This is a genomic window from Streptomyces sp. NRRL WC-3618 (genome assembly GCF_001280005.1).
Taxonomy (GTDB): domain Bacteria; phylum Actinomycetota; class Actinomycetes; order Streptomycetales; family Streptomycetaceae; genus Streptomyces.
The window spans coordinates 1-109,334 of sequence record NZ_LGDW01000347.1 but is presented as its reverse complement, the minus strand read 5'-3'; the positions used below and the strand labels follow the sequence as shown (position 1 = coordinate 109,334).

69 protein-coding genes and 12 pseudogenes are annotated in these 109,334 nt (G+C 69.6%); 37 read left to right on the top strand and 44 right to left on the bottom strand.

Annotation, left to right across the window (positions count from 1 at the left end; translation table 11 throughout):
* The 3 genes from ADL01_RS25335 to ADL01_RS25325 form a co-directional block, all read left to right on the top strand.
* Nucleotides 1-3,307, top strand: a 3,307-nt coding sequence (locus ADL01_RS25335) for a HAMP domain-containing protein (protein ID WP_053744313.1), incomplete at its 5' end; no start/stop codon positions are given.
* A gap of 76 nt (nucleotides 3,308-3,383) precedes the next feature.
* Nucleotides 3,384-5,849 (top strand): SpoIIE family protein phosphatase, encoded by a 2,466-nt coding sequence (locus ADL01_RS25330; RefSeq protein WP_078960748.1) that lies wholly within the window; start codon nucleotides 3,384-3,386, stop codon nucleotides 5,847-5,849.
* 286 nt (nucleotides 5,850-6,135) lie between these two features.
* Entirely contained in the window at nucleotides 6,136-6,552 is a 417-nt protein-coding gene (locus tag ADL01_RS25325; RefSeq protein ID WP_199834923.1) for an ATP-binding protein, read from the top strand.
* A gap of 18 nt (nucleotides 6,553-6,570) precedes the next feature.
* Here the strand turns inward: ADL01_RS25325 and ADL01_RS25320 are convergent.
* From ADL01_RS25320 to ADL01_RS25265, 12 genes and pseudogenes are all read right to left on the bottom strand, one after another.
* Nucleotides 6,571-6,795, bottom strand: a pseudogene (locus ADL01_RS25320) (response regulator transcription factor); the annotation flags it as partial.
* Between the two features lie 85 nt (nucleotides 6,796-6,880).
* Nucleotides 6,881-7,309: pseudogene (locus ADL01_RS25315) on the bottom strand (DUF418 domain-containing protein); the annotation flags it as partial.
* 155 nt (nucleotides 7,310-7,464) lie between these two features.
* Nucleotides 7,465-10,167, bottom strand: a complete 2,703-nt coding sequence (locus ADL01_RS42540) for an RICIN domain-containing protein (protein ID WP_078960747.1) — start codon at nucleotides 10,165-10,167, stop codon at nucleotides 7,465-7,467.
* A gap of 444 nt (nucleotides 10,168-10,611) precedes the next feature.
* A complete protein-coding gene (locus ADL01_RS25305) occupies nucleotides 10,612-11,748 on the bottom strand; it encodes a GH12 family glycosyl hydrolase domain-containing protein (RefSeq protein WP_053744312.1) in 1,137 nt (378 codons plus the stop codon).
* A gap of 241 nt (nucleotides 11,749-11,989) precedes the next feature.
* On the bottom strand, nucleotides 11,990-13,693 hold the full coding sequence (locus ADL01_RS25300) for a bifunctional 3-(3-hydroxy-phenyl)propionate/3-hydroxycinnamic acid hydroxylase (protein ID WP_053744311.1): 1,704 nt from the start codon (nucleotides 13,691-13,693) through the stop codon (nucleotides 11,990-11,992).
* Nucleotides 13,690-14,562, bottom strand: a complete 873-nt coding sequence (locus tag ADL01_RS25295) for an alpha/beta fold hydrolase (protein ID WP_053744310.1) — start codon at nucleotides 14,560-14,562, stop codon at nucleotides 13,690-13,692. Before ADL01_RS25295 ends, ADL01_RS25300 begins: the two co-directional genes overlap by 4 nt.
* A 1-nt stretch (nucleotide 14,563) precedes the next feature.
* Complete coding sequence (locus ADL01_RS25290) at nucleotides 14,564-15,166, bottom strand: amino acid synthesis family protein (RefSeq protein WP_053744309.1); 603 nt, start codon at nucleotides 15,164-15,166, stop codon at nucleotides 14,564-14,566.
* A gap of 56 nt (nucleotides 15,167-15,222) precedes the next feature.
* The gene (locus ADL01_RS25285; protein ID WP_199834921.1) at nucleotides 15,223-15,744 is read right to left on the bottom strand and encodes a VOC family protein; all 522 of its coding nucleotides are present in this window, start codon (nucleotides 15,742-15,744) and stop codon (nucleotides 15,223-15,225) included.
* Nucleotides 15,745-15,746: 2 nt separating this feature from the next.
* The gene (locus ADL01_RS25280) at nucleotides 15,747-16,769 is read right to left on the bottom strand and encodes a WD40/YVTN/BNR-like repeat-containing protein (RefSeq protein ID WP_053744308.1); all 1,023 of its coding nucleotides are present in this window, start codon (nucleotides 16,767-16,769) and stop codon (nucleotides 15,747-15,749) included.
* A 146-nt stretch (nucleotides 16,770-16,915) separates the two neighbouring features.
* Nucleotides 16,916-17,710, bottom strand: a complete 795-nt coding sequence (locus ADL01_RS25275) for an SDR family NAD(P)-dependent oxidoreductase (RefSeq protein WP_053744307.1) — start codon at nucleotides 17,708-17,710, stop codon at nucleotides 16,916-16,918.
* A gap of 51 nt (nucleotides 17,711-17,761) precedes the next feature.
* Complete coding sequence (locus ADL01_RS25270) at nucleotides 17,762-19,282, bottom strand: aldehyde dehydrogenase family protein (protein ID WP_053744306.1); 1,521 nt, start codon at nucleotides 19,280-19,282, stop codon at nucleotides 17,762-17,764.
* Nucleotides 19,283-19,293: 11 nt separating this feature from the next.
* Nucleotides 19,294-20,883 carry an acetolactate synthase large subunit gene (locus ADL01_RS25265; protein WP_053744305.1) on the bottom strand — a complete coding sequence of 530 codons (1,590 nt, stop codon included), beginning with the start codon at nucleotides 20,881-20,883 and terminating at the stop codon, nucleotides 19,294-19,296.
* 144 nt (nucleotides 20,884-21,027) lie between these two features.
* On the opposite strand from ADL01_RS25265, the gene ADL01_RS25260 reads away from it, so the two are divergent.
* The 3 genes from ADL01_RS25260 (at nucleotide 21,028) to ADL01_RS25250 (ending at nucleotide 25,484) form a co-directional block, all read left to right on the top strand.
* Nucleotides 21,028-21,783 (top strand): IclR family transcriptional regulator, encoded by a 756-nt coding sequence (locus ADL01_RS25260; RefSeq protein ID WP_053744304.1) that lies wholly within the window; start codon nucleotides 21,028-21,030, stop codon nucleotides 21,781-21,783.
* Between the two features lie 300 nt (nucleotides 21,784-22,083).
* Nucleotides 22,084-23,475 (top strand): APC family permease, encoded by a 1,392-nt coding sequence (locus ADL01_RS25255; RefSeq protein WP_159049628.1) that lies wholly within the window; start codon nucleotides 22,084-22,086, stop codon nucleotides 23,473-23,475.
* A 71-nt stretch (nucleotides 23,476-23,546) separates the two neighbouring features.
* On the top strand, nucleotides 23,547-25,484 hold the full coding sequence (locus ADL01_RS25250) for a primary-amine oxidase (protein WP_053744302.1): 1,938 nt from the start codon (nucleotides 23,547-23,549) through the stop codon (nucleotides 25,482-25,484).
* Nucleotides 25,485-25,491: 7 nt separating this feature from the next.
* Here the strand turns inward: ADL01_RS25250 and ADL01_RS25245 are convergent, their stop codons facing one another.
* On the bottom strand, nucleotides 25,492-26,193 hold the full coding sequence (locus tag ADL01_RS25245; protein WP_159049627.1) for an IclR family transcriptional regulator: 702 nt from the start codon (nucleotides 26,191-26,193) through the stop codon (nucleotides 25,492-25,494).
* 149 nt (nucleotides 26,194-26,342) lie between these two features.
* Here ADL01_RS25245 and ADL01_RS25240 point away from each other — a divergent pair, with 149 nt between their 5' ends.
* The 4 genes from ADL01_RS25240 to ADL01_RS25225 all read left to right on the top strand — a co-directional run bounded on the left by ADL01_RS25240 (nucleotide 26,343) and on the right by ADL01_RS25225 (nucleotide 31,634).
* A complete protein-coding gene (locus tag ADL01_RS25240; RefSeq protein ID WP_053744300.1) occupies nucleotides 26,343-27,842 on the top strand; it encodes an aldehyde dehydrogenase family protein in 1,500 nt (499 codons plus the stop codon).
* A gap of 60 nt (nucleotides 27,843-27,902) precedes the next feature.
* On the top strand, nucleotides 27,903-28,538 hold the full coding sequence (wrbA, locus tag ADL01_RS25235) for an NAD(P)H:quinone oxidoreductase (RefSeq protein WP_053744299.1): 636 nt from the start codon (nucleotides 27,903-27,905) through the stop codon (nucleotides 28,536-28,538).
* Nucleotides 28,539-28,820: 282 nt separating this feature from the next.
* Nucleotides 28,821-31,295: a SpoIIE family protein phosphatase gene (locus ADL01_RS25230; protein ID WP_053744298.1), complete on the top strand. Its 2,475-nt coding sequence runs from the start codon at nucleotides 28,821-28,823 to the stop codon at nucleotides 31,293-31,295.
* 78 nt (nucleotides 31,296-31,373) lie between these two features.
* Nucleotides 31,374-31,634: a DUF418 domain-containing protein gene (locus ADL01_RS25225; RefSeq protein ID WP_053744297.1), complete on the top strand. Its 261-nt coding sequence runs from the start codon at nucleotides 31,374-31,376 to the stop codon at nucleotides 31,632-31,634.
* Nucleotides 31,635-31,710: 76 nt separating this feature from the next.
* On the opposite strand, the gene ADL01_RS25220 is transcribed toward ADL01_RS25225, so the two are convergent.
* The 3 genes from ADL01_RS25220 to ADL01_RS25210 all read right to left on the bottom strand — a co-directional run bounded on the left by ADL01_RS25220 (nucleotide 31,711) and on the right by ADL01_RS25210 (nucleotide 34,994).
* Entirely contained in the window at nucleotides 31,711-32,679 is a 969-nt protein-coding gene (locus tag ADL01_RS25220) for an HpcH/HpaI aldolase/citrate lyase family protein (RefSeq protein ID WP_078960745.1), read from the bottom strand.
* The gene (locus ADL01_RS25215) at nucleotides 32,669-33,886 is read right to left on the bottom strand and encodes a CaiB/BaiF CoA transferase family protein (RefSeq protein WP_063783582.1); all 1,218 of its coding nucleotides are present in this window, start codon (nucleotides 33,884-33,886) and stop codon (nucleotides 32,669-32,671) included. Before ADL01_RS25215 ends, ADL01_RS25220 begins: the two co-directional genes overlap by 11 nt.
* 181 nt (nucleotides 33,887-34,067) lie before the next feature.
* Complete coding sequence (locus ADL01_RS25210; protein ID WP_053744295.1) at nucleotides 34,068-34,994, bottom strand: LysR family transcriptional regulator; 927 nt, start codon at nucleotides 34,992-34,994, stop codon at nucleotides 34,068-34,070.
* Between the two features lie 180 nt (nucleotides 34,995-35,174).
* Here ADL01_RS25210 and ADL01_RS25205 point away from each other — a divergent pair, with 180 nt between their 5' ends.
* From ADL01_RS25205 to ADL01_RS25190, 4 genes are all read left to right on the top strand, one after another.
* Nucleotides 35,175-36,554: a CitMHS family transporter gene (locus ADL01_RS25205; RefSeq protein ID WP_053744294.1), complete on the top strand. Its 1,380-nt coding sequence runs from the start codon at nucleotides 35,175-35,177 to the stop codon at nucleotides 36,552-36,554.
* A 109-nt stretch (nucleotides 36,555-36,663) separates the two neighbouring features.
* On the top strand, nucleotides 36,664-38,061 hold the full coding sequence (locus tag ADL01_RS25200; RefSeq protein WP_053744293.1) for a prolyl oligopeptidase family serine peptidase: 1,398 nt from the start codon (nucleotides 36,664-36,666) through the stop codon (nucleotides 38,059-38,061).
* Nucleotides 38,062-38,298: 237 nt separating this feature from the next.
* Nucleotides 38,299-39,534, top strand: a complete 1,236-nt coding sequence (locus ADL01_RS47565) for a discoidin domain-containing protein (RefSeq protein ID WP_324614636.1) — start codon at nucleotides 38,299-38,301, stop codon at nucleotides 39,532-39,534.
* 173 nt (nucleotides 39,535-39,707) lie between these two features.
* The gene (locus ADL01_RS25190; protein WP_053744291.1) at nucleotides 39,708-40,922 is read left to right on the top strand and encodes a DUF418 domain-containing protein; all 1,215 of its coding nucleotides are present in this window, start codon (nucleotides 39,708-39,710) and stop codon (nucleotides 40,920-40,922) included.
* Here the strand turns inward: ADL01_RS25190 and ADL01_RS25185 are convergent.
* The 8 genes and pseudogenes from ADL01_RS25185 to ADL01_RS25150 all read right to left on the bottom strand — a co-directional run bounded on the left by ADL01_RS25185 (nucleotide 40,916) and on the right by ADL01_RS25150 (nucleotide 51,497).
* Nucleotides 40,916-41,676: pseudogene (locus ADL01_RS25185) on the bottom strand (SDR family NAD(P)-dependent oxidoreductase). The gene ADL01_RS25190 and the pseudogene ADL01_RS25185 sit on opposite strands and share 7 nt — an antisense overlap.
* Nucleotides 41,673-41,863: pseudogene (locus ADL01_RS46580) on the bottom strand (hydroxylase); the annotation flags it as partial. The pseudogenes ADL01_RS25185 and ADL01_RS46580, both read right to left, overlap by 4 nt.
* 2 nt (nucleotides 41,864-41,865) lie before the next feature.
* A pseudogene (locus tag ADL01_RS25180) lies at nucleotides 41,866-42,527 on the bottom strand (MFS transporter); the annotation flags it as partial.
* A gap of 335 nt (nucleotides 42,528-42,862) precedes the next feature.
* The gene (locus ADL01_RS25175; RefSeq protein ID WP_053744290.1) at nucleotides 42,863-44,026 is read right to left on the bottom strand and encodes a fructose-specific PTS transporter subunit EIIC; all 1,164 of its coding nucleotides are present in this window, start codon (nucleotides 44,024-44,026) and stop codon (nucleotides 42,863-42,865) included.
* Between the two features lie 150 nt (nucleotides 44,027-44,176).
* Nucleotides 44,177-45,466, bottom strand: a complete 1,290-nt coding sequence (locus tag ADL01_RS25170) for a hypothetical protein (RefSeq protein ID WP_053744289.1) — start codon at nucleotides 45,464-45,466, stop codon at nucleotides 44,177-44,179.
* A 454-nt stretch (nucleotides 45,467-45,920) separates the two neighbouring features.
* Entirely contained in the window at nucleotides 45,921-48,236 is a 2,316-nt protein-coding gene (locus ADL01_RS25160; protein WP_053744287.1) for an ATP-binding protein, read from the bottom strand.
* A gap of 144 nt (nucleotides 48,237-48,380) precedes the next feature.
* The gene (locus ADL01_RS25155; protein ID WP_053744286.1) at nucleotides 48,381-50,663 is read right to left on the bottom strand and encodes an ATP-binding protein; all 2,283 of its coding nucleotides are present in this window, start codon (nucleotides 50,661-50,663) and stop codon (nucleotides 48,381-48,383) included.
* 174 nt (nucleotides 50,664-50,837) lie between these two features.
* Complete coding sequence (locus tag ADL01_RS25150) at nucleotides 50,838-51,497, bottom strand: N-acetylmuramoyl-L-alanine amidase (RefSeq protein ID WP_234354783.1); 660 nt, start codon at nucleotides 51,495-51,497, stop codon at nucleotides 50,838-50,840.
* A 591-nt stretch (nucleotides 51,498-52,088) separates the two neighbouring features.
* Between ADL01_RS25150 and ADL01_RS46575 the strand changes: the two are divergent.
* Both ADL01_RS46575 and ADL01_RS46570 read left to right on the top strand, forming a co-directional pair.
* Nucleotides 52,089-52,247: pseudogene (locus ADL01_RS46575) on the top strand (N-acetylmuramoyl-L-alanine amidase); the annotation flags it as partial.
* Between the two features lie 90 nt (nucleotides 52,248-52,337).
* On the top strand, nucleotides 52,338-52,607 hold the full coding sequence (locus ADL01_RS46570; protein WP_234354782.1) for a peptidoglycan-binding protein: 270 nt from the start codon (nucleotides 52,338-52,340) through the stop codon (nucleotides 52,605-52,607).
* Between the two features lie 107 nt (nucleotides 52,608-52,714).
* Here ADL01_RS46570 and ADL01_RS25140 read toward each other — a convergent pair whose 3' ends face one another.
* Complete coding sequence (locus ADL01_RS25140; RefSeq protein WP_053744284.1) at nucleotides 52,715-53,290, bottom strand: AMIN-like domain-containing (lipo)protein; 576 nt, start codon at nucleotides 53,288-53,290, stop codon at nucleotides 52,715-52,717.
* A gap of 208 nt (nucleotides 53,291-53,498) precedes the next feature.
* On the opposite strand from ADL01_RS25140, the gene ADL01_RS25135 reads away from it, so the two are divergent.
* Entirely contained in the window at nucleotides 53,499-53,939 is a 441-nt protein-coding gene (locus ADL01_RS25135; protein ID WP_053744283.1) for a VOC family protein, read from the top strand.
* A gap of 41 nt (nucleotides 53,940-53,980) precedes the next feature.
* Here ADL01_RS25135 and ADL01_RS25130 read toward each other — a convergent pair whose 3' ends face one another.
* Nucleotides 53,981-54,886 carry a LysR family transcriptional regulator gene (locus tag ADL01_RS25130; RefSeq protein WP_053744282.1) on the bottom strand — a complete coding sequence of 302 codons (906 nt, stop codon included), beginning with the start codon at nucleotides 54,884-54,886 and terminating at the stop codon, nucleotides 53,981-53,983.
* 145 nt (nucleotides 54,887-55,031) lie between these two features.
* Here ADL01_RS25130 and ADL01_RS25125 point away from each other — a divergent pair, with 145 nt between their 5' ends.
* Both ADL01_RS25125 and dctA read left to right on the top strand, forming a co-directional pair.
* A complete protein-coding gene (locus ADL01_RS25125; protein WP_053744281.1) occupies nucleotides 55,032-56,150 on the top strand; it encodes a PrpF domain-containing protein in 1,119 nt (372 codons plus the stop codon).
* Nucleotides 56,147-57,544: a C4-dicarboxylate transporter DctA gene (gene dctA, locus ADL01_RS25120; RefSeq protein WP_053744280.1), complete on the top strand. Its 1,398-nt coding sequence runs from the start codon at nucleotides 56,147-56,149 to the stop codon at nucleotides 57,542-57,544. The genes ADL01_RS25125 and dctA overlap by 4 nt, the downstream gene beginning before the upstream one ends.
* 55 nt (nucleotides 57,545-57,599) lie before the next feature.
* On the opposite strand, the gene ADL01_RS25115 is transcribed toward dctA, so the two are convergent.
* The 5 genes from ADL01_RS25115 to ADL01_RS25095 form a co-directional block, all read right to left on the bottom strand.
* Nucleotides 57,600-58,505, bottom strand: a complete 906-nt coding sequence (locus tag ADL01_RS25115; protein ID WP_053744279.1) for a geranyl diphosphate 2-C-methyltransferase — start codon at nucleotides 58,503-58,505, stop codon at nucleotides 57,600-57,602.
* A gap of 5 nt (nucleotides 58,506-58,510) precedes the next feature.
* A complete protein-coding gene (locus ADL01_RS25110) occupies nucleotides 58,511-59,902 on the bottom strand; it encodes a family 2 encapsulin nanocompartment cargo protein terpene cyclase (protein WP_053744278.1) in 1,392 nt (463 codons plus the stop codon).
* Nucleotides 59,903-60,006: 104 nt separating this feature from the next.
* A complete protein-coding gene (locus tag ADL01_RS25105) occupies nucleotides 60,007-61,416 on the bottom strand; it encodes a family 2B encapsulin nanocompartment shell protein (RefSeq protein WP_053744277.1) in 1,410 nt (469 codons plus the stop codon).
* A gap of 496 nt (nucleotides 61,417-61,912) precedes the next feature.
* Nucleotides 61,913-62,632: a hypothetical protein gene (locus tag ADL01_RS25100; RefSeq protein ID WP_107090991.1), complete on the bottom strand. Its 720-nt coding sequence runs from the start codon at nucleotides 62,630-62,632 to the stop codon at nucleotides 61,913-61,915.
* Between the two features lie 5 nt (nucleotides 62,633-62,637).
* Nucleotides 62,638-63,213 carry an RNA polymerase sigma factor gene (locus ADL01_RS25095; protein ID WP_053744276.1) on the bottom strand — a complete coding sequence of 192 codons (576 nt, stop codon included), beginning with the start codon at nucleotides 63,211-63,213 and terminating at the stop codon, nucleotides 62,638-62,640.
* A gap of 150 nt (nucleotides 63,214-63,363) precedes the next feature.
* On the opposite strand from ADL01_RS25095, the gene ADL01_RS25090 reads away from it, so the two are divergent.
* A complete protein-coding gene (locus ADL01_RS25090) occupies nucleotides 63,364-63,840 on the top strand; it encodes a plastocyanin/azurin family copper-binding protein (RefSeq protein WP_053744275.1) in 477 nt (158 codons plus the stop codon).
* 266 nt (nucleotides 63,841-64,106) lie between these two features.
* The gene (locus tag ADL01_RS25085; RefSeq protein ID WP_053744274.1) at nucleotides 64,107-65,108 is read left to right on the top strand and encodes a chitinase C-terminal domain-containing protein; all 1,002 of its coding nucleotides are present in this window, start codon (nucleotides 64,107-64,109) and stop codon (nucleotides 65,106-65,108) included.
* A gap of 83 nt (nucleotides 65,109-65,191) precedes the next feature.
* Here ADL01_RS25085 and ADL01_RS25080 read toward each other — a convergent pair whose 3' ends face one another.
* On the bottom strand, nucleotides 65,192-66,439 hold the full coding sequence (locus ADL01_RS25080; protein ID WP_107090990.1) for a L,D-transpeptidase family protein: 1,248 nt from the start codon (nucleotides 66,437-66,439) through the stop codon (nucleotides 65,192-65,194).
* A 949-nt stretch (nucleotides 66,440-67,388) separates the two neighbouring features.
* Here ADL01_RS25080 and ADL01_RS25075 point away from each other — a divergent pair.
* Nucleotides 67,389-68,822 (top strand): endo-1,4-beta-xylanase, encoded by a 1,434-nt coding sequence (locus ADL01_RS25075; protein WP_053744273.1) that lies wholly within the window; start codon nucleotides 67,389-67,391, stop codon nucleotides 68,820-68,822.
* A 250-nt stretch (nucleotides 68,823-69,072) separates the two neighbouring features.
* On the opposite strand, the gene ADL01_RS25070 is transcribed toward ADL01_RS25075, so the two are convergent.
* Nucleotides 69,073-69,444 carry a hypothetical protein gene (locus tag ADL01_RS25070; RefSeq protein WP_053744317.1) on the bottom strand — a complete coding sequence of 124 codons (372 nt, stop codon included), beginning with the start codon at nucleotides 69,442-69,444 and terminating at the stop codon, nucleotides 69,073-69,075.
* 349 nt (nucleotides 69,445-69,793) lie between these two features.
* Between ADL01_RS25070 and ADL01_RS25065 the strand changes: the two genes are divergently transcribed.
* The 8 genes and pseudogenes from ADL01_RS25065 to ADL01_RS25035 all read left to right on the top strand — a co-directional run.
* The gene (locus ADL01_RS25065; RefSeq protein ID WP_234354781.1) at nucleotides 69,794-72,043 is read left to right on the top strand and encodes a hypothetical protein; all 2,250 of its coding nucleotides are present in this window, start codon (nucleotides 69,794-69,796) and stop codon (nucleotides 72,041-72,043) included.
* Nucleotides 72,044-72,153: 110 nt separating this feature from the next.
* Complete coding sequence (locus ADL01_RS25060; RefSeq protein ID WP_053744271.1) at nucleotides 72,154-78,231, top strand: hypothetical protein; 6,078 nt, start codon at nucleotides 72,154-72,156, stop codon at nucleotides 78,229-78,231.
* The gene (locus tag ADL01_RS47560; protein ID WP_324614635.1) at nucleotides 78,228-79,076 is read left to right on the top strand and encodes an alcohol dehydrogenase catalytic domain-containing protein; all 849 of its coding nucleotides are present in this window, start codon (nucleotides 78,228-78,230) and stop codon (nucleotides 79,074-79,076) included. The genes ADL01_RS25060 and ADL01_RS47560 overlap by 4 nt, the downstream gene beginning before the upstream one ends.
* Nucleotides 79,031-80,080: pseudogene (locus ADL01_RS25055) on the top strand (sensor histidine kinase). Before ADL01_RS47560 ends, ADL01_RS25055 begins: the two are co-directional and overlap by 46 nt.
* 797 nt (nucleotides 80,081-80,877) lie before the next feature.
* Nucleotides 80,878-82,494 (top strand): amino acid adenylation domain-containing protein, encoded by a 1,617-nt coding sequence (locus ADL01_RS25050; protein WP_053744269.1) that lies wholly within the window; start codon nucleotides 80,878-80,880, stop codon nucleotides 82,492-82,494.
* Nucleotides 82,494-83,822, top strand: a complete 1,329-nt coding sequence (locus ADL01_RS25045) for a hypothetical protein (protein WP_053744268.1) — start codon at nucleotides 82,494-82,496, stop codon at nucleotides 83,820-83,822. Before ADL01_RS25050 ends, ADL01_RS25045 begins: the two co-directional genes overlap by 1 nt.
* A gap of 35 nt (nucleotides 83,823-83,857) precedes the next feature.
* Entirely contained in the window at nucleotides 83,858-84,625 is a 768-nt protein-coding gene (locus ADL01_RS25040; protein WP_053744267.1) for an enoyl-CoA hydratase-related protein, read from the top strand.
* Between the two features lie 204 nt (nucleotides 84,626-84,829).
* Nucleotides 84,830-85,201, top strand: a pseudogene (locus ADL01_RS25035) (helix-turn-helix domain-containing protein); the annotation flags it as partial.
* 5 nt (nucleotides 85,202-85,206) lie between these two features.
* Here the strand turns inward: ADL01_RS25035 and ADL01_RS25030 are convergent.
* Nucleotides 85,207-86,304 carry a helix-turn-helix domain-containing protein gene (locus ADL01_RS25030; protein ID WP_053744266.1) on the bottom strand — a complete coding sequence of 366 codons (1,098 nt, stop codon included), beginning with the start codon at nucleotides 86,302-86,304 and terminating at the stop codon, nucleotides 85,207-85,209.
* A gap of 833 nt (nucleotides 86,305-87,137) precedes the next feature.
* Nucleotides 87,138-87,737 (bottom strand): L,D-transpeptidase family protein, encoded by a 600-nt coding sequence (locus ADL01_RS25025; RefSeq protein WP_053744265.1) that lies wholly within the window; start codon nucleotides 87,735-87,737, stop codon nucleotides 87,138-87,140.
* Between the two features lie 227 nt (nucleotides 87,738-87,964).
* Between ADL01_RS25025 and ADL01_RS25020 the strand changes: the two genes are divergently transcribed.
* The 4 genes and pseudogenes from ADL01_RS25020 to ADL01_RS46560 all read left to right on the top strand — a co-directional run.
* Nucleotides 87,965-88,171 (top strand): hypothetical protein, encoded by a 207-nt coding sequence (locus ADL01_RS25020; RefSeq protein ID WP_053744264.1) that lies wholly within the window; start codon nucleotides 87,965-87,967, stop codon nucleotides 88,169-88,171.
* 435 nt (nucleotides 88,172-88,606) lie between these two features.
* Entirely contained in the window at nucleotides 88,607-88,975 is a 369-nt protein-coding gene (locus tag ADL01_RS25015) for a hypothetical protein (RefSeq protein ID WP_053744263.1), read from the top strand.
* A gap of 460 nt (nucleotides 88,976-89,435) precedes the next feature.
* Nucleotides 89,436-91,394, top strand: a complete 1,959-nt coding sequence (locus tag ADL01_RS25010) for a hypothetical protein (protein ID WP_053744262.1) — start codon at nucleotides 89,436-89,438, stop codon at nucleotides 91,392-91,394.
* 381 nt (nucleotides 91,395-91,775) lie between these two features.
* A pseudogene (locus ADL01_RS46560) lies at nucleotides 91,776-91,931 on the top strand (TetR/AcrR family transcriptional regulator); the annotation flags it as partial.
* Between the two features lie 409 nt (nucleotides 91,932-92,340).
* Here the strand turns inward: ADL01_RS46560 and ADL01_RS25005 are convergent.
* From ADL01_RS25005 to ADL01_RS24975, 8 genes and pseudogenes are all read right to left on the bottom strand, one after another.
* Complete coding sequence (locus tag ADL01_RS25005; RefSeq protein ID WP_053744261.1) at nucleotides 92,341-94,377, bottom strand: PQQ-dependent sugar dehydrogenase; 2,037 nt, start codon at nucleotides 94,375-94,377, stop codon at nucleotides 92,341-92,343.
* Nucleotides 94,378-94,391: 14 nt separating this feature from the next.
* Nucleotides 94,392-95,402 carry a chitinase gene (locus ADL01_RS25000; RefSeq protein WP_234354780.1) on the bottom strand — a complete coding sequence of 337 codons (1,011 nt, stop codon included), beginning with the start codon at nucleotides 95,400-95,402 and terminating at the stop codon, nucleotides 94,392-94,394.
* Nucleotides 95,403-95,511: 109 nt separating this feature from the next.
* A complete protein-coding gene (locus ADL01_RS24995; protein WP_053744259.1) occupies nucleotides 95,512-96,861 on the bottom strand; it encodes a glycoside hydrolase family 27 protein in 1,350 nt (449 codons plus the stop codon).
* Complete coding sequence (locus tag ADL01_RS42515) at nucleotides 96,858-100,106, bottom strand: glycosyl hydrolase family 28 protein (protein WP_078960741.1); 3,249 nt, start codon at nucleotides 100,104-100,106, stop codon at nucleotides 96,858-96,860. Before ADL01_RS42515 ends, ADL01_RS24995 begins: the two co-directional genes overlap by 4 nt.
* 246 nt (nucleotides 100,107-100,352) lie before the next feature.
* Nucleotides 100,353-101,573: a glycoside hydrolase family 88/105 protein gene (locus tag ADL01_RS24985; protein WP_053744258.1), complete on the bottom strand. Its 1,221-nt coding sequence runs from the start codon at nucleotides 101,571-101,573 to the stop codon at nucleotides 100,353-100,355.
* A 340-nt stretch (nucleotides 101,574-101,913) separates the two neighbouring features.
* Nucleotides 101,914-102,330 (bottom strand): annotated as a pseudogene (locus ADL01_RS42510) (pyrroloquinoline quinone biosynthesis protein C); the annotation flags it as partial.
* 128 nt (nucleotides 102,331-102,458) lie between these two features.
* A complete protein-coding gene (gene pqqA, locus ADL01_RS44880; protein ID WP_159049626.1) occupies nucleotides 102,459-102,599 on the bottom strand; it encodes a pyrroloquinoline quinone precursor peptide PqqA in 141 nt (46 codons plus the stop codon).
* A gap of 346 nt (nucleotides 102,600-102,945) precedes the next feature.
* Nucleotides 102,946-104,400, bottom strand: coding sequence for an APC family permease (locus ADL01_RS24975; protein ID WP_078960740.1), 1,455 nt, complete (start codon nucleotides 104,398-104,400; stop codon nucleotides 102,946-102,948).
* Nucleotides 104,401-104,598: 198 nt separating this feature from the next.
* On the opposite strand from ADL01_RS24975, the gene ADL01_RS24970 reads away from it, so the two are divergent.
* From ADL01_RS24970 to ADL01_RS24960, 3 genes and pseudogenes are all read left to right on the top strand, one after another.
* Nucleotides 104,599-105,783, top strand: a complete 1,185-nt coding sequence (locus tag ADL01_RS24970) for an ROK family transcriptional regulator (protein ID WP_053744314.1) — start codon at nucleotides 104,599-104,601, stop codon at nucleotides 105,781-105,783.
* Nucleotides 105,784-105,924: 141 nt separating this feature from the next.
* Complete coding sequence (locus ADL01_RS24965; RefSeq protein ID WP_053744256.1) at nucleotides 105,925-108,660, top strand: glycoside hydrolase family 2 protein; 2,736 nt, start codon at nucleotides 105,925-105,927, stop codon at nucleotides 108,658-108,660.
* Between the two features lie 49 nt (nucleotides 108,661-108,709).
* Nucleotides 108,710-109,071: pseudogene (locus tag ADL01_RS24960) on the top strand (transposase); the annotation flags it as partial.
* Between the two features lie 91 nt (nucleotides 109,072-109,162).
* On the opposite strand, the pseudogene ADL01_RS43975 reads toward ADL01_RS24960, so the two are convergent.
* Nucleotides 109,163-109,334, bottom strand: a pseudogene (locus ADL01_RS43975) (IS701 family transposase); the annotation flags it as partial.

Here is a 109,334-nt window from a genome sequence, read left to right as displayed (position 1 = left end):
GATTCTGGAGCTGAAGAACACCATCAACACGATGGTGGATCAGTTGTCCGGCTTCGCCGACGAGGTCACCCGGGTCGCCCGCGAGGTCGGCACCGAGGGCAATCTGGGCGGACAGGCCATCGTCCGGGGCGCGTCGGGCACCTGGAAGGACCTGACGGACAACGTCAACGTGATGGCGTCGAACCTGACCGGCCAGGTCCGTTCGATCGCCCAGGTCGCCACGGCCGTCGCGCGCGGCGACCTGTCCCAGAAGATCACCGTCGAGGCCAAGGGCGAGGTCGCCGCCCTGGCGGACGTCATCAACACGATGGTCGACACGCTCTCCGCCTTCGCCGACGAGGTCACCCGCGTCGCCCGCGAGGTCGGCACCGAGGGGCGCCTCGGGGGCCAGGCCCATGTGCCGAACGTCGCGGGGACCTGGAAGGACCTGACCGACAACGTCAACTCGATGGCCAACAACCTCACCGGCCAGGTCCGCAACATCGCCCTGGTGACGACGGCGGTGGCGGGCGGCGACCTGTCGAAGAAGATCGACGTCGACGCCCGCGGCGAGATCCTCGAGCTGAAGACCACCATCAACACGATGGTCGACCAGCTGTCGTCGTTCGCCGCCGAAGTCACCCGCGTCGCCCGCGAGGTCGGCAGCGAGGGACGCCTCGGCGGACAGGCCGAGGTGGAGGGCGTCGAGGGCACCTGGAAGCGGCTCACGGAGAACGTCAACGAACTCGCCGGGAACCTCACCCGCCAGGTCCGCGCGATCGCCGAGGTGACCAGCGCCGTTGCCGAGGGCGACCTGACCCGCTCGATCACCGTCGAGGCCTCCGGCGAGGTCGCCGACCTCAAGGACAACATCAACTCCATGGTGGAGTCCCTGCGGGAGACCACCCGGGCCAACCAGGAGCAGGACTGGCTGAAGACCAATCTCGCCCGGATCTCCGGCCTGATGCAGGGCCACCGCGAGCTGCCCGTCGTCGCCGAGCTCATCATGGACGAGCTCGCGCCGCTGGCCTCCGCGCAGTACGGCGCCTTCTACCTCGCCGAGGACACCGAGCGCGGTCCCGAGCTGCGGCTCGTGGGCTCGTACGGCTATCCCCACGACACCGACCGGCCCGAGCGCATCCCCGTCGGACGCTCACTGGTCGGGCAGGCGGCGCGCAACCGCCGCGCCATCATCGTGGAGGAGCTGCCGCCGGGCTATGTGACCATCTCCTCCGGGCTCGGACAGGCCGTGCCCAGCGCCCTGGTGGTGCTGCCCATCGTGGTCGAGGACCAGGTCCTCGGTGTCATCGAGCTGGGCTCGGTCACCGCCTTCACCCAGATCCACCAGGACTTCCTCACCCAGCTGATGCCGACCATCGGCGTCAACCTCAACACCATCGTGGCCAACGCCCGCACCGACGAACTGCTCGGGGAGTCCCAGCGGCTGACCGCCGAACTCCAGGCACGCTCCGAGGAGTTGCAGGTCCAGCAGGACGAACTCCAGCGCTCCAACGCCGAACTGGAGGAGAAGGCCTCCCTGCTGGCCTCGCAGAACAGGGACATCGAGGCCAAGAACCTGGAGATCGAGCAGGCACGGCAGGAGCTGGAGACACGCGCCCAGCAGCTGGCCCTGGCGTCGAAGTACAAGTCGGAGTTCCTGGCGAACATGAGCCACGAACTGCGCACCCCGCTCAACAGCCTGCTGATCCTCGCCCAGTTGCTCGCCCAGAATCCCTCCCGCAACCTCACGCCCAAGCAGGTCGAGTACGCGGGCATCATCCACTCGGCGGGCTCGGACCTGCTGCAGCTGATCAACGACATCCTCGACCTGTCGAAGGTCGAGGCGGGCAAGATGGACGTCACTCCCGAGCGGGTCCCCCTGCGCAAACTGCTGGAGTACGTCGAGGCGACGTTCCGGCCGATGACGACGCAGAAGAGCCTGGACTTCACGGTGGCCACCGCCCCGGGCACCCCCGCCGACCTGCTCACCGACGACTCCCGGCTGCGCCAGATCCTGCGCAACCTCCTGTCGAACGCGGTGAAGTTCACCGAACACGGCGGCGTCGCGCTGCGCATCGAGCCCGCCGGGGACCGGGAGGTGCCGATGGGCGTCATCCGTGGCGGTCCCGTCGTGGCGTTCCGAGTGAAGGACACCGGCATCGGCATCCCCCAGCAGCAGCTGGAGACGATCTTCGGAGCCTTCCAGCAGGCGGACGGCACCACCAGCCGCAAGTACGGCGGCACCGGCCTCGGCCTGTCGATCACCCGGGAGATCGCCCATCTGCTGGGCGGCGCCGTCACGGTGGACAGCACACCCGGTCAGGGCAGCACCTTCACCCTCTACCTCCCGGTGGCCCGCGCCGACTTCGAGGAACTGCTCGACGGCGGTGGCCCGCCGACGGAGCATCCGCACCCCGCCGGCCGGGAGCTGACGCCGGCCTCGCGGCCGGACGCCGCTTCCACCCCGGCACCCGAGCCGCGCCGACGCCGCCTGCTGGTCGTCGAGGACCGCCCGCGCGGACTGCTGACCCTGGTCGCCGAACGCGCGGTCGCCGACCTCGATCCCGGCGGCGACCAGCTCGGGGCGATCGACATCATCACGGCGATCGGCGCGCAGGAGGCGGCGAGCACCCTGGCCGCGGCGCCCTGCCACTGCGTCGTCCTGGAACTAGGGATGCCCGACGACGAGGGCACACGTCTGCTGGAGGCCATGGAGGGTGACTCGGCGCTGGCCGGAGTACCCGTACTGGTGCACACCGGTCACCGCGTGGACCTGGCGCAGGAGCAGACGTTGCGCACCCGTGCGGACGGCCGCCCGCTCGCCTTTCTCTCCAGCCTGGACGAACTGCGCGAACGCATCACCCTGCACCTGTCCGCCGAGGAGCCGGGCGACGTGCTGTCACTGGTCCGCGCCGAGGAGTCCCAGCGTCCGGCCGCCGTCGTCGACGGCGCGTTCCTCGGCTGTACGGTGCTCGTGGTCGACGACGACGCGCGCAACCTCTTCGCGCTGAGCGGGATGCTGGAACTCCACGGCTTCCATGTCCTGCACGCCGACAACGGCCGCAAGGGCATCGAGATGCTGCTCGCCCATCCCGACATCTCGGTGGTCCTTATGGACGTGATGATGCCGGAGATGGACGGCTACACCGCCACCGCGGAGATCCGTGCGATGCCCCGGTACGCCCATCTGCCCATCATCGCCGTCACCGCGAAGGCCATGCCCGGCGACCAGGAGAAAAGCCTCGCGTCGGGCGCGAACGACTACGTCACCAAGCCGGTCGACACCGACGACCTCATCGGCCGCGTCCGGCACTGGCTGTCCGTATGACGGTCACTCCCGCCGCCGTACGCACCCGCCGACCGCGTGGCGTCCCCGGACGCCCGAGCCGAGGAACAGATCAACCGTGAGCAATCCCCACGCGCCGGACCGGCCGCCCGCGCCGGACCCGGCGCCCGTCGCCGGAGAGGACGCTCAGGCCGTCACCCGTACGAAAGAGCCGGACGAGCCGGACAGCGAGGGGCAGGAGCCGCCGTCCCCCGTCGGCAGACTCGCGGCGACCGTGGAGCGACTGCGCCGCGAGGTGCAGAAGGCCCAGGCGGAGGCGGACGGACGTGCCCTGATCGAGCTGGCCAAGGGCATCCTCGTCGAGCGGCTCGGATGCGGGCCCTCACAGGCGGCCCGGCAGCTCGCCGAGCTGACCGGACAAGCGGGTGTGACAGCCCTCGAGTTCGCCGTCGAGGTCATCAACCAGGCCGCGCGCGACCGGCTCTCCGACGTGACGACCGCCCTCCTCGAGACCACGGACCACAGCGACGCCACCGACCCGCCAGGAAAGGGCTCCTTCGCCGTACGGCTGCGGACCGCCGAGAGCGGCGCGCTGGCCGCACACGACACCCAGGCCGTGGCCGACTCCCTGCTGGAACACGCGCTGACGCCGCTCGGCGCGGAAGCCGTGGCCATCTGGGCGCTGGGCGCCGACGGCTCGCTCGCCCTGGCGGGCAGTGCCGGATTCCCTGCCGCGGAGGCAGCGCGCTGGCGCTATGTGCCGCCGGGCGTGGTGACGGTGGCGCGGCGTGGGCTCGGCGAGCGAACCGGCCAGTGGATCGGCTGCCTGTCGGAGACCGGCCTGCCCTCCATCGGCCGGAGCCACCACCCCGACGGCGGCCGGGTCGCCGTACCCGCGGGCGCCGGCGGCCGGATCCACGGCGTGCTGGAAATCGTCTGGCCCACGCCGCTGGGACCCCAGCCCCCGCAGATCGTCCGTCAGATCGAGGCCCTGGCCGAGCTGTGCGCCCACACCCTGGAGACGTACGCCCCACCTCGTCCCGACGGTGACAGCCAGCCGGGGACACTGCCGGACCTCACCGAACTGATGGACCTGGCCGACGGCCTCCACGACCCCGCGCTGGTGCTCGTTCCGCACCTGGACGCCGTCGGGGAACTCGTCGACTTCCGCATCCACCACGTCAACACCCCCTTCCTCGACCCGGCCGGCCGGCCACGGGGCGCCGTCAACGGAGCGCTGTTCCTGGAGACGTATCCGATGGCCGCCGGCGAGAGTGAGCTGTTCGAGCAGATCGAACGTGTCTATGCCACGGGCGAGCCGTTCCGCGCCCGCCGTATGCGGCTCACGGCCCTGGTGGACGACGTCCCGCTGGCCGCGGTCGCCGACATCAGCGTCAGCCGGCACCGTGGCAGCGTCCTTCTCGTCTGGCGTATGGAGGACGAGACCGCGCGGCTGGCGAACCTGCTCCAGCACGCCCAACGCCTCGGCCGTATCGGCGGTTTCGAGGAGAACCTCCTCACCGGCGAGATCACCTGGAACGGCCAGCTCTACAGCCTCTACGGCAAGCCATCCTCCAGCGGCCCGGTACCGCTGGAGGAGCTGCCCGCCCACGCCCACCGCGATGACGCCGTCGCCATCGGCAGGTTCCTGCGCACCCTGCTGCACCACCGCCGGCCCGCGTCCGCGGCCTTCCGGCTCCAGCGGCCCGACGGTGTGACCCGGCACCTCCGCGTGGTGGCCGAGCCGGTCCTCGACTCCGACGGCCGGCTGTTCGTCGTCCGGGGCGCCTACCAGGACATCTCCGCCCACCACTGGACGGAGGTCGCCCTCGCCGCCACCCGCGACCAGCTCGCCCACTCCGAGCAGCGGGCGAGTGAACGCAACCGGCTCACCCTCCAGCTCCAGCACGCGATCATGCCCCCGGCGCAGGCCCCGCTGGAGGCTCCGGGACTGCGCGTGGCCGTTCGATACCGGCCCGCCGAGACCCAGCACCTGGTCGGCGGCGACTGGTACGACGCGGTCGTACTGCCGTCCGGCCTGGTGCTGCTGTGCGTGGGCGACGTCGCCGGACACGGCATCGAGGCCGCCACCAGCATGGTCGTCCTGCGCAACGCCCTGCGCGGACTCGCCGTGACCGGCGCCGGGCCCGGCCAGTTGCTGTCCTGGCTCAACATGGTGGCCCACCATCTGACCGGGGCCGTCACCGCCACGGCCGTCTGCGGCCTGTACGACCCCGACCGCCACACCCTGCGCTGGGCCAGGGCAGGCCATCTGCCGCCCGTCCTGGTGCGCGGCGCCGAAGCGACGCCGCTGCCCCTGATCAAGGGCCTGCTGCTCGGTGCCCTGCCCGAGGCGACGTACGAGGAACAGGAGGTCCAACTGGCCGTCGACGACACCCTGTTGATGTACACGGACGGCCTGATCGAACGCCGTGACCGGTCCGTGGAGGAGTCGCTGGCCCAACTGCTGCTGGCCGCGCGCACGGTATCGCCCACGCTCGACCAGCAGCTGGACCGCCTGCTCACCTACAGCAAGTCCGACACGGACGACGACACCTGCATCGTGGGCGTCCGGGTGACGTAGGCCGTGGCCGCAAAGTCCCGCCTGCCTCGCGACGCCTGGCACGCCCTCTCGCCGCACCGGGCGAAAACCCACGGACATCCCGTACGAGGGCTTCCGCGCGGTACCCCGAGAGCACGCACCAGACGCCGCGGGGCCCGCCCTCCGGGCGGACGACGCGACCTTGCGGACACGACCTAGCGGCCGGCTCGTACGGCAGGGACCGGTCTCCGCTGTGTCTGCGATCGACGACGGCGGGCACACGATATGTACGAGTCGGTTCGTTTCGGACGGGAAGAAGGATAAGCCGGTGGCGATCAAGGCGATGGGCTGGGCGCATTCGTTTCCCGTTTCAGGAGGCGTGCGCGCCGGACGGTCATGGACACGAAGGCAGTTGGAGTCCCTGCCCTGGACCGCCGCCGAGCCCGAGACGGTGGACGCCGTCGTCCTGACAGTGTCCGAACTGCTCACCAACGCACATGTCCACGCGCACAGCGACGCGCGTCTGATCCTCACCTGGGACGGCGACTGCCTCCATGTGAGCGTCCACGACGAGGACCCGACCCTGCCCCGCCAGCGTGACCCGCACATGGGCGAGACGTCCGGTCGTGGAGTGGGGATCGTGCGGATGCTCGCGGACGAGATGCAGATGAAGTGCCAGCGACACGGCAAGACAGTGGTGGCGTGCTTCCGCCCCGCCCGCGCCGCCCCGCCGGGTGGAACGTGAGCGCTGGGCCTCCACCCGTCAGGCCGAGAGCCCCGCGTCACGGGCAAGCAGGGCCGCCTGGACGCGGTTGGTGACCTCCAGAGCGGTCAGAATGCGGCTGACGTGGGTCTTGACGGTGCTCTCGTGCATGACGAGCCGGGCTGCGATATCGGCGTTGGTGTCGCCCTGCGCGAGAAGGGCGAGCACATCGCGTTCGCGAGGGGTGAGCCGCTCCAACCGGGCCTTTGCAGCGGTCGCTTCGGGCTGGTTGGCCGCTCCCCGCCGCCTCACTGCGCGCAGCGGCGGGGCGCGGCCTCGGGCCAGTCCCCCCGGCGTGCCCGCCCCGCTCTCAGCGGACGGAACTCGCCAGTCTGGTGGTGGCGTTGAGCAGGTACTCCAGTGGTCCGCGGCGGAAGAAGCGGGACCAGATCGCCGCGAACAGCGTGGCCCCGGCGATGGAGCAGGCCGGCAGCCAGGCGGAGTTGGAGTCCGGCGGGGTGGCCGCCTCGCCGGGCAGGGCCAGGATGACCAGGATGTGGCCCACGTACAGGGTCAGGGACATGGTGCCCACGGCGATGACCGGCGCCGCCAGTCGGCGTAGCCACGGCAGACGGGCCGGCGCCACCGTCGCGCACAGGATCACGGTGATCGCGATCCCCAGGCTGCCGATCAGGTCGAACGTGGAACCGGTGTGCGGCTCGGCCCCCAGCAGCCCCCATGCGTCGGACTCGCCCAGCGCGTCGCCGACGGGCGAGTCGAAGGATCCCCCTGCCGCCCCCGGTGAAGGACCCCGGGCGCCTGCCGTCATCTGTGCCGGAGCGCGGTGACGGACGACGCAGTGGCGTCCCATGTGTGTGCCCCCCCCGGGATGTCCGCCCGCCCGGATGTGCCGCCACGGGAGGTGGCGGCACATCCGACAGGCGGGCCGCCGGCTCAGGACGGTGTCAGCTGCCATTGCTGGTTGGTGCCGCTGTTGGCCGTCCACTGCACGATTTTGGCGCCGTCGCTGGTCGACTGGCCGTACACATCGGCGGCCAGGCTGCTGGCGCGGCTGACGATGGTGTAGTACCCGTCACCGGTGGGCCGGAGGTACCACTGCTGGTTCGTGCCGCCGTTGGCGGACCACTGCTGCAACTGCAGTCCGGCCGTGGTGGAGGAGCCGTTGACGTCGAGCATTTTGCCGCTCGCGGTGTAGCGCAGGGTGTAGGCGCCGTCCTGGGCGGAGCCGAGGGTCCAGGTCGCGTTCCCGGTCTGCTGGACGGCCAGGGCGCCGTCGGCCGTGGAGTTGCCGGTGATGGCGAGCGGTTTGCCGCTGTTGCGGTTGACGATGCGGTAGGTGCCTGGTGCGGGACCGGTGCTCCCGCCGCCGCTCAACGTGAAGTACTCGACCGCGTCGCTGAACACGGTCGTCCCGGCTTTGCTGGTGGACAGGACGAGGTAGACCCGTGAGCCGCTGGGCGGCGCGGTGAACGACACGGTCTGCGTCGCCTTCGAGCCGAGCGGGACGGTGAGGGTGGTGTTCCCGGAGGCGATCACCGGGCCGGTGGCGCTGTCGAGGCGGGCGCTCCAGGCGAAGCCCACGGCGGTGCCGGTGAAGTCGTCGTTGAACACCGAGATCGTACGGTTCACGGTGCTGTTGGCGGCGTAGCCGGGGACCGCCTGCGGCAGGGGGAAGGTGCCGTTGGAGTCCGACACACCGGAGGCCGACCAGTAGGGCAGGTCGATCGCGGCGACCGGGTTGAAGGCGGCCTGCACCCGCTGGAACTGCGGATTGCTCCACGGGTCGGAGAGGTTGTCGGCGCCGTAGACGGGATGGCCGCCCTCTTCGGGGGTGAAGTCGGTGGTGCGGACGCCGGGTATGACGCCCGCCCAGGCGGACAGCAGGGTGTAGGGGCGCAAGTCGCTGGCGTCCTTGCCGCGCTTGGCCACCATCGTGGTGGCGAACCACTCGAAGCCCTGCTTGGTGTTGCACTTCGGCCAGATGTACTCGCCCTCGCCGTCGGGCCGGCCGGGCACCGACACGACCTTCTCGCCGTAGGCGCCGAAACCGTCCAAGTAGTGCCCGAAGACATCGAAGTTGGCGTACGTCATGGTGGGGTAGGGGTTGGCCGGGGCGCCGACCCACGCGTCGACGCTGACCGGTCGGGTGCCGTCGTTGCCGTTCATCGCCGCGTACAGGTCCTTCTCGAACTGCTCCGAGTCCATACCGCTGCTGCCGGGCTCGTTGCTCTGGCTCCAGCGGATGATCGCCGGGTGGTTGCGGTCGCGCAGGGTCAGCGCGCGGGCGTGGTCGACCATGTTGTCGTGCCCGGCGACGAAGTCCTGAAGGCTGTTGGAGCCGCGGATGCCGGTCTCGTCGATGATCATCAGGCCCATCTCGTCGGCCACGTCGAGCATGTAGGGGCTGGCCGGCTCCTGATGAATGCGGACCACGTTGTAGTTGAGCCGCTGGTAGTTGTCGACCGCCTGCGGCCAGCCGCCGTTGCCCGAGGAGGGCGCGAGGAAGCCGGGCAGGGTGTCGTAGGCGTCGCCCTTGCCGCCGTTGTTGATGCGGTCGAAGTCCGCGCCCTGGAGGTTGTCGCCGCGGAAGTTCACCCGCACGCCGTTGAGGTAGTAGTACTCGCCGTTCTGGCTGCTCTCCCGGAATCCGAAGCGGTAGGTCGCGTCGCTGGTGCGGCCGTCGTCGGTCGCCGCGTGGACCGTCAGGCGGTGCAGTTGGGCGCGATACCCCTGCCGGTAGGGGACGTTGGGCCACCAGTACGAGGAGGAGCCCAGGTTCCACGCCACCGGCCCGACCGTCACCTTGACGGTCGAGTGGGCGGCCACGGTCACCGTGCTGCTCGGCAGCGCCGGGTAGTTGAACGACGTGGCGTTGTCGGAGGCGAGCGAACCGGTCAGCGTCACTGTCCGCGCGGCGCCGGAGGTGTTGGTCACCGACGCGTCGTAGGTGAGGGTCTGATTGGCCACGGACGTACGGACGAACGTGTCGCTGGCGTACACCGCCGGATACACGCGCAGGAACGCCGAACGGAAGATGCCCTGCGGTACGGCCTCGGCCCAGTCGGCCGCGTCGGGCACCAGATACCTGCCGTTCGCGGGGTTCTTCAGGGCGCCCCTGCCCTTCACATCGACCGTGATGGTGTGCGTGGTACCCGGTGCCGCGTACGCGCTGATGTCGAAGTTCGACGGTGTGAAGGCGGTGGTCCTGGTCGCCACCGTCTGCCCGTCGACCGACAGGGTCGCCTGGTGGTTCACCGCGCCGAACTCGATCCACGTCGACTGCGGTTGCCCGGAGTTGGGCACGGTGATGGTGCGGGAGTACACCGCCTCGTTCACATCGGTGAAGCCCTGCTTGTACCAGCCGCCGCCCGGCACGGTGATCGACGTCGCCGACCGGCCCGCCGGGGTGAACCCCCATGTGCCGGCCAGGTCGACCGACGAGATCGCGGCGTTGCCCGCGGTGAAGCCGTTGACGTCCGCCGCCGACGCGGCGGGGACGGCCGCCGTGGACGCCGTGGGTCGCGGACCTGCCGCCGTGGCCGGGTGCATGCCCACTACAGCGGTGAGCAGCACCGCGGCGGCCGCTGTCACCGGCGTGAAGCGTCGACGGCGCCACAGCCGAATGTGTTGTCGCATGACGCGAACTCCTTCGTTGACGGGGTGGGGGGAGACCGCACTGCCTGCTTCGTGCTGTGCGCGGTGCGACCCGGCCGAGGTGCGCGCCCGAGGTGGATGAGGTGTTGTCGCAGTGCGGGACGTCGCACGGCTACCGGTCGGTGAACGAGTTCCGGCTCGCCACCACGATCCGGTTCTGCCGGGGCAGCCTCCGGCGCGGGAGGCTTCGTTGTTCTCCGAGCACAGACGGTGGTGCCTGCGGCTGCATGTCGAAGGGTGTGCGGTACAGCGGTGGGTGGGTGCCCAGGTCGAGATGCGGGGTGCGGACGGGTGGGGCATCCTCCACCCGGGGGCCAGGAACAGGCGATACGAGTACAGCCCGCGCCTCCCTCAGCGGAAACCCCGCACCGCCATGGCCGAGCGCCCGCAGTACGGATCACACGGCCGGGCGGCGCGGGGTTCGCTTCACGCCATGGCGCAGGCGGTGCCGTTCAGAGTGAACCCGCCGGGTGCGCTGAAGGCACCGTTGTAGGTGCCCTGGAAGCCGAACGTCTGGCTGCCGCCGGGGGCGATGCTCGCGTTGTGCGGCAGGCCGGTCGCCGTGACGGATCCGGAGGACGGGGAGACGGAAGCGCTCCAGGCGCTGGTGAGTTGTTGCCCGGAGGGCAGCGTGAAGGCGAGGCGCCAGCCGTCGACGGGTGTCGAACCGGTGTTGGTGACGGTGACGTTCGCCGTGAAGCCGCCGGGCCACACGTTGGTGGCGTACGACACCGCGCAGGCCGTGCCGCCGCCCGGGCCACCGGGACCGGGACCGCCACCGCCACTTTTGTTGACGGTCGACGAGAACGAGTTCACGGACAGTCCCGTGCCGTTCTGCCAGGGCTCGAAACCGGCCTGAACGCTGGTCAGATACCAGTTGTTCTGCGCCATGCCACGGGCCACGGCCTGCCGGGCGAAGTCCATGACGTCGAAGCTCCAGCCGCTCATCGCCGACGGGGCGACGAAGGACAGCACGTCGTTGGTGCCGTTGCCGCCCGCCCACACCTGCCAGTTGCGTCCGCCCACGTTCGCCGTGCCGACCTGGGAACCGATGGGCTGGATCGGGCCCACCTTGTTGAGCCAGATCATGATCTCGGTCCGGTTCACGCCGTCGGTACGCGGCGTCGGGTCCAGCCAGATGTCGTACGAGGCGTTGTACACGGCGTCGCCGACGAAGCCGTAGGAGATGCTGCTCGGCGCGCTGGAGATGCCCGAGAGCTGCGCGGGAAGGCTGGTCCCGGGCGAGCAGTTGGTGTAGTGACAGCCGTTGAAGACGGAGGGGTACGACTTCGGCCCGCCGTTGGTCGGGACGGAGCCGTCGGCCCGGGTGACCCGGAAGCCGGTGTCGGTGGCCGTGACGCACTGGGGCGCGGTGGTGCCCCAGCGGTTGTTCTGGACGACGTAGCGCCCCTGGATGACGGCCGAGCCGAACTGTTCGCAGACATTCGTGTCGGCCTGACTGGGCGGTGTGGCGGCGAAGAGTGCCGCGATGGTGGCGAGCGTGGTGACGAGAACGCCCAACACGCCACGTACGGTGCGCCGAAGGTGCGGTGACGGTCGCAAGGGGGACCTCTTTCGGAGGTACGGCCGGGAGTCGGAGGTGTTGCAGGCGCTCCCGCTTCCCCGCTTGGGAGCGCTCCCATTTCCGTTCTGTTTCGGACTGTAGAGCGCAGGCATGCCCCTGACAACCCGTCGGGACGGCTGCAAGAAACGAACCCCGGCGGGATCCCCGCACCGGCGGGAGGAGCTCCGGCCCCTCCTCCCGCACGCACGCCTCCTCCCGCACGCATGCCTCCTCCCGCGCTCACGAGGTCTCTCCCTCCACGAGGGGGACAGAGCACCAGGCGTCTTTTGAATTTTCGGAGTCCGTGGACCGCGACGGCGCCAGCAGTCGCTCGAAGGCGTCGGTCACCGTCGCCAGATCGCGCGGCTCCGCCAGGGCCGCGAGATACCGGTCGGGGCGGACGACGGCGATGCCGCCCCCGTGCCGGCCGTGCTTGGCGAACCAGTCCCGCAGGGTGCCGTCGACGTCCTCCACCGTCACCGAGCCGGTCGTCGACGTGCGCCGCTCGGTACGGGAGCGACCGGAGCGGGATTCGACGACGGTGAGGTAGCGCGTGCCGACGCGGTCCCAGAAGGCGCGGCTGGCGGGATCCAGATGGACGAGCGGATCATGGCCGTAACCGATGAGGGCGAACCAGTCGCCGAGCGTCTCGTCGAGCGGCACCACCCGCCCGTCGGGCGTGGTCTCGACCCTCGGCTGGATGAACATCCGGCCCACCGGTGAGGTCCTGCGCGCCGCCCGCCGACCGTGCACCATGATTCCCTCGGCGTACCGGGGGACGGGCTTGAACCGCATGTGCACCAGCCAGTCGCGGACCGGCGGCGCCACCGTGAGGCCGCGCACCAGACTGTCGCGCGCCCGCGCCACCGCGGGACGCGTCGGGGAGAGCAGCCGGCCGATGGTGTCCGACAGGTTCACCATCGCCCGGGCGTGCTCGCGCCGTTCGGTGTCGTAGGTGGCGAGAATCCTCGGATGGGCGCGACCGGTGACGACGGCCGCCAGCTTCCAGGCGACGTTCGTCGCGTCCCGTACGCCGGTGTTCATGCCCTGGCCCGCCCAGGGCGGCATGAGGTGGGCGGCGTCGCCCGCGAGACAGATCCGGCCGTCCACGAAGCGGTCGGCCACCCGCGAGTGATGCGTGTACACACGGGCTCGGATGATGTTGAGCGCCGTCGGATCGGGCACGTGCCCGGTGAGGAGTTCGCACACCTTCTCGGGCCGCAGCATGGCGTCGGCGTCCTCGCCGGGGAAGAGCATGAACTCCCAGCGGCGGTAGTTGTACGGCAGGTCCAGACAGACGTACGGGCGCGTCGGATCGCCGTGCAACCCTGTGTACGGGGCGTCGAGCGGATCGTTGTCGCACTCGATGACCACCCACTTGCGCGGGTGGGTGTCCCCGCTCAGGGGGATGCCGAGCTGCTCGCGCACGGTGCTGCGGCCACCGTCGGCGCCGACCACGTACTCGGCGCGCACGAGCGCGCGTTGACCCTGGGCGCCGTCGAGGTGCAGCCGTACCTCGGTGCCGTCCTGCTCCAGACGGACGAGTTCGTGACCCAGCAGGTTGCGGACATGGGGATAGCGCCCGAGGCCGGCGCGCAGGGTGCGCTCGGCGATCTGCTGCATGAAGATGTTCCGCCGGGGCCAGCCGTACTCCTTGCTGTCCGGCCGGATGTCGGCGAGGCAGCGGCCGTCCGCGGCGAACATCTTCAGCGGAACGTTCTGGATCATGTCGGCCAGCATCTCGTCCGCGAGGCCGATGCCCTGGAAGCTGCGCAGACACTCGTCGTCCATGCCGACCGCGCGCGGGTAGTCGACGATCTCCTCGCTGCGGTCGATCAGTACGGTGCGCACCCCGTAGCGGCCGAGGTAGTTCGCGATGGTCACGCCGACGGGTCCGGCGCCGACCACGGCGACCTGGGCGCGATGTTCGACCGGTTCGGTCATCGGACGACCTCCGCGCTCCTGAGGAAACCGGTGAGGTGGTGGTGGAAGAGATCCGGGGCGTCGTCGTGCACGTAGTGGCCCGCCCCGGGGATGTCCACCGTGCGGATCAGCGGGTTGCGCCGGGCCATCTCGGCGGCGGTGGCGGCGGGGAGGAAGTCCGACCTCCCGCCCCGGACGACCAGGGCCGGACAGCGAAGGGCCTCGACGCAGGGCCACAGATCCACCTGGCGGGCCGGATCCGGGTCGAGCCGGGCCGCCGCGATGCCCGCCAGGTCGAACTTCCAGCGCCAGCGTCCGCCGTCGCCCGGAGCGAGGGTGTGCCGCAGCCTGGATTCCAGGGCGTCCTCGGAGATCTTCGGACGGATGCCGCGCCAGTACGCGCGGGCGACCTCCCGACTGGGGAAGTCACCGGGCGTGTCCGCCACTTCGCGTCTGATGCGCTCCGCTCCCGCGCCGCTCAGCGAGGAGCCGGGCCCGATGTCCTCGACGACCACCGCGCCCACCCGCCCAGGGTGGCGGGCGGCGTAGACGTACGTGGTGGTGCCGCCCATGGAGTGGCCCAGCAGCAGAAACCGCTCCAGGCCGAGGCGGTCGGCGAACTGCTCCAGGTCGGCGACGTAGGACTCCGTGTAGTACTCGCCTCGTGGATCCCAGTCGCTGTCACCCCGGCCCCGCGCGTCCGGGGCCAGGACGCGGTAGTGGTCGCCGAGCCGCTCGGCCAGCGGCTCGAACGTCCGGGCGTAGCTGCGCAGTCCGTGCAGCATGACGAGGGCGGGCCGGTCCGCGTCGCCCCACTCGACGTAGTGCGTGCGCAGACCGTTGAGCGTGACGAAGCGGTCCCGCCCGACCGGGGTGGTGTCCTGGCCCATCTCAGCGCAGCCCGTCCTGGCCCTGGACCTCGTCGGCGCTGATACCGCCCAGCCGGGCGTGCAGCCGGCCGCGCGTGGCGAACGCGAACACCACCACCACCTCGTCCGGATTCGGGGCGTCGGAGAAGCTCACCGTGATGGTGTCGTAGTGCGAGCGGACGTAGAGAGCGTCCTTGTGTGCCAGCGGAACGTCGAGGACGGTACCGGGCCCGCCTCGCTTGCCCGTCGAGGGCACCCAGGCCGCCCCGCCGCCGACCGCCGCGCGCACCGGGTCCGCGAAGACGGCGGTGAGGAAGGCGTTGCCGTGCTCGTACTCGCCGGCCGTGCCGACGAGACAGGCCTTTCCGTAACTCTGGATCGTGAGACCGCCGGCCGCCTCCTGGATCCGCCGGCCGAACTCCTCACCCAGCTTCGGCGAGTCGGAGACGATGTCGCCGAGGTCCTGGCTGAACCGGCCGGCGTAGGGATTGTGCACCGCCGCCGCGATGACGATCTTGCGTACGGGCTCGCCGTCCGCGAGGGCACCGGTCTCGTTGGCGAGGGTGTCCTCGGTCTGGGTGAACCACTTGCGGATGTGGTAACCGGCGAAGTTGGGCTGGGGCATGGCTGTTTCCTCCGGATGCGCGCGGGGAGAGGCGGGGTGGGACACAGGTGGGAGCGCTAACCGCGGAGCGGTTCGAACTCCACTGGTTCACTGGGGGCGTTGTGCAGGCCGAGGATGCGTTTGCCCTCCTCGTCGTCGGTGACCGTCTCGTGGAAGAACTCGAAGCGGTTGCCGTCGGGGTCCGTGAAGTACAGGCCGAAGCCGATCTTGTGGTCCGTGGTCTTGACCACGGGCACGTTCTTGGCCAGGAGCATTCCGTACAGCCGTCGCCACTCGTCGAGGTCGCCCTCCACCTCCAGCCCGTAGTGCTGCAGGCCGATGCCTCCGGCGACGGCTCCCTCCTCGGCGCGGATCAGGGCGATGTCGTGGTGCTTCCTCCCGAACGACAGGAACACCCACTGGGGCCCGCGCGCGGTGACCTCCATGCCGAGCACGTCCTCGTACCACTCGGCCGAGGCCGCGGGATCGCGGACGAACAGCGACAGATGCGTACGGCGCACTCGTGGCCGCACAGTGGGACCGGCGGGGATCGGCGTGGGCTCCTCGTCGGGGCCGAGCTCGCGCTCGTCGTGCTCCATCGTCAGTGTCCTTCCGTGGTGGCGGCTACTGCGGGGGTCCAGGTCACGTCGGTGATCTCGCTGAACTCGCGCCACTCCTTGCGCCAGGTGCGGCCGGCGTCGGTGGAGCGCAGGAGATGGCCGTACTTCGTTCCCGCGAAGACCAGTTCCGGGTCGGCGCCGTGGGTCCCGAAGGCCCAGACGGTCGAGTTGGCCGGCGTGTCCAGGACGGTGTCCTGCCAGGTGCGTCCCAGGTCTTCGGAGCGCAGGATCCTGGTCGTGGTGCCGGGCGTGCCGTCGCCGATGCCGAGCAGCAGGTCGTTGGTGCCGGGGAGCTGCCTGACCAGCCGGGTGTAGTAGATGCCGAACGTCCTGCGGGAGTCGGTACGAGTCCAGGTCACCCCGTCGTCCTGGCTGACGAAGAGCGCGTTGACGACGGCGACGACGATCGTCTTCGGCGGCCCCTCGAGGACGAGCACGCAATGGATGTCGGAGTTGGTGACGCCCTGCGGCAGGGCGGCGGGTGTGCCGTCGATCCGCTCCCAGGTGTCGCCCCGGTCACCGCTGCGCCACAGGCCGCCCTCCTCGATGCCGAACCACATGTTCTTGGGGTCGTAGCGGTCGACGGTGCACGTCAGGATCCTGGGCCGGTTGACGCCCGCGCAGAACTCCGGTATCTGCGGGGGCAGTTGCTCCCAGGTCGCGCCGCCGTCGGTGGTGCGGTACACGGCTGCCCTGGCGGGGGCGCCGGTGCCGGCGAGCATCGTGTCCGGGTGGGTGGGGTCGATGGCCAGCGACCAGATGGTCCGGTCGTTCATGGGCGAGTCGACGCGGTGCCACGTGACGCCGGCGTCATCGCTGCGGACGAGTCCCGCGTCGGCGCCGGCGAAGACGACCTCGGGCTGTTCGGGGTGGACGGCCAGACAGCGGACGACGGCGTCGAATTCCAGGGCCTGACCGAGTCCGAGCCGGGACCAGGTGGCGCCGTCGTCGCGGGAGCGCAGGACGCCCTGGCCGGCGGTGGCGACCAGGATGGTGCCTTCCATGTCGTGGATTTCCCTTCGGAGCATGCGAGAGAGAGGGGGGAGAAGCGGGGGGAAGGGTGGGGGAGGGGCTACGCGGGGAGGTGGCGCCAGGGCCTAGGGCGTAGCGTCGTCTGCCCGAAGGGCAGACGGGACTTTCGAAACACGCCCTAGAGGAAGATGCCGCGTGTGAGACCGCCGTCGACGCCCAGCGACTCGCCGGTGATCGCGGCGGCCCTCGGGGATGCGAGGAAGCACACCGTCTGGGCTATCTCGACCGGTTCCAGGATCCGGCGGACCGGCGTACGGGCGACGAAGTCCGCCTCGACCTCCGCCGCGGTGACGCCACGCTTGACGGCCTCCTTCTCGTACAGCTCATGGATGTGTTCGGTCTCCACCACACCGGGGTGCAGCGTGTTGACGGTGATGCCGGACGGGCCGAGCTGGTCGGAGAGGGACTTCGTCAGATGGACGATCGCCAGGTTGCGCAGGCCGGACAGCGCGTGACTGGAACGCCCGGTCAGTCCACCGATGTTGACGATGCGGCCGTAGCCCCCCGCCCTCATGTGCGGGGTGACGGCCTGCGCGCAGCGGAAGTAGCCGACGACCTTGGTGTTGATGTCGGCCAGCAGCAGTTCGGGGTCGGCTTCCTCGACCGAGTTGCGCACCAGCCCGGAGGGGGCCGCCGCGCCGTTGACGAGGATGTCGATCCGCCCCAGGTCGTCGGCCACGCGCCGCACCATGGCCCGTACGGACTCGGTGTCGTCGGTGTCCGAGACGTAGGGGACGACCCGGCCACCGGTCTCGGCCTCGAGTTCCTTCGCGGCGCGTTCCAGCAACGGCAGCCGACGGGCGGTGATGACGACGGTCGCGCCCTCGGCGGCGAGTTCACGGGCGGTGGCCCGGCCGATGCCCATGCTGCCGCCGGTGACGATGGCGGTCCTGCCGCCCAGTTCCAGGTCCATGCGGGTCTCCGTAGAGGTGATCGGGACAAGGGATCCAACGGGTCACGGAGGTCAGCCGAGGTTGACCCAGACGCTCTTGACCTCGGTGTAGTGGTCGAGCACGGTCCGGCCCATCTCCCGGCCCCAGCCGGACTGCTTGAATCCGCCGAAGGGCGACGCGGGATCCGTGAGGTTGTAGCAGTTGATCCACACCGTGCCGGCCTGCAGTGCGTCGGCGATGCGGTGGGCGTGGCCCAGGTCCGAGGTCCAGATGCCGGCCGAGAGCCCGAACGGCGAGTCGTTGGCCCGCGCGACGAGATCGTCCACGTCGTCCCAGCGCATCGCCGACAGCACGGGACCGAAGATCTCCTCCCGGACGATGCTCAGACTGTCGTCGGGAGCCACGAAGACCGTCGGCTCGACGAAGTAGCCGCCGTCGTACGCCGCGTCGAGGCCGGGCCGGCCACCGCCGGCCGCGAGTCGGGCACCCTGCTGCCGGCCGGCGGCGATGAACCCGGAGACCCTCTCGTGGTGTCGCGCGGAGACCAGCGGCCCCATCTCGGTGGCCGGGTCGCTGCCGGGCCCGACCACGATCCGGCGGGCGCGCTCCGCCACCGCGTCCAGCACCTCGTCGAAGATCTTGCGGTGCACGTAGAGCCGGGAGCCGGCGGTGCAGACCTGGCCCTGGTTGAAGAAGACGGCCTGGGCGGCGGCCTCGGCGACGGCCTGCGGATCGGCGTCCGGAAGCACGATGTTGGGGGACTTGCCGCCGAGTTCGAGGGAGACCTTCTTCAGGTTCCCGGCGGCGGCCCGGACGATGGCGCGGCCCGTCTCGGTCGATCCGGTGAAGGCGATCTTGTCGACTCCGTCGTGCGCGGCGAGGGCGGCGCCCGCCGAGGCACCGCGCCCGGTGACGACGTTGACGACGCCGTCCGGCACGCCCGCCTCCTGGAGCAGCTCGGCGAGCCGCAGCGTGGACAGCGGGGTCTCCTCGGCCGGCTTGAGGACGACCGCGCATCCGGTGGCCAGCGCGGGCGCGAGCTTCCAGCACGCCATCGACACCGGGAAGTTCCACGGCACGATCAGACCGGCCACGCCCACCGGTTGCCGCGTGGTGTAGTTCAGCACCCGCAGTCCGCCGCGCGGCGAGACGGGGATGGTGCTGCCCTCCAGCTTGCTCGGCCAGCCCGCGAAGTAGCGGAACAGCTTCACGCTGGTGCCCACGTCCACGGCCCGCGCCACCGAGACCGGCTTGCCGTTGTCGCGTGACTCCAGCAGGGCGAGTTCCTCGGCGTGCGCCTCGATGACGTCGGCGACCCGGTTCAGCAGGGCGCCCCGGTCCATGGGGCTCATCCAGCGCCAACCGGGGTCCTCGAAGGCGCGGCGCGCCGCTGCGACGGCCCGGTCGATGTCGGCGGCGTCGCCGTCCGGAACGGTGGTGAGAACGGCGCCGGTGGCGGGGTCGACGCTCGCGAACGTGCGGCCGGAGAGTGCCTCGACCCAGTCGCCGCCGATGAACATGGTCCGGGGTTCGGACAGGAAGCGGCCCACCGCTTCCGGCGCGTCCGTCACCGGGTCTGCCGCACTGTGCATGGTGGCTCCTCTCACAGGGCCATCTCGATGAGCTGAGGACCGTCGGCGGCGAGCGCGCGGCCGAGTTCGCGCCGGAGTTCCTCGCCCGTCTCCACCCGGGTCCCGGGCACTCCGTAGCCACGGGCCAGCGCCGGCCAGTCGAAGGCCGGTCCGTCCAGGCTGGTGAGCGCCGCCGCGACGGGCCCCGGCCGGTTCTGTCCGTGCCGGCCGAGCTCGGTGCGCAGCACGTTGTAGGCGCGGTTGGAGGCGATGAGGGTGATGACGGGAAGCTGTTCCCGGGCCATCGTCCACAGCGACTGGATCGTGTACTGCGCGCTTCCGTCGGACTGGAGGGCGACGACCTTGCGGCTGGGAGCGGCGATCGCGGCGCCGAGCGCGGCGGGCAGGCCCTGGCCGATGGCGCCGCCGGTGTTGGTGAGCGTGGTGTGGCGGGCGGCGCGGGACGACGCGGTGAAGAAGGGGTAGCCGCAGGTGCCGCCCTCGACGGAGACGATGGCGTGTTCGGGCAGCAGCCCGGCGACGATCCGGCCGACGGCGCCCGGTGTCAGCGTGCCGTCCGGCAGCGGTTCGTCACTCGGCACGGTCCGCCGCGCGGGCTCGGGAGCACCGAGTGTGTCCGCGAGGACTTCCAGCGCGAGGGCGCCGTCCTCCTCCGGAGTGCTCAGGACCTCCACGGTGCCGGGGGGAGCCAGAAGGCTGGGAATCCCCTCGTATCCGAAGTACGACACCGGCTCCAACGCCCCGGCCAGCACGACCAGTTGTGCACCGGCGAGGGCCTCGACGGCCACCTCCGGGAAGTACGGGAGCCGGTCGAGGTCCGGCAGGCCGCCACCGCGTTCGGCGGCGGCCGGGAAGGTCTCGCTGTACAGGACGGCCCCGGTGGCGGCGGCGATCCGGGCCGCGGCCCGCTGGCCGCGTTCGCCGAGTGCCGCGCCGCCCAGCAGGAGGACGGCACGCTCCCCGGCGCGCAGTCGCTTGGCGATCGGGTCGATGATCTCCGCCGTCACCTCACGCGGTCGCCGGACGCCGGGCAGTTCGACGTCCACGGGGGCCGTGAGCACCTCCTGCTGGAAGTCGGCGGGGGCGATGAGGGTGGCCCCGCAGCCGGGCGGGGCAGTGGCGGCCCCGATGGCGTGAGCGGTGAGCTGGGCCAGGTCCGCGCCGGAGGTGGCGGTGCCTACCCAGCCGGAGACGGGGCGTGCGAGCGAGACGATGTCCGAGGTCAGGGGAGCGTCATGGGCGAGGTGCCAACTGGCGTGGTCCCCGATGACGTTGAAGACGGGGGAGTGGGCGCGCCGGGCGTTGTGCAGGTTCGCGATGCCGTTGGCGAAACCCGGGCCCAGATGGAGCAGGGTCATCGCCGGGCGGCCGGTGACGCGGGCGTAGCCGTCGGCCGCGCCGGTGCACACGCCCTCGAAGAGCCCGAGCACCGCACGGGTGCCGGGAACCGAGTCCAGCGCGGCGACGAGGGGCATCTCCGTGGTCCCCGGATTGGCGAAGCAGACATCGACTCCGGCGGCGAGCGCGGTCTCGATCAGTACCTCGGCCCCGGTCAGACCGCCGGAGCGGTTCGCCCGCCAGACGGTGGTGGCATGGGTCATGGAAGCTCCTCTGTGCGCTATGTGCACCGTCCGTGCGTATAGTGCACAGCATTGGCGTGAGGCGGCTCCGGCGTCAACCCCCGGGGCTCCACGGGCCCGTGTCATACGCTGAACGCGTCAGCGGAACTCGGAAGGCGGTAGGGCGTGCGGGCAGAGGCCGCGAACGACGTGGAGAACGGCGCCGGTGACGACGACGGGCGGGCGGAGAAGCCGAAGCGCCCCAGCCAGCCGCCGTCGCAGACACTCGTCCGGGGCCTGGCCGTTCTGCGGGCCGTCGCCCATCAGCCCCGTGGTCTGACGGTGGCGGAGATCGCCGCCCGAACGGGGCTGCACCGGACCGTCGTACACCGCCTCGCGGGCACGCTCGCCTCGGAGGGATTCCTGGCCCGGACCGCGGACGGCGCCTATCTGCCCGGCGGGGAACTCCACACGCTCGCGGGCGCCTCGCGGCCCACCCTCGCGGAGTTCGTCCAGCCACTGCTGCAGCAACTCGCGGACCGGTACGGCGGTACGGCGATCCTGTTCTTCCCGGAGCCGGACTGTGTCGTCGCCGTGGCCACGGCGGTTCCCCAGGACTCCGACTACCACCTCGCCTACCGCAAGGGCTCTCGCCAGCCGCTGGACCGGGGGGCCGCCCCCTGTGCGATCCGGGCCGGCCGGGCACCCGCCGAGGACGACACGGACGCCGTCCGCGAGGCGCGCCGCCGGGGCTGGGTCACCAGCCATGGCGCGGTGGAACCGGGGGCCCACGCCGTCGCGGCTCCGCTGGCCCAGGACGGGGACGTACTGGACGCGTGCGTGATGTTCGTTTCGCACCGCCAGGACCGCGTCGACGAATCCACCCCGGAAGTGGTCTCCGCCGCGCGAGCGGCCCGCGCGTTCCTGCTGGGCTCCCAGTAGGGCCCGCCGGTCCGCACCGCCGGTCCGGACAACTCTCGCCCCCGCTGAAGGATTTCGGCGGGGGCGGAGTTCTGTCCGTCGGGCGGGGACGGGCGGCCCCGTGGATCGCGCGATTGCGGAGGTGGGGCCTTGACACCCGCCCCGGGTCACCACAACATGTGCTTTCAACAAACGTACACCGTGTACGAATATCGCACAGTGGTGAACTGGAGGCTGATCGGGATGACTAGCCCTGATCGCACCACCCTGGCTCAAGGCCGCCTGACGTTGATCGGCGTCCTCACTCAATCCATCGGTTTCATGGGACCTGTGTTCTCGGTCGCGGCCCTCCTGCCCCTGGTCGTGGGGCTGTCGGCCACGGGGCGCGGGGCCGGAACCGCCACCCCGATCGCGATCGCCATCGCGGGCATCGGCATCTGCGGAGTGGGCTGGGTCATCGCCCAGTACGCGAAACGGATCCACCTGTGCGGGTCGCTCTACGAATACGTCAGTGACAGTGCCGGCCCACGCATGGGCGTGATCGCCGGATGGCTCTACTACGGAGCCATGATGGTGCTGGGGGCGTCGACGTTCCTCGTCCTGGGCGGGCTCACCCAGACGTGGCTGCTCAACTCCCTGTCCGTGGACGTACCGTGGTGGCCCCTGTCGCTGGGATACGCCCTGCTCGTCGTCGCCCTTCTCGTGGTCGGCGTCCAGGTGTCCATCCGTACGCAGCTCGTCCTCGCCCTGGTCACCATCGTTGTCGTACTCGTCTTCTCCCTGGTCATCGTCTTCCGGGTCGGCACCAGTGATCAGGGCCTGTCCGCCGAACCCTTCAACCCGTTCTCCGTGGGGAGCCTGGACCTTCTCTACGGCGTTCTCTACGGCATCAACATGTTCGTCGGGTTCGAATCGGCGGCCAACCTCGCCGAGGAGACCGCGAACCCCAAGCGCCATGTGCCCCGGGCGGTCATGTGGTCGATCATCATCGTCGGGGTCTACTACCTGATCGTCGCCTACGCGCAGGACGTGGGCTTCGGCCTCGACGCGCAGGCGTGGAAGGCCAGCGTCTTCCCGCTGGAGGCCCTCGCCTCCGGCAAGGAGTACGGGTCCGCCGGCTTCGGGACCTTCATGGGCATCCTGATCATCTTCGACGTCCTCGCGGTGGCGATCGGCGTCGGCGTCGCGTCGAGCCGGGGGATGCTCGCCATGGCCCGCACCGGCCGACTGCCCTCGAAACTGGCGGAGTTGCACCGCCGGTTCCACACACCGGTATGGGGCGCCGCCCTGTTGGGCGCCTTCGCGTGCGTCGTCATCGTCGCCGTACGCCTCGGGGACGGCATCCTCTCGCGCGAGACCGCTCAGCCCGGTGTCCTGCAACCGCAGTGGTCCCCGGCGTTCAGCTGGATGGCCGGCTTCGGCGGCACCGGCCTCGCGCTGATGTACTGCGTCGTCGCGGCCCTGGGCGTGAAGGGCCTGTGGCCGTACGTCAGCCACGCCAAACTCCTCGCCGCCGGCAGCGTCGGCGCCGTGGTGTCGGCCGGCGCGGTCTTCGGCGCCGTCTACAAGGCGCAGAGCCCTCTCGACACCGTCCCCTGGGCGCTGCTCCTCTGGATCGCACTCGGCGTGGCGTGGTCGTTCGTCATAGGCCGCCGCCCGTCCCCCGGCAGCAGCGTGCCGCCCAAGAGCCTGACCGCCGTTTCGGAGACCTGACCTCCGTGACGTCCCCAGTACCCCCCGCTCCCTCCCCCCTTCCGACGCACTCCCCGCACCCCGCAGGAGGAATGGCAGTGACCACCGCCGTACCGCACCCGTACGATCCGCTGACCGCCAAGGAGATGGAGCAGGCCGTCGGCGTGGTGCGTTCCGGTCAGGCCCATCGACAGGCGATCAAGTTCCCGCTGATCCGACTGGACCTGCCGGACAAAGAACTGGTGCGGGAGTTCGACCCCTCGCGCCCGATCCCCCGCGTGGCGTTCCTCGTCGTCTACGACCCCGAGGCCAGTGCCATGTTCGAGGCGCGGGTCGATCTCACGAACGACACCATGGTCTCCTGGGAGCACCGCCCCGGCATGCAACCGCCCATCATGATCGACGAGTTGATGGCGCTCGACGAGATCATCAAGAACGACCCGCCCTCGGCGGAAGCCCTGACCCGGCACGGTGTCGACGATCTCTCGCAGGTGCAGTTCGACCCCTGGTCGACCGGCACGCTGCCGATCGAGGGCGTGGACGCGCGACGACGCGTGATCCGGGCGAGCGCGTACGTCCGGCACTTCACCGCGGACAACGGCTACGCCAGGCCGGTGGGGAACCTCGTCTTCGTCATCGACTGCGACGCCCGTTCGGTGGTGGCCATCTCGGAAGGGGACCCGCTGCCGATTCCGCCGGAGAGCGGGAACTACGACCCGGTCAGCGCCGGACCATTGCGCGACGACCTCCGCCCCATCGAGATCACCCAGCCCGAAGGACCCTCCTTCACGGTCTCCGGCAATGTGATCGAGTGGCAGCGGTGGCGGCTGCACGCCCACATCGACGTGGTGGAGGGACTCGTCATCAGCGATGTCTCCTACCAGGACGGGGGGCGCCGGCGCCCGATCGTGCACCGGGCCGGTATCAGCGAGATGGTGGTGCCCTACGGCGACACCAGCGACGACTTCTACTTCCGGAACGTCTTCGACGCGGGCGAGTACAGCCTGGGGAAGACGGTCGGTTCGCTCAGCCTCGGGTGCGACTGCCTCGGCGAGATCAGGTACCTCGACGCGGTGCTCTCCGACGAGTCGGGCACCCCGCACACCGTCACCAACGCCATCTGTCTGCACGAGGAGGACTACGGGATCCTCTGGAAGCACTGGGACTTCCGCTACGTGCAGCAGGCGGAGGTCAGGCGTTCCCGGCGGCTGGTCGTGTCGTCGATCCACACGATCGGCAACTACGAGTACGGCTTCTTCTGGTACTTCTACCTCGACGGGACGATCCAGTTCGAGGCCAAGCTGACCGGCATCGTCCAGACGCGGGCCGTGGCTCCCGGCGAGAAACCCGCCTACGGAACCCTCGTGGCACCGCAGTTGGACGCGCCGAACCACCAGCACCTGTTCAACATGCGGCTGGACATGGAGGTCGACGGACCGGGCAACACCGTCGTGGAGGTCGACGCGGTGGGCCTCCCGATGGGGCCGGACAACCCGTACGGCAACGCGATCGTCGCCCGGCCCACGGCGATCACCAACGAACGCGACGGCCGCAGGATGTGCAACCCGCTCACCGCCCGTACCTGGAAGATCACCAATCCCCAGGTACGCAACCGCTTCGGCGAGCCCGTCGCCTACAAGCTGGTCCCGTTCGTCGGCCCGACCCTGCTCGCCGCTCCCGAAAGCGATCTGGCGCGCCGCGCCGAGTTCGCGCGGGCGCATCTGTGGGTGACCCGGTACAGCCCCGACGAGCTGCACGCGGCCGGCGACTACCCGAACCAGCACCCCGGGGACGGGATCGGCAAGTGGGTCGAGCAGGAGCGCGATCTGGTCGACACGGACGTGGTGCTGTGGCACACCTTCGGGACGTCGCACCTGCCCCGTCCGGAGGACTGGCCCATCATGCCGTGCGACTACGTCGGGTTCTCGTTGAAGCCGGTCGGCTTCTTCGACCGCAACCCCTCCCTGGACGTACCGCCCCAGCCGGGGCACGGCACGGCCCACTGCCACTCCGCGGAGCAGCAGGGGTGACCGGCTCCTAACGCTCGACGGCTTGCGGGCCGGCCGCCCCCACCAACTGGGTGGCGGCCGTCCTGGCGGCCTCCGTCACCAGGTGGGGAACGTGTTCGTCGACGAGCTTGAGACCGAGCTGTACGACGCCGAGGCTCGCGGTCGCCCAGTCCGAGACCTGGATGGGGGCCGCGATGCCCACCGCGCCCTCCTGGATCGAGCCCACACTGACGGCGTAGCCGCGGCGACGCGCCTCGCGGACGTCGGCGGTGTCGTCGTCGCTCTCGGGGCGGCCGGCGAGGATGGCGACCCCGTCCGCGCCGAGGGTCAAGGAGTGGCGGGCGCCTTCCCGCATGGCGAGGTGCATGGTGGAGTTCGGGGGCTCCGCCGTCAGCAGGATCAGGGCCTGGTCGCCGTCGGCGACGCTCAGCAGCGCCGTGCTGTTGGTCTGTTCGCTGAGCCTGCGCAGGATCGGCAGGACGGTGGCCTGCAGCCGCGGTTTGAGCTGCCCGGCCAGTTCGGCCACGCCGAACCCGAGGATGTACCTCGTGCCGAGCCGGGCGACGAGACTGTGCGCCTCCAGCGTGCGCAGCAGGCGGTAGACGGCCGCCCGGGCGATGCTCAGCTGCTCGGCGAGCTCTGCGGCCGTCAGACCGTCGGCGTTCCTTGCGAGCAGTGACAGCACCGTCAGCCCGCGGTCAAGAGTCAGGGACGTTTCCCCGCCGGTCACCGCCACGATCTTCTCTCGCCTCCAGCATTTGCGTGCCGCACATCATGTCACGGCGGTGAGAACGGCCGTATACCGCTGACCCCTTGACCCGGCCTCACCGACATCCCTATGGTTTCAAATATCGTCCACATAGAACGGTAATCGTACTCATGCTAGCACGCACAGAAGCTGAACGGCTGGTCAGCACGGTTCCGACGGAGCCCTACTTCGCCGGGCGCTGGGACAGCAGCCAGAGCATCGACACCTTCGACGTGATCGATCCCGTGACCGAACAACGGCTCACCACGGTGGCCGCCGCCGGGGCTCGCGAAGTGGACCAGGCCGTGTCCCACGCCCGGTCCGCACTGGACGAGGGCGCGTGGGGAAGGACCGACGGAAGCGACCGGGCGCTCCTGCTGCATCGACTCGCCGATCTGATCGACGCGCGCAGCGAGGAGTTCGCGACGCTGGAGTCACTGGACATCGGCAAGCCCGGTTTCGAGCCACGGGTGATCGACCTGCCCCAGGCGATCCAGGCGTTCCGCTACTTCGCCGGCTGGGCCGACAAGCTGGAAGGCCGTTCCGTCCCGACCGGCCCGTACATGGGCAGGCCCACGCACAGCTACACCGTGCGCGAGCCCGTCGGAGTCGTCGCGGCCATCACGCCCTGGAACTCGCCGACCATGATCGGGGCATGGAAGATCGCGCCGGCCCTCGCCGCGGGCTGCGCCGTCGTCCTGAAGCCTCCGGAGGACGCGCCCCTCACCTCTCTTCTCCTCGCGAAGCTGGTCGAGGAAGCCGGGTTCCCCGCAGGGGCGTTCAGCGTGCTCCCAGGACTCGGGGCCGTCACGGGCCAGGCACTCATCGACCACCCCGGCGTCGACAAGATCTCGTTCACCGGAAGCCCCGAGACGGGCTACAAGGTGGCCGTGGCCGCCGCGAAGGGATTCCGACGCACGACGCTGGAACTCGGCGGCAAGAGCCCCCAGATCGTCTTCGGCGACGCCGATCTCGACGAGGCCACGCAGGGAGTGGCGGCGGGCATCTTCGCGAATCAGGGCGAGGTGTGCGCCGCCGGCAGTCGGATCCTGGTCGCTCGTTCCGTGTACGACGAGTTCGTCGAACGGCTGGTGGCCCGCGCGAGCGAGATCAAGGTCGGCGACCCGTTCGACGAGGGCACCACGATGGGCGCGTTGATCAACGCACGGCAGCTGGAACGGGTGTGCGCGTACATCGCGGCCGGGACGAGCGAGGGCGCCCGTCTGGTCACCGGGGGCGGCCGACCGTCCGGCAAGGGGTTCTTCGTCGAGCCGACACTCTTCGCCGACGTCGACAACGCCATGACCATCGCCCGGCGGGAGATCTTCGGACCGGTGGGCGCGATCATCCCGTTCGACTCGGAATCCGAGGCGATCACGACAGCCAACGACAGCGACTACGCCCTGGCCGCCACCCTGTGGACCTCCGACGTCAGCAAGGCCCATGCGGTCGCCCGCGTGGTGAAGGCCGGCGCGGTCGCGATCAACGGCTGGGCGCCGCTCGACGCCCGGCTGCCGTGGGGTGGTTCCAAGCTCAGCGGTCAGGGGCGGGAACTCGGCTGGGCCGGAATCGAGGCGAACACCGAGGAGAAGACGGTCACCGCTGTCCTCTCCTACACACCGGCCAAGTGAACAGGCGCCCTCGGGCGCCCTCGTCGTGATCCAGCATCAGACCTCCGGGAGGGATGTTCCATGGCAGCACATGTGTTGGTCGTCTACTACAGCGCCACCGGGTCCGTACATCAGCTGGCGAAGGCCGTGGCCGAAGGCGCCGAATCGGCGGGCGCCGAGGTACGGCTGCGCAGGGTCGCCGAGCTCGCCCCGGCCGAGGCGATAGCCTCGAACCCGGACTGGGCCAGGCACCGCCAGGAGACCGAGTCGACCGTCGAGGTCGCCGAACTCGACGACCTGGAATGGGCCGACGGATACGCCTTCGGCACCCCGACACGTTACGGCGCCCCGGCGGCCCAGCTGAAGCAGTTCATCGACTCCGCCGGAGGCCTCTGGCAGGCGGGGAAGCTGGCGGACAAGCCGGTGACGACTTTCGTCTCCTCGGCCGAGCAGCACGGCGGTCAGGAGTCGACGATCCTGTCCCTGAACAACGTCTTCTACCACTGGGGCGCGCTCATCGTCCCCCTCGGCTACACCGACGACATCGTCTACGCCGCCGGTGGAAACCCCTACGGGACATCGTGGCCCGCCGGATACCCCTCGACGGCCCCGGACGAGGTCACCCTGGACTGCGCCCGCTTCCAGGGGACCCGGCTGGCCCGGTTCACGACGCTGCTCGCGGCGGAGCGGACGAGGGAGCCCGCGGCGCCGGGCTGAGGGGCAGCCGCACCGCGTCCCGTAGGTCTGGCCGGTGCTCGTCGCTGCTGTTGGGGGTGGCGCGGGCATAAGGGCGCCGCCTTGATCATGATGTGGCGGTGGGGCCGGAAGGAAGGGAGCGTCCGTGGCGCGATCGTCGCCGGCGCCCGCCGCCAACCGTCACTGGTGCCTGAGCGGCCGGTTGAGCGAGGTGTGCTGTGGCGGGATGCTGGAGGCAGCGCCCGTGAGGGGTGACTCGGCGCCCGCGCCGGGGCGCGCCAGGTACGAGGTCGGGATATGCCCATGGACAACGAGCCCGACACCACCACAGCAGTAGGGAGCGAAGCAGCACCCGAGGACTTCGCGGTCGTCATCGACGCACGCGGAGCCGTCACGATGTGGAGCGCCGGAGCCGGGCGACTGCTCGGGTACGAGCGCGAGGAAGTGGTCGGTCGGCGGGCCGCAGGCCTGCTCGCCGCGAGGCTGCCCGTCGCCATGCGGCGCCACCTGGCCGCAACGGAACCGTGGACGAGCAACGTGGTGCTGCGGGACCGGGACGGAGAGCGTGTCACCGTACGGCTCCGGGGTATGCCGCTGGCGGACGTGGACGGAGGCACCCTGTGGATCGTCACCCCGGCGGCGGTGGCGTACGCCTCCGGACCGACCGAAGGGGGGACGGCGGAGCTGTGGGACCTCACCCTCGCGCAGCTCCCGCTGCCCGTGGCCGTCTACGACAGCGAGGCGCGGTTCGTCACCTGCAACCAGGTGATGAGCCAGGCCATGGGGCTGACGCCGGAGGAGATGAGAGGGCGGACACTGTGGGAGATCTATCCCACTCCGCCCCTGGACGAGATCGACCGTCTTCAGCACCAGGTCGTGCGCTCCGGAGAGATGATCTTCCGTGAGGAGCAGCCTTTCCGAGCCTCCGGTGAGGTCCGCGATCACGCGTGGTCTCTGTTCCTCTCCCCGCTGAAGGACCGGGCGGGCGCGGTGCTGGGGGTGTCGGCGCTGGTGATCGACATCACCGAGCAGTACTGGGCCCGGCGTCGCCTGGCGGTGCTGAACGACGCCGGCGTGCGCATCGGCAGCACCCTGGACGTGACCAGGACAGCCGAGGAACTGGCCGAGGTGGCGGTGACGGGGTTCGCCGACTTCGCCGCCGTCGACCTGCTGGAGTCGGTCGTACAGGGACACGAACCGCAACCGGTACCCCCCGACACGCCGGTCGTCTGCCGCCGTACCGCGCAACGGTCGGTGCTCCAGGGATGCCCGGAATCCGTCGTTCCGACGGGTGACACCGACGCCCACCCTCCCGGCTCCCCACCGGCGCAGGCGTTGATCACAGGCCGGGCAAGCCACTACAGTGCGGGCGATCCGCTGCTGCGTGCATGGTCGACGGCTTCCCCGGCCCGAGCCGAGAGCATGAGGCGATTCAAGATCCATTCGGTGATGATGGTGCCGCTGAGCGCGCGGGGCGTCACCCTGGGCGTGATGCTCCTCCTGCGGCACGGTACTGCGGATCCCTTCGTCCAGGACGATCTGACGCTCGCCGAGGAGATCGCCGCCAGGGCGGCGGTGAGCATCGACAACGCCCGCCGCTACACCCGCGAGCACCGGACCGCGCTCGCCCTCCAGCGCAGTCTGCTGCCCGAGCGGCTGACGGGAGCGGAGGCGGTGGACCTCGCCCACCGGTACCTTCCCGCCGGTTCGGGGGACGAGATCGGCGGAGACTGGTTCGACGTGATCGCCCTGTCCGGAGGACGGGTCGCGCTGGTGGTCGGCGACGTCGTGGGCCACGGTGTGCACGCCTCGGCCACGATGGGCCGTCTGCGCACCGCGGTACGCACCCTCGCCGACGCCGAATTCGCCCCCGACGAGCTGCTCACCCGGCTGGACGACCTGGTCGTCCGCCTCGACCGGGAGGAAGGCCCGGATGCGCGAGGGCAGGCGGAGGATGCCTCGGGAGAGGTCGGGGCCACCTGCCTCTACGCCGTCTACGACCCCGTCACTGGCCGCTGCGACCTGGCACGGGCAGGGCACCCGCCGCCCGTCCTGGTGACCTCCGACGGGACTGTACAAGTAGTGGACCTGCCCGCCGGGCCACCGCTCGGCCTGGGTGGACTGCCCTTCGAGGCCGCCCAGATCGAGATGGGCGAGGGCAGCCTGCTCGCCCTCTACACCGACGGCCTGATCGAAACCCCCGGCCGCGATATCGACGTCGGACTCGACCTGCTGTGTGAAGCGCTGCGCCGCCCGGCCGCCGGCCTGGAGGAAACCTGCGACGAAGTGCTGCGCAAGGTACTGCCCGAACCCCCTGCCGACGATGTCGTCCTGCTCCTGGCCCGCACCTCCACTCTCGGCGCGGACCAGGTACACACCTGGCAGCTGCCCATGGATCCCGCGGCCGTCGCCGGGGCTCGCAAGGTGGCGGCCGAGCAGCTGGACACCTGGGGGCTGGCCGAACTCGAGTTCGCCACCGAGTTGATCGTCAGCGAGCTGGTCACCAACGCCATCCGGTACGGCAACGGCCCCGTCGAGCTGCGGCTCATCCGCGCCGACGCACTCATCTGCGAAGTCTCCGACGGCAGCAGCACCGCCCCGCACCTGCGGCGGGCTCGCATCTACGACGAGGGCGGACGCGGACTGCTGCTCGTCGCCCACGTCGCCGAGCGCTGGGGCAGTCGTCAGACCTCCGTCGGCAAGACGATCTGGGCGGAACAGCCCCTGCCGGATGAGAGTGCGCGCGAGCGCGACAGCCGGCCCGGCGCGAGCGGCTGACGCACACCCGGCGCTGCTCACCGATCACTCCGGACGGTCATCAGCCAGCCTCACCGGTAACTGGACCCGCTGGCCGCCATGGACGCCTTCCCCCGCCTGCGACGCCTGGCCGGGCCGGTCGTCGCGGTGGGCTCCATGTCGCTGACGGCCTATGTCCTGCACATCGTCGGCATCCAGCTCCTTGGCGTCGAGCAGCTGCCCGGGTCACCGCTGCACGTACTGCTCGGCTTCATCGCGGCGGTCATGGTGTGCGCGACCGTCTGGTCGCGGTACGTCTCACGCGGCCCGCTCGAGTGGCTGATGACGAAGGCGACGGGCATCGCGCGCCACGTCCGGTGAACGCCTCGCGGCGCCGTGTCCCGCGGCCGAGCGCGGTGCCCGCCCGGGAGCCTCCCGGGCGGGCACCGGCCTTCGTTCAGGAACTCGTACGCGCCACGTGAGCCGGTGCCCCGTGCCGTTCGAGGACCAGACGGGCCGTACGGGCCATCGCCTCGTCGACCATCTCGCCCTGGAACGTCACGGCGCCCGTCCCGGCCCGCTGCGCCGCCTCGACCGCCGCGATCAGCCCTGCGCAGCGGGCGAGTTCGGCGGCGTCGGGAGTGAACACCTCGTTGATCACGGGGACATGGGAGGGATGGATCGCCAACATGCCCTCGTAGCCGAGGGAGCGGTTCTGCTCGGCGAAGGCGCGCAGCCCCGCCAGGTCGGTGATCCGCGTCCACACTCCGCTGACCGGGCAGGGCACCGCGGCTGCCCGGGCGTCCAGCAGAACGCGGGAGCGCAGTGCCAGGGTCTCGGTTCCGCCAGGGCTCCAGCGGTAGCCGACGGCGCGTTCCACGTCACCGCCGGGGGTGCTGAGAGCGCCCAGGTAGGCGATGCGTGGGGCGGCGCGGGCGATGTCGTAGGCCTCGCGCAGGCCCCGGGCCGTCTCCAGCAGGGGGACGAGGGCGACCTGACCCGGCGGCAGGCCCTGTTCCCGTTCGCACCAGGTCAGCAGCTGGTCGGCGAGTTTCACGTCCTGGGCGTGGCGGACCTTGGGAAGGACGACGCCGGCCAGTCCGGGCCGTACGACCGCGCGCAGTTCCTCGGCCCCTGTCCAGCCGTCCAGCGGGTTGACGCGGACGAACAGCGCCATCCGCGCGTCCTGGCCGGCCCGCGTGACGGCGTCGGCCACCTGGGCGCGGGCGGCGAGCTTGTCCGCGGCGGGCACCGCGTCCTCCAGGTCGAGGACGGCGGCGTCGGCGCCTGCCGCCCGGGCCTTCGGCAGCCAGTCGGTCCTGGTGCCCGGGACGAAGAGCAGCGAACGCAGCGGGGGCCGGTCGACGGCTCCCATGGTCACCCCGCCCGGCCCCTGCGACGGCACCTCGGACGCCTCAGATGACATCGCTCGTCTCCAGGGCGGCCAGCTCGTCGGCGCTGAGTCCGAGCCACTGTCCGTAGACGAGGTGGTTGTCCTGCCCGAGGGCGGGTCCCGTCCGCCAGACCCGGCCGGGCCGCCGGCGGAAGTGCGGGATCACCGCCTGCATCCGCACCGGACCGAGGTCGGGGTCGTCCACGGTGATGATGTCCTCGCGTTCGGCGTACACGGGGTCGGCGGCGATGTCCGCCGCGTCGAACACCCGTGAGGCCACGACTTCGGCGCGGGCGAACTCCTCGAGGCACTCGCCGGTGCCGCGCTCCGCCACCCACTTCCGCAGCCCCTCGTCCAACTGCGCGCGCCGGTCGTACTGTTGCTCAGCCGTGGCGAACTCCTCCTCGGCAAGGCCCAGCAGACGGGCGACGTTGCGGACCGAGCGCAGCGTCGCCGAGGTCACCGTGATCCACTCGCCCTCACCGGAGCGGTAGGTGTTGATCACGGCTCCGGGGGCGACCGCCAGCTGGTTGCCCGCGCGTTCGGGCACGCTTCCCAACTGGTCGTGGACGATGACCTGCCACTCGACGAGCCGGAACAGCGACTCGAACAGAGCGAGGTCGATCCACTCGCCGTCGAACCCGGGGTCGTGGTCACGGCGGTGCAGGGCCGCGAGGACGGCGTAGGCGCCCATCAGGCCGGTCACGGCGTCACCGTGCGAGAAGCCGGTGTGGACGGGCGGGCCGTCCGGAAAACCGGTCAGGTGGACGACGCCGCTGCGTGCCTCGCCCATCTTGCCGAAGCCGGGAGCGTCCGCCTGGGACGAGGTGGCGCCGAAGCCGGAGATCTGCAGCAGTACGGCTCGCGGGTTGATCCGGTGCACGGCGTCCCAGTCGAGCCCCCAGGCGCGCAGCCGTCCGGCGCGCAGGGTGACGATGACGACGTCCGCCCAGGCGACGAGCCGCCGGGCGACGGCTCGGCCGGCCTCGTGGTGCAGATCGAGGGTGACCGAACGTTTGTTGCGGCCGGCGACCTTGAACCACAGGGGCACACCGTCCCGCCGGGGTCCCATGGCGCGGGCCGCGTCTCCGGCGCCGGGCGGTTCCACATGGACGACGTCGGCCCCCTGGTCGGCGAGCATCGAACCGGCCAGCGGCCCGGCCACCACATGGGCGAACTCGACCACCTTCAGCCCGTGCAACTGCCCGCGTCCGGCGGTGTTCCGCTCGTCGTCCGACACCGATGCGCTCCCCCTGCCCGTGCTGTCTCGCATTGACGCCCGGCAACACAGGCCTTTTGGTACGGCTCGGTGGTCGCCGACCGGGTCTTCAGAGTGCCGGAGCGGGGAAATGCGTGTCGAGCAACAGACGGCCATCAATCCATGCGAAGAACGCATGAATCGTCCTCGTCGGGCCCGGGCCTCACGCCCAGGACACCCCGGGTGGCAGAGCGCGGCCCTGGAGGCGGAACTCGTCGAGCGTCTCCAGGAACCGTTGCGTCACGGTGGGCAGCGTGCGGCGGGCGCGCAGCGCGATGTCCAGTCGCCGGTCCACCACGGGGTCCACCAAGGGGCGGCAGACGACGCGCCCGGCGCCCATCAGCGGGAGTACGAGGGCGGGCATCGCCGACACTCCGAGGCCGGCGGCGACCAGTCCGCCCACGGTCGCGATGCTGCCCGCCTCGGCCGCCGGCCGCGCACGCGCGTCGATCTGGGCGAAGGCCGCGTCGGTGAGCCGGCGCACGCTCGAGTCGCGCCCGACGGCCAGGAACGGACGGCTGGCCAGGTCGTCCCACGTGATCTCGTGGCGGTCGGTGAGCGGGTGCCCCTCCGGCAGCACCGCGACGAAGCGGTCCCTGACCAGGGGGCGGTGCTCCAACCGCGCCGGCAGGTCCCCGACGGTGGTGATCGCGAAGTCCGCGTCACCGGACAGGACCCGGTCCAGCACCAGCCGCTCCAGGCCGTCCAGGAGGCGTACCGCCACCTGCGGTCGCCGCTCGCGGAAGTCGGAGATCACCTGCGGCAGAAGGACCGCGGCGACCGAGGGAAGGGTGGCCACGGCGACCGTTCCCGACTCGCCGAGCAGGAACCGCCTGAGTTCCTTCATGCCCGCCCGGTGGGCGGTGACGATCTGCTCGGCGATCCGCAGGGTCTCGACGCCCGCCGCGGTCAACCGCACGTTGCGGGTGTCCCGTTCGAGGAGCTGGACGCCGAGTTGACGTTCCAGGTCCGCGACCGCGCGGCTGAGCGAGGACTGGGACACGTGCATCTCGGCGGCGGCCGCGGTGAAGCTCGCGGCTCGTGCCACGGCTGCGTACGCCGCCAGTTGGCGCAGGGTGGTGGCCTCCATGGCTGGCGAGCATAGGGCTCAACCACCTGAATTGATGCGCTTATCGCATGGCCAGATCTCCGTTTGATGCTGGACACCGATCAGGTGGTGCTCAGAAACTCTCGCGTAACACCTAGGCCTTGTCGCCCAGCTCTCGCCCACCGCCGCCGAGGGCCGTCCCCGAGAAAGCGAGCGCCGCCAATGCCGGCAGCCCTGGGCTTTGCCACGATCGCCGCCGTACTGCTGCTCACCATGACCAAGCGGGCCTCGGTACTGGTCGCTCTGATCCTGATCCCGGTGCTCGCGGCGATCGTCGGCGGCCACGCGGGCGAGCTGGGCGAGCTGATCCTCGGCGGGCTGACCAAGGTGGCCCCCACCGGCATCATGATCGCCTTCGCGGTCCTCTACTTCAGCCTGATGATGGACGCCGGGCTGTTCGAACCCCTGATCCGTGGTCTGTTACGTGTCGCGCGCAGCGACCCCCTGCGGGTCACCGTCGCCACCGCCGTCCTCACCCTGTGCGTCGCCCTGGACGGCGACGGCGCCTCCACCTTCCTCATCACCGTCTCCGCGCTGCTGCCGGTGTACAAGAGGCTCGGTATGAACCCCCTGGTGCTGTCCGGAGTGGTCTGCCTGGGCGCGGGCGTGATGAACATGGTCCCCTGGGGCGGCCCGACCGTACGCGCCATGGCGGCGCTGAAGCTGGACAGTTCCGACGTCTTCAACCCCGTACTCCCCGCGATGGGCTTCGGTGTCCTCTGGGTACTGGCGGCCTCCTGGCTGCTCGGCCGCCGGGAGCGCAGGCGCCTCGGTGTGCTGTCCCTCGGGGATCCGGCCACCGAGCCGAGCCCGCCGGTCACCGTCACCACGGCCGGCTCCGTCACGGCCGGCGAGCCGGACCGTCAGGTGCTGCGGCTCCCCGGGGACGGCCCCGGCACGGTACGGGTCCCGCCGCTGCCGCGAACCTGGCTGAACGTCTTCAACCTCCTGCTCACCGTCGCCCTGGTGATCAGCCTGATCCAGGAAGTGCTGCCGCTCCCGGTGCTGTTCGTCCTCGGGTTCGCGATCGCCGCGCTGGTCAACCACCCCACCTGGGAACAGCAGCAGACGCTGCTCGACAAGCACGCCAAGAGCGTGGTCCTGGTCACCACGATGATCTTCGCGGCCGGTGTGCTCACCGGGATCCTCAGCGGCACGAAAATGATCGACGAGATGGCCGAGGCGCTCGTCTCCGTCGTCCCCGACTCGTTCGGGCCGCACCTGCCCGTCGCGGTCGCCGTCACCGGCATGCCCCTGAGCCTGGTCTTCACCCCGGACGCCTACTACTTCGGGGTACTGCCCGTACTCGCCGAGACCGCGCACGGTCTCGGCACCGACCCGGCCGAGGTCGCCAGGGCCGCCATCCTCGGCCAGATGACCACCGGCTTCCCGCTCAGTCCGCTCACCGCGTCCACGTTCATCCTGGTCGGCATGAGCGGGGTGTCGCTCGGCGCACACCAGCGCTTCATCTTCCGCTGGGCCTTCGCCACCACCCTGGTCATGACCGCCGGCGCCCTGCTCACCGGCGCGTTCTCCCTGTGACCGGTGTCCCCCCAACGTGCCGCCCGCGTCCGGCAGTCCGGGCCAGGGCGACCGGTTCCACCCGCATCCGGCACCTGGTCGGGTGCCCCACCGACTGAGACGAGGACCCATGGGACGGATCTCCAGACGTACGGTGCTCACCGGCACCGCGGTCGCGGTCGCGGCGCCGGCCGTGGGCACGGCACCTGTGGCCGCCGCCGACACCCCGGCAGCCACAACCGACGGACGACACGCGTCGTCAGGACCCAATCCGGTCCTGCGAACGGACCTCGTCACGAGCGTGACCCCCCGCAACAACTGGCTGGTGACAGCCGTCGTCATCCAGTACGCGCAGCGCATCGACCCGCACGGCGGTGTGATCCCGCCCTCCGCCTTCCAGGTGAGGGCCACCGTGGGCGGGAGGACCACGGCTCGCACCGTGACCCGGATCTACCCGAGCACCACCGCCGAAGTGGACGACCGATCGCACCCCGGACAGCCGGGGGACCGCCTGATCATCGAACTCGACCCGAACGACCCCGTCGCGCGGGCCGCGGGCACCACCGACCCCCTTCCGCTCGACCGCGCGTACTCCGTCAGACAGCTGACGGACGTCCTCACCCCGGAAGGCGAACCGGTGCTCAAGGCCGGTCCGTTCGCGGTCCGGAACGACGGCGTCAGCGCTCCCGTGGTCGATGACTTCACCGCCGGCTCCTTCACCGACTCAGCGGGTTTCGAGCTGGGCTTCCGGCTCTACCGGCCCGAGGGAGTGTTACGAAACCGACGGACGCGCACGCGGTACCCGCTCGTCGTCACCCTGCACGGCGGTGGCGAGGTCGCGAACAACAACATGACCCACCTCACCTCCAACCGGATCGCGGTCACGTTCGCCAAACCGGAACGACAGCGACGTAACCCGGCGTTCGTCCTCTCGCCGCAGATTCCCCTGCCCCGACCCATGGACGGACCCGACGGCACGGACTGGACCGACGCCAAGGTGCAGGCCGCGCTGATCGAACTCGTCGACACGTTCGTGAGCGAGCACTCCGGTGACGTGGACCCGGCCCGGCTCTATGTCGTCGGCCTGTCCTCGGGCGGACGCGGAATCTACAGCCTCCTGGCCAAGCGGCCCGAGCTGTTCGCGGCCGCCCTGCCCACGGCCGGCTGGGGCGACACGGCAGCCATGGAGAGGATCACGCACATCCCGATCTGGGCCGACCACTCCATCGACGACCCGGTGGTCCCCTACCGTGAGGGCCGGTTCGGCAAGCCGGGCACCTGGACACTGATGAACCAACTGGAGACAGCCGGCGCTCGGGTCAGCCGCGGGGAGTGGGCCAACAATCTGCCGAAGGAACAGTTCGAGGACCGATCCCGAGCGCTCCTCGGACAGGCCCGGGCCGCAGGCAACCACGTACTGTTCACCAGCTACACGGCCGGTACGACCCCGGTGAGCCCCCACTTCGCATGGGCCCAGACGTACGAGAACGACGTGGTCATCGACTGGCTCTTCGAGCAGTCCCGGTAGCCGGGCCGGAAAGCTTCCGACCGATCCCCTTTCCTTCCGCACGGTGAGAGTTCACAATCCGGCGAACTCCCGCAGCCTCACCGTGCGGGCGCACCTCGCTGTCCGGTTACCGCGCTCGACCCGCTATCCGGAGGTAAAGCAATGCGTCCATCAAGTCGTTCACCCCACCCGACCGTGCCCTCGCGGACCCGACCCCGTGCCATGACGGCACTGGTCGCCCTGGCCACCACGATTGGCATGACCCTGACTCTTCTGACGTTCGCCGCCCCGTCAGCGTCCGCCGCCGACCTGCTCTCCCAGGGCAAACCTGTCACCTCCTCGTCCAACCAGAGCGCGTCCACTCCCGCGTCGGCGGCGGTGGACGGCAACACCGCGACGCGCTGGTCGAGCACGTTCAGCGATCCGCAGTGGCTGGGGGTCGACCTGGGCGCCAGCGTCACCGTCAGCCAGGTCGTCCTGCGCTGGGAGGCCGCCTACGCCCGCGCGTTCCAGATCCAGACCTCCGACGACGGCACCACCTGGACCACCGTCTACTCGACCACGACCAGCGCCGGCGGCGTACAGACCCTCGACGTCAACGGCAACGGCCGGTACGTCCGCCTCAACGGCACCCGACGCGGCACCGCCTACGGCTACTCGCTGTGGGAGTTCCAGGTGTACGGCACCGGCGGCGGCACCCCGCCGGGAAACACCGTCCCGGACCCGACGGCCGCGTCCCTCGAAGCCACCGACGGGCCGCTGCCCACGGCCGCCTACACCGTTCCCAACCCGGCGGGATACGGCTCCGGCACGATCACGTACCCCACGAGCAGTGGCTCGTACCCGGGCGTCGTCCTGATGCCGGGATACCAGGGCACCCAGCAGAACCTCCAGTGGCTCGCACCCCGCCTCGCCTCCTGGGGCTTCGTCGTCATCAACGTCGGAACCATCACACTCACCGACGATCCCGCCTCACGCGGCCGCCAGATCAGTGCCGCCGGCACCCAGTTACTCGCACTCGGCAACGCCACCGGCAACCCGGTGTCGGGCAAGCTCAACGGAACGCTCGGCGCGGTCGGTCACTCCATGGGCGGCGGCGGTGTGATGGCGGCCCTCCGGGACGACGCGCGCTTCAAGGCGGGAGTGCCCACCGCCCCGTACTACCCGAACGCCGACTTCTCCGGAGTCACCGACCCCACCTTCTTCCTGACCTGCCAGAGCGACCCCGTCGCCCACGGCAACACCTACGCGGTGCCCTGGTACAACTCCATGGCCCAGGCCGAGAAGCTGTACGTCGAGGTCCCGGGCGACCATCTGTGTCCCATGACGGGCTCCGGCAACAAGGCCAAGCAGGGCAAGTGGATCGTGTCGTTCCTCAGCCTCTGGCTGCGCGCCGACACCCGCTTCGGCCCGTTCCTGTGCGGTCCCGCACGTGACGCCGACAAGAACAACACCGCCCTGGTCACGCGCTGGATGGACACCTGCCAGTTCTGACCGCCCCGCTCGGAGTGTCGCGACCCACCGCCGCGACACTCCGAGCCCGCGCCGACGGTGCCCGACGAACGGCAGCTCCCGCCACCCGGAGGGGTAACACCCTCCGGTCGGCAGGGGCATCGCAGACTTCTGCCGGGTGCTCCACGACCGGCCCGGTCGCGAGCCTGAGTGGCATGACCCCACACGCGGACTCCCCGCCGGCCGATACCTCGTCCCCTGCCCGCGAGCGCGCCGAACCCGCGCCCGGTGCGCCGGACACGGGCCGGCTGATCGGGTTGGACCTGGCCCGCGGCCTGGCCGTCTTCGGCATGTACGCGGTCCATGTGGGCCCACCCCCGGGCCAGGGCGGTGTCATCGGCTTCCTGATGGAGCTGGCGCAAGGCCGCTCCTCCGCCCTGTTCGCCGTCCTGGCCGGCTTCGCGGTCGCCCTCATCACCGGGCGCCGCACCCCGAAGACCGGCCTGGCCGGCCGCCAGGCCGTTGCCAAGGTCGTCATCCGGGCCGTGATCCTGATGGCCCTGGGCACCGCCCTGACCTTGACCGGCACCCCGGTCGTGCCGATCCTCGCCTTCTACGGACTGTTCTTCCTGCTCGTGCTGCCGCTGTACCGGCTGGGCGCGGGGCCGCTGGCGCTGATCGCGGTGGGCTGGGCCCTGGTGGGTCCGCAGTTGCTGTACGCGTTGAAGCCGGTGTTCGGCGGCCGGGTTTTCCCCTCCTACGGCCAGGCCGACGGCCCCGTCTCGCTGTTCTTCACCGGCGGCTATCCGGCCCTGACCTGGGTCCCGTTCGTCATCGCCGGGACGGCTGTCGCCCGCTGCGACCTGGCCGCCACGACTGTCCGGATACGCCTCGCCCTCACCGGCGTCGCCCTCGCCGTCACCGGCTACGGCGGCTCCTGGCTGGCGATGCGTCTCGTACCCGGTGCCGCCGAAGCCGTCCGGAAAGCCGAAGCGGGGCAAGGCATGTCGTCCATGTCGTCCATGTCGTCCGTGTCGCCTGACAGCATCGGCATCTTCGGCGACAGCCCCGCCGGGATGCTGGCCTCCGCCCCGCACAGCGAGGCGACCCTGTCCATCGTGGCCGCCACAGGAGTGGCGATCCTGGTGATCACCGGGTGCCTGGCCGCCATGGACGCCTTCCCCCGGCTGCGCCGCCTGGCCAGGCCCGTCATCGCGGTCGGCTCGATGTCGCTGACGGCGTACGTCTACCACATCGTCGCCATCTGGCTCCTGGTCCCCGAGGACACGACCGGCGGGCGCCTGTACGACCTACTCGGCTTCATCGCCTCCGTCACCGTGTTCGCCACCGTCTGGTCCCGCTTCTTCCAACGGGGGCCGCTCGAATGGCTGATGGGCAGGGCGACCGGGATCACCCGGCACGTTCAGTGAGTCACGTCCGCGCCCGGGCGCAGGCCGTCCGAGATCGGCTTCGCGCCGCCGTGCGCGGTGAGGCCGCCGTCGACCGGGATCTCGGCGCCGGTGATGAACGCGGAGTCCCGGAAAGGAGGAACGTGACGAGCGGGGTGATGTCGTCGACGGTTCCCGTGCGGCCGAGCGGCGTCCCGAGGAGGTTCGCCGCGCGGAACGCGGGCGCGGCGGAGGCGGTCATCTCGGTCTCGATGAAGCCGGGGTGGATCGTGTTCACCCGGATACCGAGCGGTCCCAGCTCCATGGCGGCGGTCGCCGACAGCCCGCGCAGCGCCCATTTGCTGGTCGTGCACGCCACCGGGTAGCGGGCGGTCAGCGCCGCCGACGAGCCGACGTTCACGATCGACGCCCCCGCGCGCATCAGCGGCATCAGGTGCCGGATGCCCAGCAGGGGACCGGTGACGTTGACCGCGTGGACCCGGCCCATGTCCTCGGGGCGTACCTCGCCGATGCGGGCGCGTCAGGTGATGCCCGCGTTGTTGACCAGACCGTGCACCTCTCCGTGCGCCTCGCGCAGGTGGGCGGCGAGGTGTGCCCACTGCGTCTCGCTGGTGACATCGAGGCGGCGGCAGCCGGGTGCCTCCGTCACGTCGGTGGCGATCACCCGGGCGCCCTCGAGGGCCAGCGCCTCGGCCTCAGCGGCTCCTTGGCCGGCGGCGGCGCCCGTCACCACGACGACCTTGCCGAGAAGCCTCCCGGGGCGCCGGCCGGTCACGGCCGCTCCCGTGTGCGGCGCCGGGCGACCGGCAGGGGCACCGGGACCGGCTCCGGCCCTTCCACGACGGTGTTGGAGACACTGCCGATGCCCTCGACGGTGAGCGTCACCGTGTCGCCCGGCTTCAGCGGCGGCGGGTCCTGCCTGCCTGTCGTACGCCCCACAGCTCGGCGAGGCAGCCGCCGTTTGCGCCGGGGCGTCGTCCCTGTGCGCGCGGACCGTGGGGCTGGGCAAACCGGCGGCCATCAGCGGGGCGAGCGCCAGGCTCACGGCGTAGATCCAGAAGGGCGCGCGCCAGCCAGCTGCGCCGACGGCGCCGCCCACCGCGAAGAAGACGGTGGGCGACGCGGAGGCGCACATCGTTTGCAGGGCGAGGTACTTCACCCGCCGATGGCCGGAGTAGTAGTCGCCGATCAGGGTGGTGCAGCAGGTCATGATGGCGGCCTCGGTGACGCCGACCAGGGCGCGGCCGGCGATGATGCCGCCCAGCGAGTCCAGCCAGAGCGGGGCCGTTCCGAACACGGCGTACAACACGGTCGCCACGACCAGCAGGCGCTTGCGGCCCACCCGGTCCACGAACACACCGGCGAACGGGGCCAGCAGCGCCAGCGCCAGCGACGGAACGGTCAGCGCGAGGGGCACCAACGCGGCGGCGCCGGGGACCGACACGAAGTGGTCCTGCATCTTGGGCAGCACCGGGGCGATCAGCACCGCCCCCAGGATCGGCAGACAGCTGCCCGCCATCAGCAGGGACACGCGCAGCAGATGGGCAGGGCCCGAAGTGGCCACGGACGACGGAGCGGCGTCGTCGACCGGGATGGGGGACGACACGGCAGAACGGAACCGGGCATGGCGACTCCAGGGACGGTGCGGGGAGCGGGCCTGCCTTTCACGGGCGCCTGCGGCGCACGGCATGCTGCGGACGGCCCGGCGTCGGCGGCTGGTCCGGACAGCGGCGCGCGGGTTGGGACGACTATGGGTCGTCGGTGGCCCGGTCGCCATCCTCCGCGCGATCCGAATTCCGTATCGCGACCATCCACGCCGTGGATGAGCTCACCGCACTCTCAGGTACCCCTGGGCATACCCCGGCGTGAGTCGTGCGGCGCCCGCACAAACCGCGCCGCCCGACCGGTGGAGGCCGGGCGGGCGGTGGCGTCGCGCGTCGTGCGCCGTGCGGTCGGGACGGCTACGCGCCGGCCGTGAGCGCCGGCCCCGTGACCCCGGCCGGAGCGGTGAAGCGCACGCTCTTGAGGGCGACGGTGAGGACGGTGGTGGTCAGGACTCCGCCGGCCACCGCGAGCAGGAAGAGGAGAGGCCGACCGGTGTCGCCGAGGGCGAAGACGCCGCCGTACGGTGCCTTGCTGGTCGGGCCGAGGATCATGACCAGGGCGCCGGTCACGGCGCCGCCCGCCATCGACGCCGGTATCACCCGCAGCGGATCGGCGAGGGCGAAGGGCACCGCGCCCTCGGGGAGGAAGGCCGCCCCGAACAGCCATCCGGTCTTGGCGTAGCTCCGCTCGCCCTCGGTGAACAGGCCGCGCCGCACCACAGTGGCCAGCGGCAGGGCCAGTGCCGGGACCATACCCGCCGCGATGACGGCGGCCATCATGGTCATGTTGAGGGTGCTGAACCTCGTCGGGTCGTCGCCGCTCAGTTCCACCGCGCCGAAGCCGATGGCCGTCTTGGTGATCATCCCGCCGAGGTCGGCGCAGGCCATCGCACCCAGGAGGAGCCCGGTGGCCACGGTGTTCTCGAACTGCAGGCCGGCCAGTTGGCCGTGCAGCCACCCGCACAGGAGGTTGAGCAGTGCTCCGACGACTCCGATGATCAGGAACACGCCGGCCACGGTCGTCACCAGCGGGAACAGCCACGTCGAGGTGAGACCGTGCCACCGGGGAGGAACCGTGACCCGCTGGAACGCGAGAGTCAGAAGGCCGGCGAACACCCCGGCGGCCAGACCCGCGAGGGCGCCGCCCTGGACACCCGCCGCAGCCAGACCACCCACAGCCGCCGGTACGATCGCGGGCCGCCCGGCCACGCCGTGGGCGACATACCCGGCCACCACCACGGGGAGGAAGGAGAGTGCGCTGAGGCCGCACTTGAACAGCAGCGACGCCCAGGTCTGCGACTGGCTCCAGTCAGCTGTGGAGAGGAACTGCGAAGCCGTGTTGGAGAGCTCCGGACCGGCGAGGACGAGCGCGAGGACGACCATCACGCCGGGTATCGCGACGATCGGTCCCAACTGGGGTGCGTAGGCCGTCAGCCGGGTGCCGAACTGCCGGCCGGGCGGGCCGCTCGGGCCACTTCGGCTGCTGCGGGGCGCTCGCGTGGGGTGGTTGCGACGGGACATGGGAATGCTCCTGGTGTGGTGGAAGACGTGTGCGTACGCGTGTGCGGCGGCAAGCTGCGCCTGGAGGGTGCCGGACACCCGTGAGCCACGGATGTCCGGCACCTCAGCCGTCACGACGACGGCGACGTCCGCAGCCCTGGTGACTGCCCGTCAGTGCGTCGTGATGAGGTCGGCGTTGAACGAGCCGAGGATGTTGTCCAGGTTCACGCCGACCATGTGGATGGTGCCGCAGCAGTCCCAGTAGGCACCCGCGTTCGACCCGACGATCCAGGCCGCGGTGTCGGAGTGATCCATCACATAGATGGGCGCGCCGGAGTCTCCGGGCTTGGTCTCCATCCCGTTGTTGTACCTCGGGTAGTTGGTGCCACCCTTTTCGAAGACGAACCCCGCGTTGTTACTGATGCAGACGTCCGTTCCCGGCCAGCAGATGTTGAACTGGCCGTTGGAGATGGGGTGGCCGCAGTGGTTGAAAGAGACCGCGCCACTCACGCACACCCGCAGGCCGTGCCACACCGGCTGCTTCCCGAACACTCTCGCGTTGCTGCCGCTGATGCTGTAGCCACCGGTGTAGATCAGCGGGGCATAGTCCGTGCCGCCGATCACCTCGGCGTCGATCCTGTTGTCGCGCTGCTTCACCTGGCCCACGTACTTGGGATCACTCCCGACACCCCCGTTGTAGCTGCGGTTGTAGATGTTGTTGAAGTAGCGGTAGCAGTGCGCGGCGGTCACCAACCCGTGCTCGCCGTTGCGATTGCTTCGAACGGCGAACCCACTGGTGCAGTTCACTCCGCCCATCGCGCCGATCAACGCGTCCCCGCCCCAGAACGGCGACCAGTCGGCGAACCTGGTGTTCTGGGCTTCCATCCGGGACTGGGACGTCACCAGCTGCCCCGGATGGGCGTCGCTCAGCTTGTCGAGGTCATCCTGCGGAGCGTCGCTCCGCACCCGGAGCTTGTCGCTCTGGGCGTCGTACTCCGTCGCGACGCCGTAGGTGGACGCCTCGGGCGCCCACTCACGATTCGTGATCGTCTTCGTCACATCGTCCAGCGTGGCCTTCGTGAACTGGCTGATCTTGACGGTGGCGTGCGAGTCGACCGGGAGTTCGGCGGTGACCGCCGCCTGCTCGTCGCCGGACGTTCCGGCCGGCAGGACCACCACGGGATCGGAGGCGTCACCGAAGACGCCCAGGGCCGCGTGCTCATCGGCGATCTTGTCGAGCTGCTGCGTCGACTGCTGGTCGGGCGCCGGAGCGGGGGGTTCGGCGGGGGCGTCCGTGGGCGCCGGCGAGTCGGTGGGATCGGCGGGGGCGTCCGTGGGCGCCGCTGAATCGGTGGGGTCGGCCGACGGTGTGGCGGAAGCCGTGGCCGCGGGGGGATCGGACGGGTCGGCGTGGGCGGCAGTCGCGGGCACCGCGAGGAGGGCCGCGGCGACGGCAGTCACCGCGAAGGCCCTCCGTACGCGTGCTGCTTCCGTTCTGATTCTCACTTCTTGCTCTCATTCTCAAAGCGGGCGGCCGGTGCCACGGCGAGGCGCGGGGCCACCAGGGTTCGCCCGGGGAAGCGGAGGTGTTTCGAGCCGAGGCTGAGCGGGTCGGCCCGGTCGGCGCGGGGAGCCGGCCCACTTCCGGCACGGTGCGGCAGCCCCGAGCGCCTGAACGGGCTCCTGGCGCTGAGAACGATGATGGTCCGCGAGGCCGCCGGGATCATGCGTGCTTCTACCCATTCCCGGGGAATTGGGTGATGGGGCTCGTGGGTATCGCCGGCGGCCCCGACCACCCGGTGCCGTTTCGTGAGCCCGGCCGTCGTCCCGGCATCCCGGCCACGAGGCAGACAAATGCGCCGTCCGGCATCGTTCACGCACGATGCCGGACGGCGCGCGGGGGAGCCGCCGGTGATCACACGGCGGGAACCCGGCTCTGCGTCCACCAGGCCGCGATCTGGGCGCGGCGGCAGAGGCCGAGCTTGGTCAGGATGTTCTCGACATGCCGGTCCACCGTCCTCGGGGAGAGGTTCAGTGCCGCCGCGATCTGCCGGTTGGTCATGCCCCGGGCGACCAGCTCGGACACTTCCTCCTCGCGCCTGCTCAGCGGTTTCACGATGCCGGCCGAGACGGCGCTGTCGGCGGGCGCGGGTTCCCGCTGCAGGGCGAGGTGGATGGCCTGGGCCGGGCTGTCGTGCCGGCTGCCGTCGGCAAGGGCCTTCAGGTAGGCCGCCCGGCCCAGGGCCGCGGCGACCGCTTCCGCGCAGCGCGCGTGGTGTTCGGCGTATTCGGCGCCGGGGGCGATGTCGACGCTCCGGGCCAAGGCGCTCACGGCGCCCAGCAGTAACGCCGACCGGTGGTGGGCGCCGCGTGAGGCGGCGATCCAGGCGAGCAGTTCCAGTGCTCTCGAGGTCGCGATGAAATCGTTGAAGTCGCGCAGGATCTCCAGGGCCGCCTGGATATGGGGCAGAGCCTGCTCGGCGTCGCCGCGAGCCCACAGTTCGTATCCCAGCGCCAGCAGCGCGTAGGAGCGGCAGTGCCGCTCTCCGTGGGCCTGTGCGAGGGCCACCGCGCGTCTGCCGGTGTCGGCGGCGCGCGGGTCCGCCAGTCGGCTCTGGGCGATGGCTATCTGGAAGAGCCAGAACAGCGGTTCCACGGTCTCGCGGGCACCGCGGTGAATGGCCAGAGCCTCCTCGAAGTGGGCGAGAGCCTGCTCGGGCCTGTCCGCGAGGAGCGCCGAGGTACCGCGGAGCCCCTGGGCGTGGGCGCGGACGGACGGGTTCTCCAACTGGTGGCCCAGCCGTTCGACCTCGTCCAGCCGGGACTGGGCCGTCGCGGGGTCGGCCTGCAGCAGAGCCAGATAGGCGGCGGCGGACAACGCCCGCGCCCGCGACAGAGTGGGTTCGGGGGCCGCGGCGAGTGCCCGGTCCAGCTGCTGGCGCCCTTCGCCGAGCAGACCGTTGGCGCACCAGTGGAAGCGAAGCGCCGCGGCCAGCGCGAGCCCGGCCTGTGCGTCCGCGCCGAGGTCGACACCGGCATCGCTGTCACCGTCGTTGTCGGGGGAACCGTTCGAGAACTCCAGAGCCATCCGCAGATTGGCGTGTTCGGCGCGCAGCCGGCCCAGGGCCTCCTGCTGGCCGGGGCCGTACCAGCGCAGCGCGAGGCGTTCGGCGAGGGTCAGGAAGAAGTCGCGGTGCCGCCGCAGCAGCCGCCGCCGGTCCGACTCGCAGAGGCGGGCGTATCCGTACTCGCGCAGGATCTCCGGCAGTTGGTAACGGGTCAGACCGTCACGGTCGCAGGTGCTCACCACGGACTGGGCGACGAGTCGGTCCAGCAGGTCCAGCACCCCGGCCGGGGCGATGCCGTCGCCCGCGCACACCTCCTCGGCGGCGTCCAGCCCGAAGCCGCCGCGGAAGACGGCCAGCCGGTTCCACAACAGCCGCTCGGCGGGGGTGCACAACTCGTAGCTCCACTCGACCGTCCCCCGCAGGCTGTGGTGGCGCGGCGGTGCGGTGCGGGAACTGCCGGTCAGCAACGCGAACCGGTCCGTCAGCCGCTCCATGGTCACTTCGAGGGTGAAGCTGCGCAGTCGGGCCGCGGCGAGCTCGATGGCAAGCGGAAGCCCGTCCAGTTCCGTGCACAACCGGACGGCCTGGGCCCGGTTGGCGTCGGTGATGCTGAAGCCCGGTCGGACGGCGGTGGCCCGGTCCTGGAGCAGCTCGACCGCCTCACCATCGGCGGCCAGGGGCGTGAGGACGTGCACGTTCTCACCGACGACCCGCAGTGTCCGGCGGCTGGTCGTCAGGACGCGCAGCCCGGGACAGGCGGACAACAGTGCCGTGGCCAGGCTCGCGCTCGCGTCGGTCAGGTGCTCGCAGTTGTCCAGCACGATGAGCGCCCGGTGCCGGGCCAGATGGTGCGTGAGCAGCTCCAGTGCCGATCTGGTGCCGTGGTCGGGGAGTCGGAGCGCTCCCAGGGTGGTCGCGGCCACCATGGACGGGTCCCGCACGGGAGCCAGATCGACCAGCCAGACTCCGTCCGGAAAGGCCTCACGGGAGAGCTCGCCCACCCGCAGCGCCAGCCGCGTCTTGCCCACTCCGCCGGTGCCCGTCAGGGTCACCAGACGCACGGTGCGCAGCAGCCGGCGAACCTCCGCCACCTCCCGTCGCCTGCCCACGAAGCTGGTCAAGGGTGCGGGAAGATTGCCGGCGACAGGGATGAGGGTGGTCACGCTTCACCTCGCGCTTGCGGACATCCGTGGGATGTACGGCTCCGTAGCGGTGCTGCGCCGAACCACCGGGGGTCACGTCGCAGAAGCGTATCCGGCACCCGGTTTCGGGACACGGGTAGTTCTACGGGGGTAGGTACCCGAGTTCTACTCGTCGCGCGGCTGGTTCAGGGCCCACCAGGCGGCGATCTGAGCGCGGCGGGAGAAGCAGAGCTTGGCGAGGATGCGGTCCACGTGCCCGTCGATCGTGCGCTGGGAGAGCACCAGCTCGCCGGCGATCACCCGGTTGGTCATCCCCTTGGCGACCAGGGCGGCGACCTGCTGCTCACGGCGGGTCAGCGGGGAGGTCGCGGGCGGCGGCGCGGCCGGTTCGGCATCGGTGAGGGCGCGGGCGATGGCCTGGGCGGGGCCGTCGACCTCGGCGCCCTCGGCCAGCGCTCGTTCGTACCCGGCTCGGCCCAGTGCCCGCAGCACGGCGGCCTCGCAGTCGGCGTGGTACCCCTCGTCGCGCGGGTCGCCGGCGACGACGGCGGTGCCGGCGTCCTCACGCAGAGACTGTGCCATCCCGAGAAGGCGGCCGGCCCGTCGGTGGTCACCGTCCGAGGCGGTGATCCAGGCGAGCTGCTCGACCATCTTCGCCACACCGAGGGTGTCGCTGAAGCCCCGCAGCGTCTCCATCGCGGAGACGGTCAGGGCCGTGGCCTCCTGCTGGTCGCCCTGGGCCCAGGCGCTGCGGCCCAGCACCATCAGCAGATGGGCGCGGGCCCACCGCTCACCGTGCGTCCGCGTGTCGTCGAGTGCCTGGCGGCTGGTCTTGGGCGCTGAAGCGTCCCCGGCGATTGTCTGGACGATGGCCAGCGCGCACCGCCAGGTGACCTCGCCGAACCGGTCGCCGAGTGCCGTGTGCGCGGCCACCGCCTGCTCGATCAGGGACAGGGCCTGATCCAGCCGACCCGAGTAGAGCGCCGCGACTCCCCGGTGGCCGCGCACGTGTGCGGCCACCCCCGGCTCGTCGAGACGTTCGGCCAGCTCCTCCGCCTCCGACAGCCACCGCTGCGCCTCCGCCAGGTCGAACTGTTCCCCGACCACGTAGGCGGCGGCCAGCAGGGCACGGGCGCGGGCCGGCGTCGGTTCCGGAGCCGCCTGGAGCGCCCGTTCCAGTTGCCGCCGCCCCTCGCTGAGGAATCCGCCAGCCACCCAGTGGTAGAGCAGCGCACCGGCAAGCTCCAGCCGCGACTGCCGGTCCTTCGGCGTCGCCCCCTCGGCCGCGCCCGGGTACTCCAGCGCCGCCAGCAGGTTGGCCTGTTCGGCGCGCAGCCGGGTCAGGATCTCCTCCTGGCGGGACCCGAACCAGTCCTGGTGGAGGCGCTCGGCGAGGGCGCGGAAGAAGTCGTGGTGGCGACGCCGGGCCCACTCCTCCTGGCCCGAGGCCACCAGTTGCTCCCGCCCGTAGGCGCGGATGCTCTCCAGCAGCCGGTAGCGTGCCGTGCTCCCGTCCTTGGGGTGCTCGACCAGGGACTGTGCGACCAGCCGGTCCAGTACGTCCAGCACCTCGCGCTCGTCGATGCCCTCGCCGGCGCACACCCCCTCCGCCGCCTCCAGGGTGAAACTCCCGGCGAACACCGAGAGCCGGGCCCACAGCAGCCGCTCCGCGCGACCGCACAGCTCCCAGCTCCAGTCGATCGCCGCACGCAGGCTGCGGTGCTGCGGCTGAGCCGTCCGGCTGCCCGTGGTCAGCAGCGCGAACCTGTCCTCCAGCCGGTCCACCGCCTGCTCGACGGTGAGGGTCCGTAGCCGGGAGGCGGCCAGCTCGATCGCCAGCGGCAGCCCGTCCAGGGCCGCGCACAGCCTCGCCACCTGGGCCCGGTTCGCGTCGGTGACCTCGAAGCCGGGCCGTACCGCGACGGCCCGCTGGCGCAGCAACTCCGCCGCGTCGTCGGCCGGGAGAGAGGAGACGTCGAGGGTGTGCTCACCGGTGAGCTGGAGCGTCTCGCGGCTGGTGGTCAGAATCCGCAGCTCGGGGGCGGCCGACAGGAGGTGCCGGCACAGGTCCGCGCACGCCTGGGTCAGGTGCTCGCAGTTGTCCAGCACCAGCAGCACCCGCCTCCTGGACAGATGCGCGGTGAGCAGCTCCTCGAGCCTGCGGGCACCCACGTCCGCCACTCCCAGCGCGGCGGCGACGGCACCCGGCACGGCCGACGGCTCGTGCACCGAAGCCAGGTCCACCAGCCACACCGCCGAGAACGCCTTCGCCGACCCGGCGGCCACTTCCAGAGCGAGACGGGTCTTGCCCACCCCGCCCGGCCCCTTCAGCGTGACCAGCCGCGCCACCCCCAACAGACGGCGGGCCTCGGCCACTTCTTCCCCCCGGCCCACGAAACTCGTGAACGGGGCGGGCAGACCACTGACACCAACCCCAGTACTGGTCACGCGGTCCGCTCTCTTCCGGCCCGGCGAGAATCCCGCCGGACGTCCGCCTCTGCGCCGGTCGGCTTCGCGGCCACCGACAGCTGCACGGGACGACAGTACAGACCCTGGGTTCCGTCGGGTCACAACCGATCCGGTGTCCCACCGTGTACGGGGCCGGTGGATCGAGGTCTGAGCTCAGGCGGCGACAGTGAACCCGTGCCGGCTGCCGAGCGCTGTGAGGGTGGACTGGCCCGGGATGCCGTCGGCGTTCGCTCCGGTGAACCCCTGGCGACGCTGGAAAGCCGCGTAGGCGTCGACGGTACGGGACCCGAAGGATCCGTCATCGCCGAACGCCGGGTCCAGCAGCCCTTCCGCGACCAGGGCAGCCTCGACGGGCCGGACGTCCGCAGGGAACGTCGTGTGCCCCTGGGCGGCACCCGGGTCGGTGCGTGCGGCAGTGACGACGTGCGAGAGGCTGACACTGATACCGCCGGATGAGGCACCGGGCCGTGGAGCGCCCTTCTTCACCCATGTTTCGAGCGGTTCGCCAGGGCATTCGGTGGCGAAGCCATCGCGGTGGCCTTTGATCTCCGTCCCGGCGCCGCCCTTCGCCCGCAGCAGGTCGATGGCGTCGCGAATGCCTGCCAGTTGGGCATTGGTCGGATGGGTGAGGCCGGAGTCTCCCACCATGCCGCACACCGAGTAGTGGTGCAGGTTGAGCTGGTGGTCGCCGTTCGCGGCTTGCAGTTTGTGCAGGCCACGCCCTTCGAAGACATGTCCGTGTGGACAGACCACGAAGCTGTAGGCGATGTCGGAGTAGTTCTCCTTATGGTTCGCCAGATGAGCAGCCTGCATGTCCCGCACTCGGCCGGCGCACTTGACGTGGTTCTCCGGCTTGGCGAGATCGGACGGAACGGGGGCGCCCTCATAGTGGACCTTCACTCCATGAGTGGACGCTATGTGCACAAGAGGCGATCGGGGCGGTTTGGCCCCCCAGTCGGCACGAGTCACGAGATGCATTTCGCACTCCTCACTTGCGAGTGGCGGGTAGACGCCGTCACGCGCAAGAGCAGGCGGTATTACGGGAGTTGGGTCGGTGAATGCGCAAGTACCCGCGATATCCGCAGCACTTGAGAATCTCACCGCAGACCCGAAGGCGATGTTCGCGGCTAACGCATGGCATATACCTAGCGCCTTTATCAGCGTGCATCTGCACACTCGGAGAAGTCAAGCAATGCACTCCGGTTGCCCCGTTGCCGATACGGCCATACGGTCGACGTAACGAATCCTACGTGCCTCGCAGCCTCGTTCTGTATACGCGTCAACAATGACAGATCGAAAAATGAGAAGGCGCAGGAAAGAAAATGAAACTGACCGAGCTGAGATCCCTCGCCACACAGGTGGGGGTTCACCGGTAGTGACATCCACATCGCGGCGGCCGTCGCCATGGCGGAATCCGGAGGCGACCCGGACATTGTCGAGGACAAGAAGCTGGTCGACAACAAGTGAGGGCCGTCCTACGGCCTCTTCCAGATACGTTCCCTCAAACACCCGGAGCAGTTCTCCGGACCGGACAAGCGCAGGATTGCCGGACTCAAGGACCCGCTCTGCAACGCCACGACAGCAAAGGCCATCAAGGACGCGCACGGCTGGGAACAATGGTCCGCATTCAGGAACCGGGCCTACCTCCAGCACATGGATGGAAGCACTGGTGGCGGCGCCGCCAAATTCGAGCCCTTCCCTGGTGCTTCGTTCTTCCACGCCGGGCAGAAATCGGCGATCATCGCCGCGATGCACAGCGGATTGTCAGCGAAGGATGCAATCAATACCAGTCCAGCCACGGCGCCGACGGGGGATGTGAAGTCCTACGCCGCGTGGCAGCGAAAGCTCCACTTCTCAGGCAGCGACGCCAACGGCATCCCAGGCAAGCACAGTTGGGACATGCTGCACGTCCCCGACGTCTGAGCCCGCGAGCGGCCGGGGTGGCGCGGGCGCCGAGGGCCACAACCGACGGCCTGCACCAACCCGTTGGGGTGGTGCAGGCCGTCGTCGTCCCGGGTTTTCTCGCAGTGTCAGCTCGTCCAGCTGTGGGCCACGTCGACGACCACCCGGTCGTCCAACTGGGTCACGCGGAACGGCAGTCGGGCGCGGACGCCGAGACCGACCTGCGTCTCGCCCTCGTAGGTGCCGCCGAACCGGGTGTCCCGGAAGGTGGTGTACCCGTTGACGTTCACGCTGGGCAGGTGTTCGCCCACCTCGCCCGGGTAGGTCGGCACGCCGGCCTCCAGGTCGTAGCTCCACGCGCCGATGCCGATGTTGAGGATCGCCCCGCCGGCGACCGGAATGTACTGGCCCGAGGGGTCCGCGTGGAACCGGTTGACGTACTGCACCTGGTAGCCGATCCGGCCACCGCCGGGGATGTCGAACACCATGCGGTCGTAGCACTCGTGGCGTCCGGTCCTGATGTCCACCAGGTGATCGCCCCCCATGAGGGCACCGCCCACCTTGGCGCCGCTGCCCCAGCCCGTCGGGCATGCCGCCGCCGTGCGTGAGCTCTCCGCCGGCGCCGCGCCGGCGGTGCCGGCCGCCGTCCCCAGCATGGCGCCCGCGAGCACGAACGCCATCCCTGCTGCTCTGATACCCCGCATAGTGTCCCCCTTGGTCGCGTAACTCTGATGCTGGGTGAGACGGCCCGTAACACCGGAAGGTTGTATGCCAGTCGGGACAATTGGGTGATCTTGCAGTCCACACACCCCGCGCCACGCGTGACGGCACAGGCGTGCGCCGGTCCTGCCAGTGCCACCCTTGGTGGTACGGCCGCATGTATGGCCGCACGAGGAACAAGGAGAAACCAGCATGGCGATTCAGCGGATGGACAACGTCGGCATCGTCGTCGAGGACATGGACGCCGCCGTCGCGTTCTTCGTGGAACTCGGCATGGAGATGGAGGGCAGGGCCGAGGCCGAGGGCCCCTTCGCCGACCGGTGCACCGGACTCGACGGCGTCCGCTGTGACATCGCGATGCTCCGGACCCCGGACGGTCACAGCCGGCTCGAGCTGGCGAGGTACCGCAGCCCCGCGGCGATCAGCGCCGGTCCGCGCAACCGACCGCACAACATTCTGGGCACGCACCGCGTCATGTTCGCCGTCGACGACATCGAGGACACCGTTGCCCGACTGCGCCCGCACGGCGCCGAACTCGTCGGCGAGATCGCCCGGTTCGAGGACATCTATCTGCTCTGCTACCTCCGCGGCCCGGAGGGCGTCATCGTCGGGCTGGCCGAGCAACTGCGCTGAGACGAACGCGCCCGAACTCCTGCGGCCACCCTGGTTCGGTGTCAGCGGGTTCGGGCCGCAGCGGCGTCGCGGAGGAGTCCGGCGAAGGTCACGGCGGCGGGTGTGAGCGAGTGGCCGGCCATGCGCACCAGGAGGATGCGGCGAATGGGGGCCGGCGGCTGGAGGGGCAGGATGTTGACGCCGGGACGGATACCCTCCAGGGCCAGGGTGGGGGCGAGGGCGACGCCGATACCGGCGGCGACCATGGCCTGGGCTTCCTGGTAGTCGTGGGCCTCGTAGGCGATGTGGGGCTCGAAGCCGACGTCGCGGCAGCCTCGTACGAGGGCTTCGGCCACCGGGTGATGGTCGGCGCGGGTGATCCAGGGGTCGTGTGCGAAATCGGCGAGCGATGCGGTGTCGCGGGCGGCGAGTGGATGGTTGTCGCTGACGAGAAGGGCCGGCGGGTCATCGAGGAGGGGCGTGATGACGATGTCCTCCCGGTCGATCCGGCTCCAATCGTAGTCCCACATCAGCGACATTTCGATCTCGCGGTTCTCCAGCATGGTCCAGAGTCCGGCGATGCGGGCGCTGCGGACGGTCAGCCGTACGTCGGGGTGGGCGTCCCGGAAGGCGATCACGGCCTGCGGGAGGAGCGAGGCGCCGACGGTGGGGAAGGTGCCGACGCGCAATGTGCCCGCGCGCAGCCCGGCATAGTCCGCGAGTTCGTTTTCCGCGGCCCGCAGTTCGCGTGCGATCCGTTCCCCTCGTTCGGCCAGCACCCGTCCGGCATCAGTGAGGGTGACGCCCCGGGCGTGTCGTTCCAGCAGGGGCTGGCCCGCCTCCGTTTCCAGGCGGCTGATCTGCTGTGACACCGCTGACGGAGTGTAGTTGAGGGCGCGGGCCGTCGCGGTCACCGAGCCGCGCCGGGCGACCTCCGTGAACAGCAGGATGCGTCGGACGTCGAGCATGTCGACACCTCCAGCCTTTAGTTCACCTTAATAGCCATGCAGATTTCCGAGATTGTACTTCACGCTGCCGTAACCCACGGTGGAGGACACCACGCACGGCGAGACCGGCGGTGGGCTTCCCTTTCCCCTTTGTGAGGAGTCAGTTGTGCTGCGTCTGCAGGGCGAGATGATCCGTGGCGGAACCAGCAAGTGCTGGATCTTCGACCAGCGCGACGTGGCCGCGACCGGCGTGGACGTCGATGCCCTCCTGCTCGCCGCCTTCAACGCCGCCGACCCCCGCCAGATCGACGGCGTGGGCGGCGCCTCCTCCACCACCTCCAAGGCCGCCGTCGTCCAGGCGTCGAACCAGCCCGGCGTGGACGTCGAGTACGCCTTCGCACAGGTGGGCATCGGCGACGAGCGCGTGGAGTGGGCCAGCAACTGCGGCAACTGCGCCACCGCCGTGGCCCTGTACGCCATCCACCACGCTTTCGTGCCGATCGCGTCGGACACCACCACCGTCCGCATGCTCAACGTCAACACCGGCGCGCGCCTCACCGGCACGATCCCCACCCCCGCGGGTGTGGCCCCGGAGGAGGGCACCGCCGTGGTGCCGGGTACCTCGGCGCCGGGCGTGCCGGTCCTGCTCGGGTTCCAGGACCCGGCGGGCTCGACGACCGGGTACGCACTGCCGACCGGCCGGGCACTGGACGAACTGACCGGCCCGGGCGGTCCCGTCGAGGCATCCCTCGTGGATGCCGGCGCGCCGGCCGCGCTGTTCGAGGCCAAGGCGTTCGGCCTCGACGGCACGGAATCCCTCACCGAGTTCGCCACCGCGGTGCCGGCGCTGACAGTGCTGCGCCGTCAGGCAGCGCTGGCCATGGGCCTGGCGCGCGAGGGCGACCCGGTCAGCCACGCGGTGCCGAAGGTGGGCATCGTCGCCAGGCCTGCCCCCTATCGCACCACCCAGGGCATACTCCTCACCCACGACGAGTACGACCTGGCCGTGCGCATGGTCTCCATGCACGCCCCACACCCGGCGATCGGCCTGACCTCCGCCGTGGCCCTGGCCACGGCAGCCGCCACCCCCGGCACCCTCGCCCACCGCGTCGCCCGGCAGACCGCCGACGGCACGCTGCGTCTGGGCACCCCCGCCGGCGTGGTCACCACCCGAGCCGTCCCCGCACCGGACGGCGCGTCCCCCACGGTGCTCCTGCACCGAGCCGCCCGGCGTATCGCCCAAGCCGAACTCCTCGTTCCCGTCCTGGAAGGACGCCCCGCATGAGCCGCAACGACGCCGCCCCGGGTACCGTCACCGCACCATCCGGCCGCACCCGCCGGATGCTGTCCCACCTGTACATACAGTGCCTGATCGCCGTCCTCCTCGGCGCCGCCGTGGGTGCGCTGTGGCCGTCCGTCGGCACCGACCTCAAGCCTCTCGGTGACGGCTTCATCGCGCTGGTGAAGATGCTCATCGCGCCGATCATCTTCTGCACAGTCGTCCACGGCATCGCGTCGATGGGCAACGCCCGCGCGGTCGGCCGGGTGAGTCTGAAGGCGCTGGTCTACTTCGAGGTGCTGACCACCGTGGCCATGGTGATCGGCCTGGTCGTCGTCAACGTCGTCAAGCCGGGCAGCGGTCTGCACATCGACCTGTCGACCCTGTCCACCAAGGGCCTGCCACCGGAGGCGACCACGGCCCACGAGGGCTTCACCGACTTCCTCCTCGCCACCGTCCCGACCACCCTGGTCAGCGCTCTGACCGGCAACGAGATCCTGCCGGTACTGCTGGTGTCGGTGCTGTTCGGCTTCGGCCTGCACGCCAGCGGAGAGGCCGGCCTGGACATCGCCCGGGGCGTCGAGAAGTTCTCCACGGTCCTGTTCACGCTCATCCGCTGGATCATGCGGCTGGCCCCCCTCGGCGCGTTCGGCTCCATGGCCTTCACCATCGGCCACTACGGCCTGGGCACCCTGCGCCATCTGGCCCTGCTGGTCGGCTCGTTCTGGCTGACCGCCCTCTTCTTCGTCCTGGTCGTCCTCGGGACCGTGATGCGCCTGAACGGACTGCGGCTGCTGCCCTTCCTGCGCTACATCAAGGAAGAGCTGCTGATCGTCCTGGGCACCTCCTCCACCGAGCCCGTCCTGCCGCGCATGATGGCCAAGCTTCAGCACCTCGGCGCCTCGAAGCCGGTCGTCGGCATCACGCTGCCCGCCGGGTACTCCTTCAATCTCGACGGCACCGCCATCTACCTGACCATGGGCTCGGTCTTCCTCGCCCAGGCCCTCGGCATCGACCTCAGCCTCACCCAGCAACTGGCCATGCTCGCCGTCATGCTGCTCACCTCCAAGGGCGCCGCAGGCGTCACCGGCTCCGGCTTCCTCGCCCTGGCCGCCACTCTCAGCGCCGTCCCGCATGTCCCGGTCGCCTCCCTCGCGCTGATCTTCGGCATCGACCGGTTCATGTCCGAAGCCCGCGCCCTGACCAGCCTGGTCGGCAACGGCGTCGCCACCCTCGCCGTCGCCCGCTGGGAGGGCGAGCTCGACGAGGACCGCGCGAAAGCAGTCCTGCGCGGAGAGATCCCCTACGCCCCCGCTCCCTCCCCGGTGACAGCCCTGCTCGACCCGAAGGAGACGCCCGCACCCGCACCCACCCCCGACCCCGTCCCCGCCGCACGCTGACGTCACATGTGGGCCGGCCCGGAGCAGACGCTCCGAGCCGGCCCACATACGTATGTCAGACTCGGTCGGCGGCGATGAGCAGGTACTGGAAGGACCCGTCCTTGTACGAGTTGGTGAACGCGTCCTCAATTCCCGTGACCAGCGACGACGTTGCCCGCAGCTCCCAGTAGGGGAGAGTGGCCGGCGTGAGGTCGATGACCGCCTGAGGCACCAGGCGGTTGTCGGCCATGGCCCGCAGGTACTCCCGGCGCGAGTGGATGTTGCACTCGAAGTGCGCGTTGATCTGGGAGACCCACTTCGACGGCTGGCCGTACCGAGGGTTCCAGCAGCCGGTGATGGTCACGTAGCGACCGCCGACCTCGAGGATGCGGGAGTGCTCCGCGAAGAGGTCCTGCAGATCGACGTACATGCTCGACTCGTTGTTCCACGAGGCCGTGGCCTGCCCGGTCTCGAAAGGCGTGGAGAGCATGTTGCAGACGCGGGCGCGCACATGGTCCTGGATGCGGAGTTCGTGGGCACGCCGGTTGGCGAAGTCGGCCTGCTTGGCCGACAGCGTGACACCTTCGACCTTGCATCCGAAGCGTTGGTGCGCCATCACCATCGACCCACCGCGCCCGCAGCCGGCGTCCACCAGGGTGTCGTCCCGCTCGATGTCGCCGAGGTGTTCCAGGAGGAGATCGGCCTGCGCCGACTCCAGGCGGTGGAGCTCGGCGATCAGCCTCTTCTCGCTCTCGCTGTCCTCGGCATCGCCGAGTGCCGAGTGGTCGACTTCACCGATGCCGTAGTGGTGGTGATACAGACCGTCGACATCGCCGAGACGCAGGTTCACGGGCCTGGCCTCCCCGTCCCAGTAGCGGGCGATGTCTCCCTGGTAGGGAGTCGCCGGGCCGGGGATGCGCAGACGCGCGTCGGTGGTGGCGGTGAGTTCGGTGCTGACCGTGCTGCTCACAGATGAGTCCATTCTTGCTACCAGAAATCGGGCAGGCTGTAGCGATAGGTGTTGGTCCGGTGCCAGTTGTGGTTGCCGTCGACCCAGGCGGCCACGCCCCGAAGGAAGCGCTGGAGACTCGGGAGGGGGCAGTCGGCGGTCAGGGCTTTGGCTTCGGTCTCGAAGGCGTGCATGAGGTCGTTGTGGATCTCGACCGACTTCAGATAGGCGTCCCGGTCGGAGAGGCCCTCACGTTCGGCGATCACGACGGGCAGGTTCAGGTGCCGGCCAGGAGCGTCGAGTTCCTTGGTGTACGAGTACAGGTCGTTCACGATGGTCGTCGCGTTCGAGGCGAGTGCGATGACCTTCTGCATGGCGGCCTGGGAATGCAGGTCCATCGGCAGTTCGTAGCCGCCGACGGTGTCGGTGATGGTCGGGCAGGGGCGGAAGTTGTTGAACTGGCGCATCGCCAGGTACTCCCACACCTCGGGTACGCGGTCCAGCTGTGCCCAGGCGGCTTCGGCGAGATACCCCAGGTGAAGCCGGGCCATGTCGTGCCGGAAACGGTCGCTCTGGGAGGGACTGGCCGCCTGGACGAAGTAGTCCATGGCGGAGCGGTAGGCGCGCCGAGGCGCGTCCGAGTGGAGCGACTTCGCCCATGGCGCCTGGTACTCCTCCGTCGTGTGGAGGGGGTCGAGTGCCGTGTGTGCCAGCAGAAGGCGTTCGCCGAGGCCGACGGGCGAGCCCCCGTGGTCCTCGCAGTAGTAGTCATCCAGCGCGTTCTCGGCCACCATCAGGCGGGTGGCGATCATCAGGTGGTCGACGGTGGGCGCGTCCGGATGGCAGCCGACCATGTAGCGGCCCACGGAGAACCCGTCGAACTGCTCCTCCAGGTCCTTGGGATACAGGGAGACCTCGTCCAACGCCCAGGCCTTGATCCTCCGGCTGACCTCTTCGACCCGCACCGGGTCGGGCTCGGCCACCTGGTGGTGGTAGAGGCCCGGGATCGGCGTGCCTTCCGCGGCCGTGGCTGCCGACGGCTTCGAAGGCGTCGGTGGCTCCTCCCGCAGGATCAGCCGCAGGCCCGCCGTGCCCAGTCCTGTGGGGCCGCGCAGGATCCGTTCGAGGCCGGGGATCGGTGTCGGCACCTCGCCTGTCGGTACCACGGTTGTTGGCACGTCGGCTGTCGGCACCACGGTTGTCGGCACCTCGACTGTGGGCACCACGGCTGTCGGGGCATCAGCGGGAAGCGGCGGTGCCGACACGACAATTGCAGGCGGGACGGGCAAGGCCGGCGCACCGGGTGAGTCGCCGGTGGCGGCCTTGATATCGCAGGCACGGGCCGCGGCTTCAGCGAGGACATGCGCCCCGAAATGGGCAGCGGCCGCGGGCAGGCTCGGCTGCGGAGGTGTCGGCTCGGGCGCGGGCATCGATGACTCCTTGGTGGGGTGGGCGGCTGTCCTGGGACCCGTCGGGCACGCGCGGCCGACTCGGAGGGTCCGGAGGGGGCAGCGGGACTTGCGGTCCGGGCCCGCTACCTGGGCCAGCGGGCGATCTGCACGTTCTCCAGTACGCCGACCGCGTCCGGCACGAGGATGGCGGCCGAGTAGTAGGCGCTGACGAGGTAGGAGGTGATCGCCTTCTCGTCGACGCCCATGAACCGGACGGACAGACCCGGTTCGTACTCGTCCGGCAAACCCGTCTGATGAAGACCGATGACGCCCTGCTTGTCCTCGCCGGTACGCATGCAGAGGATCGAGCTCGTCATCTCCCGCGTGATGGGGATCTTGTTGCAGGGAAGGATGGGCACCCCGCGCCAGGCCGGAACCTGCTGACCACCGATGTCGACGTGGTCCGGACAGAGCCCGCGCGCGTTGAACTCACGCCCGATCGCCGCGATGGTTTTGGGGTGTGCGAGGTAGAACTTCGACCCGCGGCGGCGGCAGAGCAGCTCGTCCATGTCGTCCGGGGTCGGCGGGCCGGAGCGCGTCTGGATGCGCTGCTTGAAGTCGGCGTTGTGGAGTAGACCGAACTCCCTGTTGTTGATCAGCTCATGCTCCTGGCGCTCGCGCAACGCCTCGACGGTGAGCCTGAGTTGCTCCTTGGTCTGATTCATCGGCCCGTTGTAGAGGTCGGAGACCCTCGTGTGGATCCGCAGAATGGTCTGCGCGACCGAGAGTTCGTACTCGCGCGGTTTCAGCTCGTAGTCGACGAACGTGCCGGGCAGATCATGCTCGCCGGTGTGGCCGGCCGACATCGCGATCTCCGCCTCGCCCTTGCGGTTCTGGCGTTGCCGGGGAAGGGACTTGAACCCCTCGATGTGGTCCCGGAGGCCCGGCGCGGTGGACAGCACCGCCTCGAAGTCGGCGCGCGACAGGGTGAGCAGGGTGCCCGAGGTCACGGCGGTGGCGGTGTGCTCCCACGGGGCGTTCCCGTCCAGCAGCGCATGGTCCCCGAACCGGTCGCCATTGGCGAGTACGTCCACGGCGACCTCGTCGCCGTACCTGCCGACGGAGGTCCGGCTGACGCGGCCGTGGGCGATCAGGTGGAGTTGACGCGCGGGCGCACCGCGCTCCACGAGCGTCTCGCCGACCCGGAAGTCGCGTTGGACGCACCGATCGGCGAGGGCGGTCAGCACCTCCACGTCGTCGAAGCCGCGTAGCAGGGCCAGTTCACCGAGCTCCTGGGGGATCACCCGGACAGCGGCGCCGTCCTGGACGAACTCCACGCTCCCGTAGCCGACGGTGTAGGTCAGACGACGGTTGACCCGGTAGGCCCCGCCCTTGGCCTCCACCCAGGGGAGCATCCGCAGCAGCCAGCGAGAGGTGATCTCCTGCATCTGCGGGGCGGACCTGGTGGTGGTGGCGAGGTTGCGGGCGGCCGCCGTGCCGAGGGATTGTCGGGGCGGCTCCAGTTGCGCTTCCGGGCTCGAGTCAACAGTCATCGGGCGAGCTCTCCTTGCTCAAAGCGGTGATGGCACCTGTATGGGCTCATCGGACCAACAGGAGAAAAGGGGGGTATTCAAGGGAGAATCCGTCCAGATCCAGGTGAACAGTAGTGGCCGCTTCGTCCTGTGGACCAAGGAAAGTCGGGGACATTAACTCGATACGATGATCGCGCCCGCACGATGTTTGCCCGGGCGCCGACCGGGTTCGGGCCCCGTTCGGGCGGCGCGTCCGCCGAACTCTCCGCCGACCCTTGTCGCGCACGGACAACGCCGGGGCTTCGACTTGTAACGTCCGTACAGGACACCGGAGTTCGGCGGAGGGATAGGGTCGTCGGTCGTACCGCCTGACCGACGGTAGGAGCAAACAGCATGGATCCCTTCGCCGTTGTCCCCCAACCGGTCGGGGCGTTGTCATCTCCCGGGTGCGCAGTCGGCCCGACCCGGCGGGGGCGAAGACGCGTCCTCGTACCGATGGGCGAATGAACCGTCGGCGTCACGCACTGGCCGAGAAGTGTGCCGTGGCCACGACGGTTCCGTCCGGGGACATCAAGCGGGCGCCAGTCACCGTCGCGGGATCGACCTCGGCCGGTGCGCCCCAGTACCCGTAACCGTCCTTGAGCGGGAACGAGCCCACCGGCACCGCCGATCCGTCGCCGTGCACGAGCAGACACCGCACCGGTCCCTGGCCGGACCTGCCGAGGTCGACGGACATGTACACCCAGCCCTGGCCACCGGTGTGGGCGAAGATACGGCCCACCTCATGGCCGTCGGCGACCAGGGCCGCCTGTCGCAGGCCGCCGTCCGTCCGCTGCGAGACCGCCGTAGGCGCGCCCACGACTGCCGTGCCGATCGCCCATCCACCGACACCGCAGGCCAGGGTCGCGGCCACCGCGGCCGCCGCCAGCCGCAACCGGTGCCGACGCCCCTGCCAGCGCCACTGTCCTTGCCGGTTCCGCCGCCGCTGCCACACCCGACGGCGCTTCGGAGCGGGCTCCGCGCCCAGGGCCCGTACGACCCGGCTCTCGAAGCCGACCGGCGGCTCGGCGTCCGGCAGCAGCGTGAGCAGGTCGTCGCCGACCTCCGTCAGCCGCGCGACGCGCTCCCGGCACTCCGGGCAGTCGTCCAGATGGGCGACCGCCTCGGCCCGCTCACGGGCCGGCAGGACCCCGAGCGCCAGTTCGGCGTCCAGCTCCCGCAGCCGCTCGCACTCCATGCCGCTCACCGCTTCTCCTCCGGTTCCAGCAGGGCCCGTACCTTGAGCGTCCCGGTGCGGATACGGGTCTTCGCCGTGCCCAGCGGAACGTGCTCCGCCTCCGCGACCTCCCGCGCCGTCATGCCGTAGATCCCGGCCATCACCAGGGCCCGCGCCTGCTCCCGGGGCAGCTCCGCGACCGCTCGCCTGACCCGCTGCGCGCTGTCGTCGGCGAGCGCCCGCCGCTCGGGCGTCTCGGTCACGCTGCCGAACAGCGCGTCCAGGTCCGCCGGGGCGACCGGGCTCGCGCGCCGGGCCCGTGCCGTGTCGATGGCCAGGTTGTGCGCGATGGCCGTCAGCCATGCTCGTACCGAGCCGCGCCGGGGGTCGTACACCTGTGCGTGCCGCCAGGCCCGCTCGAAGGTCTGCTGGGCGACGTCCTCGGCGAGCTGGGGGTCGCCCAGCACGGTCACGGCCACGCCGAAGACCACGCCCTGGAAACGGCGCACGAACGCGACGACGAGTTCGGGATCGCCCGTCGCCAGACCAGTGAGCAGTGCCTCGTCCGGCACCCGCCCGAGGGACAAGCTCATGCGCCACATATCAGGACTACGGTTCGCCGACCGGAATGTATTGCGTCAGCGCAAATTATCCACCTGGCTTCGCCTGTCTCGCTGCGATCCGGCCGGCCGCAATCCCTTCGCCCGGCAGCGTCGTACCCCTGGCAGGGGGACATTCCGGAGGACCGAATCATGACCAACCCGCGCACCCGCAACCGTGTACTCCTCGGCGTGGCCGCCGGCGGTCTGACCGCCCTGCTCGCCGCCTGTGGAAGCGGCGGCTACGGCAGCAGCACCGGCGCCACGACGACCCCGGCCCCGACGAAGGCCGGTACCTCGGCGACCCGCGTCACGGCGGTGCTCACCGACTTCCACATCCAGCTCTCGACGCACAAGTACCGGCCTGGCCAGTACACCTTCACCGCACAGAACAAGGGCCGGCACCAACACGCCCTGGAGCTCGTGGGACCCGGTGGCAGCAATCGCAGCAAGACGGTGAACCCCGGGCAGTCCACGGCCCTCACGCTGACGCTGAAGTCCGGCACGTACCAGGTCTTCTGCCCGATCGGCGGACACCGGGACCTCGGCATGAACACGAAGATCGCCGTCGGCGGAACCCCGGCACCGTCCGGCAGCGGCAACACCACGTCCCCGCGTAACGGGTACTGAGCGATGACCGCCGAAGAAAATTGCCGTTCCGGCCGCCGCCACCGATTTCCCTGCGGCCACCACGCCCTTGGTCTCCTGGAACATGCAGGGGCCAGTATCAAGGCGAAGACCGGCAGCAAGTGGACCAACACGGTCCGGCAGCAGGCGTTGCAGGTGCCGATCGTGATGCTTCAGGAGCCGGCCCGGAGCCTCCTCCGCGCAGCAACCCACAGCCCAGCCAGACCTTCACCACGACCGACAGCCAGGGCAACACGCATCAGCACACCGTGCTGCACCACACCTGGGTCGTCGACACCGGTTACCGCAATCCCATCCCGACCCGTGAGGTCTACTTCCTGCAGACCGACGACGACGTGACCAACCCGCGCCGGATCGGCGGCCGGGTCAACATCGCGCTCGTCCTGAGCGAGGGGCCCGACGAGCTGATCGTCGCCGAGGACGAGCAGGGCATCGACGCGGTCACCGATCTGGTCAAGTCGACCGGTGCGGGCGGCGTGATGATGTGGGAGCTCGGCGGCGACTACTCCTGCCCGGCGGACGTCCAGCCGGACACCCCGTGCGGGATGGGGTACACGCTGACCACCCGGCTGAACGCAAAGCTGGGCAATATTGGCGCCTACAGCAACAGCCTGCGCGCCGGCACCGGTGGTGCCGCGCCGACGGTGACCGCCAACCTGAGCGTCGAGATGGTCAACTACCCGACCGCCACGGCGAACCTGTGGCCGTTGCAGCCGACCGTCCGGATCACCAACAACACCGGGCGCACGCTCGGCGGTGGCAAGGACACGAAGCTGTCGTTCGACATCCCGGCCTCGACGTCACCGCTGGTCAAGGACGCCAACTGGCAGACCGGTGCCCAAGTGGGTCAGTGGCAGCCGGCGGCCGGTTCGACGTTCCACCGGGTCAGCACGACGCTGGACTACTGCCAGATCATCCCGGCCGGGAAGTCGCTCGACCTGCCGATCATCTACTTCCTCCCGATCACCGGTCCGGTGAACACGAGTCTGTCGATCGGCGGTACGGCGTACGCGCCGGTGACCGACAACCTCAAGGGACTCGGTACGGCGACCCCGCCGGCCGGTGGCTGCAGTGCCGGGAACTGGGACGCGACCAAGATCTACTCTCCGGCAAGCCAGCCGATCGAGCAGACGACGGTCACGTACAACGGCAAGGTCTGGAAGGCCAAGTGGGAGACGAAGGGCAGTGCCCCGGGCACCGGCGCCGACGCCGACCAGGAGCCCTGGAAGCTGATCGGCAGCGCCGGCTGACACGGCACCTTTTGATCAAATAACCGGAGAGTGCCGCAAGATCCCCGTCAGCAAGCTGGCGGGGACCTTGTGGATGGTCGAGGCTAACCCTGGGAAAGGGGCGTCGCGCTGCCCGCGACCCACTCGCTCCACGGCATGTTCCAGTCGCTGAGGCCGTTGTCCGGGGCCAACGTGGTCTTGTCCACGGAGTTCTTGACGATCACCACGTCGCCGATCATCGAGTGGTCGAAGAACCACGCGGCGGGTCGCCTGCTGTCGACGCCGCCCCTGACATCCTTCAGGCCTATGCAGCCGTGGCTCTTGTTGACCTTGCCGAAGGCCCAGTCGTCGGCCCAGTAGTTGCCGTGGATGAACGTGCCCGAGTCGGTCAGGCGCATGGCGTGCGGTACGGCCTTGATGTCGTACGAGGGCTTGCCGTCCTTCTCCGTGAGGCCGACGCTCGCACCGTTCATATGGGTGTGCCAGAACTTCTCGGCGATCACCATCTGGCCGTTGTGCGTCGGGTGTTCGGGGCTGCCCGACGAGATCGGGATGGTTCGGATCGTCTTCCCGCCCCGTACGACGGTCATGTGCTTCGTCTTCGCGTCCACGGTGCTGATCTGGCTCCGGCCGATCGTGAACGTGACCGTCTTCTGGACACCCTGGTGGCTGAGAGTGACGGTGACCGTGGAGCCGGGCTTCCAGTATTTCTCGGGGCGCAAGTCCAGGCGGTGGTCGTTGAACCAGTGGCCGACGACCTGCTGGCCGCTGCTCGAGCTGACCTGGATCTCCGACTGCACCGCGGCCTTGTCGCTGATCGCCTGGTCGAAGTCGACCCTCACCGGCAGGCCCACGCCGACGGTCGAGCCGTCCTCGGGGGAGAGGTGCCCGACGAAGTCGTTGGCCGGGGAGACCGTGGTGATCGCGGCACTGTCATTGGCGGAACGGCCCTTGGCGTCCTGGGCCTCCGCGGCGATCTGATACTTGGTGGCACGCTCCAGCGGGCCGTTCGGCGTCCAGGAGGTGCCGTCGGCGGACAGAGTGCCCGGAACCTCGGCGCCGGTCGCGACGGCGGTCATGGTCACTTGGGTGAGCTTGCCGTTGCTGACGGTGACACTGACCGGATCGTTGATCGCGACGCCGTACGCGCCTTGCCCGGACGTTATCGCTATTCGGGCGTCGGAGGCTTCTTGGGCGACCGTCGGAGGTGCCTGCGCCTGCGATGTGGGGCTGTCCCCGGCTTGGTTGCCGCCGACGGCAGCGCTGCTCGTGCCGCCGAGGGCCGTGACCGCGAGTACGCCGCCGAGGGCACCGGCCGCGGCCACCAGTCCGGTGTGTCGTTTACCCAGCATCATGAAGCGCTTCTCCCATGGCATTGGCTGTGCGTCCGTGCGCCGATCACCGAAGTGGGGCGACCGGCTTTGAAACCATAGGCACGCTTCCATTCGTAAATGGACAAATTGTGGCGAGGAGCACGATTTGCCCGGGGTCTACGGCCGCCGCGCCGACAGGGTGGACGCCTCCTTCGGGGGTTGGGGGGCGATCTCGAAAGTTTCGAAGAATTCCCGGTTGGTTTGACGCCTCAAGCTAGGAATACGGGGCCCTTTGGTCAAGGCCTGTAGCCGATCTGTCCACAAACAGCACCCCCCTAGGGGCTTGGCAAGCTGTCGCGCCGGCCCGACCCACTCCGCTAGGTGCGGATGCAGCTCACCTGTTCAAGGCGTACGCGTGGGGGAGAGGCCCAGTGAGCGGCGTCCGCGACTCGCCCCGGCCCCGGCCCTGCGGCACCCTGGACGGGTGGCGCGGTGATTCGCCCTCCCGCGCGCCCGGATTTCAGAAAGTTTCGATGAGCGGACCGAAACTTCTTCTGCGAGGAGTATTGACGACCATCGTCAATGCCTCAATCATCCCAGTCTGAGACCGGCCGCGGTTCGAGATGTCGAATACGTCGCCCCGGGCAATCCCTGTTGCACGGCAGATCCACGCACACCCGCACGACAGATCCGCCGCACCAAAGCACCCGCGCCACCCCGTTTCGTTCCGGTGAGGTTCGCACCAGCGCATCCTGGCTCTTCGCACAGCGGAGAGGTACGTGACGCCGCGTGGCGGTCCCCCGGCTGAGCCGCGATGGAGCACCCCATGCGCACCCCCATGCCTGTGCCGAAAGACCGCCGCCGCCCGCCCACGGCACCCGACGGTTGACCGGGTTCCGGCCCACCCCGTCCGTCTGCCGAGTGGGAGCGGACGGCGCACCGTCCTGCGTTTCAGTCCTTCCGTGATTTCTACCTTGGAGGCACAGCCATGGGCTCGTATGCCCTTCCCAGACCAGATATCCGCTTCCGGAAGATCCGCGGCCTGCTGGTGGCGCTGGTCGTCGGCGTCCTCGGTACGGTCGCCGCGCTGGTCACGCCGCCGACCGCACACGCCGCCGAGAACACGCTCGGCGCCGCGGCTGCGCAGAGCGGCCGCTACTTCGGCACCGCCATCGCCTCGGGCAGGCTGGGCGATTCGGCGTACACGTCGATCGCGGGCCGTGAGTTCAACATGGTGACGCCCGAGAACGAGATGAAGATCGACGCCACCGAGCCGCAGCGGGGCCAGTTCAACTTCAGCGCCGGTGACCGCGTCTACAACTGGGCGGTGCAGAACGGCAAGCAGGTGCGCGGCCATACTCTGGCCTGGTACTCCCAGCAGCCCGGCTGGATGCAGAGCCTCAGCGGCAGCACGCTGCGCCAGGCGATGATCGGCCACATCAACGGCGTGATGGCCCACTACAAAGGCAAGATCGCCCAGTGGGACGTCGTGAACGAGGCGTTCGACGACGGCAATTCGGGAGCCCGGCGCGACTCCAACCTGCAACGCAGCGGCAACGACTGGATCGAGGTCGCCTTCCGCACCGCGCGCGCCGCCGACCCGGCCGCCAAGCTCTGCTACAACGACTACAACGTCGAGAACTGGACCTGGGCCAAGACCCAGGCCATGTACTCCATGGTCCGGGACTTCAAGCAGCGCGGCGTACCGATCGACTGCGTCGGCTTCCAGTCGCACTTCAACAGCGGCAGCCCCTACAACAGCAACTTCCGCACCACCCTGCAGAACTTCGCCGCCCTCGGCGTCGACGTGGCCATCACCGAACTCGACATCCAGGGCGCCTCGGCCACGACCTACGCGAACGTGGCCAACGACTGCCTGGCGGTCCCGCGCTGCCTCGGCATCACCGTCTGGGGCGTGCGCGACACCGACTCCTGGCGATCGGAGCAGACACCGCTGCTGTTCAACGGCAACGGCAGCAAGAAGCCCGCCTACACCTCCGTCCTCAACGCACTCAACGGCGGCACACCCACGCCCCCTGCGGGTTCTGGAGCGATCAAGGGCGTCGGTTCGGGCCGCTGCCTGGACGTGCCCGGCAGCAGCACCACTGACGGTACCCAGGTCCAGCTGTGGGACTGCCACAACGGCACCAACCAGCAGTGGGCGTCCACCGCCGCCGGCGAGCTCACGGTCTACGGCAACAAGTGCCTGGACGCCGCCGGCACCGGCGCCGGTACCAAGGTCCAGATCTACGGCTGCTGGGGCGGCGACAACCAGAAATGGCGCCTCAACTCGGACGGATCCATCGTCGGCGTCCAGTCCGGCCTCTGCCTCGACACCGCCGCAGGCGGCACGGCCAACGGCACCCAGATCCAGCTCTCCTCCTGCTCGAACACCAGCAACCAACACTGGACCCGCACCTGACGAAACCCGCCACAACCGGCTTCCCTCGCCTCTTCACGGAGACATCGCTAGTGGCCCCGGGTCGCCGCCGTAGTGGCGGCGACCCTCGCGATCGGCATTGCGTCGCGGTGAACCCGGCGCCCGCCGAGGCGGCGACGGGGGGCACCAACGCCTGCTGATGTGGTCCCGGGCGAGCGGAGGCCGGGGGCTGTCTCAATTGATGTGGTCCGACGTCGCTGTGCCGTCGGCTTCAACCGGCCAGCTGGCGTGGCTAGGACTGACGGCGTGCGAAGAGGACCGCACCTGGAACGCTCTCGTCGGGGTCGACAAGCAGGTGAGCCTCGACGGTGAACCCGGCATCGCGTAGCCAGCCCGCCACTTGGTCAGGCTGGCGGCGGTGAACGGGGACGTTCATCGGGTGGCCGCCGTAGCCCTGCGTCTTCAGCCTTGACTCGTTGCCGACGTGAAAGCCGAGCAGCAGCGGTCCGCCGGGGCGCAACACGCGCCGGAAGTCGGCGAACAGCGCCAGAGCCGCCCGAAGGTACGGCGCCCCGGCCAGAGCCTCGCGTAGTTGGTCGGCATAGCTGACCGCGACCGTGTCGTAGGAGGTCCGGGTGTCTGCCAACCAGCGGTCCGCGTTCATGGCTCGACAGAGTAGTGCCGCGATCAGGATGACGAACCAGATCAACTGAGATCAACGGCGAATCAGATCAGGTCACTTGAGAAACGGACGATGTGCGCCTGCCGCTGCCGCTGCTCCGTTTCTGACCGATTGACGGTCCCTGCCACTCCTCAGATGGTCTGGTTTCGGCGCGAACACGTCGAGCTGGGTCACCGTCAACCAATGCAAAGTGATGAAAATGCCACAGGCGCGCCACCTGTCGGCATAGTCTGCGGAATCACCGCAGGCGAGCCTGGGTGGCTTGTGGTGGGGCGGAGGTGTCATGGGTGGGGACCTGTATGCGCCGGCAAGGGGCAGCGAGCGTGAGGGAATGGAGGTGCCCGATCCGTACGGCGATCAGCCCTTGCTGACTTCCGTGATGACGACGGGCTACGACGCGGTACCCGAGAAGGAACGTGAGCGCCTGCGGCGCTACCTCGAAGCCGTCGTCGCGGCCCGGCCCGCGCCGGTGCACACCACTGTCGCCTTCAATGCCGTGTACTTCGGGTACGACCTCGGCGGCGAGGGCTACGGCGGCAGCCCTCTGCGCCTCGACGACTTCCCTGTGATCACCTTCGGCGAGTGTGCTCCCGTGCTGCCGGTCGGTGCCATGGTGTGCGTCGCCACTGGATCGGACCCTCTCTATGCCGAGATCGTCTACCGGGAAGGCGCGCATCCCGCGGTGAGCACGCACGGTGACGTACCGGTCTGGGTGTCGGGAGCGCCTGCGGGGGCCAAAGGGCCGGGCGATCCGGGGAGCGGCGCCGCTCCCCGGCGTCGGGAGCTGCTGGTTCCGGATCTCCACGCCTTCGGCCCGGCTCTGAGTCTGTCGCCGGCCCAGCTCCATCGATTACGCACCCGTCGTCGCTGGATCAACGGAGACGGTCATGTCGTCGTCGACGTCTGCTACCCGTCCCAGGGCGCTGCCAGGCGCGACGACTTGACGGCGTATGCGGACCATCTTCTGACGAGGGCACGGGAGCAGTTGCTCAGCCCGTTCGCGCCCGTCTCCCTCGCCGAACTGGTGGGCGGAACGCGTGACGACGACCTGAGGGCGGGCCTGCTCGGTCTTCTCGACACGGTGCGGGGAGTCCTCGACTCCAGCGATGCGTTACGCACTTGGGGTCACTACGCCATGACCCGGAGCTCCCTCGCGGACTGCTGGCGGGACACCGGGCCGCTGGGTGGCGGTGATCTCAAGTCCCTTGCGGCAGCGGTGGAACACGCGGCGATTCCGGCGCAACGGCGTCACGGGTTCACCTCGGCTGTCCCCGTGTACACAGCGGTCGGACCGAGGTTGCGCGGGTTCCCCGGGGCGACGGAACGGCTTAGGGGACCGGGGTACGCCGCTGCCGTGTGCCGGGCGAACGTGGCGCTCGCCGATGTGGTCCAACGAGACAGTGACCAAGGTCTGTTCGAGAACGGCTGCTGGATCACGCTCGACGACGCTTTCGAGGGCGGGGGCGTGTGGCGGTCCCACCGTCCCGGTGGCGCGGAACCTTCCGGAGATCCGCTGACCCCGGCCGGACGAGGATGGGCGTCCACGCTACCTGCGCCACCGGAGCCGGAGCCGGAGCCCGAAGCGGAGCTGGATCCGGTCGACCTGCCGCTCGCCGACGACGCGTCCCTCGGACCCGGTGAACTCCTGCGCAGCGATGCGAACGACGTCGTATGGCGGTCGCCCCTGCGGCTGGCCCATCTCATCGACGGCTGGTTCCCCCTGCACCCGGACGCTGTGCGAGACCTTGACCGGTCCCAAGGCCCGTGCCTGACCCTGCGCCTCGAACTCGACCATGCCGACGGGGTGTTGGACGAGAAGGAGGCGGTGCAGGACGTCACCGTGGAACTCGGCGACGACTCGGGCCGGTTGACCGGAATCCTCTGGCCCGGCGACTTCTTCCCCGGCCTGATGCTCGAGGTTCGCAGGCGCCTCGGGGGCCCGGTGATCCGCATGGCCACGACGAGCCTCCAGGAACGGGTGCGGGTCGGCGACCGCGAGACCGGCCACAGTTACGACCCTCGTGTACTCACCAGGGAGGATGTTCCGGGCAGCGACCGCCATGGCGACAGCCCGGTCGGGCTCGGCCCACGGCAACTGGTGATGCGCACCGTGCGCCGCTGCGGGCTGCTCACGCCGGACGGCCATGCCCTGATGGACCGTTCAGTCCTGCCGAGTGCGGTCTACGGGCGCCGGCCGGCACGGTCACAGGCGGCCGCCCTGGAATCGGCGGTCGCGGAACTGTTCGCGGAGCGGGTCCTGGCACCGGCCCTCGGCAGCCGTGATGCCTGGGGTCAACCGCACTACCCGACGCGCGACGGCCAGCCAGTCATTCCCCTCATCGCCTACCGCTCGGTCCGACAGCGGGTGATACGCCCATGGGGTGGCACGGATCTAGCAGGCGAGGGGCTGTACGGCGTCCAGTTCGTCCCCGGCCACCTTCGTCGCCTGCGGCCGGGGTGTTCGCCCAGTGAAGTCCAGCGAGCGGCCTTTCGGGAGCATTGCCGCAGGCTCGGCAAGGCGGACGGCTGGGAGCTGCCCTACGGATACACGTTCGTCACCGAGCACACGCGCGGGCACTGAGTCTTTGCGCGCATCTCGACTCGACCCCGTGCAACCGCCCCAGCAGCCGCAGAAACAGCCACAGAACCAGCAGCCGCTGAAACAGCGCCACAGAAACGGAGCACGCGTACATGCAGGACCGCTACCGCGTCGTCACGGGGCCGCCGTTGTCCCCGCCGAACATCTTGGCCGAGGATCTCGAAGGCCTGGCTGACGCGCTCAACGCCTTGACACACCCGGCATTAACCGCCCTGACCGACCTCACGGTCAACGCGGTGGAACTTGCCTTCAACTCCCTGTCGCCCAGGGGTCGGCAGGATCTGCTCGACAGCCTGGGAATTCGCATCGCGGCCCCTCGTCGGGCGAGCAAGTCCCTGTGCGGGGACGTACTCGGCAGGCTGCAACGCGAGTCGAGGCAGCACAGCTGCACCTGTGCGACCAGGGGACTCACCCACAACGTGATGAATCAGGTCGGCCGATTCGTCATCGCCCAGGAGGGCGAAACGGTGTCCGACCCGGTTTCCCGGTGGGGAGAGACGCTGGTCCGGGCCACGGTCTTCGCGTGGTGCAACGCCTCCGTCGGCGATGCCTACGTCATTGCCTGGGCGGCGGACCAGGACTGGTTCGCCGGGACCGCCGACGAGGACGAGACGGCGCGATTCGTCGCTGTCGGTGAGAAGGCCCGGTCGATCGTGGCGGCGTATCCGGGCTTGGAGCCCGGCGCATCGGAGGAGCGGGAGACGCCGATCGAGGCCGCCCCGGACGACGGGTCCGAGACGGTTGCCGAGAACGCCCCGGCCGACGAGGCGGCGGAGCTCGACGTGGTCTGCCGAGACCTGGAGTCGGCCCTCGCCCTCGCTCGCCAAGCTGCGGAGACAGTGACAGCCGTCGTCGCGGACGGCGGCCCACCGAAGGACGAGGACCTGGCTCCGCTGGCCACGCTGGGCGCCGTGTTCGACCGTGCGGAGGCGATGTTCCGCGCGGCGGGGATCGACGGGGTGCCCCGCCGCCTGGAGGACATGGCACGCGCAGCAACCGCCCACCGGCTGACCCATGAGCACGACCTCAGGGCACGGGAGACCCTGCGGGAACTGCTGAACGTCGTATGCCGACCGGACAGCCCCGCCGCCTCCGCCACCGAGGATGCGCGAGAGGCGGCCCGCCGCCTGCTGGACACACCGGCGTGGGAGTCGGCGCAACGGGAGGAGAGCGCTGCCCTCGTAGCTTTGGCGCGGCTCATCCGGCTGGGACGACAGGCGGACGCCGCGGCGGAGATCCTGGTTCTGCAGGAGCAGGTCGTGCGGGTGCTGCCCGCGTGCGCCATGGCGGCGGTCATGGCCCCTGAACTGACGTTGGCGCAGCCGGAGGCCGCCGACCCCGAACCCGCCAGGGTGGACGCAGACGCCACTGAGGCTGCCGACGGACCGACCGTCGGAGAACGCGCGGACGTACAGCCGACCGAACGAGCGAACCGGAATCCGGTGGGTATCACCGCCGCCGATCTCACCCAGGAGACCGCGCCCGGCCCCGCCCCCGCACCGGAAGCCGCGCCCGTCCCGACGGTCTCCGACGCCCTCGGCACGGGCGACGCACAGGTCGCGACAGCCGCTGACAACGACCCGGCACCGGCCACGGCCTCGGACGCCGACGTTCCGTCCACGCCCGCCGGACCAGGTGACGAGCTCGCACCCGCCCCTGAAACGGCCCTCGTCCCGGACACCTCCCCGGGCGAGGGCGAGGGCGAGAGCGACGACCAGGGCAAGTGCGACGAGGACGAAGGCGCCGACGAGACCGCGGCCGAACGGGCCCTGGCGAGGCTGGTCGTCGAGCGGCGCTTCGGACTCGCCCACCACGTGGCGCGTGCCGCGGGTCATCCTGAGCCGCAGGCGGCGGCGCTCCGCGTGGCCGGTGCCGCCGCGCTCCTCACGTCCGGCGACAGCCAGGGCGCCCGGCTGACCACGGACCTGCTCCAGAGCTACGGCGGATACGCGGGCCGCGACACGGAAGGCAGCGAACTCATGCTGCTGCCCGCCCTGCTGCGTACCGCGCTGATCACCGGCGACCATCTGGCGGGCGCTCAGCTCAAGGCCCTGGTGCCCCGCCTTCCGGACCATCTCGCCGAGGCGGCGACCGCCGTTGCCGACCGTGCGCTCAGCGGTGCCCTGATCGCCTCGCCGCTGGTCGTCATCGCCGACGACGCCGAGCGGGAGGCGCGGCTGCGGGAGTTGCGCGAGCAGTGCAGCGCCCTGCTCGCGCCGCAGAGGCTACGGTTCGCGCGGGCGACGGAGATCGCCAAGCGATGGCTTGCCCCGGATGACGGGATGCTCGGATCGCTGCTCATGACCGTCGTCCACGACAACCGTGACGCGATCCAGCACGTGCGGGAGCAGGCCGAACGCCTGTCGAAACTGGCCGAGGCCCACACCGAGATCGACCGCATGGACCGCAAGCACCGCTCACCGAGCGGCAAACCGCTCCAGGGCGCCGGGCGGCAGGACCTGGTGCATCTGGTGGAGCGCGCCATCGGTCTGGCCAAGGAGTGGTGTCTGGTGGTCGACGGCACCCGCCGCGGCGACCGGTCCGACCGCAACCGGGCGGTCAAGGAGATCTCCGCCCTGCGTCAGTCCCTGCTGGACGGCAAGGACGCCGCACTGGGTGACCTGGAGCAGCTGGCCCAGCGCTCGGGAGCCCTCGCCGCCGCGACGGCGTGGGCGGCACGTGCGTCGATGGAGGAGCTGTTCGCCCTCTTGACCGGCGACACCTCGACCATGCGTACGGGCAGTTCGCTCTCCCCTGAACTCGTGCTGGACGCGGAACTGCTGAAGGTGTGCGACACCGTCGACGAGCGGCCGTCGCTCGACCAACTCATCACCGCGGTCGACCGGAGCTGGCAGGACGCCCTCGCCGAGCGGCTGGACCGTGATGCCTTCACCGCGGTCCGCGCCATCGTCGAGCTGGCCGGGCGCGGGGTGCTGCCCGCCGTACAGGCCAGGGAGTTCACTCCGCCCGCGCTCGCCGAGATCGAGGAACGGGAGGCCGCACGGCGCACGGAGCTGCGGAAGGCGCACGAGGAACTCGTCGCTGAGCTGCATCGCGCACAGGCCGACGGCGCCGTGACCGACGACCAGGACCTGCGTCTTCAGGAACTGCTGGCCGACGCCCGCGAGCGGCTCGACACCGCCGACACGCACAACCTGGTCGCCGTACGGCGCGGACTCGACACCGTACGAAGCAGCCTGCCCGCCTTCCGGCGGGAGGCGGCCGACCGGCTCCGCGCCCGGCTCGACGTCCTGGACTCCACCGCGGACCAGCGGGCCCAGGTGCTGCGGCGCCTGGAGACGAACGACCTGGCCACCGCCGCCGACCTTGTCTACTTCCTGGAGATCGGCGAAGACGTCCCGGAGATCGAGAACGGCGAGTCGCATCTGGCCGAGTTCTTCCCGGCCGTCCCCGACGGCCTGCGCGGGGGCATCGACCGTGACCTCGTGGACCTCGTCCGATCCTGCGGCACGCATCCGACCATCCCCGTTCTGGACTACAGCGCCCTGTCCACCGACGAGGCGGCACTGGCGGCCGATGCCCTCGACGAGTGGCGGGTGATGGGTACGACCGAGCCCAAGGACCGGCTCCAGGTGGCGCATACGCGGCGGGTGCCGCCGCTCCTCAAGCTACTTGGCTACGACGCCAAGAGCGCCCGGCAACTCGACGAGCGGTCTCAGCATCGGCGCGAGTACCGGCTCTTCGAAGCGACCGAGGTGGCGATCAACGGCAGGGCGAAGGCGCCGGCGTTCGGATCGCAGATCACAGAGCAGGGCGGCAACCTCCGGGTGATGGTGGTGTGGGGTCGGCCGCCCGCCAAGGTGGTCATGAGCTGGGCGGAGCGCGACACCAGCGGAACAGGTCTCCTCGTCGTCTACTTCGGCACCCTGAGCCGCGAGGCCCGCGTCGAACTCGCTGTCGGCTCCGGGCAGTTGTCGCAGCCGCTGCTGGTCGTGGACGACGCCGCCCTCGCCTACCTCGCGGCCCACGGCAACCGCCAGGTCAGCACCGCCACGCAGACCCTGTTGCCGTTCTCCGGCGTCAATCCGTACATCAGGGAAAAGCGTGGCCGCATCGGCGGCGAGATGTTCTACGGCCGTGACGCCGAGCGCAAAAGCATCCTGGACCCGCGCGGAACGCAGGTCATCTTCGGTGGCCGGGGCCTCGGCAAGTCGGCTCTGCTCGCGGACGCCGGGGACAAGTTCATGGAGCAGCGCCCCGGCTACTACCAGACGGTGTACGTCAACCTCGACCAGGAGAACATCGGGAAGGGCAGCTCGCTCGGGCCCGAGACCCTGTGGAGCGTGCTGGACCGGAAACTGACCGAGGCGCAGGTCCTGAGCCGTCCCCAGGGCCGCAGGCCCGCAAAGGACATCTCCGAACGGGTGCGTGCGGGTATCCAGGCCTGGACCGACGGAGACTCGCGTCGGCGTCTGCTGATCCTGCTCGACGAGTGCGACCAGTTCTTCGAGGGGGATGCCCCCCGCTTCAACCAGACCAAGAAACTCAAAGGCCTCGGGGACGACACCAAGGACCGCGCCAAAGTCGTCTTCGCCGGTCTGCACTCCGTGCAGCGGTTCGCCAAGCTCGCCAGCAACGGGCCGTTCGGCCACCTCGCACAGACTCCGAAGGTGATCGGCCCGCTCGCTCCCCAGTTCGCCGCCGAGCTGCTGGTCGAGCCGATGCGGGCACTCGGCTTCGAGTTCCTGGACCTGGACCTCGTCAACCGGGTACTCGGCTACTGCTCCTACCAGCCTTTCCTGCTCCAGATGTTCGGGCACCGGCTGGTCGAGGTGATGCACCGCAAGCGGGCACGGCGCGGACCCGAGGGCCCCAAAGAACCGCTGTACGCGGTGGAGCTCGCCGACATCGAGGTGGTGGAGTCGGACACCGGACTCAGAGACAGCATCTCGGCCGCCTTCAAGGACACGCTGAGCCTCGATCACCGTTACGACGTGATCGCCAACGTGCTGGCGTACCACGCCCGCCACCGCGGTCTGGAGGTGCGGCTGAGCGACACCGAACTGCGCGAGGAGTGCGAGACGTACTGGCGCAAGGGCTTCGAACAGCTCGACACCGAGGGTTTCCGCGCCTACCTCTCCGAGATGGTCGGCCTCGGCATTCTCGCCCCGAACCACGACGGTCTGGGCTGGCATCTGCGCGGACCCAGCGCTCTGCGCATGATCGGCACCTCACACGAGGTGGAAGCCCGACTGCTCAGGGCCGAACAGGACTGCAAACTCCAGGCGAGCATCGTGCAGGAGGGCCGTCCCGAGCTGCCCGACGGCCGGCCGGCTCCACTGACCATCACCCAGCTCGACGACCTGCTCGGTGAACGGTCCAACCAGACGAGGGTCGTCCTCGGCACCTCCGCGACCGGAGTCACCGACGTCGGCGACACCCTCCGGACGGTCGCCGGACGCATCGCCGACTGGAAGCTGCCGCCCGTCGGCAATGGACGCGTCTACCGGCAGCAACTCACCGGCGGGGTGCCGCGTGAACGGCGAGTCGTCATCAGTGACTTCGCCACCTACCCGGCACGCCCGGAAACGTGCCGGGAGGCCGTCGACCAGGCGGAGACGCTGCTGCCCGCCACGCCAGGGGTGACCCGCGCGGTCGTCCTCGTCACCGACCCCACTCAACTGACCCTGTGGCGCGCCCTGTTGACGGGCACCGAACCCACCCCGGCAGCTCCCGTCGTGCTGCGCCGCCACGACCGCCGCAGCCTGCGCGGCTGGGCCCAGCGCGTCGAGATGTTCCACACGGAGGACCGCCTGGACCGTTTCCACGAACTGACCGGCGGCTGGCCGCTCCTGGTCGACCAGGCCCACCGTCTGCATGGCGAACTGGGCGACCCCGACGAGGCGTTGCGTGAGCTGGCCGGCCTTCGCACGGACCGGGTCGCGGCCCGCGCCTTCACCGAGGCGACGGGAGTGTACGCGGATCCGATGCTGGCGACGGGCTATCAGGCGCTCGCCGCCGAATTCAAGGAGGACCCGTTCGACCTGGAGAGCGCGGTGACCGCCGTAGCGGTCCAGGCCCGGATCGAGGACGAGGACGAGGCTCGGTGGATCGTCGCCTGCCTCGACGCACTCCAGGTCTTCGACCGTGAGGACGGCCAGATGAGGCTGGAATCCTTGCTCCGGGAGTGCGTGGCGCTCCACGCATGACAAGAGCGACAGGGCCCCGCCCGGAGGCGGGGCCCTCTACGACTCCGCCCTGCGGAGCCGCGCCCACCGGGCCCGGGTGTGAGCTGCCGCCTGCCCCCCTTCGGGGGCCGCCGCCCGTCATCGTGGGCCGGGTACCGCCTGCCTGGCCTGGGGATTTGGACTTGTCGGTCCATTTTTGGCGGCCTAACGTGCTGCCTGTTCCCCCGCGACGAGCTGCACAGGAAGGTGTCACCCATGCAGCGATCCGCATCGAGGAGCACGGCGGCCCCGAGGTCATGCGCTGGACCGAACTGCCCGACCCGGCCCCCGTACCCGGCGAAGCACTCGTGCGCCTGGGCATGGCCGGCGTGAACTACATGGACGTCGGCGCCCGCGCCGAGGGCAGCCCGGGCTGGGCGGCCCCGGTGGTCCTCGGCGCCGAAGGGATGGGGTACGTCACCGCTCTCGGCGAGGGAGTTCGGGACGTCGCCGTCGGCGACCGGGTGAGGCATTACCGCCCTGCCCACCCAGACGAGCTCGTCGCCGGGCACCGGCGAGGACCGGGGCCGCGACGAGGAACACGGGCGGGAGGAACAGGGACGCGAGGACGGCGACGACGCCGACGACTGACTCGGCCACCCGAACCGGCGGTCACGTCGTCGTCACCGACAAGCAGGGCATCGTCCTGGCCGACTCCGACCCGGCCGCGCGCACCGGCATCAGTCTCGCCGTGCAGCCGGACATCGCCCGCGCGCTGCGCAACCAGCCCACGGTCACGACCACCACCGACAGTGCCGGCCGTGATGTGCTGTCCGCGACCATGCCCGGCGCATCCGGCACCACCATCCGCGGCTCCCTGCGCCTGACCTACCCCCTGGACCAGGTCAGCACCCGGGTACACCGCATCTGGGGCGCCCTCGCGTTGGCCGGTGCCTGCGTGCTTGCCGCGGTCGCCCTGGTCGCCTTCAGCCTGGCCCGGTGGATCACCCGCCCGCTGCGGACCCTCGAGGCCGCGACCGCCCAGCTCGCCGAGGGACAGCTCACCACCCCGCCCGACGCCACCGCCGGACCGCCCGAACTACGCCGCCTCGCCACGTCCTTCACCCACACCGCGACCCGGCTCCAGCACCTGCTCGAAGCCCAGCAAGCATTCGCCTCCGAAGCCTCCCACCAGCTCAAAACCCCGCTCACCGGACTGCGTCTGCGTCTGGAGAACTTCGAGCCCTACCTCGACCCGCGCGCCCACCCCAGCCTCGAGGAAGCCGTCGGCGAGGTCGAACGCCTCGGCCGCATGGTGCAGGGCCTGCTCGCCCTGGCCCGCCTGGAGAACACCGCCACCACCCCCGGACCCGTCGACCTCGACGCGATCGTCGCCGACCGGGTGGCGATGTGGGAGCCGCTGGCAGCCGAGCAGTACATCGCCCTCGACATCACCGGCCCACCCGCAGGACAGGTATGGGCCATCCCCGGCGCCCTGGAACAGATCATCGACAACCTGATCGCCAACGCCCTGCGCGTCTCCCCGCCCAGCACCACCATCACCCTGCACCGCGCCCCCGGGACAGAACTCCACATCGTCGACCAAGGCCCCGGCATGAACGCGGCCGACCGCGAGCGCGCCTTCGACCGGTTCTAGCGCTCCTCCGACTCCCACCACGACGGCACCGGCCTCGGCCTGCCCATCGTCCGCCACCTCGTCGACGCCTCCGGGGGCACCATCACCCTCCACCCCGCCCCCGGTACCGGTCTCGCTGCCCGCATCCAGCTGCGGCCCGTCGCCCCGCGGACCCGCGGCCCACGCTCGGGCGGGGAGGACTTCGGCTCCCGCCGCGGGCTTGGCCACCGAACGCCGGCAGGCCGGCGTGGGTGAGCTCGTGAACGGCGGAACCTGCTGAGCGGTGAGGTCCTCGCGCAGCCGCAGGAAGGGGACGGGATGGCGGTCGAGTGGTCCTTGACCCGGAAGCGGTGTGCCGCCAGGTCGGCAGCTGTCGCGTCCTGTTGCCACAGCTCCCGCAACGCACGACTGTTACCCGGCGCTGGGGCCAGGTTCGCCCCAGCCTCCTCGTCACCGTCCGCGTGCCCCCTGGGGCGCCGGAGCCGCCCCGCTGCGGTCAGCGGTAGGGGCTCCAGCGGCCGAAGCGGGCCATGAGCTTGCGCGTCGCGGCCTCGTTCAGTCCGAGGGCCGCGGCCGCTTGCGCGGTGGTTGTGTCTCTCTGCACTTGGTGGGCAGGTCGTCGGCTGTGCCATGGCCGGATTCCGCCGCTTCGGTGCCTCGGACATGGCCCACGGCCGCAGCGGCCTGGAGTCAGGCTGCGTGATCCCATGCGATTCGCGGCAGCGAATATACCTCGACCCAATTCCTCGCCTGAATAAGAGAGTTGTGACTCCGGCAGAGTTGCGGACGCACCGGATCATGTTGCACGCGCTGCGCGCGGGGTTCCTGTCGCCGGGCTGTGCAGAAGTTTGCCAATGTGCCGTCAGTTCACATGTGACTTGTTTTCCCGGTGACGCGGCCCACATTGAACGTTAGAGCTAGGGGAGCCCCCACCGCACTCCGGTGTTGTGGCCTCGCACCTCCGCACGATGCTCGACATATCGACGCACGTCAGCGTTCAGTCGCCCAAGGCATCTGCTCCTCTCGATACACAGCCAGGAGGTCTGTGAAGCATGCCCCTGAGCCATCTGTCCCCCCAAGACAGGGCCCTGTTCTGGCAGTTCGGCCAAGGTCCTGAAGTCCCCGTCCTCGACCCCCTTGTCCACCACGCCGTCGAACGACGGGCCGTCGCCGCGCCGCACGCAGTCGCCGCCGAGCACCAGGGCACGACGATCACGTACGGCGAGCTGAACCGTCGTGCCGACCGGCTCGCGGCCAGACTCGTACGGGAGGGCGTACGGCCCGGCGATCACGTCGGCCTCTTCGTGCGCCGCTCCATCCCGATGCTCGTCGGACTGCTCGGAGCGCTCAAGGCCGGCGCCGCGTACGTCCCGCAGGACATCGGCCTCACTCCCGCCGCCCAGCTGCGGCACGTCATCCGCACCGCCGGAATCAGGGTCGTCCTCACTCAGTCGGAGCACACGCTGCGGGTGCCTCCGGCTGACGCGGGACAGCAGCTGATCACGCTCGACGACGATCTCACCGAACTCTCCACGGAAGAGCCGGTCCGTCTCGAGCGGCCCGTACGCCCCGACGACGGGTGCTACGTCCTGTTCACCTCCGGCACGACCGGCAAGCCCAACGGGGTGGAGGTCACCCACCGCAACGTCGCGAACATCCTCCTCACCGCGCCCGGTGACCTGGGTATCCGCCCTGGTGACCGGGTCGCCCAGCTCCTCAACATCGCCTTCGACATGGCCGCCTGGGAGATGCTGGGCTGTCTCACCCACGGCGGCACGCTCGTCGTCCGCGGCAAGGACGTCGGGGCGGCGGCCCGTACGGCGGACGTGCTGATCGCGACGCCGACGGTGCTGTCCGGGATCGACCCGGCGGACTGCCCCCATGTGCGGACGGTGGCGGTCGCGGGCGAGCCGTGCCCGCGCCCGCTCGCGGACGCCTGGGCCCGGCGGTCCGCCTTCCACAACTCCTGCGGGCCCACGGAGACGACGATCGTCAATACGATGCACCACTACCGCGTGGACGACGCAACTCTCACGATCGGCCGCCCCACCCCCAACAACACGGTGTACGTCCTCGACGAGCACCGGCGTGCGCTGCCCATCGGGGAGGTCGGCGAGATGTGGGCCGGGGGCGACTGCGTATCGACTGGCTACTTGAACAACGAGGCGCTGAACGCCGAGCGGTACGCCCCCGACCCCTTCCTCGGCGGCGGACGCCGCATGTTCCGCACACGCGACCTCGGCCGCTGGACGCCAGACGGCGAACTCGAGCATCTGGGCCGTACCGACGACCAGGTCAAGGTCCGCGGTTTCCGCGTGGAACTCGACTCCGTCTCCTCGGTACTGGAGTCGGTGGCGGGCTGCTCCCGCGCCGTCACACTCAAGCGGGACGCCCGCAGCCTGATCTCCTTCGTCTGCCCGGCCGACGTCGACCCGGACACGGCCCGGCGTGCGGTGGCCGACGTACTGCCGTACTACTGCATACCGGCCACGGTCCTCCCGGTGGCCGCGCTGCCGGAGACGGACCGGGGCAAGATCGACCGGGCGGCACTGCTGCGGCTGGCATCGGAGCGGGAGGAGGCCGCACGGCACACCGCGCGGGCAGCGACGGTTCATGGCGAGGGAGCACCCCCGCTGCCGGTGTCGGCGGCGCGAGAGGGGGCGGCCTGATGACGTCGTCCGTCGAGGCATCATCCGCTGAGAGCTCGTCCGTCGAGGCGGGAGGCGCCACGTACGCAGCGCCTCCCGCCCCTCTCGCGGCTCTCGCCGAACTCCCTCCCCTCACGTCAGTGCCCCGTCGCCTCCTCAAGCACCCCCGCCTGATGCACTACAACCGCCTGGCGGCCCTGGTGGTACTGGCCAACGTCGGTTTTCTGGCGGCGAGTTGGGCGCCGAACACCGAAACCATCGGCTACGCGTCCCTCGTGAACCTCGCGCTCGCAGTGGTGGTACGGCAGCAGTACGTCATCAACCTCTTCTTCCGGCTGGCGACTTGGGCTCCGACGAGCTGGCCGCTGAAGGCGCGGTGGACGCTCGGGAAGGTGTACCACTTCGGCGGGCTGCACGTGGGCGGGGCACTGGCCGGAGCGGTGTGGTTTCTCGCGGGGACGGTCGTGGCGACCGTCGATGGCACCAACCTGCCGCTCATCACGGCGAGCTGGGTTCTCGTCGCTCTGCTGGTCGTCATCGTCGCCACTGCCCTGCCACCCTTCCGTTCCCGCTTCCACGACCACTTCGAGAAGATCCACCGCTTCGGCGGCTGGAGCGGTGTCGCACTGTTCTGGACGCATACGCTGCTGGGCGCGCAGAAGCCGTTCGCCCTCGGGGTGCTGGCCGTGGTCACCTTCAGCGTCGCTCTGCCCTGGCTGCGGCTTCGCAAGGTGGCCGTACGAATCGAACGGCCCTCCACGCACGTCGTGTTGGCCCGCTTCGACCACGGCGTGACCCCCTTCGCGGGGTCCTCCACCGCCATCAGCCGCAGCCCGCTCACCGAGTGGCACTCCTTCGCCAACGTGCCCTCACCCGGCGAACCCGGCTTCCGGCTGACGATCTCCCGTGCGGGCGACTGGACGGGATCGTTCATCGACGACGCGCCCCCGAAGGTCTGGGTCAAGGGCATCACCACGGCCGGGGTCGCCAATATCGAGACCTTGTTCAGCAAGGTGATCTACGTTGCCACCGGCAGCGGTATCGGTCCCTGTCTGCCGCATCTGCTGGCCGCCGAGGTGCCCTCACGGCTCGTGTGGGCCACGCGTGATCCCCGCAGGACCTATGGCGACGACCTGGTCGACGAGATCCTCGCCGTCCAGCCGAACGCGCTGATCTGGGACACCTCGCAGCACGGCAAACCGGACATGGTGCGGCTCGCGTACACCGCCTACCGCGACTTCGGTGCCGAAGCTGTCATCTGCATCTCCAACAAGAAGCTGACCTGGCAGGTCGTTCACGGTCTCGAGCGGCGCGGCATACCGGCGTACGGCGCGATCTGGGACTCGTAACGGACCGTCAGGAGATAAGGAGCGAGGGAGAGTCGATGAACACCCTCAAGATCGAACGTCATGACCGCGTCGTCACGATACGACTCCACCGACCGCACGTCCTGAACGCCCTCAGCAGCGAGCTGCTGGCCGAACTCCTCGACGCACTCCGTCCGTTGGACCGCGACCCGGACGTCGGCTGCTTCCTTGTCACCGGTTCGGAGAAGATCTTCGCGGCCGGTGCCGACATCAAGGAGATGGCCGGGAAGACGGCCGTGGACATGGCCGCGGAGGACTACTTCGCGGGCTGGGAAGAGTTCGCCGGATTCCGGACGCCGAAGATCGCGGCGGTCAACGGCTATGCGTTGGGCGGCGGTTGCGAACTGGCGATGATGTGTGACCTGATCATCGCGGGCGAGTCGGCGGTCTTCGGCCAGCCGGAGATCAAGCTCGGCGTGATCCCCGGCATCGGCGGCACCCAGCGGCTCACTCGCCTGGTCGGCCGTGCCAAGGCCATGGACATGATCCTCACGGGCCGCACGATGAACGCCCGCGAGGCGGAGGCCTCGGGCCTGGTGTCGCGGGTGGTCCCGGACGACCGCGTGCTCACCGAGGGCATGGAAGTCGCCGCGACCGTCGCCTCTTACGGCCGCCCGGCCGTCACGGCCGCCCGCGAGTCGGTCGACCGGGCCCTGGAAACCGGCCTGCGCGACGGGCTTCTTTTCGAACGGCGCGTGTTCCATGCGCTGTTCGCGACCGATGACCAGAGGGAGGGGATGAGCGCCTTCATGGAGAAGAGGGCGCCTGTTTTCAAGGGGCACTGACAGGCTGAGCCGACCCGGTGAGCGGGGGCGGACGGGCTCCCGATCCGCCGCCCCCTCGTCATGCGCGGGTTGCGAGTCCGGATCCAGTGAGCTGTTTCAGAGTGGCCACTGATCGGGTGACGACGTCGGCGCCCGCAACGGATAAGGCTCCCGTGCCGTTGAGAGAGGTGTTCGACGTCTCAACTCATTGGCGCGGGAGCCTTGTTGGTTCCCTATTCTGCCGCACTCGACCTGCCCCATGCGCTGGTCGAGTGGGTCACCGTGCTCATCGTCACCCGCGAGGGCGACCGCCGCTGCAAGCTCCCGCCGTACCAGCGTGCGTTGGTCGGCCTGATGTACCTGCGCCGGCACGACACCCTCGCCCAGCTCGCTGCCGGGTTCGGCATTTCCGTCGGCACCGCGCATGCCTACGTGGCAGCCGTCGTCGACCTGCTGGCGGACCGCGCTCCCGGCCTGCTGCGTGCTCTGCGCGAGGCCGATCCGGACTACGTCCGGCTGGATGGCACGCTTGCGGAGTGCGACCGGGTCGGCGCCAGCCGGGCCGACTTCTCCCACAAGCACCGTCGGCACGGGGTGACGACTTAGTTTGGGTCAGCTCTGTCTCGGTCGATGAGGAAGTGCTGCCCCGGGACGGAGATGTCACCCGCAGCCTGAGCGTCGGCGCACGGCTCCACCACGGCCACCGCCCCGCTCGCCTTCGTGTTCCCGCGGATGCCGACGCACCGCTCTCCGTCCCCCGCCGAGCGCAGCCGCCAGGCGCTGGCGCCGTCCGTGTTTCCGGTGCCCTCGGCTCGTTCGATGCGGAACAGTTGAACGGTGCCAGGGGCAGCGCAGTCGTCCCAGGGTTCGAGCATGGTCCGGAAGTAGCCCTCGTCCTCGCCGAGGACCGTCAGGCAGCCCTTGCCCATGCCGGGTTTGTCCCACTGGATGCGGTACAGCCCGTCGTCCGTCTTCAGCAGCGTCGTCGTCGGTGGCACGGCTTTCTCGCACGGCCATTGGGCCGCTACTACCTTGGATTCGCCGCTGTCCGCCCGCGCCTGCCCCTCAGTGAGACACAGCCCGGGTGCACCGACTGGCCGGATGCGGGACAGCCCGGGGGCAGGTCCCTGCCGGGCGACGGGACTCTGCCCGTTGTCGGCCGACCCGGCCGTCACTGGCGTCCGGCCGTCCACACTGCCCCCGCCCGACGGCTCGTCGTCGCGCGAAAGCAGCACGAGCCCGCCGATGACGAGCAGGACGACGGTGCCGAGCAAGGCGAGGGAGGCGGTACGGACCCGGCGGCCGTCGGCACCAGAACCCGACGACGACGCGTCCGCAGCTCCGGTCAGACCGGGGGGCGTCCCCGACGCCGTCCCCGACGCCGCGATCCGCTGTCGCGATGCCAGCCACGTGGCCTCCGCTCGCTCCGCACCGCAGGTCCGGACGAGCGCGGAAACGAGTTCGGCGCGCGGCAGCCCGTCCCGGCGCAGCATGTCAGCGACCGTACTGCGGGCCAGGACGTCACCCCGTGCGGCGGCCCGCTGTTCGAGCTGACGGTAGGTAAGTCCGCTGTGGTCCTTGAGCCGGCGCAGCAGGGCGACGAACTCGGCCGAGGTGCGCGCCGTTCCCGGATCCGGGAGCCCGGTGCCGTCGGTGCCCGCGCTTCCATCGGTGTCCCGGGCTCCCCCCGTGGTCCCCATGTGGTGATTGTCATCGTTGGCGACACGGGCATCAACCCCCCTCTCAGCCACATCACTTGATTTGTCCGTCTCTCTCGGACACGCCTCTGACCAGGCCGGACAGCTGTCCGTGCAGAGACGCCGCCCAGCCCGCGTTCCGCGTAATTCGGCATGCCTGGAGCGCGGATCTGGCCCATGACCTGCGGAGACGGGATCGCACGTATCACAGGGGCGTTTCTCTAGGCATAGAGAAACGCACAGGGCAGCGAAGGGCCTGAGTGCGCCGCCGACCCACCATGAGGCGAGGAGCGGCTGGTCAAGCCCTGCTACGTCGGCGCAAGTTGACGACTCGTAAGCTGAACGTGAGGCAGGGGCTCTCGTGGCATCCGGCTCGGCTCGCAAGAGGGTGTCGCCCGGCGCCCTTGGCGGTCGCACCGAGAAGCCCTGCTACCTGCAGAAACGTCGCGCCCCAGAGAAACGGCCTACAACGCCCGGCGTGGCGAAGTCGCAGGCCAGCAGGCATGCCGTTGCTCCAGCGACCGCGAATTGCGCGGAACGCGGGTCTTACGTGCTCGCGGCAACACCACTGGACTCCTGCGCACGGCCCCCGCGTCCGACTACTCAACGGGCTCGACGTTCGGCACCAAGCTGACTCGACGTCCTCCGGACGGGCACACGCCCCTGATTTTCCCGGCCAGGGGGCGGGACCGAAAGGGCCCGGGTGACTACTTACTTCACCGGTCTGAGTTCTTGCCTGTGGCGGCAGTCTCAACGTGGTCTACCTGCAAGACACGTGGTGCCCGGCAAGGCCCTCGACGGGCCTTGCCGGGCACCACGAAGGGAGCTGGCGCGTGTCAGTTCACCACATAGAGCTTCTTCGGCCAGCCGATGCGGTCCAGGCGCTTGAACAGGTCCTTGATGTTGGTCGGGTTGAGCTTGATGCAGCCATTGGAGTAGTAGTCGTTGGGATTGCTGTTGGTCCACCGCTCGGACTCGATGGTGCCCGCGTTGCCGTTCGGCTTCATCTCGCTGTGGATAAACAGTTCGGTGCGCTTGGTGCCGTTGTGGCACTTGCGGTCGGAGATCTTGATGACGAAGCCGTTGATGATGCCGTCGAAGTTCTTGCGGTGCCACTCGATGGCGTACGGCCTGCTCGCCCCGGCGTTGGGCAACCAGCCCCTGCCGACGGCGCAGGTGTCCTTGACCTGGCCTGAGCCCGCTGGGTACGTCTTGATCACCTTGTCGCGGCCGGGAGTGCGCTTGACCAGTTCGAGGTGGGAGTTCGTGACCGAACCCTTGTCGAAACGCAGGTAGTAGGCGTCCGTTGCCTGGGCGGATGCCTGAGTTTCGGTGCGTGCCTGCGCCGGGGCAGTTGTGGTGGCTGTCAGGCCACCGACTAAGACGGCGGCGAGCGCGAGGGGGACGATGTGTGCGGGCTGTGCGGTCTTTCGCATGAGAACACTCCTTGGTGGCGTGTGGCGGTTCGTGGCGGTTGCGCCGACGGAATCGACCCTGCTGGCCACGGTTCGGTCCGGCAAGGGATGCCCGGTGTCCCGGACAGTCCGTTGCTGTCCGGGCTGGTCACCACCGCTTTCCGGACAAAGATCCGGGCCGCTGCAGGGACTCCTTGTCGCCTGTTGGGGGTGAGGGCCGAGGATGGCGCCATGGGTACTGCGGGGGTGTGGATCCCGAACGTGCATGCAGTGTCGAGCAGTTCGTCGACATGATGAAGCAGCTCAAGGGCGCGTCGGGACTGACGTACCGGCAACGTGAAGAGCATGCTGAACACAACGGGCGGGTCCTTCCGCGCAGCACGATTGAGCTCAAAGCCGCCTCGGTGTTTTTTGCCCAGGAGATCGACCGTCCCCGGACGAGGCCGAGCAGGTGATCGACCACCTGGTCGACTTCCTTGCGTCCGTACCGCCAGCGAGTGTCGGTCCTGCGGTTGATCCCCACCTCGCGTCACGCCGCCGAGTTGCTCATCCCTTGGCGCCATCCGCCGGGCTGCGCCGGGCTGCGCCGGGCTGCGCCGGGCTGAGGAAACCTTCCATCGCCCGTTCACGCTGCCTGGTCAGCCAGCGTGACAGTGCCCCGGCGGAAACGGAGAGAGGACGAGGTCCGCATTCCCGGCCGTAGGCGGGGCAGGCGCATCGAGTACGAGCCGGGAACCAGCGGACGAACGTCGGGAGGCACGCGATGGCGGGGCATGCACCGACCGACTTGGCGTCGTGCTTCTGGCCGCCCGCACTGCGGCCCGTACGGACCATGGCCCGTCCGCCGCGCGCGGAACCCGGCGCCCGGCGGACCCGCGGAAGGAGTCCCTGTGACCACGTTCGTCATCACCGTGCCCGGCACGTTCATCCACGGAATCTCCGAGGACACCTGCTCCGCCGTCGAGCGCAGCCTCCGACCCCAGGACCCGAAGAACACGGACCTGGGTGAGAGCGAGGAGCTGAACCTGCTGACGGTCGACGAGGACGGCATGTTCGCGGCCCGGGTCGAGGTCGAAGCCGCGGACCAGTCCGGGGCCGAGAGCGAAGCGGTACGGCTGGTCTCCACGGCGCTGCGCGACAGCGGCTTCAGCGAGGAGGACGCCCCGCTGGGCGCGGCGATCGTCACCGGCATCGTCACCGGCATCGACAGCGAGTTCCAGGGCGGCTCCGACGCGCGTCAAGGGCAGAACCGCACATAAGCAGCTATCCGGCCTTGCCGCGGATCACATGCCCTCCGCACCGTCGGCTCAGTTCAGTCCACGGCGGGGGCACCGCTCGGGTCACCGTGCTGCACGGTGGTCGGGCCGGCCCGGCAGGAATGGCGGGGAGGCGGGTGACCTCTTCGTCATCGTGCGGATCGAGGGGTGAAGCGCGGTCGGCCTGACGCCCCAGGCCGCGTCAATGCGGCTGACAGAGAGATGAGATGTCGCAGGGACCTTCGTTGAGGGAAGGCGCCTCGTGCCGGTCCTGCCCCGGCCGGGGGTGCGTTATTCGATCATCGGTCTGCGTACCGGAAGTCGCATTCTGGCCGGCCTGCCTGCGCACAAACGAGGGCGCTGGGTGGGGTGTTGGAGCTGTGGCCTAACCTTCGCTCACCGGCTGCAGGGCCGGTTCCGGCCGCACACAGCGGCCGGACGTCGTTGGGGGGTTCAAATCACCGTGCGTATTCGCACACTTCCGGCTGCCGTCGCGACGGCAGCCCTCTTCAGCTCCGCGGTGCTGGTGACGGCCGGCCCGGCGACCGCCGACACCAGCGTGCCGATCAGCGTCGGCACCGTGAACGACACCGTCGTCGACGGCGCCCACCAGCACCTCTACATCAGCGGCGACAGTACGATCTCCGTCGTCCGCTACGACGGCAAGGTGCTCAGCAAGCTCTCCGGCCTGCCCCAGGTGTCCGATCTCCAGCTGAGCCCGGACGGCAGCACCCTGTACGCCGCGGTCACCGGAGCGGACAAGATCGTCGCGTTCGACACCGCGACGCTCACCCAGACCGCCGAGTACCCGACCGGCGCCGGCACGGCGCCGCGGCGGATCGCCCTCGCCGGAGGCCGGATCTGGTTCGGCTACGGCGACCAGTGGGACTCCGGGCTCGGCGAGGTCGACCTGACCGCCGACCCGGCCACCGTCTCCCTCGACCTCGCCGGCGCCCACGACTTCGCCAGCACGCCGATGCTGTACGCCAACCCGGCGAACCCGGACACCCTGGTCGCCCTGGACGGCGGCATCAGCAACGGGCCGATCGTCGTCTACGACGTGTCGTCGGGCACTGCGGTCATCCGCGTCACCGCGAACGAGGGCGGCTTCTACCGGGACGCCGCGCTCACACCGGACGGACAGTCCATCCTCGTGGTCGGGCAGGGGCACGAGGCGGTCGTCGAATACCGGCTCTCCGACCTCCAGGAGGTACACGAGTACCCGGTCAACAGCGAGTCGGAGACCGTCAGCGTCGCCCCGGACGGCACGGTCGCCGCGACCTCACTCGACACCGAGAACACCGGTGACACCTACGTCTTCCCCGGCGGCGCCGACGCCCCGCCCAGTGTCCGCAACCTTTCGGACGCGTGGATGCCCTGGGGCGGGCACTCGACGGCCTGGTCGGCGGACGGCACGAAGCTGTTCGTACTGACCGGGTCGTCCGGCGCCATGCAACTGCAGACCGTCACCCAACCGCGCAAGTACGTCTCGAAGCTGACCGTCGACGCCCCGGCCACCGGCACGCGCGGCAGGACGCTCACCGTCAAGGGCACCCTCACGACCGGTCTGCGGCTACCCGCCGGAACACCGCTGAAGGTCACGCGCACCGACCTGCTGTCCCTCTGGGGCAAGTCACTGGGCACCAGGGCGCTGGGCGCGAACGGCACGTTCTCCTTCACCGACGCGCCGCCCGCCGGCAGCAAGGTGCGCTACACGGTGACCTACGCCGGCGACGCCGCGCACACCCAGGCATCCGCCTCGGACACCGTCACCGTCTCCCGCGCCACGCCCGCCCTGACGCTCACCAACAACAAGAAGACGTACCCCTACGGCAAGAACGTCGTCTTCACCGCGCACCTCGGCACCACCTACAGCAACCGCACGGTGGAGATCTGGGCCGACCCCTACGGCGGCGACAAGTCGAACAAGCTCCTCAAGACCGGCAAGACCGACGCGCACGGCAACCTGTCCGCCACCGTCACCATGTCCCGCGACACCGCCGTGACCGCCGTCTTCAAGGGCGACGCCCGCTACGCCGGCCGCACCGTCAAATCCGCCGCCTACGCGCACGTGAAAACCGCCAGCTCACTGTCCAAGTACTACCGCACCGCAACGATCGGCTCGACCCGCTACCGCTATTACCACAAGAACACCGACGCCGTCCTGACCACCACGATGACCTACTACAAGGGCCGCAAGGAGCGCCTGGACCTCCAGGTCTACTCAGGCGGCAAGTGGTACACCACGGACTCGGAGTACTTCTCCCTCGGCACCAACGGCAAGTCCGTCGTCAACCTCGGACACCCCGGGACCTCGGGCATACGCGCCCGGGTGCGCACCTCCTACATCGACCCCTCCTCGGGCGACAACGTCAACACCACCACATACGGCACCTGGAACTACTTCTACTTCAGCAACTGACCAAGCCGGACAGGGGATGAGGGCGGCGGCGCGCAGGACGCGTCGCGATCGTCCATGAGTCCCCGTCAGCTTGCGACACCCTTGGCGAATCCGGGGCCTGAACGTGCCGTCGGCCTTCATGACCCGTTGTGGTCATGAAGGCCGACGTTGTGTCTGGGGAGGGTGTCGGTGTCGTTGCACGCCAGGAAAATCGAGGGGATTCCAGAGGACGGCCCGGGTGGCGCGGGCGGCGTTCCCGACGGGCAGCCTGGCGATGCGGATATGTGATGAGTTGGGCGGACAAACGCCAGGGCCGTGCCGAGCACGCATTGCCGTCGCGAGATCCGAGAGCGAGCACAGGCGTGAACCCCGCCCAGCCGGACGGTTGGCGGGTTTGCCGCTGTCGCGGAACTGGCCGCGACGGCCGCACACGACAGGGGCTCCACGGCCGGTGGCGGCTGCGACGACCAGTTCGAGTTCGAATTCGCCCTGGATCTCCTCCTGGATGGCTTCGAAAGCCTCCGCCGCCAGGGCTGGACGTCAGCGCGGAAGGCGTAGCGGGTGCGGTGGGTACCCCTGTGTGTTTCGTCAAGCCGGGTGAGGATGTGGGGCATGACGGCTGGGGATCGGTCGGGTCGTGCGGCGGTGCACTATGGCGTCGTTGACGGTGACGTCGCCGGGGTCCGCGTGGCGTTGGCGGAGGTAGTAGCCGATCCGGGCGCTGCGGATGGCGACGTGTGGACTCCCTTGCACTTCGGCGCTCAGGCCCAGGAACCGGTGATCGTGGAGGAGCTGCTGGGGGCGGGCACGTCCGTTTGTCCCGGACAGCCAGGGCAGCACCGCCTTGTGGCGGGCGGTCTTCAGCGTTCGGGCTTCCGGCGGTCCTGCGTCTCGTCCTTGTGGCGGGTGCCGACGCCGATCTGGAGAATCGGGCACGGGGTCAGCCCACGTGGCCTGGCGCGTCACACTAGCCGATACTCACCCGGAAGATCTTGTCAGAGCCGTCCGCCTCGCCTCCGTTGTTGTCGCTGTTCGTCGTCGAGAGCCAGAGCTGGTCGGCGCCTGGCACCTTGGTGACCGTACGAAGGCGTCCGTACGTGCCCACGTAGTACGCCGTCGCCGTACCGACGTTCTCCGTGTCACCGGTGATCGGGATCCGCCACAGCCGCTCCCCCCGCAGGGACGCCATGTAGATGACGTTGCGGGCGATGGCGATCCCGCTCGGGGAGGCCTCGGAGACGCTCCACGTCTTCTTCGGGTTGGTCATGCCCGACACATCACAGGTGCCCTCGCAGGTCGGCCAGCCGTAGTTGGCGCCCGGCTTGATCAGGTTCAGCTCGTCCTTGGAACTGTTGCCGAACTCCGCTTCCCACAGGCGCCCGTTGCGGTCGAAGGCGAGACCCTGTGGATTGCGGTGGCCGTAACTGTAGGCGTAGTTGTTGAACGGATTGCCGGGGGCGGCCTTACCGTCCGTTGTCATACGCAGGATCTTGCCGTTGAGCGAGTTCTTGTCCTGCGCGAGGTCGGGCGTCTGGGCCTCGCCGGTCGAGACGTACAGATAGCCGTCGGGGCCGAAGACGAGCCGGCCGCCATTGTGGTAGCGGTTCTTCTTGATGCCCTGGAGGAGGACCGTGTAGCCGGTCAGCGAGCTGCCGTTGTACGTCATGCGGACGACCCGGTTGTCCTCGGACGCCGTGTGCATGAAGTACACATAGTGGTTGGTCTCCCACTTGGGGTCGACCGCCACGCCCAGCAGTCCACCTTCGCCGTTGGTCGTGACGGCGTTCGGCACGGTACCGACCTGCGTCTTCGTTCCGTCCTTGGTCACCTTCCAGACCCGGAAGTCGTCCCGCTCGGTGATCAGCGCGGTCTGCCCGTCGGGCATCCAGTAGGTGCCCCAGGGGATGGTCCAGCCGCTGGAGACGGTGGCGATCGACGACGGGACACCGCCGTCCGTCACACACGCCTTCGTCGTGAAGCTGACGGTGTTGCTCTGCTCGGACACATTGCCCGCCGCATCGCGTGCCACCACGTTCAGCCCGTACGGGCTGTTGCAGGCGAGCCCGGTCAGTGAGGTCGAGGTACCCGTGACGGTCTTGTAGACGGTGGAGCCGCTGCGTACGTCGTAGCCGACCACGGCCCTGTCGTCCGTCGCGGCGCCCCAGCTCAACTCGGCGCTGGTGGCGGCCACATTGGCGGCCGACAGAGTGCCGGGCCTGCTCGGCGCGGTGGTGTCGGTGCTCCTCGACGTCGTGCAGTCCACGACCGGGCTCGCGGCCGAGGCGTTGCCGGCCGCGTCCCTGGCGATGACCGTCAGGTTGTAGGTGGTGTTCGGACTCAGCCCGGTCAGCGCCTTGGAGTTCGCACTGCCCGCGGCCTCGCTGATCTTGTTGCCGTGCTCGTAGATGTCGTACGCGGCCACGCCCACGTTGTCGGTCGAGGCACCCCAGGACAGGGCGAGCCCGTCCTCGCTGATCGCCGAGCAACTGGGCTGCCCCGGGCGGCTCGGGACCTGCGTGTCGGTCGAGGAGAGTTCGAAGTCGAGGTAGTCGGTGTTGGCCAGGCCGCCCGAGCCGGTGGCGGTGAGCCGGACCTTGTTGCTGCCCGCGCCGACCGGGACGGAGACCGTCGTCGTGGTCCAGGCGGACCAGGTGCTGGTGGGTGGGAACGAGTAACCGGACTTGACCACGGTGCCGTTGACCGCGATGTCGGCCGGGCGGTCCTCCGTCGTGCCGTTGGCGTACCGCAAGGCGAGCTTCGCGTTGCCCGCGCCTGCGGCGTTGACGGTGAACTCGACGTAACTGCCCGCCGAGTTCGGGGTGTTCACGAATCCGGTACCGGAGTAACCGGCGAAGTTGTCGTCCACGGTGGAGCCAGAGACGTATGACGCGTTCTCCGCCTCGTAGCGGGTGGGGGCCGCCGCGGCGGCCCCCGGTGCGGCCTGGACGAGTCCGGCGCCGAGCAGCAGGGCCGTGCTCGCGGCGATCCGACGGAAGATCTTCACGGTTGTCCCTCCTTTCAGCCCGTGTACTGGGCGAAGACCTTGAGGTAGTCGTACGGCTGCTGCGATACGCCGCTGCACGCGTCACCGGCGGAGCCGGAACCGCAGGCCCGGTCGCGGTTGACGGACCAGTACGTGAGGCGGGCGATGCGGTGCTGCTGGGCGTAGGCGAGCATGGTCTTGAAGTCCGTGACGCGGACGAGTTCGCCCGAGTCGTCGGTCCTGCCGTTCATCGACGACAGCCCGATGTGTGCGTACGCCGCCGAGTCGGCGTAGTCGTACGCGGACTTGACTCGCGCCTTGAGGCCCTCCATGGCCTGGGTGGTCAGCGTGCCCATGTTGCTGGAGCCGCCCCCGAAGTCGAACGGCATGATGCACCAGATGTCGTTCGCCAGACCGGAATTGGCTCCGCGCTGGATCATGTCGACGCCGGTGGAGTCCGGGCCGCTGGTCGTCGTGCCGAAGGTGATGACGGTCTTCAGACCGGAGTTGTTCGCCTTCACGATCTTCAGCGCGTCGATCACCCGCTGCCGGACCGTCGCGTTGGACCACTCGGTGTTCTCGATGTCGATGTCGATGACCTTGAGGCGGTACGCGTTGATGACTTTCTGGTACGCGCCGGCCAGCGCCGAGGCGCTGGAGCACTTCTCTCCGAGTTTCGCCCCGCTCCAGCCGCCGACGGAGACGATGACGTCACCGCCGGCCCCCCGGATCGCGTCGATCTTCGACTGGTCGTTGCCTCCGGTCAGCGGGCGCGAGCCGTCCCACTTCGGGTTGCAGGAACCGTCGGAGAGGATGAAGGCGAGCGTGAACCATTTGACGCCGGTCGCGGACATCACCGAGGTCGGGTTCTGCGGGCTGCCCCAGCCGAGGTACTCGTACGGTGCGACAGCCATGCCCGGGGAGGCAAGAGGTCTCGCCGTGGCCGCGTGCGAAGCCGGCGGCACGGCGAACAGCAGCGACAGCAACAGCCCTACAAGGGCGGCGAGGGCCACGCCGGGACTGCGTGGAGGTGCAGCGGTACGCACGGGGATCGTCCTCCTGGAGTGGGGGGAGTGTGGGGCTCGCTCAGGAATGCTTTCGACGGTCGAAGGGCACAGGTCTCCCGACGCCGGAAGACCTTGCCGCTCCTGCCGTTCAGCTCTGGGGTGTCACCCGGATCAGACGGGTCTCGCCGGGCCGGAGGGTCGCGCTGTACGAGTCGGTGATCGTGCCCTTGTCGGAGCCCGACCACAGGTCCGTGACGTCGCCGGAACCTGTGAACCCGACCTGCGACCAGTTCACACTGACCGTGGAGCTGCCGGAGGTACCGGTGTTGAAGAACGCCACGACGTAGTCGCCGCTCTTTTCCTTCTTGCTCCAGACCTGCTTGACACCACTGGTGACAATGCGTTTGGCCGCAACGCCGTCCTGGTCGACGCCGATGAGCCGGTCGTTCATCAGCATCGCCTTGTCGACGGAGTCGAGCGTCGTCAGGTCGGTGCCGAGCAGCAGCGGTGAGCCCGCCATCGCCCACAGCGTGAAGTGCGAGCGGCGTTGGTCGGCGGTGAGGCCGACCTGGTCGCCGTTGCCGATCTCCAGCGAGTCGAGGTCGTTCCAGCCGCCGGGTCCCGCGTACTGCTGCCAGTTGGCGGCCGAGGTGAAGCGGGCCGAGACGTGCGCCCAGTCGGTGAGGGGATGGCCGCTGCCGTTCGAGTCCGGACCGCAGTAGCACTCCACATCACCCTGCGTGCGCCAACTGTTGGCCAGCTGACGCCATGTGGAGGCGTCGGCGATCGGAAGATTGTTGGAGAGCGCGTAGTTGATGGACCGTCCGGTCGCTCGCAGCGCCTTGTCCCAAGCCTGGACGTCCGGGATGTCCTGGCTGCCCACCCCGTCGATCTTCAGGTAGTCGACGCCCCAGGAAGCGAACTGCTTCGCCCACGAGTTGACGAACTCCTGCGCGCCCGGCTTCCCGTAGTCGATGTAGTACATGTTCTTGCAGTTGTAGTTCTTCTCGGTCTTCGAAGTGTCCGCGATGTCCTTCGCGTGGTACGAAGTCCCCTCGATCGGCGTGTTCTTGGTGACGGCGTTCTTGGCGATGCCCGGCGTCACATAGAAGCCGAACTTCAGCCCCTTGGAGTGGATGTGGTCGGCGAGCGCCTTGATTCCGGACGGGAATTTGTCCGAGTCGACGGTCCAGCGGCCGTAGGAGTCGACGATGAATCCGTTCGCGTCGCACTTCTGCCAGAAGTCGTCGAGATTCACATACACGAATCCCTGGTCCTTGAGCCCGCTGGACACCAGACCGTCCGCCTGTGCCTTGATCTTGTCCTCAGTGGGCCAGCGGCGCACGAAGCTCCAGCTGCTCCAGCCCATGGCGGGGCGGATGGACTGACCGTTGTCGGAGGCGGCGGCCGGATGCCCACCGCCGAGCAGCGGTATCGCGGAGGCGATCAGCAGCCCGGCCAGGGCGACCGCCAGTGATCGGATGCGGATACGTGTCATGATGATGCTCCCGTCGCATAGGCCGTCCCGATCCAGGCCTCGTCGATCCGCAGCCGCTTGTAGCGGGCAGAGTCGCTGGACGCTGCCCAGGTGGTGTCGATTTCGAGCCGTACATAGCGGGCATTGGCCGCCGTGAGGTCGATTCCCTGGATTCCCCGGCGGCTCGGAAGCTCGCCCGTCTCGGCGGCGCTTCCCCAATTGGTCCCGTCGTTACTGAGGAACACCTTGTAGCCCCTGATACGGGCGGACTGTTCGGTGTCGGAGCGCGCATAGGCGACCGAATCCTCGCGCTGGTTGAGCCCGATGTACTGCACCTTCTTCGAATTGCCGAGATCGAAGGTGAGATTGACCGGCAGTGTCTTGTTGCTGTCCCAGTAGGTCAGGTAGTCGCCGTCTCCGGCGGCCGACGCCCCGTGACCGCCCGCCGAGGCGCTCGCGCTCACACCGACCCCCGAGAGAATCCCCTGCCGTCCGGCGGTCGTGACCTTGAAGACGGTGTCGTACGGATCCCAGTTGCCGAGCCCGTTCAGTGTGAGCACTCCGCCGGACTGCGACCACGAAATCGCCGCTCCCGTACGGAGGTTGGTGACGGACGCGACGCGGTAGCCGTTGTCGCGGATGCGCAGGGTGCTGGTGGAGGGCGGCGTCAGCACATGCACGTACTGGCGGTTCGGATCGCTCTTGCCGACCGTCGTCACTCCGTGTGCGCCGTCGTTCCAGAACCCGGGCTTGAGGCCGCCGTACATATAGCCGCCGCCCTCGGTGCCCTGCAGCGATTCCCAGATGGGGTCGAGATAGGAGTCGGCGAAGTTGTTGAAGGCGGCCTGACTGCTCGGGAACTTGCCGTTGACCTGTGCTGTCTCGGCCATCAGTGCCTTCACGGACGAGCCCGCGTTGGTGATGAGCCGGCCGAGCGTGAGCATCTTGTCGACGGCCGGGTTCGAGCCGTCGTACCACCACGCCCCACTGGACGGCAGCTTGAAGTCGGCCTCGGTGAGCCGGGGTTGAGCGGTGTAGGTCGCCTGCGGGTAGTCGTATGACGGCGACATCCCCGTCTTCTGCTCATTGCTGATCATGTCCATGATCGGCGTGTCCTCGTTGTTGTTGCTGAGCGTGTACGAGGGCCGCTTCCGCTGGATCTGCGCGTAGAGGTCGTGGCTCTCCCAGTACGCGTTGTCGTTGTCGATCCAGAAGCCGCCGAGGTCGGGGTAGCGGTCCATGACCTCGAAGAAGTTGTCGTACGAGAACTGCCCGAAGCCGTCGCGGGTGGTGAGGTCGACCGTCTTGCCCTTGTAGGAGGAGTACGCGGCCGAGTCGAGCCACTCGTGTCCGCCCTCGTTGTGCCACTGGGGGTCGTCGGTCATGTAGAGGATCACCTTGAGCCCCTTGGCCTTGGCGGCGGTGATCAGCTCGCCGACGAAGTCCCGCTCGGTGGAGCAGCTGCCGGGGATCTTCGACGGCCAGGGACGGGCATAGCCGAGCCGGCTGTGGAAGGTGGCGAGCACCAGGTACTGGGTGTGCAGCTTCAGTGCCTCGTTCACCCAGTAGGCGGGAGACCAGCCGCCGCTGGTGACGTCGTTCTCCCAGCCGGTGCAGCTGGTGTGGGCGGGGGCGGTGCGTTCACCCCAGTGCAGGAAGAGTCCGCCGACCGAGCCTCGTAGGAAATCCTGGCGGGGGTTGTCCAGATCGAGCGGCTTCGCGGCCGAGCTGCAATTCTCCGTGGATCCACTGCTGCTGGAGACTCGCAGCGCGCCGCCCGACGGGGTGTGGCTGTCCGTCAGGCAGTAGCCGGTGACGGACTGGAAGCCGATGTCGTGGGGCGAGTCGCCGCCGCGCTGAGCCGTGAAGCGGTTGAACCTGACACCGCTCGCCGAGTTCGCGACGACCGCCGGGCGCCCGTCGTTCGCCGCGAACCTCACCGAACTGCCCGTGAAGGTGACGTTGTCCGCGTTGTGGAGGTACCAGCCGTACGCGGGCCGGGTGCCGATGCTGTTCGGGTTGTAGTCGGTGGCGGTGCTGCCCGGCACGGCGGTGGACATGGTGCCGTTGCCGCCGGGCACGGTGATGTCGACGTTGTTGAGGGTGACGCCGTTGATGCGGTGGCCGTTTTCGCCCCACAGGGTCGGGCTGAACGACGGGCTCGACCCGGTGGCGGTGATGTTGTCGTACGTGATGTCGCTGATGGATCCGACGCCCGGGTTGTTTCCGCACCTCTTGCGGGTGCCGATCTTCTGCATGATCGGCGAGCGCACATCGGTCATGGTGATGTCGCGGTAGTGGACGTCGGAGATCTTGGCGCCGTCCATCGAGACCATACCGAGCCCGGACTTGTCGGAGCCCTCGATGCGGATCTTCGCGAACTGGTAGTCGGAGAAGTCGCCGCAGGTCTCGGAGCCGAACATGAGGGCGTTGCAGCAGACGGCCGAGAGATAGGAATCGCTCACCCGCACATGGCCGTTGGGGAGCTTGGCGCCGAGTGCGTAGTCGCTCTTGAAGACGAGCGCGTCGTCGTTGGCCTTGATGCTGGCCTTCGTCACGGTGACGTTGGTCGTGCTGATGATGTTCCAGCCGTCGCGGTCGCTCGCGGTGTCGATGTTCAGTCGGTCCGAGGTGACGTTCGTACAGCCGTTGATGAGGGCCGCGAAGTGGCCGCCCCTGCGGAGGGTGATGCCGTCGCCGAGGCGGAGTCCGTCGCAGCGGGTCAGCGAGATGATCTTGTCAGCCTCCCCGGACTTGGGGTTGCCGGTGACGAGGTTGCCGAGGCCGTCGATGACACCTTCGCCCACGAAGCCGATGTTCCTCAGCCTGTCGCCGTAGATCATCGCGTTGTGGAAGTGACTGTGCCCGTAGTCCTGGTAGTCGTCGTACGGGTTGTCCTCGGGCGCGTCGTAGCTGTCGGCGCTGGAGCCCTGGATGGTAGCGCCCTTGTCGACCTGTAGCGTGACCTCGCTCTTCATACGGATGGTGTTCTTGGACTTGTACGTGCCGGCCGGGAAGCGGACCACGCCGCCACCCGCCGTATTCGCCGCCGTGACAGCCTTGTTGATGGCGGGGGTGTCGTTGGTGGCGCCGTCGCCCTTGGCTCCGTAGTCACGTACGTCGAACTCGGCTCCTCGGGTGGGAAGTTGACTGGTCTCTGCGCGGTCCGTGAGTTGGGGGGTGGCCGGCGCGGAGGGCTGGGCCAGGCCGAGCGCGACGGCGAACGCGAAGAACACGGTCGCCGCCCATCGCTTGCGCTGCCGCATGGGTCTGCTCCTTACACGAGTTGGTGGCCGCGCGGATCGCCGAGCAGGAGGTAGCAGTCCTGCGGAGACCCTGAGGTCCGCATGATGTGGGTGAAGGTGGCTGGGGCTGGGGAGGTACATCGAGTACGTGACCCGTCAGGTCTGGCCCTCGGTCTGCTTGAGGTGGTTGCCGCCAGGAGGCGGCGTGTGCGGTGGTGGCAGGCAGGCCGCCGAGCCCCGCGCCCAGCAGAGTCCTTCGGGATGCGCTCATGGCCGGCTCACGTCGTCCTGAATGGGTTTGTTCCGCGCTTGTGTTCTGAGCTGCTCGTTCGTGATCAGAAAGGCGCCGAGGCCATGGAAGTCGTTGGTCTCCCGGGGCCGGGCGATGTAGAAGGCGTAGTCGCCGACGTTCGTGCCGATGGAGATACCGGTGAGGTCTGTGCGCCCGTCGGAGCCGAGCGAGATCTTGGCGAGGACACCCTCGTAACCGCGCTGGGCGACGGACTTGTAGTGCGCGTCGAGGTAGCCCTGCTGGGCGCCGCGCGAGAGGGCGTAGGTGAACATGCTGGAACAGGAGGTCTCGGTCCAGTTGTCGCTCCTGCTGCCCTTGTCGATGACCTGGAACCAGCGGCCGGTCGCGGGGTCCTGGTACTTTTCCAGGCCTTTCGCCAAGTCCCGCAGAACGCGGATGAGTTGGGGTCGGCGTACGTGGTTCACGGGCAGCGCGTCCAGCACGTTCACGATCGCCATCGAGTACCAGCCGACCGCCCTGCACCAGTGCTCGGGTGCGAGTCCGGTTCCCGGATCGGCCCAGCTCGCGGTCTTCGACTCGTCGTAGGCGTGCCTCAACAGGCCGCCCGAGACCTGGAGGTGCCTGCCGTACACGTACAGCTGCTTGGCGGCCTCGTCGTTCGCGTACGCCGAGTCCCCGAACTCCTTGCCGTACTCGACGAGGAACGGGTTCACCATGTAGACGCCGTCCGACCAGAGCTGATGGGCGCGGCTGCTGGTGTCGGCGTGCCAGAAGCCCCCGTCCGACGTGCGCGGGAAGGTGTCGAGCCGGTCGCGGATCTTCTTGGCCGCCTTGCGGTAGCGGTCCTCGCCGGTCTCGCGGTGCAGGATCACCAGCAGCCGTCCGGCCTGCATGCTGTCGAGGCTGTTGAAGCCCTGGTCCATCGATCCGTCGCTCTTCACGAAGCGGTCGACATAGCTCTTGATGTACGAGAGATAGCGCGCGTCGTGTGTGCGTTGGTAGGTGAGGTACTGGCCGTAGAGATACAGGCCGACGGGGTACGACCAGCCGCCGATGGTGCTCGGCGTGTAGCGGGCCGTCGTCGAGTCGACCACGGCGACGGACCAGTCGGTGGCGGCGGCCGCTCGCGCGACCGCGGTGTGCTCCAGGGGAGTTGCGGGGGCGGTCGCGGTGACCGTCACCAGCCCGGCGGTGGCGAGCACGCCCGCCGTCAGCGCGGCGCTCAGACGTCTCATGATCCTCCCTCTCGAATAGGGTCGGCATCAGTGGGGCCGACAGACTCAACACGCTCGACAGGGCGTAGGCGAGGTCCGTACGTGGCCCGGCGGCTTCATCGACGAGATCGCGTACGGGGTGGTGGTCGGGCGAGCGCAGGCAGACCGGGTCGGCGCGGTCGGCTTCGCCGGTCAGCGCATACGCCTGGCAGCGGCAGCCGCCGAAGTCGGTGGTGCGCAGGGCGCAGGTGCGGCAGGGATCCCGCATCCAGTCCTGGCCCCGGTGGGCGTTGAAGGCCCGCACCAGCGCGAGCGCCTCCTCGCCGTCACAGCCGCCCTGCCCGATCCGGATATGGAAGTGGGCGAGGCCATCGGCGGCGATCCAGGGGGAGTGGCGTTCGAAGGCCGCGATGCGGGTGCGCATAGGGCCGGGAGCCGGCAACTCGGTGAGCGAGGCGGCAACGGCGTCCAGCGCGGGGCTCAGGCGGCAGAGGTTCGCATAACCCTCGACCGCAGGCCGTATGCCGGGCGGCAGGTCCAGCCGCTGATCGCGGGTCAGGTCGGCGGCCTCGCCGAGCCGCAGCCGACGCTCGATGCCGCCCTCGCCGTCACGCACCCCGTCGTGGTCCTGGATTCGGCGCGGTCTGGCGCGGCGCAGCGACGGGTCGTCGAACCTGGTGAGGATCAGGGCGTCCTTGACGGGGATGTGCCGCTGGTGGTGGAAGCGGTTGGCGATCCAGGGGCACAGCTTGTCACTCGTCAACTCCCCTCGGTGCATCCGGAGGTTGAAGGGGTGCCGGTCGTGGTGACGCTCCTCGGCGACGGCACGCAGCCGCTCGGTGAACTCGGGAGTCCGCCAAGGGGCCGCGGCGCCGTCGTCGCGCACGGACGTCGCGGGCACGCTCGTTACCGGTCGCCGAATGCGTAGGCGGTGACCTCCAGGGCGGTCTCGACGACCAGATTCCCGGGTGCCTCCCCGACCATGTCCTCCGATGTCTCCTGAAGGAACTGTCCCATGTGCTGGATGGCGTGCGCCGTCTCGTTCATGTGTGCGTACCCGCTTTCCCGAGAGGTGAGCGTGGGGGGCGAACTGAAACCCCAGACAGGGGCTAGTGTTCACGTGCGTGCACTAGGTTCAGCAGCGTGCAATAGAGTCCCCGTAAGGGCGGACGTGGTCAATGGTCCGGACCGATAAGGTCGGATCCATTTCTGGCCAATCCCTCGGTCGGGCCTCGACCACCTGACCCGGTACCGCCCCTTACGGGGCGCTCCGGCCCGCATCGATCAGCCCGCCGGCAATGACCAGGGGCGGCGGGACGACTGCATTCCTCACCGCCCCCACGCCGACGCCGTGGTGGACGTCGCGCGTGACCTCGTGGTCCCCGCCCCGTCCTCACGTCCCCGCGGGCTCCGCGTCCGGGGTCGGTGCGGTGAGGTACTCCTCCGTGATCTCCTTCGGTCCGAAGGGCCACACCTTCTCCAGGCGTGCCCAGATGACGAAGGCGACACAGCCGAGTGCGAGCCAGGCCAGGGACCATTCGACGGGGTGGCGGCCCGGGGAGTTCTTGTCCGCGTATCCGTAGATGGTGAGCCAGCCCGCGAGGGCGAGGAAACTGGGCAGCGGGTACAGCCACATGCGGTAAGGGCGGCGGAGGGTCGGTTGGCGCTTGCGGAGGACCGAGAGGGCGAGCACCTGGGCCAGTGCCTGGACGATCACCATGACCGTGGTGAGGAGTTGGATGAGCGTGGCCAGGTCGGTGTGGCGGCCGATCAGGAAGCCGATCGCCGTGATGACGCCCATGGTCGCCAGGCCCAGCGTCGGGAAGCGGTGCCGGGGGTGCAGTTTGGCGTACGGGCGGAAGAAGACCCGGTCACGGGCGGCGTCGTACGGAACGCGCGAGCCGCCCAGCAGACCCGTGAAGACAGAGGCGAACGCTGTGATGAGGATCAGGACCGTGACCGTGTCCGCTGCGCCCTTGCCCCAGGTTTCCTCCATGACCGCCGAGGCCACGGACGTGGCGGCGATGTCGCCCGGGTCCGTCATCCGGTGCCAGTCGATGACGCCGAGCGTGCCGATCTGCAGGAGAAGGTAGATCGCCATGATGCCGAGGATCGAGAAGACGATGGAGCGGGGCAGAGTGCGGCCCGGGTCCTTGATCTCCGCGCCCATGTACGCGGTCGTGTTGTAACCCAGGTAGTCGTAGATACCGATCGTCAGGCCCGCGGCGAAGCCGATCCAGAAGTGGTTGCTCGCGAAGTCGAAGGCGTGCGCCGGGTAGGTGAAGGCCAGGTGCGCGCTGAAGTCGGTCGCCGCGGCCACGATCACCAGGACGACCGAGGTGATCATGACCGCCCACATGACGGCGGTGATGCGGGCGATGAGCTCCGTGCCCCGCCAGAGCAGGACGACCACCAGGGCGACGATGCCGAGGCCTACGAGATCGCCCGTTGTCCTGCCCATGCCCGGGAACAGATAGCCCAGGTACTGGACGAAACCGACTACGCCGGTGGACATGATCAGCGGGATGAAGAGCATCGCCGTCCACACGAAAAGGAACGGCATGAGGCGGCCTGTGCGGTACTGGAAGGCCTGGCGCAGATACACGTAACTGCCGCCCGAACCGGGCATCGAGGCGCCCAGCTCGGCCCAGACGAGTCCGTCCGCGAGCGCCAGAACGGCGCCCGCGCCGAAGCCGATGATCGCCTGTGGGCCGCCGAACGCGGTGACCATCAGCGGGATCGTCACGAACGGCCCGATGCCGCACATCTGGCTCATGTTGATGGCGGTTGACTGGAACAGGCCGACGCTGCGGACAAAACCGCCGGTGGGTGGCGGGCTACCGGACATGGGGCCTCCTGAAGCAGGACGCGGGGAGAGGTACGACATGAGGGCCGACGTCTGTTGGCGGCCTCTTGACAAGGGCGGCGGGTGACCGGCCGGCGCTGGGCTCCCCTCGGCTCGCCCGGCGAGGCTGACTGGGCGATAAAGTTAAGGAGCCTTACTAGATGCGTCAAGAGGGTGTCATGAATGCGTGAGAATGATGCGATGCCCGCCGGCGACGCCGCCGAGCAGCCGGCACAGCCCTGGAACCGTCAGCGGCTGCGCAGCACCAACGAGCGGCTGCTCCTCGACCGGCTGCGCACCGGCGGCGCCGCCTCGCGTGCCCAACTCGCCCGCGAGACGGGCCTGTCGAAGCCGACGGTCTCCAGCGCTCTCGCGGCACTGGAGGAGGCCGGGCTCGTCCACGAGGTGGGCACTCATACACCGGAGCGCGGCCGGGTGGCCGTCCTGTACGCCCCCGATCCTGCGGCCGGATACGCCCTGGGTATCGACATCGGCCGCAGTTGGCTGCGCGTGGCCGTCGCCGATCTGGACGGCGCCGTGGTCGCGCGCGCCGATGTGCGCAACCGGGCGCGCAGCTCGGGTGCCATGACGGACCTGGTGGTCTCCACGGCACGGCAGGTCGTCGCCAACTCCGGTGTCGGCGCGGACAAGGTGGCGCACGCCGTGGCGGGCACGCCCGGCGTGTACGACGAGAAGCAGCGCCGGGTGCGGTACGCGATGCATCTGCCCGGATGGGGCCGGGCGGGCCTCTTCGACCGGATGCGAGAGGAACTCGGCATCCCGCTGGAGGTGCACAACGACGCCAACCTCGCGGCACTGGGCGAGTACACCTTCGGCGTCGGCGCGGGCAGCCGCCTGTTCACGTACATCATGATCGGTACCGGTCTCGGCATGGGCGTCGTCAGTGAGGGGCGGCTGTTCACTGGCGCGCACGGCGGGGCCGGGGAGATCGGGTTCCTGCCGTGGCCGGGGCAGCAGAAGCCGGAGACGCTGGAGGACGCGGTGTCGGGCGTGGCCGTCGTCGAGGCGGCGCGGCACTTCGGAATGACCGGGCAGCAGCTCACCGCGAAGGCCGTGTTCGACGCGGCACGGCAGGGAAATCCCGCCGCGGCGGCGGCCGTTCGCCTGGAGGGCGAGCGGATCGCCCACACGGTCGCGGCCGCCGCCGCGGTGCTCGACCCCGATCTGGTGGTCCTCGGCGGGGGCGTGGGCCACAGCATCGACCTGCTGCTGCGGCCGGTGCGCGAGACGCTGCGTACGCTCACACCGTTGCGGCCGAAGATCGTACCGGGCCGGCTGGGCGAGGATGCCGTGCTGCTCGGCGCGGTGGCGACGGCGCTGGGGACGGCGCGGGACGTGGTGTTCGAGCGGCGCTCGGCTTCCTGAAGCGGGGCTGCTCCCCGCCCCCCGAGGGAGGCCGTGATTGACATGGCTCACTCAGCCACTTAGCTTATGGGCCAGTTAGTAAAGTTTCCTAACTTGCAGTGCCGTAACGCGGATGCTCCCCCACCTCCCAAGGAGACCACCGTGTTCCACCGCCCTGCTTCCGGGCCAGGCCGGCGCTTCGCCACGGCCGCCGTCGCCCTGGGCCTCATGTGCACCCTCTCGACCAGCGCGTGGGCAGAGCAACGCCGTCCCGGCTCGGCCACGACTCAGCGTGCCCGGGTCACAGCGGTGGCTTCCACCGCGGGAAGCGCCACCGCCCTTTCCGGGTACGCGATCCAGTCGTCGGCCAAGGTCACCGACTCGGCGGCCGACGTCTCCCGTCCCGGCTATCCGGCAAGCGACTGGTACCCGGCGGGGTCCCGCTCCACGGTCCTCGCGGCACTGCTCGCGGACGGGAAGTACGCCGACCCGTTCTACTCCACCAATCAGCAGAAGATCCCGAAAGCCGACTTCGAGGTTCCCTGGTGGTACCGCTCGGACTTCACGGTCACCGACACGACCGAGCGCAGCTACCTGGACTTCAGCGGGGTGATCTCGGCGGCCGACGTGTACGTCAACGGCGAGCAGGTCGCCAGGGCCGCCGACGTGGCGGGTGCCTACACGCGCCACGAGCTGGACATCACGTCGCTGGTGCGGGCGGGCACGAACACCGTCGCCTTCCGCATCCGGCCAGGCGACCCGAACAAGAACCTGACCATGGGCTGGATCGACTGGCTCCAGCCGCCGCCCGACGAGAACATGGGCATCGTCCGCGACGTCCTCGTCCGCCGTGGCGGCCCGGTCGCGCTGCGCGATGCGCACGTGGTGACCAGGCTCGCCCTGCCGTCGCGCGCCTCCGCGGACCTGACGGTCAAGGCGCGGGCGCGCAACGAGACGGACTCCGCTGTCACGGCCACGGTCTCCGGCACCATCGGGTCGGCCACCTTCACGAAGACCGTCCCGCTCGCCGCGCACGAGACGAAGGCGGTCACCTTCGCGCCGGCCGACTTCCCTGCCCTGCGTCTGGCGTCCCCGAAAGTGTGGTGGCCGGCCGGCATGGGCGGACAGCCGCTGTACGGCCTCGACCTGACCGCCGCCGTCTCCGGCACCCCCTCCGACACCGCTCACGAGGACTTCGGCATCCGCGACGTGAAGGCACCTCTCGACTCCGACGGCGCACGGCAGTACAGCGTCAACGGCCGCGAGCTGCTCATCAAGGGCGGCGGCTGGTCCCCCGACGAGTTCCTGCGCTGGGACAAAACCTATGTCGAGGACCGGCTGAAGTACGCGCTCGACCTGGGCCTGAACACGATCCGCCTCGAAGGGCACATCGAGCCGGACGAGTTCTTCGACCTCGCGGACCGGTACGGCATCCTCACGCTGTCCGGCTGGGAGTGCTGCGACAAGTGGGAGGGCAACGTCAACGGCAGCGAGGCGGGCGACAAGTGGACCGCCGCCGACTATCCCGTCGCCAAGGCGTCGATGGCCGCCGAGGCCGCGCGCCTGCGTGACCACCCGAGCGTCATCTCGTTTCTCATCGGCAGCGACTTCGCGCCGGACGCCGCGATCGAGAAGAACTACCTCGACGCCCTGAAGGCAGCCGACTGGCCGACACCCGTGGTCTCCGCCGCCTCGGACAAGTCCTCGCCGACCAGCGGCAGTTCGGGCATGAAGATGACCGGGCCGTACGACTGGGTCCCGCCGAACTACTGGTACGCCAAGCGCGAGGGCGGCGCCACAGGCTTCAACTCCGAGACCAGCGCGGGCCCTGACATCCCCACGCTCGACACGCTGCGCCGGATGATGTCCCCCGCTGAGCTGGACACCCTCTGGAAGAATCCGAGCGCCAAGCAGTACCACCGCTCGCCGTCGTCGACCTTCGGCACCCTCAAGCTCTACGACGACGCCCTGACCGGCCGCTACGGCCCACCGACCGGGCTCACGGACTACGTACGCAAGGCGCAGCTCGCCCAGTACGAGAACGTGCGTACGCAGTACGAGGCGTACGGGCGGAACGCCACCGACTCCTCCAAGCCCGCGACCGGAGTCGTCTACTGGATGTTCAACAGCGGATGGACCTCGCTGCACTGGCAGTTGATGGACCGTTACCTCGATCAGGGTGGCGCGTACTTCGGCGCCAAGAAGGCGAACGAGCCGCTGCACATCCAGTACTCGTACGACAACAGCTCGGTCGTGGTGGTGAACAGCCGGCACGCGTCCGCGTCCGGCCTCACGGCCCGAGTCACCCTGTTCAACACCGACGGTTCGCAGAAGTACGACAGGACGGCGGCCGGTGTGAGTGTGGGCGGGGACGGTGCGCGCAGCACCGCGCTCACGGTGCCCGCCTCGGTGAGCGGACTGTCGACGACGTACCTCGCGCGTCTGACCCTCACCGACTCCACAGGCAAGGAGGTCAGCCGCAACGTCTACTGGCTGTCCACCAAGGCCGACACCCTCGACTGGGCCAACACCGACTGGTACTACACGCCGACGACGAGCTACGCGGACCTCCGTGGGCTCAACTCGATGGCGCAGGTGCCGGTTTCGGCGTCGGCTTCGACCTCCTCCGGCCCGGGCGGCACGTCCACGACGACGGTCACCGTACGGAACACGGGCACCGGGAAGACGCCGTCGCTGCTCACCGATGTCCACCTCGTTGATCCAACGGGCAAGCCTGTGCTGCCGGTTCAGTGGTCCGACAACCAAGTCAGCCTGTGGCCGGGCGAGTCGATGACTCTGACGGCCACCTACCGGACGCCTGATCTGCACGGGGCCGCGCCTCAGGTGCGGGTATCGGGGTGGAACACCCCGGAGCGGACCGTGCCGGCGGTCTGGTAGGACTCCGTTACGTCTGCCTGTCGGTCCTGTTTGGGGGATCGCTGGGGGTGTGGACGCACATGAAGTGAACCGGGCTCGGGCGAAGTTGGCGCTATTCGTGGCTGATGCGTTCGCCTCGGTGCCGCGCAAGGACAAGCGGGCCAAGAGCGACTGCTGTCTGCGGGGGCTGATCCTGGACGGGCGGCGCAGTCGATCCAGCCGATGGCGGAGGGGCTGCCGGACGGCAACGAGCAGAACCTGCAGCAGTTCGTGAACCAGTCGACGTGGGATCCGGTGCCGGTGCGGTGGCGGATCGCGCAGCGGATGGTGCCCCGGGTCGGCCCGGACGCGTGGGCGGTCGACGACGTGTTGTTCCCCAAGGGCGGGAAGATGTCGGTGGCGGAGGCCCTAGTAGTCCTTGGTCAGGTCGGTATCGCTGTGGGTATGTCGCGGTGACAGGTGGGGCAGGGGCCGGTCCAGACGGCGAGGAGTAACTGCATCTCGTGGACGACCTGGTAGAGGGTCAGGCCGGCGCCGTCTCTTTTGGGGTCCGGGCCAGTCGCTGGAGTGTGCAGAAGGCGTGGGCGGCGGAGACGAGGGTGACGTGGTGGTGCCAGCCGTTCCAGGTGCGGCCCTCGAAGTGGGCCAGGCCAAGGGCCTGTTTCATCTCGCGGTAGTCGTGCTCGATCCGCCAG

Excerpts from the sequence above, each read along its gene's own strand:
- ADL01_RS25270 (WP_053744306.1), bottom strand. The coding sequence starts at position 19,282 with ATGCACAGTGCGGCAGACCCGGTGACGGACGCGCCGGAAGCGGTGGGC.
- ADL01_RS25060 (WP_053744271.1), top strand. The coding sequence starts at position 72,154 with ATGCAGGACCGCTACCGCGTCGTCACGGGGCCGCCGTTGTCCCCGCCG.
- ADL01_RS25050 (WP_053744269.1), top strand. The coding sequence starts at position 80,878 with ATGCCCCTGAGCCATCTGTCCCCCCAAGACAGGGCCCTGTTCTGGCAG.
- ADL01_RS25190 (WP_053744291.1), top strand. The coding sequence starts at position 39,708 with ATGACCCCACACGCGGACTCCCCGCCGGCCGATACCTCGTCCCCTGCC.
- ADL01_RS25230 (WP_053744298.1), top strand. The coding sequence starts at position 28,821 with ATGGACAACGAGCCCGACACCACCACAGCAGTAGGGAGCGAAGCAGCA.
- wrbA (WP_053744299.1), top strand. The coding sequence starts at position 27,903 with ATGGCAGCACATGTGTTGGTCGTCTACTACAGCGCCACCGGGTCCGTA.
- ADL01_RS25220 (WP_078960745.1), bottom strand. The coding sequence starts at position 32,679 with ATGTCATCTGAGGCGTCCGAGGTGCCGTCGCAGGGGCCGGGCGGGGTG.
- ADL01_RS25265 (WP_053744305.1), bottom strand. The coding sequence starts at position 20,883 with ATGACCCATGCCACCACCGTCTGGCGGGCGAACCGCTCCGGCGGTCTG.
- ADL01_RS25135 (WP_053744283.1), top strand. The coding sequence starts at position 53,499 with ATGGCGATTCAGCGGATGGACAACGTCGGCATCGTCGTCGAGGACATG.
- ADL01_RS47560 (WP_324614635.1), top strand. The coding sequence starts at position 78,228 with ATGACAAGAGCGACAGGGCCCCGCCCGGAGGCGGGGCCCTCTACGACT.
- ADL01_RS25110 (WP_053744278.1), bottom strand. The coding sequence starts at position 59,902 with ATGCCCGCGCCCGAGCCGACACCTCCGCAGCCGAGCCTGCCCGCGGCC.
- ADL01_RS25150 (WP_234354783.1), bottom strand. The coding sequence starts at position 51,497 with ATGCAGGCTGCTCATCTGGCGAACCATAAGGAGAACTACTCCGACATC.
- ADL01_RS42540 (WP_078960747.1), bottom strand. The coding sequence starts at position 10,167 with ATGCGACAACACATTCGGCTGTGGCGCCGTCGACGCTTCACGCCGGTG.
- ADL01_RS24975 (WP_078960740.1), bottom strand. The coding sequence starts at position 104,400 with ATGTCCGGTAGCCCGCCACCCACCGGCGGTTTTGTCCGCAGCGTCGGC.
- ADL01_RS25255 (WP_159049628.1), top strand. The coding sequence starts at position 22,084 with ATGGGACCTGTGTTCTCGGTCGCGGCCCTCCTGCCCCTGGTCGTGGGG.
- ADL01_RS46570 (WP_234354782.1), top strand. The coding sequence starts at position 52,338 with ATGGATGGAAGCACTGGTGGCGGCGCCGCCAAATTCGAGCCCTTCCCT.
- ADL01_RS25280 (WP_053744308.1), bottom strand. The coding sequence starts at position 16,769 with ATGGAAGGCACCATCCTGGTCGCCACCGCCGGCCAGGGCGTCCTGCGC.
- ADL01_RS25175 (WP_053744290.1), bottom strand. The coding sequence starts at position 44,026 with ATGTCCCGTCGCAACCACCCCACGCGAGCGCCCCGCAGCAGCCGAAGT.
- ADL01_RS47565 (WP_324614636.1), top strand. The coding sequence starts at position 38,299 with ATGACCCTGACTCTTCTGACGTTCGCCGCCCCGTCAGCGTCCGCCGCC.
- ADL01_RS25130 (WP_053744282.1), bottom strand. The coding sequence starts at position 54,886 with ATGCTCGACGTCCGACGCATCCTGCTGTTCACGGAGGTCGCCCGGCGC.
- ADL01_RS25090 (WP_053744275.1), top strand. The coding sequence starts at position 63,364 with ATGACCAACCCGCGCACCCGCAACCGTGTACTCCTCGGCGTGGCCGCC.
- pqqA (WP_159049626.1), bottom strand. The coding sequence starts at position 102,599 with ATGAACGAGACGGCGCACGCCATCCAGCACATGGGACAGTTCCTTCAG.
- ADL01_RS25040 (WP_053744267.1), top strand. The coding sequence starts at position 83,858 with ATGAACACCCTCAAGATCGAACGTCATGACCGCGTCGTCACGATACGA.
- ADL01_RS25225 (WP_053744297.1), top strand. The coding sequence starts at position 31,374 with ATGGACGCCTTCCCCCGCCTGCGACGCCTGGCCGGGCCGGTCGTCGCG.
- ADL01_RS25065 (WP_234354781.1), top strand. The coding sequence starts at position 69,794 with ATGGAGGTGCCCGATCCGTACGGCGATCAGCCCTTGCTGACTTCCGTG.
- ADL01_RS25200 (WP_053744293.1), top strand. The coding sequence starts at position 36,664 with ATGGGACGGATCTCCAGACGTACGGTGCTCACCGGCACCGCGGTCGCG.
- ADL01_RS25240 (WP_053744300.1), top strand. The coding sequence starts at position 26,343 with ATGCTAGCACGCACAGAAGCTGAACGGCTGGTCAGCACGGTTCCGACG.
- ADL01_RS25095 (WP_053744276.1), bottom strand. The coding sequence starts at position 63,213 with ATGTGGCGCATGAGCTTGTCCCTCGGGCGGGTGCCGGACGAGGCACTG.
- ADL01_RS25080 (WP_107090990.1), bottom strand. The coding sequence starts at position 66,439 with ATGCTGGGTAAACGACACACCGGACTGGTGGCCGCGGCCGGTGCCCTC.
- ADL01_RS24970 (WP_053744314.1), top strand. The coding sequence starts at position 104,599 with ATGCCCGCCGGCGACGCCGCCGAGCAGCCGGCACAGCCCTGGAACCGT.
- ADL01_RS42515 (WP_078960741.1), bottom strand. The coding sequence starts at position 100,106 with ATGCGGCAGCGCAAGCGATGGGCGGCGACCGTGTTCTTCGCGTTCGCC.
- ADL01_RS25070 (WP_053744317.1), bottom strand. The coding sequence starts at position 69,444 with ATGAACGCGGACCGCTGGTTGGCAGACACCCGGACCTCCTACGACACG.
- ADL01_RS25115 (WP_053744279.1), bottom strand. The coding sequence starts at position 58,505 with ATGGACTCATCTGTGAGCAGCACGGTCAGCACCGAACTCACCGCCACC.
- ADL01_RS25210 (WP_053744295.1), bottom strand. The coding sequence starts at position 34,994 with ATGGAGGCCACCACCCTGCGCCAACTGGCGGCGTACGCAGCCGTGGCA.
- ADL01_RS25140 (WP_053744284.1), bottom strand. The coding sequence starts at position 53,290 with ATGCGGGGTATCAGAGCAGCAGGGATGGCGTTCGTGCTCGCGGGCGCC.
- ADL01_RS25290 (WP_053744309.1), bottom strand. The coding sequence starts at position 15,166 with ATGCCCCAGCCCAACTTCGCCGGTTACCACATCCGCAAGTGGTTCACC.
- ADL01_RS25205 (WP_053744294.1), top strand. The coding sequence starts at position 35,175 with ATGCCGGCAGCCCTGGGCTTTGCCACGATCGCCGCCGTACTGCTGCTC.
- ADL01_RS24995 (WP_053744259.1), bottom strand. The coding sequence starts at position 96,861 with ATGACACGTATCCGCATCCGATCACTGGCGGTCGCCCTGGCCGGGCTG.
- dctA (WP_053744280.1), top strand. The coding sequence starts at position 56,147 with ATGAGCCGCAACGACGCCGCCCCGGGTACCGTCACCGCACCATCCGGC.
- ADL01_RS25295 (WP_053744310.1), bottom strand. The coding sequence starts at position 14,562 with ATGGGCCAGGACACCACCCCGGTCGGGCGGGACCGCTTCGTCACGCTC.
- ADL01_RS25030 (WP_053744266.1), bottom strand. The coding sequence starts at position 86,304 with ATGGGGACCACGGGGGGAGCCCGGGACACCGATGGAAGCGCGGGCACC.
- ADL01_RS25045 (WP_053744268.1), top strand. The coding sequence starts at position 82,494 with ATGACGTCGTCCGTCGAGGCATCATCCGCTGAGAGCTCGTCCGTCGAG.
- ADL01_RS24985 (WP_053744258.1), bottom strand. The coding sequence starts at position 101,573 with ATGAGACGTCTGAGCGCCGCGCTGACGGCGGGCGTGCTCGCCACCGCC.
- ADL01_RS25250 (WP_053744302.1), top strand. The coding sequence starts at position 23,547 with ATGGCAGTGACCACCGCCGTACCGCACCCGTACGATCCGCTGACCGCC.
- ADL01_RS25275 (WP_053744307.1), bottom strand. The coding sequence starts at position 17,710 with ATGGACCTGGAACTGGGCGGCAGGACCGCCATCGTCACCGGCGGCAGC.
- ADL01_RS25025 (WP_053744265.1), bottom strand. The coding sequence starts at position 87,737 with ATGCGAAAGACCGCACAGCCCGCACACATCGTCCCCCTCGCGCTCGCC.
- ADL01_RS25105 (WP_053744277.1), bottom strand. The coding sequence starts at position 61,416 with ATGACTGTTGACTCGAGCCCGGAAGCGCAACTGGAGCCGCCCCGACAA.
- ADL01_RS25100 (WP_107090991.1), bottom strand. The coding sequence starts at position 62,632 with ATGGAGTGCGAGCGGCTGCGGGAGCTGGACGCCGAACTGGCGCTCGGG.
- ADL01_RS25075 (WP_053744273.1), top strand. The coding sequence starts at position 67,389 with ATGGGCTCGTATGCCCTTCCCAGACCAGATATCCGCTTCCGGAAGATC.
- ADL01_RS25285 (WP_199834921.1), bottom strand. The coding sequence starts at position 15,744 with ATGGAGCACGACGAGCGCGAGCTCGGCCCCGACGAGGAGCCCACGCCG.
- ADL01_RS25300 (WP_053744311.1), bottom strand. The coding sequence starts at position 13,693 with ATGACCGAACCGGTCGAACATCGCGCCCAGGTCGCCGTGGTCGGCGCC.